Below are 115,343 nucleotides of genomic sequence, written 5' to 3' on the forward strand. Positions count from 1 at the left end.
TAGATTATACCAGCAGGTAATTGAGGTTGGAAATGGCTCCCAACACACTCTTTGGAGTACCTGAGATGCAGGATACGCCGCCCTGCCGATTACCTGCTGTATATAAGCCGTCTGATTTTTCAGGCGGCTTTTTTGTTCACCTTAATGATATAACGCTTTTTAACCAACCATACAACAAGCTGTGACAAATTGTCACGGTTCTCGATTTCGACAAACTCAATAATACGATTGATCTGTTTTATCCTTTTAAAACGCTCCCTTTCTGTCTTTCCAGTGAAAGTAATGCCGTTGTAGCTTGGAAACAGCCCGTTCCAAACTAATGATTGCAGTCGCAAGGCTCAACGATGTTAAAAGCATTTGAACAATAGAATAACCATTTTCAAGTATCAGATAAACCGGAATACACAGTAAGAAACTTAAAATACTCACAATCTGCACCGCCAGCCATGGCGGATAGCTTCGGCATTTTTTCTCCCGCTTTCGAATGCCCCATAACAGGATCAGACCAAAAGTCAGCATCCCGGTTAGTGTCAGCATGGCACCTAAATCCCATTCATTCACATTTCTTCCTCCTTTTCAAATACCAGATATCTGCTGCAATTCCCACTAAGGATACAAAGGAAAAAATCAACTCCTTGACAGGTATCGGTTCTTCCATCGTCTCAGACTCCACTTCTTCTTGGCCTTCTTCAACCCGTTTTCCCCTCACGAGCAGCCGATGGCTATTGATCTGGTACGGCGTACAGGTCAGCAGGGTTACAAAATCCTCTCCTTCGACGGGTTTCAGTGCTTCGGTCTGATCGGGCGTAACCACCAGAATCTGATCCACCTCATAGGTTAAAGTCTTATCCAGGACGTGCAGATAAAAGCGATCCCCCATGACCAGCTGATCTAAATCGGTAAACAGCTTTGCGCCCGCATAACCCCGGTGTCCGGTCAGCACCGCGTGTGTCCCGGTGCCGCCGACGGGCAGGGCGGTGTTTTTCAGATGCCCCACTCCTCTCGAAAGCACGGATTCGGATGTGCCGTGATAGATGGGCAGATTCACCTTTATTTTTGGTATCTCGATCACTCCTATTGTCCCGTTAACATTAAGAATCTCTGTGTAATCCGCTGATTCTTCTTGTATATCCTCTGAAAAAGGATCTCCAATGATTGGATTGATCCGTCTTTCATTGTAGCTAATAGCTTTTTGATAGGCTTCCTCCATGCGCTGTTTGTTCATCTCCGCTGTCGTCATTTGATAATCCTGAATCACCTGTCCCTGTTTTTGGGAAGCCAGAAGATAAACCATATCCGGATAAAGGATGCAGCCAATCCCCGCACTGACCAGAACAATGATCAGCAGCAGCATTGCTTTGTTTTTCATTTCCAGCTTCCCCTTTCGCCTATTTGTCCCCTGTGTTTCGCTTGCTCCGGATGAAAAGAATGGTTGTCCCGGCGGCCATAAGGATTAAAGCCGCACCCATGTAAAGGGGTGTTAAGCTGCCGGTACCGCCTGTGTAGGGAAGGTCATAGTGTTTGATGTTCTCAATCATTATTTTATTGGCTTCATTGTGGGAGTTGCTGTTCACAGTCACCTTGACCGGGTATTTGAGCAGGTTATAGGGCTTGCCGTTTGCATCGACTGGGGCCTGTGTTTCCACGATCCAGTAGTTGGTACTGTCGCCATAGTAGGCATCCTGCCCTTTCTGTCCATAGGCAAGGCCCCAGAAATGGGCAATGCCGCTTGCGTCGGTGGTCACTTCCCAGTCGATATGGTTGTCTTGCGGGTCTTTGACGGCGTTGATGTTTTTCTTCGCGTCGGCTTCGGTTCGGTATATTTTAAATTTGGCTCCTTGAAGCTTAAGGGCGTTGTCGTCTGCATCCACCTTTAAAAGGTTAATTCCTCCAGTGTGCACTTCGGGTTTTTTATCTTCGGGAACGGTTTGTGGTTCAAAGAAAATGTCTAGGTTATTAGTGTAATGGATGGTCGCGCCGTTGGGGATTGGCTTTCCTAAACTGCCCTCGGCGGTTTTGTTTACGACGGTGTTGAATTCAATGTTGAGGGCAGCGTTTTTATCTTTGGTGTTTGGCAAAGATTTAGCCGCTGTTTTTTTGCCGGCATCTGTCAAAGAGACGGTGAGCATCTGGCTGTTGGCCGTACTTGGTTCTGTGACCGTGTAGCTGTCCGGTGTCATGAGCACACGTTTTTTATCGGTATCGACACGGTAGACCTTGACACTGCCCGGAACAAAATCTAATCGGGTGTCGATGCTGTCTGTTATGGTGTAGTTCTTACAGGTCGCCACATCATCCGGCAGTGTGGTTTCGATAATCCACTTCACGCTTTCGCTGATGTCCGCGGTATCGTGTTTGTTTTCCAGCTCGGTCACAAACTTGTCGATGTCCGGGCCGGGCTTGATCTGGTTTTTGGGGAATACGTGAACGTTGTAAATCCAGCCGTCGCCAGCAGGGTTGGTCAGGGGGACGGACACCAGACACGGGTCGGCTTTGACGGCTACCGCTGGATTGGTTTGTTCTTCTACCTTGTAGACCCCCATGGGCAGGTTACTGTTGCCGCTGATGGTGGCCGAACCGTCTGCGCCAGTCATCACGGTTTGGATATTCCAGGTGGTATCTACCTTCGTATTATCGGTATCCTGCATCTTGGTCACTTTAAACGCGATGCCCGGAAGCGGAACCGCATCGGCCGGAACAACATCGGTCTGCTGCCCGCTCCCCCCGATGGTAGCTTTTGTGATGTCCTCCATCCGGTATTTATGGATGGTCAGGCTCCGCGTTGCACTGGTATCCGGTGATCCGGTGGCGGCAAAAGCGGGGCCGCAGCTTGTGCATAAAATGGCAATGCTTAAAGCAAGGCCGCCGATTTTCTTGAACAATGGGTTGTTTTTCAGGTTCATTTTCTTCTTTCCTTTCTATTTTTTCGCTGCTTTCTTTTGGATTTCTGAGATTTCTCTTTTTAAGGATTAAAGCTAAAATACCCGCCGCAAGGAATAACACCATCCCGGCCAGCATCAGTGCGGCACGGTGATCGCCGTTTCCGCCTGTGAAGGGCAGCTTGTCATTTTTCTGGTTATCAACTTTCAGAGCATTGCCGTCTTTCACAAATGCCGGGGCGGTGCTTTTGGCGGTGATCTTTACGGTTTCGTTTGTTTCGGGGTCAATGGTCACACGCCACTGTCCCATGGGCTTGGCGTATCCGGGAAGGGTCTTGGTTTCGACCAGCTGGTATTCTCCGGCATAGAGATTGCCAAAGTCGATTTTCCCGTCTGTGCCGCTGATCCGGGTACCGACAATGGTCTGCCAGCAGGATTTGATCTTGTCATCCTGCAGGTCGTTATGCGGATGCTTTTCATCGCAGCCATACAGTACAAAGGTCACGCCTTTAAGGGGTTCTCTGGTTTCGGCATCCTGCTTGATAAACTGGAAGGGGACTTTCTTCGGCTCATTTGCCGTGGAGACGGTCACCACATCCCGGATGCCGTCAACCGTGAACGGCAGCTTTGTCGGATTCAGCTCATAGCCTTTTGGCGCAGCGATTTCTTTGAAATAGTAATCTCCAAAGACTAAATCGGTCACATTCCACTGCCCGTTCTCGTCGGTTTCGCCCTGCTTCAAAAGGTTATCTTTCGTATCGTACAGTCCAAAGGTCGCTCCGGCCAGTTTTTCTTTGGTGCGGTTATCTGTTTTCTGTAATTGCGCGTCTCCGGTGGCTCCGGTGAAATTTGCCCGGAAGCCGCTGCTTAACGGACTTTGACCGACGGCAAGGGAGACGAAAAGTCTCTGGGTGTCCGGGACATCTGGCACGTAAATGACGCAGGCATCTGGATTTCCGGTGTCAGAGCTGTGGCGTTTGATGATTGTCGGCGTAATATTTGCGCTGACTTCTCCTTGATAGCTGCCACTTGCATAAAGCATAAAGTCGTCGTCATCGTAGATGGTAAACTGATCGGTCACATCGCTGTAAACCTGTCCGCTGGTGTTTCGCAGCAGCGCATGGACACCACTTGGCAACGTAACCGTATAAGTGCCATGATCGGCAATATTGTTACAGTAGGTCTGAAACCAACCGGTTTCCTGACGCTTGGTACTCGCGTTCCAGACCGCTTCCTCCCGTTCCGGGACAATGCTCCAGCTGGCATCCCAGTTATTTGGGTTTTGATAGCTGAGGGTGTTTACAAGGTTGGCAACGGTGGGATCGGTCATATAGTAATCGGTATATGCGCCAATGCCTGCAATGACGCGGATGGCTGCCCAGGTCTGAACATAGTATTCCCCGCTGTTTCCATCATGATAGCCGTGCCACATGACGTTTCGGATACGCCAACTCTGCACGTTCCAGCTTTCCCGGTTGTAGGTAACCAGACCGTTTGGGCCGACGACCTCACTGGGAATGTTCAGCGATGGATCGGCGCAGTAGGCGATCTGATCCACGCCGTTATCGCTGATTCTCAAAATGGGTGTGGTGGTGGTAATGATGTCGCTTCCGTCGGGGCTGGCAAAGTCGCTGCTGTAGATCACGCCATCATCCCAGCCTGCAGCCCGCTGAAATTTTTTGTAGCAGGGTTCATCCCCAAAACTTCGGCTCGCCAATGTCCTGAGACTGGTGGAACAGGTCACGGTTCCGCCGCTTGCGGTTTCCCCGAGAATGTAGTTGCCGGAAGCATCCATCTTTCCGGTATCCTCGGTGGCGGTAATGCCATTTGCATCCAGAATCGCTTGTTCCCCGGGATCAAGCTCGGGACTTTTTTTCTTGGTATCCTCAGTTTCTCCGGTGAATGCCGGATCGGTTTGAGCAGTCGGCTCTGTGATCTCCGGTGAATTTTCCGTCGCTGTGTTTGCCAAAACCTCCGTCTTAAATCCGCAGCCATAAAACAACATCAGCAGGGCCATAAGCAAAACGGAAGCCTGTTTAAATCGGTGTGTCATGCTGATTCCTCCTTTTACAATTTTGTTCTTTCACGGTTTAAACCTCCTTTGTAAAAATATCTATCTCAACCGCCTTATGGCGTTTGTTTTCTGTTTTTGGGTAAAGAAAAAGCAGCTTTCAATTTGAATTGATAAGCTGCTCTCAGCGGCATGACTGCCGTCCATTTTTTGATTTTTTGTGTTCTTGACTTTTTCTAAATATGACAAGTTCCTGATTCCAGTCTTTTTGTCCCGGTAAATCTGCGATGAATTGTTTTGACGTTGTGAATCGGTCTGGAAAAGCTTCCATGATTTCCTGCGTGGCACTCTTAATAAAATCCTGACCGGGACGGTTCCCATATTCATTAACCGGGTCATTGTCCACACCGAACACAATTTGACTGATTTCATGATGTGTTGACAAGTAGTACAATATCGGAAGGTATTTCAGGCCATTGCAGGAAAGATAATGATCCCGGCGGTTGTCAAAGTAAAGCGGATTACGGATATTTTTGAGGGTCATATAGGAAAGCGAGTCGATGGGCGATTCAAAGATAAAAAGCCGCGAATTGGTTCCGGGTAATGTAAAGCCGTATTCGGCCCGGCTTCCTTCAACGAGCATTTTAAAAGGAGCGTATTCGTTGCTCCCGCGCAGAAAAGCGGATGCGGGTTCTCCGTTATCGTCATATCCTACAAACACGCAATTACAGCGTTCATCCTGATAGATAAGCTTTTGATCAACACAGTATTGAACAATTTTTGAATCAAGCTTGCGGGTTTTTAACAGATAGGCAAAGAGATTGCGATAACTTTTGGCTTTGGGTGGCAGATAAAAAGGCTTTGACGGCGGTGGCTCCGGCCGTGTGGCGGATATCTGTACGGGTGGGGCGTGATGGCTGAAATCCAGCAGCTCCTGAACGGCTTCTTTCCAGTTGCAGGCATTGAGCCAGACGACAAACTGGATGACATACCCTCCCTGACCGGATGCAAAGTCTTTCCATTTACGCCCGTCAGGCGTGACATCAAGGCCGTTCCAGCCTTTTACCTTCACCCGGCGGTTGCTGCGTTTGAGGTCAAGACCGCAGTATTCCATATAGTCGATGATATTCACATCATTTGCAAGATGAATTTGGTCATCTGTAAACATATTTTCCTCCTGTATTATAATAAGAAATAAGCTATTTGTTTTTCATTGTTCATGGACAATTTAGCAAAATAAACGAATGCCCTTAATTTACTTTGCTAAATTTTCTTTTATAAATATAAATTGTTGAAACATGCTGATAAAACATCCCGAAGCTTCATGCTACCCACCTTCCAGACAGGTCAACCTATCATGCCTTATCTATTCGTTCTTTTCAAACAAACAGTGCAGTCATCGGTTGCCGAGTACTACCTAACAGCCAGTCATCGCGTTCTTGACTTTATCATTTCAAGATGGAAATACATAAATATTTCCTGAACCCCATTCGCTAATAAACCAATATACAGATAAAATCTGCCTGACTGAAAGGCGTTTCTCCAACAATTTGTATTAAATTTTCAAAGACCTTCTTCACTACACTTATTAATGAAAAAGTTCTTTCTTTATGGTATACTTTGTTTGCGACGTAAGAATACCGAGTAATGAAGGGAAAAAGTCGGAATTGCACCGGCGATCCCTGGATTGTCCAGGAGTTTTCTGACTAACATATTTTTCCATGTTTATATCGGTTATCTTATCTTAAAGGAGCGGTTCTCCGCTCCTTTATTCTTTCAGGAATCAACAGCGCATTTTTTTTCTCCATGCTCGTTAGCTTTTTCTTTCTGCCATTGCCTTAACTGATCTGGCAGAAAAAACAGGCGTCCCTTACGTTTTTCTTGGTAATAAGTAAATTGAAATTTCTTATCATGTTTAATATAATAGTAAATCATCGAGCGGCTGCATTTTAAAAAGTCACAGGCTTCCTCTGTTGTCAGTGTTTCGTGTAGAGTCATTTTTCTTTACGCTCCTGTAGTAAAACCTTTTTTTCTGCCCTTAATCGGGCGGTCTCTACCATATCTACTGCCATTATAAAAATTTCAATTTGCTCTAATAAAGGTTCCGGCAACCGCATCATTTTGGTAATGATTGCCTCAATACGTTCTTCTTTCATAGTTCTTTGTTTTAACATCTTGTTTCCCCTTCTTTTACCATAGGTAATTATTCTCTTTCTTGTTTTTGATTTTACACCGCCAAAGGTAGTGTGTCAATCAAATTTTATATACACTTGACAATGGTAGTTTTGTGTTGTATGATGGTTTCATAAGTTGATGGAGGTTTAAGATGGATATTAGAGAAAGAATCAGGCTAATCCGAAAAGACCAAGGTTTGAAACAAAAGGACTTTGGTGAAAAGCTGGGCGTTACAGATGCCGCGATTTCAAGAATAGAGAGTGGACAGCGCGGCGTTACAGATCAGATGAAAAAATCTATCTGTACACTTTTTAATATTAATTTAGAATGGTTAGAGCATGGAACCGGCGATATGTACAATCGGTTTAGTGAAGAAAAAAGGCTTGGTTCTTATTTGGGAAGAATTGGTTCAAGAAAGTATCCGCAGCTTGAGCGGATAATTATGTACTATTTTAATTTGAGTGAGGAAGGACAAAAGGTTGTCGATAATTTTATCGATCTGATTGTAAAAGAAGAAGATCAAAGTAAATAAAAAAGCCGCTCCTACCTTATAACAAGACAAAAACGGCCTCTGTCATACCGGATATGGTACAACGACTTCGCACCTTGATTATATCATATTCGGTAACTTAAAACAAACCGAAGAACATGTACACCGTTTTTCCCAGTATAACATGGAGGAAAATATGAAATATGATAAGATTATTCGTGGAGAATACACTTATTTCCGCTACAGACACTGGGATCCTGTTTTAAAGAAAATCACCAGAGAATTAACAGCTCGAACACTCAAAGATTTAAAAGAAAAAGTTGAAAAGTTTGAAAAGCTTGAAGGTTATGGGATTAAAAATGACAAGGTTAAACTTGTTGATTTCTGTAATGACTGGTTATACAATGTCCATCTCGTCGATAAAAAACCAAGCACGCAAGAACGCTATGACTGTGTTTTCAGGCTATACATGAAGGAGAGTTATTTAGGTCAAATCATCCTGCGAAACCTCGATGCTTCTGATGTTCAAAAATATTACAATGAACTTTTTGAACGCAAAGGATACAATTGTGTTAAGCAGTTTCATAAAATGCTTAGCCCCTGTATCCGGTACGCTTTTGAAACAGGGCGTATCATTAGAAATTTTATGCCCTCAATCAAATTGCCGAAAAAGCCAGCCAAAAATAGACGGCAAAAAAAGGTAAATCCTTTAACCGTTGAAGAACACAAGCGTTTTATCAATGCAATCAAAGATCACCGTTTAGGCGTTTTGTTTAACATGGCTTTGGATACCGGTATGAGACAGGGCGAGCTTTTTGCCCTCACTTGGAGGGATATTGATTTTAGCCGCAAAGAAATCAATATTGACAAAACATATTCCCTTATTCGTGACCTTAAAACGCACAAACAGATTGGTGAAACCACCGCTCCAAAGACATATTATTCAACACGTATTATCTCTTTACCAAAGCGTACTGAGGAACTTTTAATGGCTCATAAAGAGAAGCAAAAAATACAGCTTGCCAAATATAACCTAACACAAGATAATGATACCCTCGTTTTTTGTACGGGTATCGGCACTCATCTTGAGCGGCAAAATGTTCTCAAAGAAGTCAAAGCTGTTTATAAAGAATGCGGCATTTTGAACGTCGACGGAAAAGTGGATAAGACCTTTCATGACTTAAGACATACCTACGCAACGCGCCTGTTTGAGTTGGGCGAACCTGCAAAGGTTGTTCAGGAGTTATTGGGGCATTCTGATGTCTCCACAACGCTTAACATTTATACCCATGTCCTTGAGCGACAGAAAAAAAGAACTGCCTCAAAAATTGATCTTTTTTATGAAGAATCTTTCAACTAAATCGAACTGTTCAAAATCAGACAAATTAACACATATTTTTCAACTGGGAAAATAGTGGGAAAATCTTTAAAAACAGAAAAAAATAAAAGCCCGCAAAAGGGCTAAAACACTAACAAAATGGTCGGAGTGAGAGGATTTGAACCTCCGGCCTCATGGTCCCGAACCATGCGCTCTACCAAACTGAGCCACACCCCGATATTTTTATATTTTTGATTTGCAAACCAACAACAGTTATTGTAATATAGTCATAGATATTTTGCAAGCATATTTTTTAAAAATTTTAAAAAATTTAGGAGAAAAGCATGAAAATAATTGAAGCGGGCGTATCTGCCCCGGAAGGTTTAGCGGATATCACCGAACAGGTGCGGGAATATATCCGGGAGGTCCGGCTGGGCGACGGGTTTGTCCATATCCAGATTCCCGAGCGCACCTGCGCGGTGACCATTACCATTAATGATGACTTCAATATTGACAAGGATTTTCTGAATAAAATCAACCGGTTCCTGCCCAAGTACAACGGCATGCAGTTTACAGGCTGGACCACCTCCAATGTCAAGGCCTCCCTTGTGGGGATGTCGGAGCAGGTGATGGTGGAAAGCGGCGAGCTGATCCTGGGCCTGCACCAGAGCATCTATATGGTTGAGTTCAACGGCCCCTCCACAGACCGCCGTATTTATCTCTCCCACATGGGCACCACACTGCCCGAGGGAGAGGAACCCAGGCTCCCGCAGGTGCTGGAGGATCTGTACGCTGCCGACCTTGCAAAGGAACAGGCCGAAAAAGAGGAACAGGACCGGATCATCGCTGAGATGCGCGCCGAGTATGCCGAGCGTGTCCGCAAGCAGAAGGAAAAAGAGGCTGCCAAAGCCGCAGCAGAAAGTGAGCAGGAGGATGGCAAACAACAAAAATAATTCCACAAAAAAGCCAAAGCAGAAGCAGACAAAACAGAGTCACCAGAGCAACATTAAAAACAGTTACCGGATCGGCGCCCTGATCCTGGTGATCATCATCATTGTCAGTCTGCTGACCATGTACAGCTTTTAAGATGCTATATAAAAGATGAATATTAAAATCATCACTGTTGGCAAAATCAAGGAGAAGTACCTGAGGATGGCCATTGATGAGTACAGCAAACGGCTGGGGGCCTACTGCAGGCTGTCCATCATCGAGGTAAAGGATGAAAAAATCGAGGAGCGTTTCAGCGATGCTGAAAAGGCCCGGGCGGTGGCGCTGGAGGGCGAGCGGATCGCCCGGCATTTAAAGGACAATGAGATTATCGCAGTGCTCAAGATCACCGGCAAACAGCTGACCTCCCCGGATTTCGCGAAAAAGATCGAGGATTACGGCGTCGAGGGCAAGAGCAGCCTGACTTTTATTATTGGCGGCTCCCTGGGGCTTGCGCCGGAGATCGAGGCCCGCGCCCACTGGGATCTGTCCTTCTCAAAGATGACCTTTCCCCACCAGCTGTTCCGTGTCATGCTGCTGGAACAGATTTACCGGGCCTTTAAGATCATGAAAAATGAGACTTATCATAAATGAAGCTGAGTCCGATTTTTGAAAAAAATCGGCAGGGCAATGGAGCGTTAGCGGTTGCCCGATAACAAAGCGAACGCAGATGACGCGGAAATCATCCGATAAGGATGATAAGATTTCCGAGGAATCTGTGATCTTTAATGGAGACAATTCTCCATTCATTCAAGAAGGGAGTTAACCATGACCACCACTATGTTAGAACGAGGAAAAACAGCTAAAAAGGCGGGCATTCAGCTATCCGCCACCGATACACAGACGCGAAACGCGGCGCTGGCGGCCATTGCCGATGCGCTGGAGGCCAACCGCGCGGCCCTCATCGCTGCCAACCAGACCGATTACGAACGCAGCGCAGCCGAGAGCCTGGCCGCGCCGCTCCTGGGCCGTCTGATCTTTGACGACCACAAGATTGACGACGTGATCGACGGCATTCACAGCCTCATCGAGCTTACCGACCCGCTGGGCGCTACCCGCATGGCTACTGAACTGGACACCGGGCTCGACCTCTACAAGGTCACCTGCCCCATTGGCGTGATCGGCATTATTTTTGAATCCCGTCCTGACGCCTTTGTCCAGATTTCCACGCTTTGCCTGAAAAGCGGCAACGCCGTACTTTTAAAGGGCGGCCGTGAAGCCCTGGAGACCAACCGCCTGCTGTGCAGGATTATTTCGGAAGCCACCGCCTCTGTGGGTATTCCCGGCGGCTGGATTCAAAACCTGGAAAGCCGCGAGGACGTAAACGCCATGCTGGCCCTGGACGACTATATCGACCTCATTATCCCGCGCGGCTCCAACAGCTTTGTGAAATACATCATGGACCATTCCAATATTCCGGTCATGGGCCACTCCGATGGCATCTGCCACGCCTATGTGGACGCCTCCGCTGATGTGGACAAAGCTGTGAAGATCGCAGTGGACGCCAAAACCCAGTATGTTTCCGCCTGCAACGCCATCGAAACCCTGCTGGTGCACAAGGACATCGCCGGGGAATTTTTACCCGGATTAAAGGCAGGAATGGACCAGAAACAGGTACATTTGAAGGGGGACGAGCGTGTGCGCGCAGTGATCGACGTCGAGGCCGCCACCGATGATGACTGGTCCACCGAATATCTGGACTATATCCTTTCCATCAAGGTTGTCGACAGCCTGGAGGAAGCCATCGACCATATCAACACCTTTGGCTCCGGCCACACAGACGTCATCGTCACAGAGGACGAGGCCCACGCAAAGGCGTTCACCACCCTGGTGGATTCTGCAGGCGTCTATGTCAACTGCTCCAGCCGCTTCGCGGACGGTTTCCGCTACGGCTTCGGGGCCGAGGTTGGTATCAGTACCTCCAAGCTGCACGCCAGAGGCCCGGTAGGCTTAGACGGCCTGCTGAGCTATAAGTACAAGCTCATCGGCCACGGCGACATTGTCAGCGATTTTGCGGACGGAAAACGCAGCTTTACCCACATCTCCCTGGACCAGGACTGTCCTTTATAAAAAAGATTAAATTATAATTCTTTTTTAAGAATCATTTAATATAATAACAGTAAGCAGAAAGGTTACACATGCAAAAGACATTTAAGGCCATCATCTTTGACTTCAATGGCACATTGTTTTTCGACTCGGACAAGCACGACGCGGCTTTTGACCGTTTTACGCTGGAGCAGTGCGGGCGGCATATTACGCCCGAGGAAATGCACGGCTTTTACGGTCAGACCAACGCCACCATCATCCCAGCCATTCTAAAAGACCGGGAGCTGACAACGGAGGAGATCGCCGCCTTTGGCGATTATAAAGAAGCGCTTTACCGGGAGCTTTGCCTGGAGGATACTGAAAACCTCCATCTGGTAAGCGGCGCCCCGGAGCTTCTTGACTGGATCTGCACCTCACGGATCCCCCACACCATTGCCAGCAGTTCAGAGCTCGCCAATATGGCGTTCTTTTTCGAGACCTTTGGTCTTGACCGGTGGTTTGATCTTGACGCCACGGTTTTTGATAACCACACCTTCCCGGGAAAGCCCTCCCCGGATATTTACCGTCTGGCGGCAGAAAAACTCGGCGTCACCCCTGAGGCATGCATTGTGGTGGAGGACGGCCTTTCCGGTATCCAGTCTGCCCACGCGGCCGGTATCGGCCATATTATCGCCATCGCGGCGCCAGAACGCCATGATTATTTCATGCAGGTACCCGGCGTGGACGCGGTGATTTCAAATTATCATGAGTTTGACCGTTCGCTTTTAGAACGGCCCGTGAAGGAGTAATAAATGCTAGAATTAAAAAATATCTGCTTTGAAGTGGAGGATGAAAAAAAGGGCATCCTCAAGGATGTCAGTCTCAAGATTGACTCCGGTAAATTCGTTGTTATTACCGGCCCCAACGGCGGGGGTAAATCCACCCTTGCCCGGATTATCTCCGGTATTCTCACCCCGACGTCGGGACAGATCCTGTTCGACGGCCAGGACATCACAGGCCTCGACATCACCGAGCGCGCCAAGCTGGGCATCAGCTTCGCCTTCCAGCAGCCTGTCCGCTTCAAGGGGATTACCGTCCACGATCTCATCTCGCTGGCTGCGGGCTCTCCGCTCAACCAGGTGGAAGCCTGCGAGTATTTATCCGAAGTGGGTCTCTGCGCCAGAGACTATATCGACCGCGAGCTCAATGACAGCCTGTCCGGCGGTGAGATCAAGCGTATCGAAATCGCGACCATCCTGGCCCGCGGCACCAAGCTGTCCATCTTTGACGAGCCAGAGGCCGGCATTGACCTCTGGAGCTTTAAAAACCTGATCGCTGTTTTCCAGAAAATGTATGAAAAAATTAACGGCTCGATCATGATCATCTCCCATCAGGAGCGCATCTTAAACATCGCGGATGAAATCATTGTGCTGGCAAACGGCAAGATCATCAGCCAGGGGGCCAGAGAAGACATTTTACCAAGACTTTTAAACGGTACAGACAAAGTGGATTTCTGTCCTAGAATGGAGGAATAATATGAACGAAATACCAATGAACGACGTAGCAAGAGAGCTGCTGAAGGACGTTGCAGACATTGACGGCAAGCCAGAGGGCGTTGCTTTTAATATCCGTGAGGACAGCCAGTGCGCTGGCCGCAACTCTACTGATAATATCCAGATCGTGAGCAAGGAGGACGGCTCCGGCATTGACATCATCGTGCAGCCAGGCACTAAAAACGACAAGGTTTTTATCCCTGCCCTGGTGACCTGCAGCGGTGTGCACGACCTGGTTTACAATGACTTTTACATCGGTGAGGACGCAGACGTGACCATCGTGGCGGGCTGCGGCGTGTCCACCGACGGCTGCGACGGCTCCGAGCACAACGGCATCCACCGTTTCTTCCTGAAGCCGGGCTCAAAGGTGCTTTACATCGAAAAGCACATCGGCGTTGGCGAAGGCACTGGCAAGCGCGTCATCAATCCAGAAACCTACATCGAGCAGGAGGCCGGCAGCTATATGGAAATGGATACCACCCAGATTAAAGGCGTGGATTCCACCAAACGTAAATCTGCGGCCAAGCTGGGCGAGGGCGCTAAGCTGGTTATCAAGGAAAAGCTCATGACCCACGGTGACCAGTACGCCGAAACCGCCTTTGAGGTGGATATGGACGGCGAGGGCTCCAGCTGTACCCTGAGCTCCCGCTCTGTTGCCCGTGACCGCTCCCGCCAGCTTTTTCTGTCCAAGATCAACGGCAACAACAAATGCGCGGGCCATTCGGAGTGTGACGCCATTATCATGGACGAGGGCGTTGTCTCCGCCATTCCGGAAATTACCGCCAACGACCTTGAGGCCGAGCTCATTCATGAAGCCGCCATCGGAAAAATCGCCGGCGACCAGATCATCAAGCTCCGCACCCTGGGGCTGACTGAGCACGAAGCCGAACAGCACATTATCGAAGGTTTCTTAAAGTAAGGGCGGCCCTTACTTTAGAAATGGAGAATGGACAATTGAGAATGGAGAATTAAAAGAACAAATTTGCTAAAGCAAATTTGAATTTTACTCGAATCCGGTACGGATTCGTTCCGATAATTCTCCATTCTGCATTCTACATTTTCCATTTGCAAATGATAAAAGTATAAATTGATGCAAACAAAAACAAAGACAAAACTTGCCGATCTGGCACTAATAACCGTTGCCCTTATCTGGGGCGTGGGCTTTATCGCGTCAAAGGCGGCGCTCGTGACCATCACACCGCTCTGGGTCATGACCTTTCGGTTTTTAGGATCAGGCATTTTACTCCTGATCCTTTTTTTAAAGCGCGTCCGGCGGCTTGACAGGCGCACAGTGCTCATGGGCATGGTGGTCGGCAGCTTTATGTTTGCGGGCATGGTTTTCCAGACCATCGGCCTCGACCATACCACAGCCTCCAACCAGGCCTTCCTCATTCCATCCTACGTGGTGCTGGTTCCCTTTGTCTCCTGGATGATGACCCGGACCAGGCCCCGGGCGCTGGATGTGGCTGCAGCCCTGCTCACCTTTGTGGGCGTGGCGGTTATCAGCCTGAAGCCGGATTTCAGCATGAACCTCGGCGACGCTCTGACACTGGCCTTCGCGGTGGTTTATTCTTTCCAAATCGTCTTTTTAGGGCTGTTTGTCAAGGAAACGGATGTCATGTCCTTTACAGTGGTCCAGATGCTGACAGCGGGTGGTTTATCGCTTTTTGCCGCGCTTATTTTTGCGCCGCCCCTCGCCGGGGTCAGCGCTCCCAGTGCTCTCGGCATCGTTTATCTGGTGGTCTTTAACACAGCTGTGGCCTTTCTCATCCAGAACATCGCCCAGCAGTACACTACCTCCACCCACGCCTCGCTGCTCATCTCACTGGAGTCTGTTTTCGGTCTGATTGTCTCTGTTATTTTCCTGCACGATCCTTTTGGGCCGCGCATGGCGTTGGGCTGCGGGCTCGTCTTTGCCGCCGTTCTTTTGTCAAAGCTGGAGCTCAAAAAAGAAAAAGAGCCGTTATCCCTGAAATAAGTGCTTTTGACAATACTATTTTTCTTTATTATAATAGGACATACATTTATAGGGATGGGAGATAATCATGTTCAAAAAATTAGGTACACTCGCTGACACCTATCTTTGCCAGGCTTTTGGCCTTCTGCAGACGGATGAGGTCATTATCACCCAAGAGCGGGAATACCATATAAAAACAAGACATCCCGAGGATTATGTATGGTTTGAGAAATTTGCAGAAACAGTGATTGCTTCTCCCGATTACATCATTGTAGATGAAACACATAAGGGTACAATTTTTATGATAAAAGCGCTTGAAAATACGAACTTGAATATGATCATAAGAGTTGCCTTAGAGACAGACCATCCAGGCTATAAAAACTCTGTAATGACATTTTACCGAATTCGAGAGAAAAATTTAAAGAAATTAATCCAGAAAAACCGGGTTCTTTACAGAACAAAATAAATAGTATATAATAAGGGTATAAACAAGACAACAGGCATTTTGAAGTAGAGATTGTGCTGCTACACACCCTCTGGGTCAAAAGAAATGCAGGAAAGGGCACACCTGCCAAAATGCTTGTTTAATTATGCTTTTTACAGCATCCGTTTTGCATAGGGTGCTGTTTTTATTTTCCTAAAAGCCTGTCTTTCTTATTGCAAAATAAAGATTTGGGTAATATAATTAAAGTAGAGATTACTAAACTTTTCGAGGAGTGCTATGGAAAACAAAATTATTGTGGACAGCTGCCTGGATTTTAATCCGGAAATCTTTACAGCCGATCTGCCACTTGAACGAATACCCTTTAAACTCAGAATTGATGACGAGGAGCTGGTGGATCAGGACTTATCGACCATGTTGCTGGTCGATAAAATGAAGCTCAGCAAGAACAAGGTATCAACCGCCTGCCCATCACCCCAGGAATACCTGGACGCCATTGATCCGGAGCGCGTTAACTATATTATTACCATCTCATCCAAGCTCAGCGGCTCCTATAACAGCGCCGTCATGGCCGCTGTCATGGCCCAGGAAAAATATCCGGGCTGCCAGGTGCATGTGCTGGATTCCGAAAGCGCCGCGGCCGGGGAGGACCTGCTTTTCATGAAGCTTCAGTCCTTTCTGGAAGAAAACCTGCCCGCAAACGAAATCGTGTCAAAGCTCATGGATTTCATCACCAACATGCGCACCATGTTTATCCTCAACTCTCTGGATAACCTGGCTAAAAATGGCCGTATCAGCGGCACAATGGCCCTTTTGGGCAAGGTGCTGAAGGTGGTGCCCATCATGACTGACAACGGCGAGGGCGAGATTGCCCTGAAGGAAAAGGTCCGCGGTAAAAAGAAGGCTTTCTCCCGCCTGGTGGAAATCATTGCCGATGAGGTGTCAGACGCCAGCGAAAAAATCCTGGCCATCGCCCACGTGCACGCCCAGGAAACTGCCGAGAACCTGAAAAAAGCCATTGAGGAAAAATGCAATTTCAAGGATGTCGTCATTTTTGAAGCCGGCGGGCTGAGTACCGTCTATGCCGATAATGGCGGCGTGATTGTGGCTTATTAAGACGGATAAGATAAAACCCCGGCTCCGCTTTCATGATAAAAGCAGAGCCGGGGTTCTTTTTATAAGTATTGCCTTAAACAATCTGCAAGTTTGGGGTTTCATCCTCACCCTCAGCTGTCAGAGCGGAGTCCAAAATTTTTATGGCTTCCAGTGCGCTGCGGAAAGCAACCTTCTGCTGGGTCTGCACCCATAAAATGGTGCCCTGCCAGGTATGGTTGCGTGTGCTTTTAATCTCTAAGATAAAAGTCTGATTGCTTGCGTTAATAGTCTTTTCCATCCTCATCACTTACCTTTCACAATGCTACTCACTATCCTCATAGTTTTATTCTATCAAGGTTTGGTCACATGGTGATAACATGGCGGAATGGTTCTTTAAAAAAAAGCGATCCGAGGACCGCTTTTTTATGCTTATTGAGCCGCTTTTTCAATCGTGATATCGCCCCAGCTGTCAATCTTGCCGGCAGCGTTATGCCCTAATGAAGCTTCAAAGTTTTCAGCCTGAACTAAATCCGCCTGAATTGTGATCTCAAAACTGGCCTCCGCTGTACTATTACCCCATTCTTCTGGGATTTTAACCATGGTAAATACCGGATCTGTCTGAGATTTTCCAGATGGATCTCTGGTTAATTTTTCCTGATAATAGATATATCCGTCTACACCAACTACCCATTTTTCACCAAAATTCAGGCATTTTTCTGTGATAAGCTCTGCTACCTGTTCCGGATTTAACTTGGTACTATTGGGAACTGACAGCTTTACACGCACATATGCATCCTCAGAGTCGCCAGTCAGGTTTACTCTTGGTTCTTTACTCAGCCAGTCACCCGGCACGATTTTATCATAGCTGATGCCATCCTCTGTGGGTGTCCCGGGTTTTACAGGATGCCCGTCTACGGTGCCTGCTTCGGTGTTTTCGGTGATCTCACCGGTGACCTTACCCAGGGTAAATACGTTCTGCGCATTATCGGTATCGGTGAAGTAGGCCAGGGTACCGCCGATGACGAGCACGGCAATAATGGCCAGCGATGAAATGAGGATCGCAGCTTTTTTCTTGTTGTTCATGGATTTTCTCCTTTAACTGGTTCTATATTTTTTCTATTCCTAAGCTCACACTACAGCCACAAATTTGTCATTTTCAGCAGTTCTTCCAACATTTGCAAGCTTGATTAACTCTGCTTTTGCATCTATATGATCTGCCTGTACGGCAAAACCGTTGACGTCAATAACAAAGGTTGGCAGTTTATCAAATACTAAAATATTGCCAAGTGCATCTTCATAATAACTATTTACAATTGAGTTTTTTACCTCTTTCGTACTAAGAACGTTGCCTTCTTTATCATAGACTGTTTTGCTGTTCAGCTCTGTTTCTGTGACGGTTCTTAAACCTGCGTTAACAACTACATTCTTAAAGAGAGGTGCTGTTTTAACGTCTTTTGTTTCACTACCTTCTACATCATCTTTTTTAGTTGTTACAATTGTGTTTTTATTCATCCATAACTCACTACCGTTTTTCGATGTGGCTATCATTTCCCAGTTATCCGTATCCCAACCTTTAACAGTTGCATATCTTTCAAAGTCTTTTTGAGACATTTTTGTAGCTTCATTAGGATTTGTAACTGTAATAACACCATTACTTTCCGTGGTTTCAACATCATCACCATAATAGTCTACGGACATTGCTACTTTAGCGTCTGCACTGTCTGCATCGATGGTAATGGTAGGTTCTTTGTAAATTGAATCACCCGGTTTATAATTTTCGGCAGTGTCTTTATCAAAACGTTCTTCCGTTCTGCCTCCGATGTTATCGCCGGAAAATTTATTTGTCTTCTGTCCGGTGTTGGCGCTCAAATACGCCAGGGTGGATCCTACTGCGATCACGCCGATCAGGGCTGCGGCGGTTAAGCCTTTGGCTAATCTCTTCTTGTTCATGTTTCTTCCTCCGTTCTGAATTTAAGGTTTTCGATAAGTTTTTTATTTAATAACCGTTTTATTATAGCATTATTATAACTTGCGGTTGTCACACGTGGGTCACAGCCAGCTGTTTTAGTTGGCGTTGATGAATTTTACCATTTCTTCTCCAATGTTCATGTTGTCGATGCCTGCCTGGATGGCGTAGGCCTGGACGTTGATGTTGAAGCTTGGCAGCTTTCCGTCTTCGCCGGGCTGAAGGTTTTTATTGATCGGTACGGTGCTGAAAAGGGGGGTAGTCGTGTTATTTACATCTTCTTCCAGACCCAGCACATCTTGATAAAGATAAATGTCCGCCATGTTGTCATTGTCGTTTCCGTCAATTTGTTCCCATTTATTATTAAATTCAATACCATCTGTGGCTAACAGCTTATTCTTAAAAGTCTCATAGGTTACCTGCTGTTCTCCAATAAAATAGGTAACTTTCAAGGCTACGCGGGTTTCTACGCCGTTGCCGTTTGTGTTATTGTTCTTTACGGTCGGGTTCTTCGGAATGCTCTGGCCGGGAAGATAGGCTTTAGCCTGGTTGACACCCAGTGTCATGTCTTCTTCGCGGCCTGTAATGGCTGCTTCACCAGTGGTGCTGTCGCCTGCTCCATCTTCAAACGTGTAACCGTCCCATTTATCTTCTCTTAACTGGATACTGATGTTTCTATTGGAAGAAAAAGCATTTGTCTTGGTGCCTGTGGTTGTTGACAGGAGGGCTAATGTTGCGCCTACAGCGATGATTGCCACTACCAGTAAACCTGTAATTGCCAACCCTGCTCTTTTTCTTTTCATGCTCTCCACTTCCTTTCTTGATATGTGATGGATTCATTTCTCATTGATTATGTATTTATTATGACAGAGGGCAGTCACAGAGCGGTCACATCAACACTTTTTCAATAAAAAAACAGAGCTTTTTTGTTAAGCTCTGCTTTACGGCTATTTTTTCCTTTTTCTTTTCTGGGCCTCTGTCTTTTTATTTTCGGCGGTTCTTTTACTCTCCTGGCCTTCTTTTGTTGCTGCCTCTCCCTTGCTGTCGTTGTCCTTCATCAGGAAGTCGGGCAGGAAGGTGAGAATCAGGATCACCAATATGACGGTGACCATGACGATCATGCCTGTGGTGGTATTGGCGTAGACGGCCAGATAGCCCATATAAGGGATGGTAAACACGGGCTTGCCCACCAGGTTCTGGTAAGCCACGGCCCCGCCGTCCACGTTGTCATTGGCGTCACCCTTGGTCTGGAAGGTCTGGGCTTCGGTATCGATGGCCACCACCCGGTGGGTGACCATGGTGTCGTCACTGATCTTAAAGGTGATGGGATCGCCCACCTGCACCTCGGCCGGGTCGGCGTCTTTTACATAGACGAGGCTGCCCACATGGTAGGTGGGCTCCATGCTGCCGCTGAGCACAGCCAGCGGGGTCATACCCAGCAGCTTTGGCAGAAACAGGATGGCTGCCATCGCAATTAATATAATCAGCAGCAGGGTTGTAAAAATTTGATAGGCCTTTTTCATGATTCGTTTCTCCTTCTTTACGTTTCGTTCTGAATGCTTTAACGATACTCTACCAAAATACAGTCATAGCGTGGTCACACAGACTTAAAAAAAGAAACTGTCACACAGTTTTGTGTGACAGCTACTTTTTATTCATTCACTGTTTCTTTATCAAACTCTGCCCATATCTTCATGGCGTTTTCATGATCGTAGTTTCCTGTTGTATTTGTTGCTTTTACAGGGGTTTCGTTAATGGTTACTTCGGTCTGTACTGCTTCCTGATAAAGGGTAATCTGGAAATCTTCAAAATCCTCAAGGGGTTTTCCTTCTTGATCCGTTACGCCCTTAATTTCAGTAAATAAAGGCTTCGTTGCAGTGTTTGGCTCCGTAAATGGCACAATACTTTGGTAATACCAAAAGCCATCTTCTTTATTATATTTCCAATCTTCCGTATCAAAATCGATTTTAATCTCGTCAGCCTTTTCATTATTAACACGATCTGCGATACTGCCTGGTGAGATGGTTACCCGCATCCGGACAATGCAGGCGCTGGGGCCGATATTTTTAACGGCCGGATCTTTTTTAATGGTGCTGCCTACTACTTCAGGATTTTCCTCAATTTCTGTGGTCACTTCGCCCGGGGCAAAATTGTTGGTCGCGGCTTCGGTGCTTTTGCTTAAATAGGCCAGGGTCACCGCGCCGCCAATCAATACTACTGCCAGGAGGGACACTAAACCATATTTCAGTTTTCTGTTTTTCAAGATGTTGTTTAACATTTTTGTGCACCTCCTTATTCATTGGATGGCTGAACGGGTGTTGTGCCGTCTGGAACCTGTCCTTCAGGAACTTTATGCTGTTCTACTGTGACCGTTCCATCTTCACCGATCTTAAAGCTGTTTTCCACCACATCGGTGTGGGAGAAGTAATCTTCGTTGGTTAACTTGTTGGTAAAAGTGAGCTCTACCGGAGGCGTATCCTTTGTTTCTTCGGTGTTATTTTGCTGGACTGTGCCTGTCTGAAGATTAGACGATATGCAGGTGTAGCGCATGGTATTGAGTTCTTCAACAGTATACTCACCAATTGGTAAATTATCAATGGTTATGGATGCTGTTTTGCCCACATCCTTGCTTAGTCTCAGCGTCCGGTAAAATACCTGAAAATCAGGATCTTCGCTATTGCCTGGTCCTGAAATTTTAAAGGTAAAGACGGGATCACCATCTTCATAGTTTACACTATCAATGGTCTTTGTGATTTTCAGGCTCCCAAGTTTCTTTTTATTTTCAACGGTGATTTTCGCATTGTTGTCTATCTTAACTATTCCCGCCACAAAATAATCACCAATTGAAGTCGTATCTGCTCCAGTAACGGTGAATTTAGGATTATCATACTTATTGCCATCAAGCTCAATTTCTTCTACATTAAAAGTTGTCCCGGACGGAATGTTTTTAATGGTTGCTGTTTGCCCAGCTTTTAAGACAATAATTCCATCCTCGCACTGTTTTTCTTCTGACTCACCAGAAAGTGTATATTTCGCTCTATACAGCTGACCTCCAACCGTCACTCTGAGCTTATAGCCCTCGTCGCTTTTTTGATTTTCAGCCATTTGCTTTGTAATTTCAATGTTTTTAAAGTTTGTTGCCGCACACTGATTCTCAACATTCACCCATAAATTTTTACCGATAGCCAAAGGCTCTGTTCGTAAAACAAATTTTCCTTCTTCGGTCGTAGACGCAATTTTAACTTTTTCTACATCATACGCTCCACTATTAACTGTAAATTTATCGTAAAGCTGCTCATCGGCATTCATTTCTTCGATAATATACTTGGTATTCATCTCGCTAAGCTCATCAAAACGCACCTGCTGACCATGGCGCAGAGTAAACACTCCGGTGTCTTTATCTGTAGAACCCTGTTTTTCTTCTGTCACATTGTCATCTTTTAACATATAAGGCTGATTTTTCCTCACTGAATATTTAACGCCATTACTATCTTTAATGGTATCCGTGCTGCTTTCATCCGCATCTGGATCTTCCACATAAAGTTTGAAGTTAAAATTCACATCACTATAGGAACCTTCATCGATATTTTCAATCTCTTTTCTGACTGTAACGCTTCCTTTTGGCACAACTGGCAGGTTAAACTTCATCTTGCAGTTGGAGGCGCCGGCGCCACGTTCCATGTAATAGATTTTGATCTCATGGTTGGTGTAGTCGGCAAAGGTGTTGCCCCTCCACTGGGTGCTGGCGGTTTTGTTTCCGCCTTTTGCTTCTTTGTCAGCGGCGTCAAACTGTGCCTTGATGGTGGTCGTCTTACCCTTATCCTGTTTAGTACTGTTATTAATATTTGTCCATTTTACCTCGCCAGTGGCAAAGTTGATGCTGCCGGACTGGGCGTCGTGGACGCCGCCGAGGTCGAGAACCAGCACGTCATCCACAAAGACCCACATATCATCGTCGCCGTTGAATTCGTAAATCATATCCTCGCCATTGTACTTGCCGCCTTCCAGCTGAGCAAAATTGGCGGATACGGTCATGCCGAAATAATAATCCGCGTCATCGATAAGGTACAAAGGCTCATTGTAGCGCGGGTCTTCTGTGCTTAAATCTTTACCGTTCTCGTCTTTTGTGTTTGTATTTGTTGATAAACCTCTGCCCACAAAGGTATTGTAGGGCAGGAAGTTGCCTCTTTGATAGAAAAAGTTATCGCCATTGGACGGGGTTCCCAGGGCATTGTAGACGCTAAAGTTTCCGCTGCTTCTGTTCCAGTAGGCATAATTCTCAAAGCTGCTGTAGAAAAAGGTGCCTCCGGTTTTGTCATAGACGTCTTTGCTGAAAAGATGGTTGGCCTGCCCCTGATAATTGTTATTGTTAATTGTTGAAAAATTGATGTTAAAATCCGGCGCGCTTGAACCCTGTATATCCGGATCCTTCAAAGCTGTCGGTATTTTTTCGCCATTATTGTTGGCTGTTAAATTGCGGGAAACCAGCCCCTGAGAGAGCACGCCCACTCCTTCGCCGTTTCCCCAATTATTGAAATTCGGGGTTGAGCTCGAATAGTTAAACATCTGGATATCCACGCCCTTGGCGGTGCTGTCCACAGTGTCCACGGTTTTCGGCGCTTCGACCTTTTTGACCACGAAGGTGACTGTAGCGTTATTGGTGTAGGTGTCGTCATTTTTGTTAATACGATCCCGGCCAAAGGTGTTATTATTATTTTTGTACTGATACTGATAGGGTTCATAATTTTTGCCCGGTTGTTCATTTCCTTTCCACAAGATCAGCTTGGTAAAAACACTTTCATTGTTATTATATGCTTTATAATCCTCATCCTTTTTGGGATCTTGACCATTTGTTTTAAAATTGACATAACCACTTACCTTGGCCTTTAAGAGCTGGTAGCCATAACCATCGACCTCGGGCAGCTCAATTTTCCTGGCCAGATTCGCGGCAGACACTTCCACCCCTGAATTGATGGTCACATAAGCATGGTGGGAATCGAGGGTTACTGGATTGCCATCAGTATCGACCACATTGACGATCCAGTTGTTGAAATACTGGTCTTTTTCATTCCACTCATTATGCGCCTTCACAGTAAAACTGAAGCTCACCTGATTCGGTTTTAATCCGGCAGCCCCGTTATCCTGAACAGGGGCGCTTGCCGGGCTTGTCAGGGTCTGGGGTGTTTCGACGGCCGGAGTTTCTGTTCCGGCGCTCTGGTTGCCAGCTGTGTTGCTTTGAGCTTTGTCGCTCACCTGGGTTTCGCTTTTGCTCTCCCACGTCACTGCCACAGGTTCCAGGGTCGTCAGCTCGCTTTCAACCGACTGCACCTTTCCGTTTTCGTCCGCAGTAATCTGTGTGCTGTCTTCCTGTGTCGGCTCCATGGTGTAGATGGTGTTGTTCTGTTCGTCCTTGCCCTCGGTCTTCTGATACAGGGTTACCCCTTTTTCGGCGCTCTGGCTTTTTTGATAGGCTTCGGGAGCGTCTGGGTTTTTATAGGTGATTTTCAGGGTAAAGCTTCCCTTTTCGGGGGTGACGTTTTTGCCGTCCTTATCCTGCAGCTGCACGCTGTAGGCAATAAAGCCATTGACCGCTGTACCCTGCCCGGCGGCTTTGGCGTTTAACCCTGCTTCGGTTTCGGCGTAAAGGGCCTTTTCGGCTTCATCCTGGCTGTCTTTATTTAAGGCTTTTACCTGAAGCGCTGCGCCGGTGGGCAGGGCGCCGCCTTCTGCGGCCTTCAGCTCTGCCGTGATGCTGTCGTCCTCGTAGTTCAGTACGGTGGGGGCGGCGTTTGCTTTTTCCTGGGCCAGGGCAGTGATACCCGGGCTCATGGCTGAAAGCATGAGCAGCACACTCAGTAATATGGATGTATATCTGGATAATCTTTTTACGCTTTTCATGATTGGTTCTCCCTTCGTGCCTTTTCTATTTTCATCGGCCTTTCGGCGGTTTTTATGCTTTTTCCGTTATTGTACCTTAACTATACCAGCCCTGTGTCACACAATGGTCACAAGGGGTCTGCCTTAAGGTCTTTTTCCAAAAAACATAAGACCGCATTTGGGGCTCAGGCCAAATGGCGGTCTTCTTCTCTGGTGATCAGCTGGATGCATTCCAGAACGCTGCTGAAATGGCCGACGGTATTGCCTCCGATGTCTTTTAAAATGCCCTGCCACTCGGTATGGCGGCGGGTAAGCATGATGAGGTCAAGGGTTTTCTCCTCACCCCGCCTGGCCTGTATGGTCTCGGGCGCGTGGTAGCACTCGGGGTTGGCCGAAAAGGGCGCGGGGCGGGCTTCCTCTGTGTTAAAGCTGCGGGTGAGCTGGTGGGGCTGGGGCCTGCCGATCTGGTCGAAGGCGGCGTCCACCTTTGTGACAAAGGCTCTGAGCCCTCTGAAGGGGACGGGGTCTTTGAGGGCGACGCCGACAATGGTGCCCTCCAGCTGGCTGCCAGTGCAGTGGTCAAGGCAGAGGCGGATGCTGTTGACGGGTATGTTCTGTGTTTTCATTTCTTATGCTCCGGTATGGGTTTTATTCGTAGTGCAGCTCGTCCAGGTCGAACCGCAGGCGGATATGTGTGTTCTTATAATTGCCCCAGAAGGATTTTTCGATGCGGCCGGCCACCATTTTGGCGGTCTCATACTGGCAGGTGGGCAGCAGGGCCACGTACTGGGTACTGCTGTACTGGGCCACAGGGTCGCCGGAGCGCAGTGAGCTGCGCAGCACGTCCTCCAGATGCACCATGGCGTCGCGGATCATTTCCTTGCGGATTTCATCTTTTTGGGGGAAATCGTCGGCTGAAATGGTCGCTAATAATAAAAAAATCGAGATTCCCATCCTTTCGCCCTGGCGTGCCTGGAGCCGGTAGATCCGCTGGAACGCGCCGTATTCGCATAAAAAGGCGCCGTTTGTCCGGTCTTCCATCAGCTCGCTCTGGACGGCTGTGATGTCTCTTTCGTGACGGTGTGTTTTTTTTATGATGGTCTCGTAGAGCGCTCTGAGCTCTTCGGAGGGGGTGACGCCGAGATAGTCGTAAAGGGTTTTCTCGGTGGTCTGGTAATGCTCGAGGGCCTGCTTGTAGTTGTCCTGTGCCATAAGGGCTCTTATAAAGCAGCAGTGCAGGCTCTCGTCCAGGTTATCGATCTGGATGGCCTTGTTCACGCTGCTGGCCATTTCGGAATAACGGCCTTCGCTCTCCAGAAGGATCGCCAGGCTTTTGACGGCCCCCAGATAGGTGGTATGGTAATAGGCTGCCTGGGAGGCCACCCAGTATTCGCTGGTGAATTTCGGCAGAAATTCCCCTTTATACAAGGTGACAGCTTCGTTATAAAGGCCGATCTGGCAGACTGGATCTTTGTGCTTGCCGGCCTGTTTTATGCTTTTTTCAAAGGTTTCGATATCAAGACTGACGGGAATGTCCTGGTTCCAGATATACGCGCCGCGCCCGGTCAGGATAAAATCGTTTCTTCCCCAGGTTTTCTTGATGAGGGTGCGCAGGCGGTACATAAGGTTTTTGAGGGCTCCGGCGGGATTATCGCTTTCGTCTTCCTCCCACAGGACTTCTGCCAGCTCCTGTACGGTAATTTCTTTTTGGCGGTGACACAGGATGTAGATAAAGAGTTTTGTCATCATCTCCGACCGGATGCTCTCTTCATTGAGAGCCGCGCCATCTCCGGCGATGCTGAAGCCTCCAAACATCTGGACCTCCAGCATAGGATTTCTCTGTTCCACTAGATTGTCTCTCCACTTTCATTATTTTTCTTACTTTCTATTATAATCATTTATTGTCCGCTTGTAAATCGTCACTTCTTTTTTTTATGTTAACGGTCCATTATTTATGCGAATGGCTGATTTTCTTTAAGGAAAGTGGCGTTAAAATAATAAAAAGCGCGCATTATATAAGCGCGCGCTTTTGAATTCAAACCAATGAGCTATCAATATTTTTTATAAAACATACTTTACTGCTGTGCTTTCTGCAGTGTTTCTTTCAGCTTTTGTATTTCCGCCTCGCTCAGATCGGTGGCCTGGGCGATAAACGGGATGGGATGGTTCATGCGCAGCAGCTTTATCGCCACCTGACGGACGCCTTCCTGACGGCCTTCGCGGCGGCCTTTTTGCATTCCCTGCTGGATGCTTTCTTCTTTTAGCTGTTTTAATGCGTCGCACATGTTGACGGCCTCCTTTTCTTCTTTTTCTTTTTCGATATACTGGCTCATTTCTTTGATATCTGCTACGTTTTTGATGGCTTCGTAGGTTTCGCGCGATACTTTGTAGAAGTAGCTGGCGTGTGCCTGAATAAAGGCTTCCAGCTCGCTGCGGTTTTTCTGATATTTAATAAAGCCGAACAGTGCCATGAGATCGTCGTCGTAGACTTCCAGGTCTTTTATGGCCTGCACCTCCAGCAGATGCATCGGGTAGCTGTTTACGGGATTTTTGCGGGATGAAAATGCCTTTGGCAGTCTCAGCATGTCGGCCAGACTGCGGGGCCCGTCCCAGGCGTCGGTCCCATAATAGATTACCAGGGTGATCACGGGTATCAGTCTGTCTTGTCTGGAAAAGCCGCTGATACGCTCTGTCCCGGTAATATCCTTTTCCCGCTGGTGCTCTTTTTTGATGCTCTGGTACTGTTTGTCATAGCTCAACGCGTCGTACAGCATGACGCGCAGGGGCATGGCGTAGTGAACGTCGTTCTGATTTTCGATGCCCAGGATTACCAGTTCGAGCTCCTCGTTGTAAATTTTTGCAATGTCCCGGTTTTTCTGAATAAACTCGGCCGCTGTTTCCTGGAGGGCGATCACTTCTGCCTGACTGCTGTCCACTGGTTTTAGCTTATCGGGCTGGATGACGGCTTCTCCCTCGAAAAGCGCATTGTTAAATATTTCAGCAAAGCGCCGATTATCGGACAGATACTGCTTGAGTATGATATCTTTTTTCCCCATGTTTTCCCCTTTACTTTCTTCTATTATAGCTTATTTTTCCCTGTTTTTCAAATATACACCGGATTCTTTAAGCGTCTGAATAAAAAGTTCCCGGGCAGGGACTTTTGGGCTGGCAAAAACTTTACCGTAAGCGGCAATACATTAAAGAGAGGACTGTTTAGTTGAAAGTGGATAGTGGAAAGTTTCTGACACTAAAAAAGCCCCGGCCGGGGCTTTTTTTACTGCTGTGCTTTCTTTTTATGTCTCACCAAAATGGCGGCGATGATGATGCCGAGCAGGGCCAGGACGCCCACGCCGATCATGATCAGGTTGCCCATGCCGCCTACCTGTTTGGCCGCGTTGGCCAACGGGGTCTGGTTCGGGTCGATGGTTTCTTCATTGGCCGGGGCTAATGGGGTATCGCCCGGGTCGATGTTTTCGCCGGGGTTGTTATCGCCGGGGGTATTGGTGCCGTCTCCGGCTGCGCCGCCGGGCAGGGTGGCGGCTGTGCCGGTATTGCCGGGCTGTCCGGTCACGGTGACCACGCCGGGCTGGGTACTGAACTCGGGGTTATCGGCCGGGGTATAGACAAAATCGATCTCGGTGCCTTCGGCGGCGATGGTGGTGGTTTTACCTTCGGCGTCTGGAATATAGCCGTCGATGGGACGGGCGTACTCGACCACAGTGCCGCCCTTGCTGGCGGCCACGACTTTCTGGGTGGCCAGCTCGTTGCCGTAGGTGTCGAGGTAGCGCACGCGGTAGCTGGCTTCCTCAATGATCTTGGCGTACTGGGCCACGTAGGTGGCTTTCTGGGTGACGGTGGTCTCGACGTCCTTGTTCCAGCCGGTAAAGTAGTAGCCGTCGTTTGGCTGTACCTGTGCCGCGGCTGCCTCAACGTTCAGGGGCTGGCCATAGGCCACGCTCTGAGCGGTGCTGGTAACGCCGCCTTCAAAGGTACCTTCGGCGCCGGCCTTAAATTCGATATTATAAACGCCTTCCTCTGCGTGGGCGGCGCTTGGGATGGAGATACCCATGAGCAGCAACGCCATGGCGCAGGTCACGAGGACGGCTGCGATTCTGTTTACTTTTTTTCGTACTGCGGTCATGTTTATTCCTCCTTCTTCTTTCGGGTCACGATCAGGATGATGATCACAACCACAGCGATCACGACGCAGGCTCCCGCGATGAGCAGGTATGGGCTGCCGCCGTTAAGGCCGGTGTTCGGGCCGGTGGCCCCGGGATGGGTGATGGCCTGGACGAGCCGCTCGACGACGTTTGTGCCGCCGCCGGCAGGGTTATCGGGCGTGGACGCGGTGAACACGAGCTGGATCTGCCCGGTTTTTTCCATGTAGCTGTTTCCGGTGGAGTTGCCCTCCAGGGTCAGGCTGATGTCGATCACGTCGCTCTGGCCCCTGGCCAGGGTATCTAAGAGAATGTTGTTGCTCTCGTCTAAGTACTTTTCGCCGGCCGAGGTGTTTTTGGCGGTGCCCCCGCCGATGATGGTGGTAAAGAAGGGCTGGCCGTTCTTGCTGATGACAAAGTCGTACACAGCCTGGGAGTCGGCGGTTTTACTGGCGATGTTGTCCAGAATTTCGGCACTCATGTAAAATTTCATCTCGCTGCTGTCCTCGTTGCTGAGGGTGAGGCTGACGGTGCGTGTCTCGCCGGGCAGCATGTCGGTAAAGGTTTCGACGTCGCCGTCTACGCTGGTCACGAATTTTTCGGCCTGGCCTCTAAAGGTGATGGTCTCGGCCGCTGAGGCGCTGAGCCCGGTGGCAAGCAGGAGGGCGGCGGTGATTAAAAGGGTGACGATTTTCTTTTTCATTTTGCTTTCCTCCTATCCTACTGTTCGGTATAGCCTGTCAGGTTGCCGGCCGCGTCGAGCTCTGGGATAATGCCCCACTCGGCGAGCATGGCCTTTTCTCCGGCCTCGGCCTGGACGGCGTCGGCCTCGAAGGTGATGTTGGCGCTGTAGCCCGCGTAGGCGTTGCTGTTTTCCTGAACTTTATCCTTTAAAATGGTGAAACGGTCCATGACGTTCTCGGTGGTGGCGTCCCCGCTCACTTTCTTTGTGTAGTAGCAGTAGATCACCTCTGGGTCTTCAGGGTCTTCGGCCACCAGCCAGCTGTCATTGTCTCTCTCAATGCCGATCTCTTTCGGGGACAGCCTAAAGTCTTTTTTGCCGTCTTTATCGGTCCAGCTGCGGTTGATGGTGATGCGGATGTAGCTGTCCTTGCTGTTCGCATCGGATTTTACGGCTACTTTCTCGCTCACGGTGTCGCCGGGCATGCCGGCGTACTGGTAGCCTGCCTTTCTGTCCTCGGCGGTATCCAGGCTTTTGACGTCTTTGGCTGTCTGACCGCCGTTCTGTACGATTTTGATGCCGAGCCTGGCGGCGGACACGTCTTTCTGAGTGGCTGTCGAGGCGACAAAGGCTGCCATCGTGCTGCCGATTGCCGCTACTATGGCAATGATGGCGATGATGATCAGGATATTTCTTTTCTTTTTCATTGGACTTTACTCCTTATATCGATGATTTAAAGGGTTTTCACCTCGATGTTCTGTAATCTTACCTACGATTATACGCAGGGGTTGTCACACAGCAGTCACACACTGCGGCGGCCGGATCGGTTCCTTTATGTATATGTTACATCTTTTTGACACTTTTCACAATGCTTTATTCCAGCTTCGACGCTTTTCGGATAATGACCACAGCGGTGACGGCAGCGATGATGACCGCGGTGATGCCGGATGCCACCGGGGCGGACAGGGCGCACATTTCCCGCTGCGGCTTCGCCAGCGGCACCGGGCTGGGGTCGATGGTTTCGGTGGTGTTTTGGGCTTCGGCGGCACTGGGGGTGGTGAGGGTGATCTCGGTTCCGGCGTCGGTCCCGCTGGCAGCCACGGCTGCGGGCAGGCAGGCCAGCAGAAACAGGGCGCACAGCAGAAACAGGGCGCTTCGCGCTTTTGTGGTCATGGTTCTCTCTCCTCTCGGTGGTTTATGCTCTGTAAATATAAAAACCGTCCCGGCTGCCGCGCTTGACCATATACATGGCCTCGTCGGCCTTTTTATACAGGTCGTCAAAATCCACGCCATCCTTGGGCACCAGAGCGGCCCCGGCGCTGCAGGTGAGGCGCAGCTCAGGCGCTTCGGCCACGCGGAGGCTGTGGAAGGCCGCGCACAGCCGCTCGAGCTGCTTGATAACAATGGCGTCGTCAGGAATATTTTTCATAAAAATGATGAACTCATCCCCGCCCACGCGGCCCACGATATCGCTGCCCCGGAAATGGGCCCTGAGCAGCCCGGCGGACTGGCGCAGGGCCTCGTCGCCCACCGCGTGGCCGTAGGTATCGTTGACATCCTTAAATTTGTCGATGTCCAGCATGATAAGGGCCTGCATGCCGCGGGCCTCCTCGCCGGCCAGCCAGGCGTTGATGGCTTCGCGGGTGCTGACGGCGTTCAGCAGCCCGGTCATGGCGTCGGTCTGGGCCTTGGTGACGAGCATTTTGCGGTCCTTCGCGTTAATGTACTGCATGACAGAGAGCAGGATGATGAGCCCGGCCACCACAAACAGGGACAGGGCCACCTCGTACTCGCGGATAAAGGCATAGCTCTGCTGGGCGTCCTCCTGGGGCACCACATAGCACAGGAACCAGCTGTTGTAGCCCATGGGCTCGTAGGCCAGATAGCGGATGTCGCTCCCTTTTTTGAGCAGGCGGACGCCGCTGTTTCCGTTGTTAAAATCGTCCCGGACGCTGTCGAGGCTGGCGCCCGGCCCAAAGGTATAATCTTTGTAAAAATCATAAAAATTGACGCGGTCCCACTGTTGGCTGTAGCGGCTGTCCATGGCCACGACCTCGCCGTCCTTGCCGACGATATAGACATAGCCACTGCCGCCGTACAGGCTGCTGAAGGGAATCTCGCTGATGTGGCGCACGTCGTAGCTGCCCACCAGCACGCCGGCAATGGCCCCGCCCTGGTAGACGGGCACCGAGAGGGCGATAAACTCCCTGCCCTCGTCGCCTTCCACACGGCTCTCATAGGGGCTGCTCACGGTCTCCTGTCCCTGGATGCTCTTTTTAAAAAAATCGCGGTTCCGGGCGTCCATGTGCACCGGGCCCTCGTTTGAGTAGCCGGCGCCGTCCAGGTTGAAGTAGGAGATCCGGTGAAATTTGCTCTCGCCGGCCAGCGCGGCCATCAGGCGCTGGTTGTCCTGCGCGTCGCTCTGGCTGCCGATGTAGCTGGCCATCCCGCTCAGCGTTTCAAACTCGATGTCCATCAGGGAGACCATCAGGCTGCTCTGCCTGGCCACGTTGTCCGCCAGAAGGGTCTGGGTGTTTTTCTCGACCGCGCGCTGGATGCCGATGAAAAAGACCGCCAGGCAGATGCCCAGGTAGCACAGAAAGACAAACAGAGCCGCCGCGTAACGGTAGAGTGATTTTCTTTGAAGCTGCTTCACTGCCTTGTCTCCTTTCCGCAAAATGGTCCTATCGATCCAATTTAACCTCATTATAAGCAGCGCTGGTCATATGGCGGTCATACAGACAGAAAAAAGCCCCGGATGATTCCGGGGCTTTAGCGTGCTTTTCGGGCAGACGGTTTACTTTTTACGGCGCAGGATCATAAGCCCGGCGCTGCCGCCTGCCAGCAGAACGAGCATTCCAAGGGCTGCGCTGACGTCGGCCAGGCCGGTTTTAGGGTTGGCGCCGCCGGGCGCGGCTGTCCTGGCGTTCTGCGCGCCTTTCGCGCCTGGCTTCTGCGGGGCCGGGCTGGCCGGGGCTGCCGGGTTGGCCGGGTCACTGGTTCTGACGTTCTCAAAGACCACCTTTTTGGCGGCCTCTGTGCTGTGCTCATCCAGGGTAAAGGCCAGCGGGGTTTCGCTTAAGGCGTAGCCCTCCGGCGGGGTGATCTCCTCGAAATAATAAGTGCCCAGCGGCAGATGGACTGCGGTGATTACGCCCTGGTCGTCGGTGGTGAAGGTCTGGGCCTCGGCGGGGTCGGCGCTCCAGAGGGGCAGGCCGTTATTGGCGTCTTTATAATAGAGCACACTGCCGTCCTCCTGCCGCTCATAAAGGCGGAACCCGGCGTTTTTCAGGGTTTTCTGCGGGTCTGCCTGGTCGACCTTGGTGAGCTCGACGCTGCCCCAGACCAGGGCCGGATCCACAGGCTCCTCGGGCAGGAGCAGGTTGGTGGCGGTGACCACCACGCCCTGGGTGTCCTCGCTGCTGATGGTAAAGGTCTCGGGGCTGTAGGTCACGCTGTCCTTATCGTAGCCCGGAGCTGCGGCGGTTTCCACAAAGCGGTAGGCGCCAGAGCCCAGCTGCCTGAATTCCACCACGCCGTCCGGGCCGGTGGCGCGGATCTGCCCGCCGCCGTCAGCGGGCACATAGGGGACGTACACGCCGTCCCGCAGCACTTCCAGCTGGAACGCGGCGTTTTCCAGCGGGTTCCCGTTCTCGGCGCTCCGCTTTTCAAGGCGCACGCTGTGGGGCTCGCCGGCCTCGATGCCGCCCTGCAGGTCCTCCAGCGTGACGGACTTGCTGGCCTCAGCCGGGGCCTTATCCGAGGTGGTGAGGGTGGCGGTATTGCTGTACTGCTCATAGGCGCGGCCGGTCTCGGCCTGGATGGTGATGTAGTAGCCGACCGCCTGGCCCCCGGCGATGCCGCCTGTCCCCCAGGATTTGACCATGGCGTCGAGCTCGGCGTCGGTGAGCCGGCTGTTGCTGGCCTTAAATTTCGCGCGCAGGGCGGTATCGTCCGCCGCCATTTTCACGCCGTTTCCGGGCACGTCGCCCAGGCTGATGATCAGGTATTTTTTATCCGCGCTCACGCCGTAGGCGGGCGAGCCGTATCCCTTGACCCGGGCTTTAAAGGCGTCGGGGCTTTCGCCGTTCTCCTGGTTCAGCTCTGTGAACTGGCTCTTGACGCTGATGGTAGCGCCCCACTGGGTGCTGAGCTCTCCGGCGGCGTTTCTCGGCCGGTAAAACACCGTCTGAATGCTGACCGACTTGATGGTCTGGTCCTTTTCCAGAGTATCCTCGACCACGGCGTTTTTCAGCGGGGTGAGGGCAGGGCTGGTATGCACGGCGGCGGTGACCATGTTGTCGTAATTGAGTGGAATGCTCCAGGTAATGGCCTCGGAGCCCGCGTAGGTAGAGCCGTTTTTAGAAATCGGCTTCTGAGCCGGCGGGTTCGAGTGCTCATAGGGGAAGTCGACGCCTGGGTCCGGGGCAGCGGGCGTGGACGGCTCCACCGGGACTGGCGGCAGCGCCACGTCGCCGATCTCGATCACGACATCGCCGGACTCGTTGGCCTTGAGGGTGCCGCTCGCGTTAAAATGGCCTTTAATATAGCGCTTCTGCGCGCCGGTATCGGTCAGGGTGAACTGAATCTTGTTATCCCGGACGCCCCAGTGCCCCAGGGTTTCGCCGTTGTAGGTGAGCGGGGTGTTCAGGGTGGTGTCCCGGAAAGTGAAATAGTCGGAGGGAAGGTCAATGGTAAAATAATCCCCTGCCTTTACCTGGCCGTAAAAATCCGCTTCCTCCAGGGTCCAGGTAATGCCGAAAAGAATGGTGCTGCCTGAAACCAGATCTTCATTAAAGCCCGCGTCCTTTTCGTTATCCACAATGATGGGCACTGTGGCGCCGTCTGATTTCTTTAAGCTCATATCAACATGTAAATCGGTAAGAACATTGGTTAAGTCTCTCGTGTCTTCGCCCTCAGCGAACGCTGCCGGCATGAGACCAATGGTGAAAAACATGGCAAAAATAAGCGCAATCATCTTCTTCGTCAAATACTTAAGTTGTTTCCTCATAATTGCACACTCCTCATTTGTGATTAATTTCATTATAAATAACGCTCAGAGTTAATACAATCCCAGGTTATAAGTTTCACGGGCAGAAGTTGACACAGGTGTGACACGCGGGCTTTCGCCACGATGATGGGCGGCTAAAGGCCTGCGGCGTAAAAAAGCAGGCGGCTGTGAGAAGATCAAGGCCGCCATCGACGTGTTTTTAAGAGATTACCCCGAGCTGAACTAAAAAAGAGCCCCGAGAGGGGCTTTCAGGATGTCGGCAAAATCGGTCGTGGGCTGCAAAGGGAAAGTTTGAAGCCCTTTGAGTTGAAAATTGATAGTGGATAGTTATAGAACGTTTTTGCTAACGCAAAAACGACTGGAACAGCGGCCTCTGGCCGCATCGCATCAAATCTGCCGGCGGCAGATTTGCACCTGAACTTTCCACTATCAACTTTCCACTAAAAAACCCCCGAAAGACTTCGGGGGTTTTCTCATATCTCCACATGCACATACCCGTCTCTGTAGTAGGGCAGGATATTGAGGCCGCAGTCTTTTGCCAGGGCGGCCAGGGTGCCGACGGGCACGCCGGGGCTATAGAGGTCGGCGGCGGCGCCGCGTTTGTGGAAGGACCAGGCCACGCCGCCCACCTCCTCGTTGCGCGGCCCGCAGCGCACACCGGAGGTGATGATGACCGGTGCGCCCACAGCCTGGCGCAGGGCCTCGACGCGGCGGACGAGTTCGGGGTCGGGTTCGGCGGGGAAGCCGTCACAAAAGCCCTGGCAGTCGCAGCGGTACTCGTCCCGGGCGAAGTGCTCGCTCACCATGAGGGGCTGTTGTTCCAGGACACCGCTCTGGGGCTGGGCTGGCGTTTCGGGCTCCGGGGCTTCAGGAGCTGGGGCTTCTGGGACTGGGGTTTCGGGCTCTGGGGCTTCTTCTGCCGGGGCTTCTTCTGTCGGGCTGGGCGGCGGGTTCTGCCGCATTGGCGCCCAGCTCAGCTCCAGGGCAAAGTAGAGGATACCGGCGGCGGTCAGAACTGCCAGGAGCAGCAGGACGGTTCTTTTTTTGATGGTTTTCATGGCTTTCTGCCTTTCTGAGCGCTTTACGCGTCGATTTCGGTTTTCCGGGTGGTCTTGTCGATGTACTCAAAGCTCTTGAATTTGATGAGGTTAAAGCCGTCTGGGGCAAAGGCCCCGGCGGCGATGATCTCGGCGGCCTGGGCCTCGACCTGCTCTTTTGTCAGGTCGTCCAGATAGTCGGGGCAGGTGATGGTAAAGCTCTTGCCGTTTTCCAGCTCAAACTCCAGGTCCAGCGCTTTGGTGGTCGTGGTTGTCTCCATCTTCATTTCTCCTTTCTTTCAGATTTTTTCGCTCTGCCTCAGGCGGAGGTTTCCAGGTTGCTGTAGCCCATAAAGTTCTGGATATCGTTCACGATGGGTGTGCAGAGCTTGCCGATGGCTTTGCCGGTGCGGGTGATGGCCTCGCTGGTGGCCACAGTCATGTCCATGTTGAGACCGGAGTAGGTCTTGCTCTTTTTCTTGATGCTGCCGCCCACCTCGCCGTAGTTGAAGATGATCTTCATGTAATGGCTGATTTTGGTCTGTTCGTATGCCATTTGGGGTTCCTCCTTTCGTTGTGATGCTCTCAGTTTATCACCTCAGGAGGTCCTGGTATATGGTCAGCTGGAAGTGATGATTCTGCCCACCGGGCTGAGGATTCTGACCATTTTCGCCGGGGCGCTCGTCCTCAAACAGGCGCTCCAGGTCCTCGAGCACATAGTCTCTCACCGGGTCGCCCCGCTCCAGCCGGGTCACAGTGCTCAGGCTGACGCCCACAGCCTCGGCCAGCTGGGGCTGGGTGAGGCCCAGGCGGGCGCGGTGGGCCTTTGTCCATCTGGCGGTGCGCTTGCCCATGTCACTCCACCCACATGCCCTCAACGCGCAGGCCAGGGTCGTCCTCCAGGGCGTCCAGCCGCGCCTCGAACAAAAGCTCGGCCTCCTCCAGGCTGTAGGCCACAATGGTCTCCTGTACCACCACATGTGCCCGGCAGCGGTAGCGCTCATAGCCGCACTCTCTTTTGTGCTGCATCAGCTCTCCTCCTCCCGTTGTTTCTGCTCCTTAAGGGCCCACATGGCCTCGACCAGGGCGGCGTCATCGGTGTGGATGGCGCGCAGGCTTGCCATTTCTTCATCGGTGAGGGCGGGCAGACTGTTGAAATAAGGCACGAGCGGCTCCCCTTCGCACCGGTAAGACTCTTTATGATTTATATATTTATGATTTATATAATTATAATCAGAAGAGAACGTGCCCGGTTCCGCCGGGGCTTCCGGGAGGACTCCGGCGGCGGTCCGGGGGCTGTTTCCCGGCGGGTTCCAGACGGTAACGGCTTCGCCGCCGCCCTGGGGAATGACCTGCAGGCGTGTCTGCTCCCGGTTAAAGGGGACGAGGGCGTACTCGCCGCTTTTGCCGCCGGAACCGGGCCGGTATTCGATGAGCCCTGCGGCGATGAGTCTACGGCGGTGTTCCCAGATGCGTTTGGCATCCTGTTCGCCTAAGAGGCGGCGCAGGTCGCTGTTGTCCACCCCGAACCACACAGGCCAGTACATGTCGCCGTCCTCGCCCCGGATGGCCGCATTGTTGTTGCGGACGAGCAGGTAATTCCAGAGGCTCTGGAACGCGGTGCTCCTGGGGTTTTTCCCCAGCCAGGCGTAAAAGCTCCGGTGCTCGGTAAGGTAGTTCATGGCTGCTCCTTTCTGCCTGCGGTGGGCACAATGCCCTTGGCCCGAAGATGGTCGTAGAGAAAGCGCCGCCCCTTGACGGTCCACTGCATGCCGCTGAAGGCGCGGGTACGGCCGCCCGTCTCCCGGGTGGTGAGCCGGGTGGCTGTGTAGCCAAGGCCCTGGTAGCAGTCGTACAGATACCACCGGCGGCCCCGCTTGTACTGGATTCCCTGGTCGCAGAGCAGCTTGTTAAAGGCCTGGGCGCTGTAGCCGTAATCCCCGGCGATCTCGCTGACGGGAAAGACGCCGCAGCTGCCCAGAACTTCTCTGGCGAACTGGGCGTCGGCGGCCATAAGACTGATGGCGCAGGCGATTTCGATGAGCCCGAGGGCCAGCGCCTCATCCTTCGAAAGCTTCTGGTTTTCGGGCACAGTAAACAAGCCCCCTGACAAGAACGTTTCCAACAATTCTGTTGTTGATTTCTTCTGCATATTATTGCCTCCTTGCAGATTTTAGATTCACCGCTTGGGTGTATCTACAGGGTACCTGAGTCTGGAAGCTGAATTAAGGAACAATCCGTTGAGAACCGCGCTTTTTTTATCGGGGGACGGCGGCTATATCCCCATTGACATCTGCGAAAAACTGGAGGAGGCGGCTGTACCAGCCCCTCATCAGCGGCGTGGCCGGCCGTCTGGCGGTAAAGGCCTGAATGTAGGCCACGCCCTGGGCCCGGTGTTCCCTGCCGCTGTCGCGCCGGTCCCGCCGCACGCCCTCTGGCACACGGTACAAGGGCGGAGGCGCCGGGGTGTACAGGGCGCCCACCCTCTCCCTGGCCAGGGCGGTCAGGGCCTCGAACTGCCTTCTGAGCCGGCCGGCGTGCTCCTCGCTGAAGGGAAAGGCCACAGTGCGCCCGGGCTCGATGCCCTCCAGGATAATGTCCTCATACACCTTTGACAGGTGAGACCGGTACTTGACCATGTCGGCAATCAGGATCCGGTGGTGCACCTGCCCGGAAAAGTCCGGGTCGGCCCGTCTGCGCCCGGCGCAGTCTGGGCAGCTGTGCACCTCGACCATGAAAAAGGTGGGCACGCCGTCCACCTCGGTGGGGCCGCGCAGCTCGCTGCTGTTGTAGGTGAGGACCGCGCCGCAGACCTGGGTTCTGGGCCGCGTCTGGTTTTTGGTCGTCTTGTAGACCACGTAATTCTCGCAGTGCAGCGGCTCTGCGGGCGTGCAGCTTATGACCTGGGGCATGGCCCCGTGCGCCACCCAGTAGCGGTGCAGCCGCCAGCGGTTGGCGTGGCCGGCGATCTTTGGCATGGCGTCCATGATAAACTCCCCGGCCTCCACGATCACCTTCTGATCATAGCGGTTTACGAATTTAGCGATGGTTTATCACTCCTCTCGCTTATATTTTAACCGCTATAAGAATAAAAATCCATTTTTAATGTAAACTTTTTATCGTTTTACTTAATCCTATCCGGTTCTCTTATTGCTTTTAACGGAAGGCAGTGATAAAATAGGAATCATTATAAGCGTTAAAATTCAACTTAAAGAAGGAAGCCCAAATGTCAGAAAACAAACAAGCCGTCCGGCATTATGACATCGCGCCCGACAATGAGTACAACATGCTCATGAGCGCTCTGCGGGTGAGCGTGAGCCGGCATCTGCTGGATGCGCATTTTACCCTTATCAGCGCAAACCCCTACTATTACGAGCTTATCGGCTACCCAAAGGATGAGTACGAGGCCCTGTACCACAACCGGCCAGATACCTATTTCAAACAGAATCCAGAGGACTGGGCAACCATTGTCAAAAAGGTGATGGCCGCCATCGACGCGGGCCACACCAGCTACGAAGCGCTGGCGCGCATGCGCCACAAGAGCGGCCGGCTCATGTGGGTCAAGCTGGTGGGCGTCTTTACCGACGAGGTGGTCGACGGCTACCCGGTGGCCTACACCGTTATGACCGACATGACCGACTACATCAAGCAGGAGCAGGCCCTGCAGCGCAGCAACGCCAAGCTGCTGGAGCTGGCCTTTATCGACCCGCTGACCAAAGGGCCCAACCGCTCCAAATTTGAGCTGGACGCCGGCGGCGCGATCCTGGAGGGCGCGCCCGGCGACTATGTGCTGGTCTCTATGGATATCCGCAAGTTCAAGCTCATCAATGACCTTTTTGGGATTGAGATGGGCGATAAAACCCTCCGCCATGTGTACGAAATCCTCTGCTGCCATCTCACTGAGGGCGAACTGGCCTGCCGCACCGCTGCGGACAATTTCTGCCTGCTGCTCCACAACGCGGACAAGCGCAAAATCCTCAACCGGCTGGATGTGATGTCCCAGGACATCAACCGCTTTAACGACGGCCTGGAGCGCAAATATTTCCTCTCTCTGGCCTTTGGCATCTATCCGGTGCTGGACCCGGACCTGCCGCTCACCCAGCAGCTGGACCGGGCCAATGTGGCCCTGAAAAACGTCAAGGACACGGACGGCAGCCGCCTGTTCGCCTGCCAGTTTTACTCCGACCTGGACCGCCTGAAGCTCATGCGGGAAAAGGACATTGAAAACCGCATGCAGGACGCCCTGCTGAACGGCGAGTTCGTGGTGTACCTGCAGCCCAAGCTGTCCTTAAAGGACAACGCCATCGCCGGCGCCGAGGCCCTGGTGCGCTGGCAGGATCCCGAGCGCGGGCTGATCCCGCCGGACGAGTTCATCCCCCTCTTTGAGAAAAACCGCTTTATCGTAGAGGTGGACCTGTACGTGTTTGAGCAAGTCTGTATCCTGCTGCGGGGATGGCTGGACAAGGGCGTGAAGCCAGTGCCCATCTCGGTGAACATGTCCCGGGTACATCTGGCCCACGCCGATTTTCTGGACGCCTACGAGGCCATCCGAAGCGCGTACGGCGTGCCGCCGGAGCTTTTGGAAATCGAGCTGACCGAGACTCTGGTGTTCACCAACCCCGAAATGCTCTTTCAGGTCATCGACCAGATTCACAGGCGGGGCTACCGCTGCTCCATGGACGACTTCGGCAGCGGCTACTCCTCCCTCAACCTGCTCAAGGACCTCCAGACAGACACCCTCAAGCTGGACCGGGCTTTCTTCACCTCTCAGAACGCCGACAACCCCAGGGAGCGCGACGTGGTGACCTCGGTCATCGGCCTGGCGGAAAAGCTCTCCATGTCCACAGTGGCCGAGGGCGTGGAAAGCCAGCAGCAGGTGGAGTTTCTCAGGCAGTCCAACTGCGATATGGTGCAGGGCTATGTGTTCTCCCGCCCAGTGCCCATCCCGGATTTTGAGGCGCTGGCCTTTGGCAGCCCCGAAACAGACGACGTTTAAGCTGCGGCGCAGGGAGGCCGGCCTGGACAGCCACCTCGCCAGGCCCTTAAACCTCCAGCTCATGCTGCAGGAGCCCGACAGGCTCCTGTCAATTTACCGATAACGTGTCAATTTTACTTTTTGCAGGTACCGTCTCTGTTGTTTTTAAAATGCAAAAATGATAAAATAGATAAAATAATCAATTTTAAGGAGAATTGCTCATGGAAGTACAAACCACCCAATCGTCATATACCTTTACAACCGAAACGCCTGAGCTTCTCTCTGACGGCATCGCCTGCTTTCAGGCAGACGACGCCCTGACCCTGCGCTACCTGAACCCCAGTCTCATGGATTTTCTGGGCCTGAGCGCCCTGCCAGTCTCCCTGGCGGCCTATATGGAGAAGGAAGATCTTAAAACTTTTAAAAAGTTTCTGAAGCGCCTGAAACCCGGCGAGACCGCCCGCGCCCGCCAGCGGCTGACAGACCGCAGCGGCACTCCTGTCTGGTTCTGCGCGTCCTGCCAGCAGGTCTCAAAGCCCGAGGACGCCCCTGCCCTTATCCTCTGCCAGTTTGCCGACCTCCGGTACCTGAAGCGCAGCCAGACCGAAAGCTACGCCGATAAGGTACCCTGCGGCGTCTTTAAGACGCTGGTGGACGACCGCCTGACCCTGCTGTACGCCAACGCCTTTTTCTATGAGACCTACGGCTACACCCGCGAAACGGCTGAGGCCGCGGGCTTTTCAAACTGCGAGCTCATCGTGCCGCCCGAGGATTTTAAGCGCGTGCACAGCGAGATTACAGGCCATATCGCCGCAGGGCAGCACGCCTTCGAGCTTGAAAACCGGGGCCGCACCATCGGGGGCGCGATTATCTGGGTGCTGGTCCGCTGCCAGTACGACCTGGCGGACAACACCCTGTTCGGCGCTGTGTTCGACATCACCGACCGCAAGGCCGCCGAAGAGGCCCTGCGCATCAGCGAGGAGGAAAACCGCATTGCCATGCGCCACTCCGATAAGTTTATTAGTCGCTACGACCTGCGGACCAGAACTCTGTCACGAACCAAGGAGGCTGCCAATCTGCTGGGACTGCCCCAAAGTACCAACAATGTCCCCGACGGCGCCATCGAGAGTGGCATTGTAGCACGGGAGAGCGCTACAGCTTACGCCAACTTTTTTAAAGACATGCTGGATGGCAAGCCCGAGGGCCACACCTCGGTCAGGATGTTCGCCCCAGAGCAGAACCGCTACGTCTGGTATATCGCGGATTACTCGCTGGTCTACAGCGCCGGCGGCGAGCCCATCACCGCCATCATCACCTACTCGGACAGCACTGAGCTGCACGAGCGCGAGATCGCCTATGAGCGCTGGTTCACCACCTACGAACAGCGCCGCAAGGACAGCATCGCCTACTACGAGTTCAATCTGTCCGCCGATGTGCTCGAGACTTTTGAGGGGCAGACCAAGGACAGCATCCCCGCGGACTGCCAGCAGACGCTGGACGCTCTCACCCACTACACCAGCGAGCACTTTGTCCTGCCCGAGGACCGGAAAAAATACCGGCGCTTTTTTAGCCGCAGCCACCTGCTGGAGCTGCACCGCCAGGGAACCAGTGATCTGAGCCTGGAGCACCGCCGCCTGCGCCCGTCCGGCGACGGTTTTTTCTGGGCCAGAGCCGACGTGCAGATGATCGACGACCCCTTTGTGGGCGCGGTGCGCTTTTTCGCCCTCATCCAGGATATTGACAGCAGCAAGCGGCGCTCCCTGGAGCTGCGCAAGCTCTCTCAGACCGACCCGCTCACCGGGCTCTATAACCGGGCTACCCTCATCAAGCGCCTTGGCCGCGTGCTGCGCCGGAGCACCTCGGCCCGCCACGCCCTCATCATTCTGGACATCGACCACTTCAAGGCCCTCAACGATACCTACGGCCACCAGTTTGGCGACAGGGTCCTCATCGAGGTGGCCGGCGCCCTGAGCGACTGCCTGCGCAGCAATGACTTCTCCGGCCGCCTGGGCGGCGACGAGTTCATAATCTTTATGCGCGGCCTGTCCGACACCGCCATTATCAGGGACCGCCTGAATGTGCTCAGAGAACGGCTCTGCCATCTGGGCCTGACCGAAGCCCCGCTCACCGTCAGCATCGGCGTCGCCCTTTTCCCCAGCCACGGCAGAAGCTTCCAGGAGCTTTACGATAAAGCCGACAGCGCCCTCTACCAGGCCAAGCGCCAGGGGCGCGACACCATGGTGTTCTATGAGTAAATGGAAAATTGAGAATGGAGAATTGAGAATTACAGGAGCAAAATGCCAACGCATTTTGAATGGGCCTGCGCCCATAATCTCAATCGTTTGAGCCAAAGGCGAAAACGCTCCGACATTCTCCATTTTCCATTTTCAATTCTCAATTCAAAGCCTGCTTTCCCCCTGCACTCGATTCAATAAAAAGGAAAAACCGATGAAAAAAGACGCTCTGCTTAAAACCAATCTCTTCATCTGTGTGATCATTGTTCTGGGGTTCGCAGTGGCCTCCTATGTCAGCTACCACTCCAACAACGGCATCTTTAAAAAGGACGTGGAGCACATCTCCGCCCTCACCTCAGAGGGCATCTATTACCAGATCGACGCCATTTTCACCAAGCCCATCAACATCTCCCTGACCATGGCCAACGACCACCTGCTCAAGGAATTTCTGAACGAGGAGGCCGCGCGGGGCGACGAGGATGACTTTGTCCAGACCATGCGGAACTACCTGTACGGCTACAAAGATAAATACGGCTACGACTCCGTCTTTCTGGTCTCCAGCCAGACCAGCCGCTACCACCACTTTAACGGCATCGACCGCACCCTGGCGCCCGGCAACCCCGAGAACGACTGGTACTATTCCTTCCTGAACGGCCGGGAGGACACCGGCCTCAACATCGACAACGACGAAGCCGCCCAGAACGAGGTAACGGTGTTCATCAACTGCAAGATCAAGGGCGACGACGGGTCTGTGCTGGGCGTGGTGGGCGTTGGCTTCAAGGTCGATTCCCTCCAGGGCATCTTTCGGGATTACGAAAACCAGTTCGGCATCAAGGCCTACCTCATCGACGCGGACGGCACCATCCAGATCTCCACCGACCAGACCGGCTTCGAGCCCTCCAGCCTTTTCGATATTGACGGCTGCGCGGTCTTTGAGGACAAGGCCTTTCCATCGCCCGAGGCTGAGAACGCCTTCTGGTACCGCCAGGACGGCCACGAGGGCTACGCGGTGGCCCGGTACGTGCCCAACCTTAAATGGTACCTCATGATCGACAACGACACCACCGTCTGGCGGAACCAGACCATTGTCCAGCTGAGCGTCGGCGTTTTGGTCATCGCCCTGGTCACCGCCACCGTCCTCTTTGTCATTACCCGGGTCATAAAACGCTACAACGCCCAGATCGTGGGCCTGACCCTGGAGCGTGAGAAGAAGCACAACGCCGTCTTTAAGGAAGAAACCGAAAAAATCTACGAGAACATCTACGAGATCGACATCACCCACAACCGCGCTGCCAGCGCGGCCACCCACCAGTATTTTGAGAGCCTTGGCGTGCCCGAGGACACCGCCGCCTACGACGACGCCCTTGCGATCATTGCCGAAAAGCAGATTAAGGAGGAGTACCGCGAGGGCTACCTGTCTACCTTCGGCCCCCGGCAGGTTCTCAGGGACTACGAGCTGGGCATCGAAAACCTGCGCTACGAGTTTATGATCACCAAGGACGGACAGCACTATTACTGGATGCGCATCACAGCGCGCATTTTCTTCTGGGAGGAGGACCAGTCTGTGCGCATGTTTGTGTACCGCCAGAACATCGACGAGGAAAAAAAGAGGGAGCAGTACATGTCAGAGAAGATGAAGCGGGATTCCCTCACCGGCCTCTACCACAAGGTGGGCACCCAGGAGCAGATCGACCGCGCCCTGGCCGCGCAGCCCGAAAAAACCTACGCTTTCTTTATTCTGGACATCGACGACTTCAAGGACGTCAACGATACCTGCGGCCACGCCATGGGCGACCTGGTCATCTCACGCTTCGCCTCTGTGCTCAAGGCCCAGTTCCGCGAGGACGACATTGTCGGCCGTATCGGCGGCGACGAGTTTGCCGCCTTTGTGCCGGTGCCCTCGCCCGAATGCGCCAGACAGAAGGCCGAAAGCCTGGTGGCCGCCCTGCACATAAGCTACAAAGGCGGCAGGCAGATCACCGCCAGCGTGGGCGCCTCCCTGGCGCCCCGGGACGGTCATGACTTCGCCGCCCTGTACCAAAAAGCCGACAGCGCCCTGTACGATGTCAAGGCCCAGGGAAAGGATGGGTTTAAGCTGTACGAGTAAAAACCTAAAAGGCGCAGTACTGCCTTCGACCATCTAAAAAAGGGCCTTTTGGCCCTTTTTCTATTTTGCTATTTCAGCTCCGGATAATCTTTCAGGAAAACGTCGATGGCGGCCTTGATCTTCTCACAGCCGCCTGCCTCGTCAGACTCGATGTTCAGCGGGATGATGGGATCGTGGAGGGACATGCGCATCAGGCACCAGCCGTTGCCGGCGTCCTTTTCGCAGTTGACGCGGATCCCCTCAAAGTTAGGCTCCACAATACTCCAGCCGGGCTGTTCCTCCGCGAATTTCCGGAAGCCGTCTAACACCTCCTGGCCGTAGGCCTTAAAGTCCTCAGCCCCGATCTTAAAACGGTATTCCTTCGCCTCAGCAGGCTCCTTGAGATCCTTTAAGAACACAGAGAGCGGCTTGCCGGCTTTGTGCAGCTGGGCGAACTTGATGAGCGCCATGGTGACCAGGTATGCGCCGTCGTCCAGGAAGTAGTTTTCCCGGATGGCACCGTGGCCGCTGGTTTCCATGGCCAGGTGGGTTTCCACGCCGTGTTCGTTCAGGCGGACCGCCTCGTTAATGACGTTCTTGTAACCGCGCTTAAAGCGGTGGTGATGTCCGCCGAGGCTCTCGATGTACTCGGTGAGTCCGGTGGAGGTCACAGAGTCGGTGACAATGGTGGTACCCGGGTATTTTTCCAGCAGCATGCTGGCAATAAAAGCGATGAAGCCGTTGCGGTTGATGGCGTCGCCCTTTTCGTCGATAACGGCAGAGCGGTCCACGTCGGTGTCAAAGATAATGCCCATATCCGCCTGGTTGTCGATGACGGCCCGGCGGATCGCGTCGATGGCGTCCTGATCCTCGGGATTGGGGATGTGGTTCGGGAAGTGGCCGTCCGGGTCCAGGAACTGGCTTCCCCGGGTATCGGCGCCCAGCGGGGCCAGCACACCCTCCGCAAAAAAGCCGCCCGCGCCGTTGCCCGCGTCCACGATAATGTGCGCGCCCTGAAGAGGGGTTTCCTCCCCGGTAGCCTCGCGGATCATGCGCACGATGTTGGCCGCGTACCTGGGAATAAAGGCGCAGTCCTCACGCTTGCCGCCGATTTTAAACTCGGTGACAATGGTTTCGGCCTGCTCGAGGATCTCGGCGATGTCCTCCTTGTTCAGGCCGCCGTCTTTGGTAAACAGCTTGATGCCGTTTCGGTTAAAGGGCAGGTGGCTGGCGGTGATCATGACCGCGCCGTCGCAGTCCATCTCCGGGTCCAGGGTGGTCATGAACATGGCCGGCGTGGTGGCGATACCGCAGTCGTACACATGGCCGCCGTCCGATACCAGGCCCAGGCAGACCGCCTGCGCCAGGTTCGGCCCGGTCAGGCGGCTGTCGCGGCCCACTGCCACGCTCAGGCTGTCCTTTCCGGTTTTCACCTTCAGCCACTTGCTGAAGGCGTAGGCAATCTTCATGGCCATGTCCTGGGTCAGGGTGATGTGCTCACCCTCAACCCCCTCCATGGCAACCCCGCGGATATCTGAGCCGTTCTGAAGCTTGGTGATGTTTTGTATTTCCATAGTTCCCTCCGGTTAAATATGATAAGAATCGTTCGCTTTATCCATCAGAGTGGATAATTAATAGTTGATAGTTGATAATTTAGGAACAAATCCGCAACGCGGATTTGATTCAATTCAAAATGCCTCTGGCATTTTGTTCAATAACTATCCACTACACACTGTCCACTATCAACTAGTCTGATCAGTCTACAATTGGTTTTCCGTTGGCGTCCACCTGGTTGGTGGCCAGGGTGGCGCACATGACAGCCTTGATGGTGTGCATGCGGTTTTCGGCTTCGTCAAAAACCTTGGAGGCCGGGCTTCTGAACACCTCGTCGGTGACCTCCTGCTCGGTCAGGCCAAAGCGCGCGTACACGTCCTGTGCCACATCGGTGTTAAGGTCGTGGAAGGACGGCAGGCAGTGGAGAAAGATCACATCCGGGTTGCCGGTGGCTTCCATCATTTCAGCGTTGACCTGATACGGTTTTAAGAGCTGGATGCGCTCGGCCATCTGGTCCTCCTCGCCCATGGAGACCCACACGTCGGTGTAGATGGCGTCCGCGCCCTTCACACCCGTCTTAATGTCGTCGGTCAGGGTGATGGTGCCGCCGGTTTCTTCACAGATAGCGCGCATTTCCTGAACCAGGCTTTCTTCCGGGAACAGCACCTCAGGCGCGACGGCCACAAAGTGCATGCCCAGCTTGGCGCAGCCAATCATCAGGGAGTTGCCCATATTGTTGCGGGCATCGCCCACATAGACCAGGCGGCGGCCCGCCAGCGCGCCGAAGTTCTCCCGCATGGTGAGCATATCGGCTAAAATCTGGGTGGGGTGGTAGGTGTCGGTCAGGCCGTTCCATACTGGCACGCCGGAGAACTCGGCCAGGGCTTCCACGGTTTCCTGCTTAAAGCCGCGGAACTCGATGCCGTCGTAAAAGCGGCCCAGCACTTTGGCGGTATCCTCGATGGATTCCTTTTTGCCCATCTGGCTGTTGGTCAGGAAGGTCACGCAGGCGCCCTCGTCAAAGCCGGCGACCTCGAAGGCGCAGCGGGTGCGGGTGGATGTTTTCTCGAACAGCAGCACGATGTTCTTGCCCGCCAGCAGCCGGCCCGGGCGTCCTTCTTTTTTCTTTTTCTTCAGTGCAGCGGCATAGTCAAGCATAAAGTTTATTTCTTCTGACGTAAAATCCTTTAATGTCAGGAAGCTACGGCCCTTTAAATCAATCCCCATGGGAATTCCTCCTCATTTTTCGTCATTATTTGACTTTATTTTACCCCAACCACCGCGTTTAAGCAATGCTTTATCGTTTGCAGGTGTGGAACCTCAGGCGTGTCCCCCCAAAATGCGGTAAAAACAGGACGTTATCGGTAAAAAGCTTGTCTGGATATTAATGGTGACTTATAATCAAATATAAGTGACCAAACACTTATACTATTTTATCAAGGGAGTAAACAATGAAAGGTAAAACTTATTTGAAGGTTACCGGTATCCTGATGCTGATCGGCGGTATCCTGGGGCTCGTATCCTATGGACTGCTCAGCCTGCTCATGGGCTATGCGGTGATCGACCAGGGCGCTGGCGGCGGCGGTATCTCTGTAACCATGATCGCAGTGATCTATATGATCGCCTCTATTATTCAGCTGATCGCGGGCGTAATGGGCATCCGCGGCTGCAACAAAGCGGACAAGGCGGACGGATGCTTTAAAATCGGTATTGTCGTCTTAATTATTTCCATCCTCGCCGCCATCGTGAACATGGCTGGCGCGGGCTTTGCCGCCTCCTCCGTTATCTACGCGCTTCTCGGTCTGGTCGTTCCAGGCTTATACATTTACGGCGCCAAGCTGAACAGGGATTCTCTGCCAATCGCTTAGGCTGTTTTCCGCCTGTATTAAAAAAACCGCTGTGGCTTACGCCACAGTGGTTTTTTATTGTCAGTTACGTTTTTTAAGGATCAGTACGGACCCGCCTGCCAGCGCCGCCAGCAGTACCAGTGACAGACCCGCGCCTGCGGGCGTCCCGGTCGAGGGATTGCCCGGGGTAGTACCAGTGGTGGTACTGGTGGTGGTGTCTTTGCCTGCGCCGCTCTGGGTCAGCGTGATTTTCACCAGCGCGCTGCTGCTCGCAATATGGGCTTTTTCCTGGCCGTCCCGGTTGTAGAACGCCCGCACATAATAGGTGCCTGCCGCGGGAGTCTGGGCGATGTTTTTGCCCTCTGCGTCGGTGTAGGCTTCAAAGCTCAGCAGGCCGCTGTACTGGTCAAGCTTGATAACCCGGCCATCCTTATCCCTGACGGTGGTGGCCTTGACCATGTCTTTGTCCAGGCTCTGGGTATCGGACACATCATAACTGCCCTTGAGGGCTGAAGCGTTGATCTCTGTGGTGGTGGGCATCATCAGGGTGTAGGTGTAGGAGACGCTGGTAAACTGAAGGTCCTGAGCCTGGTGGGCGTCATTCGGGGTGAAAGCGACACTCAGGATATAGGTTCCCGGCTCGGTGGGCGCCTGCTCTAACTGCTTGTCATCCTCTGTGCTGTAATACTCCAGACTGATCTCGCCCTTATCCCAGGCGATGTTCTGATAACCGTCCGGGTCGAGGTAGGTCACGAGGATGGCCCTGTCCTTTGCCAGCAGGGCCTGCAGAGCGTCGTTGGACTCGAAGTAATTGGCGTTCGAGTCCCAGCTCAGCCCGTCGATCCGGACACCGGTGGCCACCCCGCCAATGGTGAAGCCACCGCTGGTGATTTTGCCGGTGTAGATGCCGCTGGTATCCTCCACTGTAACCTGTGCGGTCTTACCGATATCCGCCTTGGTCAGCTTCAGGGTATCACCGTTGACGGTGGCGGTTGCGCCGTCTTTATCGGTGAGGGTCCAAGTGGTGTTAAGCTTCAGCAGCGCGGCATCGATGCCCTCCGCTGGCCTGAAGTCCGCGCGCACACTGCCCTGGGAGACGGAAATCTCAGATGGGAAGCTCACGAAATCGCCTTTCAGCTCAGCTCTTGTGATCATGAAGAAAGCTGCGCCTGAGCTGCCGCGGGTGAGGGTCTGGGTATCGCGGTTTTCCTCGCCGGCGTAGCTCACGTTGAGCGAGTAATCCCCCGGAATGGTCGGCGGCGCCTCAAGCACGTCCGAATAGTGGGTGTAGGTCGTGGTCAGCTTGTCGGCAGCCGGTGTAATCACCTTGCCCTTCTCGTCTGTCACCGTGATGGTAACCTTGCCGAGCCCGCCCTCGGCCTGCGGGTCTCTGCCAGTGTAAGGGTAATTATCATGCTCGACCCTGACCGACACAATAGTGTTTGTCACTCTGGCGGTTTCCAGTTTGCCGTTCTTAAGATAGGGCGCGTAGGTTTGAGCGTCCTTATTCTCCTCTAACTGGTAGCAAAAGCAGTTGGCCGTCTCCGCGCTCAGCGCACCCGATGCCGCCTCGGCCAGAACGGCCGGGTTGTTAAATACTAAAGGATAGGCCATATAAACCCTGCTGACCACGCTGCTGTCAAAATCCTCAGCGAGGATGATGGGTTTATTAAAGAGCATGATGCCCTTAACGTCTGTTTTACCGGACAGAGTGCTCTGGGCGTTATCATAATTTACAAGCGCCTGCACCGACGTGTCGCGGATCATCATATTTGGGCTAAGGTTCATAATTCCCGATGCCTGGCAGTGATCAAAGACAGCTGAAGCGCCGTCTTCATCCACAGTAACTATTCCGGAAAGCGTGCTGCCCCGGGCATTCAGGATGGCGGTGTTTCCAATATTAACGTTTCCTGAAAGCACGCTGTCCTGGATATTCAGGACGGCAGTGTTGGTAGCATTGATGATAAGACCATCCACTGTAACACCGGCCTGCAGGTTTAAAACGCTGTTATTCCAGACGTTGATTTTACACTCACTTTCAACGGGTGCTGTCAGGGTGATGCTATGGCCCGCGCCGTCAATGGTCAGCTGATTGTTATCAATCAATTTCAAAAACTGTGTGGTGCTTTCCAGGTCGGCACTCACCGTATAATCGCCGTCCGCCGTCAGGGTCACGTTGCCGTGCACCACAATGGTATCCTTCACCACAGCGTCCCCGGTCAGGGTAATGGTTGCGGTCTGGCCATCCTGTATGGCCGCGAAGGCTTCCTCAAGGGTACCGTAGGTGACGTCCGCGCCTGTCTGGCTGCTCTGGGCGCCAGTTGTCACGGTGCACACAGGTGTTCCTGCCGCAGGGGCCTCATCGGCCTTCTTTTCAGCCGCAGGGGCTTCCTCCTCCGCGGGCGTTTCAGCTGCCGGGGTTTCTGCCTCAGCGCCCCTGGCTAAAGCGTCCTCCACACGCTGCAGCAGGCCGCTGTCCGCGTCCGGCACAGCAAAATCGGCCGTTCGCGCGGCTGGTACCGCTTCTGTATTCTGGCTTTCTGCCACCTGCGCAGTGGCGGCCGCAGGGACTGTTTCCGCAAGGACCGGAACGCTTGAGCAGACCAACGCCGCCGGGATAACCACCGCTGACAAAACGCCTCTGAAACGCTCTCTGATTTTCTTTTTCATTTTTACCTCCCATGTCTTTCCCTTATCTAAGGAAAACTATGAATTCACTTCTATTTTAACATGTATCACAGGCGTAAAAATTCAAGAAAGCTTCAAGAATATTTGCCACTAAAAAAAGAGGACGGCTCCATACGTCCTCTTTAAAAGTGCTATTGTGCGTCGTCCACCTTTAAGGCGTGAAAGATGTTGGAAGTGTCCACGCTCTGGGACAGGTCCAGGGTCACGCTGACGCGGGCGCCAACCTGGTAATTCTGGCTGTTGACCTCCGCGTTCATGGTCTCAAAGGTAATCTCTGTGTTGTCGTCTGTGGTCAGGTCCAGGGTGTTCATGGAAGCGGACGCGATCACACCGGTAATGACTGACCGGTCGCCGGCGTTCAGCGCTGAATCGCTCACACTCAGCACCACCACTGTTTCATAAGCCTGAAGGTCGCCGGTATAGGTAACGGTGACCTCATTGCCCGTCAAAATGCCGTTGGCGTAATCGTGCTGCGCGTCGGTCACGTTCAGCGGGTAATCGGCGCCGTTGGCGAAAACAACGAGCTCTCCGTCCGCGTAGCCCACCACGTAACCGGTGAGGGTCTTGACCTCAGGTGCTGGTGTGGGTTCTGGCGTTGGCTCAGGTGTTGGGTCTGGAGCCGGGGCCGGGGTCGGTTCTGGCGTCGGCTCTGGCGTTGGGGCCGGGGTGGGATCGGGCGCTGGCGCAGGCGTCGGGGCCGGGGTCGGCTTTGGCGTTGGCTGCGCGCTTGGCTGGGCCGGCTGGCTCGGACTTGGCTGCGGCTTGGCCGGCGCGGGCTGGCTGGGGGCAGCGGGCTGGGTGGTGGTCAGATACTTGGAATAGACAAAGGCGTCTTTTCCGTTGTAGTTCACTCTGGACCAGCCATTATCACACACGCCTGTGCGGGTGATCTCATTGCCGGGTGCCAGGTCGCCCAGCACGTTGGAATCCGTAGTGTAGGACTCCCGCACATGTACGGTGTCTGTGGCCCATACCTTTTCGTCCGCGGCCTTGATTGCCACCTTGTCCGGCTCCTGTGCTTTCTTGATGTTCTCGTCATTGTCCACAATCTCGAGAACCTTGACGCCGGCGGCATCGTTTCCGCTCAGCTCGCCCACGTATTTTACCTGTACCCAGTTGCCGTTTTCAATGCCGTTCTTATAAACCTGCTTAGCTCCGGCGGTGGTAAAGGTATACTCTGATCCGTCCGGTTCTTTGAGCGTCAGCGAGTGCTGGGTCAGGTTCTGGACTGTTCCCACCATCGTCTGTTCTTTCGGCGCGGCGGAGCCGTTGTCCTTGATCTCGGTCACTGTGACGCCGCTGGTGTCCGTACCCTCGATGGCGCCGTCGTATAAAACGGTGATGCTGTCGCCGGACAGCATGTTTTTGCAGCTGACCGTCGCCTTTGAAAGGTCAAAGGTCAGCTCGCTTTTATCGCCCCTTGTCATCACCAGTACTCCGGACGAGTAGCTTTTGAGCACGCCGTCCACACTGCCTGTGCCCGCAGTCCCCTGCGGGGCGTTATCTGTTTTGGCGCAGGCCGTAAAGGATACCGCTAAAAGTACGCTTAATAAAATCCCAAGGATTTTTGTCTTTTTCACTTCTTTTTCTCCTTTTATGCGATCCTCCTTCCATACCTGACCCTATTATATAACAGAATTAAATTTACGGCTACCGCTTTGGGCCCGAAAAAAACCGCAGACCCTCATATCTGCGGTTTTTACTGATTTTTACAGTTTATTACGGTTAAGGGAAAGCCGTATCCCCTGGCATTCATTTGACCTGAGCCCCTCCCACGTGCTATGATTAAGCTAACAACACACGAAAGGAGTGTCCTTTATGCCGCTTTTAAAAGAAAACGAACATTTCCAAAAAGTTACCCTCGAGGAATTCGACGCGCTGCCCATGGATGAGCAGCATCTCTATGAACTCATTGACGATATGGTGCTGATGACGCCCCGTCCTAATACGCTTCATCAGGATATTCTCAGTGAAATGATTACGTACCTCCGCAATCATTTCAAAGGCAAAACCTGCCGCCCCTTTTCAGAGCTGGAGGTCCGTCTGAACAGAGACATCTTCGTGCCGGACATCAGTATCCTCTGCGACCCGGAAAAGTTTTCGGAGCAGCGCTATGAGGGCGCGCCGACCATCGCGGTAGAAATTCTGAGCTCCGGCTCCATGCGCACCGACCTCTTTGTAAAGCTCAACAAGTATCAGCTGGCAGGTGTGCAGGAATACTGGATTGTCAGCCCAAAGTCAAAAACCATTATTGTCCATACCTTCACAAAAGGTGCGGTCAACGAGTATACGCTTGAGGATACGCTGGCCTCCGGTATTTTTGAGGACCTTAAAATCCCGCTGCGCGATATTTTCCCAAAAGCGCCGTAAAACACAGCGCTTCAGACTGTCGACAAAAGTCGGTCATGAGCGGCAAAGAGAAAGCTTGAAGCCCTTTGGGTTGAAGGTTGAAAGTGGAAAGTTATGGAACGTTTTCGCTGACGCAAAAACGACTGGAACAGCGGCTGCAGGCCGCATTCAATCAAATCGGCCAAGGGCTGATTTGCTCCTGAACTTTCAACTTTCCACTATCCACTTTCAACTTCAAAAGCCTCTTCTTGACGCTTCATCGCTTCGTGTTAAAGTTTGTCGACACTCTAAAGCGCCGTAAAACACGGCGCTTTTTTATTTCACCGGGTCGCGGTTAAGGGGCATGGTCATACACCGCGGGCCCCCGCGGCCCCGCACCAGCTCGGAGGCCTCGATGCTGATCACGTCGATGCCGTTCTGGGCCAGCACCTCGTTGGAGCGCTCGTTGCGCCCGTAGGCCACGATCACCCCAGGCGCGATGGCCAGGGTATTGGTGCTGTCGTTCCACTGCTCTCTGGCCGCGGCCACCGGATTGCCGCCGCCGCTCTCAATGAGCTTTATGCTGGTGAGGTTCAGGGCGCGCCTCAGGGCGTCGTGCAGGCTGTCAATGCGCTCGTAGCGCAGGTGCCCCTTGCTGCCCCGGCGGATCATCACCGTTTCCACACGGTCCAGAATGCCGGGATACACCGTAAATTTGTCGTAATCCACCATGGTAAAGACGGTGTCCAGATGCATGAAAGCCCGGTCCTTTGGAATCTTGACGGCCAGCACGCCCTCGAGCTCCGGCTTGTCCTCAAACAGGCGTTTCGCCAGCTCCTCAACCCCCTGCACCTGGGTGCGCTCGCTGCAGCCCACAGCCACCACGGTGGGGCTCAGGATCAGGATATCGCCGCCCTCTACGGAGAAGAACTTATCATACTCATAGTAAGTTTTCCCGCCGCAGGAGGCAAACAGGGGATGATTTTTATAAATATAGTGCATATACAGGCTTTCCCGCTTGCGCACCTCGGTGGCCATGGCGCTGATGCTCATGCCGTCGCCGATGGTGACCGCCGGGTCGCGCATAAAGTACAGGTTGGGCAGCGGATTCATGTAAAAGGCGTAGGGCTCAGACTCGTTGATATAATCCGAGAGCACCCGCTCCCGCTCCACATGGTCCAGCTCCTTCTGGAGCACCCCGGCGATCAGCGATTCCGCCAGCTTGCAGTCCTCCATGGAAAGCAGGTATTCCTGCAAAAACCCATCGATGTAGTTCCCCGAGGAGGGGTTCTGGTCGATGACGTCGTGCACCAGGCTTTTTCGCACCTCTGCGTCGGCCAGAATATCGGTCAGCAGCTGCTCCACATAATACACATGGATACCGCGCCCGGTGAGCACCCTCGCGAAGGCGTCATGCTCCTCCTGCATGCGCCGCAGCCACGGGATATCCTCGAAAAGAACCTCCTTGAGGACGTTGGGCACAATGCGCTCAAGCTCCTTGCCCGGCCGGTGCAGAAGGACCGCGTTCAGCTTTCCGATCTCCGACTGTATACTCAGTAGCTTTTCTTCCATTCACTTATTCTCCAATCTTTATCTGGACAGCCAGCGCCATCCGGTATCCTGCCTGAAACGGCATATGGATCTATTATACCCCTTTTGGCTTAAAGTTAGAACAAATAAAACGGCGCCCTCGCAGATGGATGTCATAAAATTTAACATCCGCCTGCGAGGGCGCCGTCTGTAGGCTTTCAACTGCCAAAATTTGGCATCAAAAAAGAAGAATACGCGATTCTTCCCCTTCGTTTGAGCTTATGCGGGTTTAATCAGAATGTCAGTGGGATTCTTAGTAGCTGAAAGCGCCTTCGACTTCGTCTACTAACGCAATTTTAACGCTTTTTGTGAGGACATCGGAATATGAGAAGGATAATCTCTGAGTCGGTCGTTTATCTTCCTTTACGCTGACGGTAAAGATGCTTGGGTAAGTCCCTTCAATAACGCCTTCTTTTTGATAGAGCTTTTTCTTGCTCTTATGGGCTTCCAGTTTTACTCTTTTTCCACGATAGTTTTCAACCTCACGCTTGACGTCCATAATTGTCGCTTTTTGTTTCTGCATGAACTTCACCTCGTTTGTGGATTTACATCTTAGTCATTATAACACGATTCCTCCAAAAAGTAAAGTATAATTATAGCAGTCTTAATTATCATTGTCAATATGTAAATGCACTTTTTGTTTTCAAAATGTTTCTCGTTTACATTCGCATCTATATGTTGTGTAATGGTTTTACAAAATAACCGGATGTAGAAACCAGCCCAGCCCTAAACCCGTTTTTTAACACAAATGTTTTTATGCTTCTTTTTCACCTTATCTGTTAAAAGTCCGAACTGTTTTATCCCGCAAACCATATGACTATTTTTTTAATTTTTGAACAAAATTTCATTTTTGCCCCCATTTCGCTTGTAAAAACAAGTCTTTTAATCTATAATAGAGGTTAAAGGACACTTTTTGTTCATCGTCTAAGGATTAAACAGACGATCAATTTGAAAAACGCATTGGAGATAAGGACAATGAACACAGATCAGCGCTTATTACAGGCAATTGCCAAGCTATATTATGAAGAGGGGCGGACTCAGTCCGAAATCGCCACCCAGTTCAGCATTTCCCGTCCCAAGGTGTCGAGAAAGCTGGCGGAAGCGCGGGAACGCGGCATCGTCAAGATTTTCATCGACGACGCCATCGACGATATCAGCGAGATGGAGCAGCAGCTCTTAACCGCTTTTCACCTCAAGGGCGCCCGCGTGGCCTCTGTGCCCGAGGACGATGTGGAGCTGGCCATCCAGCTCACCGCCCGCCTGGGCGCGCAGTTTCTTCCAACCTTTCTGGACCCGGGCGACCATATTGGCGTGAACTGGGGCTGGACGCTCTTTGAGCTCTCAAAGGAATTTCCGGCCTTTTCCCTGCCGGACTGCTCCCTGGTCCAGCTCTCCGGGGCAGTCGACAATGCCAACTGCCGCAGCTTCGCCCACGAGATCATCAGCAACCTGTCACAGAAGCTGGGCGCCGAGAGCGCTTTCTGCCTGCCCTGCCCGGCGCTGGTGGAAAGCCCGATTATCCTCGATATCCTCCTGCACGACGCCAAGGTCCGCAGCCTGCTGGAACGGGTGGAGGACTGCAACAAGCTCTTTGTCAACATCGCGACCCCGGACGAGGATTCCTGCCTCTATCAGGCCGGATACCTGAATGATGACAACATCGCCCGGCTGAGAGACGTGGAGGCTGTTGGCAGTATCTGCAGCCGTTTCTTTGATAAAGACGGCAATATCTGTGATCCCGAGCTGGATAAGCGTACGGTCGGCGTCTCCCTGGACGCCATTAAAAACGCCGAGTGTGTGCTGGCCTGCATCGTCGGCCGCCAAAAGGCCAGGGCGGTTTACTATGCCCTGAAATCCGGCTGGATCGACGTGCTGGTCACCGACTCCCTGACCGCCGAGCGGGTCATTGACCTGGCGCGGCGCGAGGGCGTGCTGTAAATAAAAAAGAACGGCCTCTCAGGTCCGTTCTTTTTTAATGCGCACTCACCGCAGGGTTCCCTTTGAGCCCCAGTGGTCCAGCTCCAAAATATTGAAATAGATTTGGGCCTTACTGTATCCGAGCCGCCGCTCAAACACCTCAAACAACGCTTCGGTATACTGTTTTAAAAAGGGCTTGGGCGTTTCCTGGTACAGGCGCGTCTCCATAAAGGCGCAGCCGGCGGGCTGGCCGCCGCGGTACAAATCGCAGCCATCGTCGATCTCAACCATGGCCCGGTCTCCGGGCTTATCTGGCAGCAGTGGAATAACGGCCGCGATTTCTGCGGCCAGCGCCTGCTTTTCCTCGCAGGTTATCTTCTTAGAAAGACTGATCTTAATGTAGGGCATCTCTTCCTCCTCATTCTCTATGGTGGGCCATGAGCACGCCGCTCCCCAGCGGAATGCCCAGCTTGCCTGAAAGCACCTCGCACTTGGACCGGAACAGGTAAAAAATCTTTTCCTGGAACGTTTCGGCCCCAAAATCGCTCTCGTAATTCGCCAGCCCCTTTGAGATAATCATATCCGCGGCCCGCAGGTTCTCGAGAGCGCTTTCCGACAGGCAGGCGGGGTGAATGCCGATCGTGTCGGACCCGGTGTCCAGAATCTCAGCCTCGCGGTCCAGCCCGGCCGTCAGGGCGTCCTCCCTCAGAGCATCGTTGTAAATGGGGCCGCCTTTTACCAGTACAGTGGCTCTGACCCCGGGCAGTCTCTTTTGACGCCGCCAGCGCTGTACTTCCTCCAGCAGCAGGCGGTCGAGCACAATCTCCCCCGCGTTGTCTGCCGCCAGCGTCAGGGTTCTGGCCGCTGCCAGCCGCCGGGTAAAAAGCCCGAAGTCATCGATGGCAAAGGGCGCCGCCATACTTTTTTCAAGGGCGCCGGCCACGTCAAAGTCATCGGCAAAGGACACGTCTACAATATTGCCGCTGGCAGCTGCCTTCAGGGCGCAGTACAGCGGGTTCTCCCCTGCTCTCACAGCCTCCCGGACAGCGGGCAGAAGCTCCAGCATCTGCGCGTTCTGGCTCTCGCGCGCGCTCTTTAGCGGGTCTGGGTCTCCCAGAGCCTCACAGAGAAGCCGAAACATGCGCGAGCCGGAAATACCGGCGTGAATGTCGATGCTCTGGCCGCTCACCAGCGCCACTTCCTTTCTCAAAATGTCATTCTGCTGCTCGGCGGAAAGGCCAAACAGCTCAAACTGCCGCAGCAGAAACCCCAGCTGGCACCTTGCCAGACATAGAAAATGCATTGTGTGCTCCTTTCTGAGTAAAAAACCGGCTTTGGGAAAAGCCGGTTTCTCTTATAAGTTATAGAGGGTTACGGTCCCGGGATTATCCCTGGAAGCCGTGTTTTTTGAGGAACTCGGTCCGGGCTTCCCAGGCCGGGAACAGCGCGTAAGGGATCGCCTTGTAGACCTCGTACAGGTCGGCGTAGATGCTTACGTTCTTCGCGATGGGCTCGTAGACGCGTTCCACCTTGCAGAAGGCCTCAGAGGCTTCCTGCCAGCTGCCGAAGTAGCCGGCTGCCAGTGCCGCGTTCCAGGCCACGCCCTTGGCGCCGAACTCGGTGCCGCCGGGCAGGCTGATGGGCGCGTTGCAGATGTCCGCGAAAATCTGGCACCACACAGGGCTCTTGGAGCCGCCGCCGGACAGGCGGATATCACTCACCGGATAGGTGTAAGCGTCCAGACAGTGCTTGTTGGCGAAGGCCATGCCTTCGTACACAGCGCGCTGCATGACGTGGCGGTCGCTGTGGAGGTTCAGCCCGAAGAAGTTGCCCCGGGCGTTGGTATTGGTAAAGGGCGCGCGTTCTCCCGCCGCGTTCATATAAGGATGGTAGATGGTGCCGTCACAGCCCGGGTTCACCTTGTCAATCACCTCGTCAAAGAGGGCGTAGACGCTGCGGCCTTCCTTTTCGGCCTGCAGCTTATCCGCGCAGGTAAAGTTGTTCACAAACCAGTCGCTGTTCGGCGTGCCGGTCAGCGGCGCGATGAGCTGCTGCCATTTACCCGGTATGTTGTGGATGGTCTGGCAGCCCAGCATGGGTGAGTGGGCAAACTTCGGCATGGTCAGCATGATGACGCCAGAGGTTCCCAGAATAATATTGGCCTGTCCGTCGTCCACCGCGCCAACGCCGGCGCTGCAGCAGACAACATCCCAGCCAATAGAGGCCACCGGCGTGCCGGCTGCCAGCCCGGTCTGCTGCGCAGCCTTTTCGGTGACATGGCCGCAGATTTCCCAGGGCTCCTGCAGCGGCAGGAATTTGTCCTTCAGGTCGAGGATCCCCTCAATCTCCATTACTTTGTCGCTGTAGGTGCGGGTCTCATCGATCTGGGAGTAAAAATCGGTAGCGTTTGAGCCGAATTCGCCGGTCAGGTTGTAGCACATCCAGTTGGTATTCAGGCAGAAGTGGGCTGTCCGTTCCAGCACCTCGGGCTCATGCGCCTTCATCCAGGGCAGCAGGATGCCTACATCGCCGGTCATCAGCCAGTTGGCAGTCGCGCCAAAAATCTGCTCCATCTTGCCGCTCTCGATCCATTCCCGGGTCATGCCGGCGCAGCGGGCGTCGTTCCAGAGAATCCCCTTGCGGGCAGGACGGTTGTCCTTATCCAGGAAGCAGACGCCCACACCCTTTCCGCCGAGCCCGATGGCCAGCACTTCCTTCTTGTCCACGCCGCATTTTCCCATGAGGTCGCTGATAACGCCGGCGACCTCCTTCCAGTCCACGTCCATGTCGAATTCCGACCAGCCAAAGTACGGTTCTTCCACAGGGGTCGACCGTGAGGCGACGCAGATTTCATTCCCCTGCATATCAAACAAAGCGGCCTTTACCATAGATGTCCCCGAATCAATTCCAATGATATAACCAGTTTTCATTGTATTACTCTCCTATCTCTCTCCTGTAAAATCACATTCCGCTTAAAGCTTTCCAGCTGCCTTCCAGGCCATGAACGGTCTCTGGACATCCCAGGTACCGCCGTCGCAGGGCACATTGATCCCGGTGGTGTACTCGCAGAGGTCCGACGCGAAGAACCAGCAGATCTTGGCGATCTGGTCCGGCGTGCCGAATTCGCGCATGGGGATCTGGTCCAGCTTAGCCTCAGGGCGTTCCTCAATGATGTGGTGCACCATGGGCGTATCGGTGACGGACGGCGCGTAGCCGTTCACACGGATGCCGTAGGGCGCGCACTCCGCTGCCAGCACACGGGTCAGGGCAAAGAGCCCAGCCTTGGTGGCGCTGTAAACCCCAAGCCCGAAATCCGGGAACTGCCCCAGAATGGAGTGGGCGTTGATGATGCTGCCGTGTCCCTGCTCCTTCATGATTTTAATGGCTGCCCGGCTGGTGTATACCGGCCCCCGGAGGTTCACGTCGATGAGCAGGTCGGTCACGTCGTCGGTTGCGTCCTCGACGCGCTCTCTGCGGAAAACGCCGGCGTTGTTGACCTGGACGTCCAGGCGCCCGCCAAAGTAACCGCTGATTTTTTCATAGGCGGCATTGACGCTCGCAGAGTCTGTGACATTGCACTCGACCGCGATGGCGTCAGCGCCCCTGGCCTGACATTCCTCAGCCACAGCAGCGGCTGTTTCCAGATTCATATCCAGCACAGCGGCATTGTAGCCGCGTTCGGTAAAGTAGAGCAAAATGGCCCGTCCTATCCCCTGGCCGCCGCCGGTGACGGCGATGACCGGTTTTTCGGACATGGTATTCTTTTGATGATTCATCATATATCTCCTCTCAAATGGTCCCCTTAAATCATGCTATTCATCAAAGCTGTCGAGTATCGCCAGACTGGCGGATACGCCCAGACGGTCGGCGCCGGCTTCGATATTGGCCTTAGCGTCTTCCCATACATGCATCCCCCCAGATGCTTTTACCTGCATGGTGTCCGGAATATTGGCCTTCATCAGCGCTACATCGTGCGGATTGGCGCCGCCGGTGCCAAAGCCTGTGGAGGTCTTGACAAAATCGGCCCCCGCCTTTGCGGCCATCTGGCAGGCAGTAATTTTTTCCGCGTCGGTCAGGTAGCAGGTCTCAATGATCACCTTGACCAGGGTGCCGTCCGCTGCATCCACAACGGCCTTGATATCTCTGTACACGGTATCCTGGTCTCCTGCCTTCAGGGCGCCGACATTGATAACCATGTCCACCTCCTGGGCGCCGCCCGCGATGGCGTCCTTTGTCTCAAAGGCTTTGGTGGCCGGCGTGTTGGCCCCCAGCGGAAACCCGATAACCGTGCATACCTTCACCTCTGATCCCTTTAACAGCTCTGCCGCCTGTCTTACATTGCAGGGATTAACGCAGACAGACGCTGCGCCGATTTCCCTGGCTTCCTCACAAATTTTCGCGATCTGCTCCGGTGTGGCCACAGCCTTGAGCAGCGTGTGGTCCATCATACCGGCTAATTGTTTTTTATCCATACTATAACCTCGTTTCGTTATTCTAATCGGTCACTCAGACCAGCTGAAGCTTTTCCAGACTGGTTCTGATCTTTTCTTTTTCGTCTTCGCTCAGCTCTGCCAGCGGCTTGCGCATATACCCCAGCGGCACCCCCATCAGCCCGGCTGCGTACTTGTAGCCTGCCACAAAGGGCCCGGTCTTCAGGGCTTCCCGGATGAGCAGAATTTCATTCTGCGCCGCGCGGGCTCCCCCGGTGTCCCCTGCCTCCATGGCGTCTGTCAGCTTCAGGACAGCCTTTGGAAAGACTGCGGATATCAGGGATACCACGCCGGCCCCGCCGAGCTGCATCACCGAAAAGGTGGTCGCGTCGCTGCCGTTTAAAAATTCCATGGGGCGGTCCGGGCCGATGAGGCGCATGGTGTTCTGAATGTGCACAAAATCGATGGTGCTTTCCTTGTAGAACCGCATATTGTCATTATGCCTGAAGATGGCCGCCACCGACGCCGGCGACAGCGTGTTCCCTGTCTGCGGCGCGTTGTAAATCCCCACCGGAAGGGCTGTCGCCGAAGCGATGGCGTCAAAGTAGGCCACCAGATCCTCCTGGGGAATACTGTAAACGCAGGGCTGCTGGATACAGACCGCGTCCACACCGGCTGCCTCATACCCCCTTAAGACCTGCATGGCCTCCGGAAGCGTCTGGCAGGCAATGTTCCCCATTACCATCGCCCGGCCCCCGGCCGCCTCTGCAACTGCCCTGGTGGTCTCAACCAGCTCCTCTGCCGTGAGTGACAGGGACTCGCTGGCGATCCCGTTGGTAAACAGCGCTTTTATGCCGTTTTGAAGCTGATACGCCACCTCACCCCTTAACAGAGGGTAATCTACCTGTCCGTCTTCTGTAAATGGCGTGATCAGTTCCGTCATTACACCTTTAAAAGACACGTTATCTGCCATATGCTTTTACTCCTTACTGAAATTTCTCTGAGCGCTCGGAATCCTGAACATGAATTGAACATAATTTTGAATTCAAAGTTTTATAATCATTTGTTCAACCCCATTATATAGCGTTCCAATTCAAAAAGCAATAGCAGAAAACGTGTCCAGCGCTTCCCATGCCCCTGTTTTCATTGTTAAAAACTTTATTTTTTTATACTTTTATCAATATATAGATGTTTTATACGTTAATAGTAACTATATATAGTATATCAGAATTATTTTGAAAAAATATTATATATTAAGTATATATGAGAATCTGTTCATTCTTGACCGAAGAATTACATTGCTTTAATTGTTTTATCTTTTTGATTTGTTTTTAAAGCCTCTATTTGAAAATAAACTTGAACAAAATTTCATTTTTCTCACAAACCAGTTTTCCATATCACTGTATTATAGCATATTTCCGCCTGCAGCACACTTCCTTTCCTGTGTCCTTAAGGTTCTGCGCCTTTCTCCGGGCATAAAAAAAGAACCCGCCGCAGTGGGTTCCTGTCCTCATTCCTATTCTTCTTCCTTCAGTTCGTCCTGCTTCTTCTCATTAAAAATCTCATACATCTGGTCGCCGTATTTCAGGGCGTCGATGGCGCGCAGAGGATTCTTGATCCAGATAGCGTCGTCATACTGCATGAGCTTTTCGGGGTCGGTGAAGCCCCAGGTGCAGAGCACTGGAAGCATACCCGCGTTTTTTGCGGTCTCGTAATCCACAGAGCTGTCCCCCATATAGATGCAGTCCTTGGGGGCTACGCCCATTTTAGCCGCGACTTCCAGAGTCTGGGTGGGGTCTGGCTTTCTGGGCTTGTTGTCGTTCTGCCCTACCACATCCACAAATTCGCCGATGTCAAACAGAGCGTCCACAATGGTCTTGGCCGCACCGTCGGGCTTGTTGGTGCACACAGCAAAGGGGATCTTGTGCACATGCAGGTAGCGCAGTAAATCCTTGATGCCGTCGTAAGCCACGGTTTTGTGCGTGTAACGTTTGGCGTATTCGGCCTTCATCAAGGCCACAGCTTCATCTACCAGGGCTTCGTCCTTTGCCATTTCCGGGGTCACAGCGCGTTTGATCAGGTTTTTCAGGCCGCGGCCAATGAGTTTTTTACCCTCCTGGTAGCTTTTCAGCTCCAGTCCATAGTGCAGCATTACCTGGTTGCAGGCGTCGATCAGGTCTTCGAGGGAGTTAATCAGGGTACCGTCTAAATCAAAGATAATTCCGCTGTAGCGGGGTTTGAACAGTTCTTTCGCAGTTGTCATGGTGACTTGCCTCCATTTTTTGTTCCGAGCAACTGTCGGAATTTCGGTCTAATCATTATACCACAAAATCCTCCAAGTATCCTTGGATTTTGGAAAAGCTGCTTTTCGCAGGATCCTCTTTACAGCCGGTGTTTCTGCTCGTACATTTTCTGATCAGCGGCCTTGAGCAGCCGCTCGATATCCTGGCAGTCCTCGGGATATCTGGCCCATCCGCAGCTGATACCAAAACACAAGGTCATCCCGTCGATGTCCAGAGGCTGCTCAATGGCCTTCTGAATCTGCCTGAGCAACGTCTGATAAAACGCCGCGCTGTGCTCGCCAATGATGATGGCTGAAAATTCATCGCCGCCGACGCGGAATACCATGTCGTCACCACTCAGGCATCCCTGAATCCTCTGTGCCGTCGAGGTCAGTACCTTATCGCCAATATCATGGCCGTGGGTATCGTTAATGTCTTTAAACTTATTCAGATCCAGAAACAGGAGACCAAAAGGTTCTCTTTCTGCCCCCAGCTTTTTAAGCGCATTGCCCAGAAAGCGTTCATTATAGAGGCCGGTGAGTGGATCGGTGTTAGCCAGGTGTTTCAACGTTTTTTTCTGTCCTTCAGCGGTGATGAAATAATAAGCCGTCAGGGCGATCAGCAGATTGATCACCAGCCCGAGGCCTCCCATGACAAAAACATCCCGCCAGGGCAGCCAGCCCTTCTCAGGGACGATACTCAGCGTCCAGACACTACCTGGCACCTGAATATCAGACTCGACGGCATCACTGGGCATGGCCTTCCCATTTTCCACGATAATCTGATTCTCCCCGTCTTCCGTCAACCGGGTAATCTGGTACAGATAGCCCTCCCTGGATAACTCTCCAAGATCAGCTTTGTCAAAGATTTCGGGGACGTCCATCACTGCGATGGCAAAACCCCAAAATTTCTTCCCACCATCTTCCGCTTCAAGGTAAATGGGTCGTCTCACCACAACACCCAGGCCACCCTGATACAGCTCGAAGGGGCCGGCCAGCGTCATGTTACCGGTATTCCGGGCGTACTCTGCCTCCTCCCGGCGATCCGGGTCACTGAAGATATCGCCGTAAGCCTCCTCATTTCCTTCCACAGGGTACACATGCGTCACGTTGCCGCCCGGAGCCAGTTGAAAGCTTCTTAGTGAAGGATCTCCTTCGTACAGACGGCCAGCGATGTTCTCGAAACTGGCTGTCCCGCCGTTATGATCCAAGACCATCATCTCCAGAATTTCCAGCTTCATCAGCCGTGAATCAATCGAGTATTGGATTTTGTTAGCCTCGCTCTCCAAAATATACCCCGCATGCTCAATATTCCGATCCCGTTGGTTTTTAGCACTCCACGCCACAATTCCGGCCGTTATGGACAGAGACAGAATCAAAACCACCGCTACGATCAAAAGTTTGTGTGAACGTTCCTTTTTCATAATAACCACCTTTTATAGTATCATAACATTTTACCTTTTAAAAATCAACTTTTACCTTTTAATGCCACTTGTCTATTGTGCTATAAATACATGAAAATATTCTATTTTTTACTATCATTTCTTGTGTTTAGGGAGTATAATAGAAATAGGTATACTTTTTTAACAACAGGAGGTATTATTATGTCATTTCATACCGACCACTACGCGGCACTGGCTAAAACGCTGATCGCCAAAATGGAAAAGCGCCATTTTGAAGCCCACTACTGCACGACTAAGAAGGAAGCTCTGGCCCTGGCGCTCTCCCTCATCCCTGACGGAGCGTCGGTGACACACGGCGGCTGCATGACCATCGAGGAAATCGGCCTGGTGGACGCTGTCAAGCAGGGCGTTTACAACTACATCGACCGCAGCATCGCCACCACGCCCGAGGAAAAGCGCGAGGCCATTGCAAAAGGCATGATGGCCCATACCTTTCTCATGAGCGCCAACGCCATCAGCCGTGACGGCGAGCTCGTCAACATCGATGGCTTCGGCAACCGGATCGCGCTGCTGGCCTACGGGCCGGACCAGGTCATTGTGCTGGCCGGGATGAACAAGGTGGCCGGCAGTCTTGAGAGCGCAGTCGACCGCGCCCGCAACGAGGCGGCCCCCATCAACTGCGTGCGCCTGAACCGCCAGACCCCCTGCCTGAGCACCGGCGTCTGCGGCGACTGCCACAGCGCGGACTGCATTTGCAGCAATATCGTCATCACCCGGAATAACCCGATTCCAGGGCGCATCAAGGTTATTTTGATCGGTGAAGCGTGCGGTTATTAGCATTGCACAAAAAAATAAACTTGACAATGTTTTACGGGTGGCGTACAATTAACCCAATCAATTTGTAAACAGGAGTCATCTCATGGCAATTTTAACATCTTTAAACAATGTTAAAAAAATGAATACCTTTTTTAGCAGCTTTAGCTTTTTTAGCTTTAGCTTCTTTTGGTGTCCAAAATTTAGTTGCCACGAGCGAATAGCCTGATCGGATTGTACTCACTATATGATCATCAAGGGTCTGTCTCTGGTAACAGGGGCAGACCCTTTTTCGATTTTTAACCACCAAACAAAAATAAAAGAAACGAGGAAAAACAAATGACACCCTTCAACGATCCCGAAATGGAAGCATTAATGAAAATCAAGGAACCCTACAAAAAGGCCAACCGCAAGTACAAGGCCGAGGACACCATCATCAATATCGGTGATATTCACTTCGGCGAAGGCAACTTCCACGTTTTCTCCGGCCCCTGCTCAGTGGAGAGCAAGGAGCAGATTACCGAGGTGGCGAACCGTGTAAAGGCCGCTGGCGCCACAGTGCTGCGCGGCGGGGCCTTCAAGCCCAGAACCTCCCCCTACGCTTTCCAGGGCATGGCCGCAGACGGCATCGAGCTCATGCTGGAGGCCAAGCGTGAAACCGGGCTGCCCATCGTATCCGAAATCATGAACATCGCACTGCTGGACCTTTTCGCGGATGTGGATATCCTCCAGGTCGGCGCCCGCAACATGCAGAACTTCGATTTACTCAAAGCTCTGGGCCGCAGCAAAAAGCCCATTCTCTTAAAACGCGGGCTGGCCAACACCATTGAGGAGCTCCTGATGAGCGCGGAATACATCATGGCCGGCGGCAATGACAACATCATTTTGTGCGAGCGCGGCATCCGTACCTTTGAGACTGCCACCCGCAACACCCTGGACATCTCAGCCGTACCTGTGCTAAAAAAGCTGACCCACCTGCCAGTGATCGTGGATCCGAGCCACGGCTGCGGCAAGGCAGAGCTGGTTGAGCCCATGTCTCTGGCTGCCCTGGCCGCCGGCGCTGACGGCCTGATCATCGAGGTCCACAACGATCCGGCCAACGCCCTGTGCGACGGCCCACAGTCCTTAACGCCAGACCAGTTCGACACCCTGATGAACGATAAGATTAAGCCAATGTCTGAGCTTATGGGCAAAAAGCTCGGCGCTTAACCCAGAAACTGTTATGACACCTTTATCACTCACACCCGAACAGCAGGAAAGCCTCCGGGACTACCAGTCCGCCATGGCAGGCACCCGCCTGCCGGTCAAAAACCCCACTGTGGCCTACTTTGGCACGCTGGGGTCCTACACCGAGCAGGCCGCCATCGACTTTTTCGGCGAGGACTGCCGCCGCGTATCCCACCGTTTATCCGAGGATGTCTTTAAAAGCATCACAGGCCAGGGGGCAGACTACGGCGTCCTCCCCATTGAGAACAGCACCACCGGCTCCATCGCCGCAGTTTACGACCTCCTGGCCAAGTACAACTGCTACATTGTCGGGGAGACCAAGGTCAAAATTGAGCACTGCCTGCTGGGCGTTCCCGGCAGCCGCCTCGCGGATATCCGCGAGGTGTACTCCCACGCCCAGGGCTTTGAGCAGTCTGGTGAGTTCCTCGCCGCCTACCCGGATTGGAAGTGCCTGACCTACTACAACACTGCGGTGGCCGCCGAGCATGTGGCCAAGAGTGCCAATCCGGCCTTTGCCGCCATTGCCAGCCGCCGGGCTGCCGCCATCCACGGCCTCAGCATTCTGGCGGAGGACATTAATCTTTCCGAGACCAATGTCACACGCTTTGTGATCGTCGCCAGCCGTATGGAGCTCTGTCCCGACTGCAATAAAATCAGCATCGCCTTTCACCTGCCCCACGTGGCCGGCTCCCTGTTTCAGGCGCTCTCAGTCTTTGACGCCAATGCCCTGAACCTGTGCAAAATCGAATCGCGCCCCATCCGCGACCACAACTGGGAATACCTCTTTTTCATTGACTTTATCGGAAACATCGACAGGACTCCCCTCGACGCGGTCATGGAGGAAGTAATTTCCAAAACAGAGGGCTTCCATTTCCTTGGAATTTATAAAGATAATTAGATTTTTTGATATTTTTATGGACTATTTTTCCAAATTGTACTAAAATTAGCGGACGAATACATCGGCTATGATTTCGAGTTCTTACAGGAAATTTCAAAATTCAGCGATCTCCGCGGCATAAACACATAAAAATCAAGGAACCTCCCCGTTTTATGCCGGGAGGTTTTTATTGATCCCGATCACACCGACAACTAAATATTATTTGAATAAGTGTTAATTCTTGAAATGGATAACAATTTGATGTATAATTATTTTATATACTTTAGAATCGTATTGAATACATAATCAACACTGGCAAAGGGGTAGAGGTGTTTTTCGTCGCGGTTCCGAAAAGCACCGGAGCTTATGCGCAAACAAAAAAATACCTATATTTTTATCTTAATCTGCATCTTTGTCATGGGGTTTTTACTGTTTTCACTCATCCAAATGCAGGGCTACGCCAATATCATCAATGACGCCGGCATTGTGCGCGGCGGTACCCAGCGGTCTGCCAAGCTGGAGCTGAGCGGAGAGCCCAACGATGAGCTGATCGCCTATCTGGACGAACTGATCCGCAAGCTTGAGGCCACCGAAAACAGGCACCTTTACACTTCTCATGACTCAGTCGACTACCAGGATAACCTGGCCGCAGTCAAGGCTAAATGGGAGGAGATCAAGACGGAAATTCCAGTCCTGAGAACGTCCTCTACCATAGAGATACGTGAGCATTTTCTGGACCTGAGCGAGGAACACTTTAATTTGGCCAACCAAATGGTCTACGCCGCCCAGTACCGGGCAGAAAACGAGCTGCGGAACAGTATTATCCTGAGCGTTGTCATGATCCTCGCGGTTTCGCTGATCATGTATACCCTGGAGCGGCGGAACCAGCAGGAGCTGGAGCGGGTATTCTACACCGACCACCTGACCGCCCTCCCCAACCAGGCCGCCTTTGAGATCAGCGCCGCCGAAAAGCTCAGGGCTTCGCCGCCGGGCGTTTACCTGATGGTGTACCTCAACCTGAATAATTTTAAATTTGTCAATGACTCCTATGGCTACAACGCCGGCGACAAGCTCCTGCTGGCCTTCTCCGCCACGCTGAAACGGTTCTGCAACAACAATGAAATCTGCGCCCATCTGCACGCCGACCACTTCGCCATTCTGCTTAAAAAGCGCGATCACGTCATCGAGAACCTCCAGACCGCGATCCTCGACTCCATCGAAAGTGAGCGGGATTTAAACCTCTCGGATATTTTAACGTGCAGCTACGGCGTTTATACCATTCCCGACCCGGACGAGTCTATCGCCTCCTGCCTCAGCAAGGCCAGCGCAGCGCTGAAGGAGGGCCGCAGCAGCCAGCGCACCGTCGCCTATTATGACAAACACCTGCTCGACAAAATTAATAACGAAAATAAAATGACCCGCTGGATGCGCCAGGGGCTTTCCGAAAAGGAATTTCAGATTTATCTCCAGTCCAAAGTCAATCTTGAGCAGTCTGAGGTTACCGGGGCCGAGGTCCTTATCCGCTGGAACTCCGAACCCTTTGGCTTCCTGCCGCCAGATGAGTTTATCCCTCTGTTTGAGAAAAACGGGTTCATCGTAGAGCTGGACTTTTACGTGCTGGAGGCCACCTGCCGGATATTAAAGCAGTCGCTGGAGATCTCGCCTGAGCGCACTGTGGTGCTGTCGGTCAATGTCTCCAGGGTCACGCTCTTCCAGAATGACTTTATCAAGCGCTTTGTGCAGATGGCAGAGCGGTATGGGGTCCCGCCGAAATACCTCGAGATCGAAATCACAGAAAATGTCTTTATCTTTGACGCCAACACGGTTGAGCAGATTCTTTCCCAGCTGCGGAGCTATGGGTTCAGCATCTCCATGGATGACTTTGGCTCAGGGTATTCCTCCCTGAACCTGCTGCGCGAGCTGCCCATTGACGTCCTGAAGATTGACCGGATCTTTTTGCAGGAGAGTATCCGGGTTGAGAAGGCTTACGCCATCATCAAATCCGTGGTGGAAATGGCCCATTCCCTGAACATGGTTGTGGTCTGCGAGGGCGTCGAAACCCTGGAGCACGCCGAATTCTTAAAAACCATCCATTGCGCCGTAGGGCAGGGCTATTACTTTTCAAAGCCCATTCCCCTTTCAGCGTTTCAGAAAAAATATAACCTGCTGCCAACGCAAAAACACCCGGAGCATTAAGATCCGGGTGTTTTTTATCTAAGGGGTTACTGTACGCGGCTGTTACCGCCCATACCCATGAAGCCGCCGTTGTTATTATTGTCATTGTCGACGCGGGAGTTATTATTGTTGTTATTCTGCTGTTCTTCGTATTCTTTTTTGGTCATAACATCGTCCACGTGCATATTGATTTCGATGACGTCCAATCCCGTCATATCCTTAACGGTTTTGGTGACTTTATCAATCGTATCCTTGAAAATCTGTGGGATATTGCGGTTGTATTCACAGATAACGTCTAAATCCAGAGCTACCTGTTTTTTGCCGACTTCCGCGCCGATTCCTTTTGTTACATTTTCGTTGTCGGTAATCTTTTCAGTGATATTACTGATCAAGCCGCCGCTCATGGCCAAAATACCAGGGACATCCTGGGCGACCAGGCCTGCGATCTTCTTGACGACTTTATCGTCATAGGTTAATGAGGTTTTCTGCTGCATGTTCTGCTGCTGAGTGTTACCTCCCTTTTGCTGATTATTGTTCATTGTGTGCATTGTTGCTTCTGCTGCCATAATTAAAACCACCTTTCATTCATTTATAATTTTTATTTTAATCTATATCAACCGCCCTCTTTTGAAGACGGCTATTGGCATCTTTATCAGCTGAACCGTTTAAGAATGTTCAGCCAGCGCATAAACCGCATGGGGTTATCTTTATATACACCGATGGCATACCCGATCAATGCTAAAATGACGATCAGGATGGTACGCCAAAACCCGATGGTCAAAAACAGAACGGCGGTGATGATTCCCGCGAGAATCCAGATAATCCTGCCTGAGTAGGGCTTTGCCCACGCATAAAACCGGCTGAGACGGCTTTCCTTTTGCTGTTTTTCCTCAGCCTGGGGCGCTGCCTGCTGACGGACGTTCATGCTGTTTTGCATTTGATTCTGCGTTTGATTATTCATGTGTGTCCCTCCTTCTTAGAGCACCTGTCTGTGGGCTCCCTTACTTCGGGCATCCATTTCATGCACCTTCACCTTAACGGATTTAACCGGCTGGTTAATGGTGCTGCCGACAGTCTGGTAAATATTCTGCTGAATATTATTCGCAAGCCCGGTAATGTCGTCCGCGTCATCCACATAGACATCGGCCTGAATCTTGGGCTCATGGGAGCGCTTGTTCAGCTTGGCCTTAACGTCAATGGCATTATTGCCGATAAGGTCAGACACCGCATAACGCGCGGTAGACTCAATGGCTTCTTTAGAAATTTTAATCTTCCCCTTTGCCTTGTTAATGGTCAGATAGTGGGAAGAGGCCGGTGCCAGTATTGAAATGAAGAATAACACCAGGAATGCAATCATAAGTACAACGCTGAATCCAATTAAATAGTATCCCAGCCAGTTTTCAAAGACCAGGTAAGCTGCCAGCGTGTCGGATACATAGGGTACCGGAAACAGCAATGCAAACATTACGAAGGCAGTTGCTAATCCTAACAGCGATACAATAAATAACAGGATACGTTCAAGTTTATTCATTGTTTTTCTCCTTTCTGAGTAATCAATTACCATTCTCTTTCAATAAATGTTCTATTGTTTACTGTTTGTTGTACATAAATGTACCCTTCAAATTTGGTTCTTAACCATTTATTTCACTAATATTAATTTTTCCTTAAACAATCAGTAGAAAAAATATCACCTTATTGTACGTCCCTCAGGATAACGAAAAAGGGCACAATGCCTGCTCCCACGAACAGGCATTGTGCCCTTTTCTCCCTACAGTTATTCTTCAATCCTACTTATTGCGATACAGTTTCCAGACCGCGCTTATCCAGCACCTTAAGCTCCTTAAGCCTCAGCTGGAAATAAGGCTTACCGTTCTCCTCATATTCCTCCAGCACACCGGTGGCCCGCACCCAGGCGTTGTCCTCAGGGTAATTGCCATCGCCCTTTACCTCGAAGCCCGGCATGGTATCCGTACCGCAACAGCCTGGGCCGTTGCGGTACACAAACCGGTAGCTGTCCCCGGTCGAAAGGTTGGCCGTACTCTTGAACATTCCCTCCAGACGGATGGTTTTACCCAGATAATTCTGCGGGTTCAGATAAATATCATTGATCTGGGCCACAAACATCTTCTCGGTGATGTCCACATCCACAGCGATTTCCTGAGCTCCCTGGGCCGGGCCGCCTGAGGACTGCGCGGAGGATGCCGCGCTGTCCCCGCTGCCCCCATTCTGAGCGGAGCAGCTGGAAAGCAAAAGGATCGCAGCCAGGAGCAGCACGGTTAACATTTTTCTTTTCATCAAATTACCTTTCCTTTCACAAAATCAATGAGGCAGAAGACCCCAAACATCACAATGTGCACAATGACGATGCTGGCGCCTGTGGGAGTCGCCCGGACGTAGGAGAAGGCCAGGCCGATAAGAAAGCACACAAGCGACATCACCGACGCGCAGATCAGAACCGACCGGAAGGTTTTACAAAGCCGCATAGAGTAAAGGGCCGGGAAGATGATCAGGCTGGTGATCAGCAGGGTTCCCATCATGCGCATGCCCAGCACGATGGTGACCGCGGTCAGGATCGCGACCAGCATATTGTAAAGCTCAGTCTTTACACCGGTCGCTTTGGCGAAGTTCTCGTCAAAGGTAATGGCAAAAATCTTATTGTAAAAAATCACAAAGAGCACCAGCACCACAATGGACAGGATAATGCTGAGCCGCACATCGCTCACGCTCATGGCCAGAATACTGCCAAAGAGGTAGTTACACACATCGGTGTTCATGCCTGTGGTCATGGAGATAACCACCACCCCAACCGCCAGAGCGCTGGTGGACAGGAGCGCGATGGCCGCGTCGCCCTTAATTTTGCTGTTCTCGCTGATGCGGAGCAGGAAAAAGGCAGAGACCACCACCACCGGAATGGCCACAGACAGCGGCGCCAGATTAAAGGCCATGGCGATGGCCAGAGCCGCGAAACCCACATGAGACAAACCGTCCCCGATCATGGAATACCGCTTGAGCACCAGACTGACGCCCAGCAGCGCCGCGCAGAGCGTTACCAGTATCCCCACCACCATTGAGCGCACTAAAAAAGGATATGACAGCATTTCCCGGATCAGATCAATCATGGTCCTCACCTCCCAGAAAATGGCGCCCTACCGGACTGCGCCGGTATTCCTCCACGGTGCCATAGAACAGCTGACGGCCGCCAAGGTGCAGAACATGACTGTTGTAGCGCATCACGCTCTCGATGTCGTGGGACACCATGACCACCGAGATCCCCAGCTTTTTGTTCACTGCCTTTACCAGCTCGTAGAGCCGCCGTGTGGCCACTGGATCCAGACCCGCGGCCGGTTCATCCAGCAGCAGAATCTTGTTGGTGGCACAAAGGGCCCGGGCCAGCAAAACCCGCTGCTGCTGGCCGCCGGACAGTTCGCGGAAGCAGCGCTTTTTCAGGTCTTCGATACCCAGCCTCCTTAAATTGATTTGTACGGCCTTCTTGTCTGCTTCTTTATAAAAGGGGCGGAACCCCTGGCGGTTCAGCCGCCCGGAAAGCACCACCTCGTACACACTGGCGGGAAAATCGCGTTGGACAGGGCTTTTCTGCGGCAGATAGCCGATCTCGTTTTTCCTGAGTCCGTCCCCTATAATGATCTGGCCGGAGCCAGGGCTTTTCAGCCCCAGCAGTCCGGCGATCAGGGTACTTTTTCCCGCACCGTTCTCTCCCACAATCCCGAGGTAATCCCCGGCATTGATTTCAAAATTCAGCCCCTCTACGGCGGTCACGCCATCGTAAGCAAAGGCAACATCCTTACAGGTAAACAGTGCCATTTTAATACAATGCCTCCCGCAGAACGTCCACATTTTCGTTCATGTAGTCCAGATAAGTCTTGCCGCTGTCAAAGTCCTGCTGTGTCACGTTATGGCAGGCGTTTAACTGTCGTTTTACCGCGCCGGTGCTCTCGGCGATGGAATCAGCCATCCGTTCATTGGAGAGCTCGGTGTGGAAAACCACAGGAATCTTTTCCTTTTTCACCTCGTCGATCAGAAAAGCCACCGTGGCCGCACTGGGCTCTGTCTCGGTGGAGCAGCCCGGGAAAGCAGCATAATAGTTAAGGCCATAAGCGTCTGTCAGGTAGCGGAAGGGGAACCGGTCGCCCACCACAATGGTTTTCCGGGCCGCGCCAGCCACCATATCCTTGAAGCGCTCGTCTAAAGCGTTGAGCTTACCAGTGTAGATTTTTGTGTTCTGGTCAAAGATTTGTTTGTTGTCCGGGTCGACTTCATCCAGGGTGCTGTTGATCTTTTCGACAATTTTCGCAGCGTTCTGTGGATCCAGCCACACGTGCTCGTCATACTCCGGCGCTTCGGCCGCTTCGGCCCCGCCGCTCTCCTGGTCGTGATCGTGGTCATCCTCCATGCCCGCAACGGTTTCCTCCACCACAGGCTGTACGCAGTCCATCATGGCAATCTTCTTCATATTCGGCGCGTCGATGGAATCCAGAATACCGTCGATCCAGGCGTCGGAGTCTCCGCCGCCGTAGATAAACACATCGCAGTTCTGAATTTTAATAATATCCTGAGGCGTTGGCTCATAGGAATGGCTCTCGGCTCCCGGGGGCACCAGCATCGAGACCTCTACCTTGTCACCGCCCACCTGCCTGGCAAAATCATAGGGTGGAAAGTTGGTGGCAACCACCTTGACAACAGTGTCTCTGTCTGTTTGTCCGCTGGTTTGCTGGCAGCCCGCAGCTCCCAGTGTCAGCATCCCCACTAATAAAATAATAGTTAAAAACCATGCTAATCGTTGTTTTATCATAAAAAAACCTCCATTTTCTCTGATTTTGAGTATAAAGAAACAAGGATACGCTGCTTTTATAAGCAGAACTACTCCCTTGAGGTTTTTTCAGTTATTCATCCGCACCTTTAGCCGAACCGGCGAAGTCACTAAAAAGAAGCTGTCCCATTTGGGCGTTATACAGCGAAAAATAAGATGCAGCACCAGCACTGCGGCTGTCAGGGCCGCGCCGGTATCCAGCTGCTTGAAAAAGTTCTGGAGCGCAGAAATCTGCATACAGATCGGGCACCCATCGCCCACACAGTCGTGATGGGCCTCCTCTGTCATGAAGGCGGTGCTGAGGAAAAAGAACACAACAAAAAAAGCCGCCAGCAACAGTGTCAAAACACGTTTCTTTTCAGACCTTATCGTCATTCTGTTCCCTCCTTGCCCCATACTCCAGTATGTGAATTGAGTTCAAGTATATCGGATTTTGTAAGTCTTGTCAAATTTTATTAAGGCTGTATCTTCCGGTTGACCAGATAGATTCCCAGAGACGCCGCCAGCAGTCCCAGCACAATAAAGAGGGTAAAAGATTCCCCGGGTAATAACAGGATCGACAGCAGGCTCCCGAAAACCGGAATCAAGAATTTAAAGGCTGTGACTGCGCTGGCCTCGTTATACCGCAGCAGCACGTTCCACAGCGAAAAGGCCACACCGGAGATAATGGCGGCGTAGACGAGCAGCAGCATCCCCCTGAGAGTAAATACCAGGTGCAGCCCGCCTCCCGCCATCCCAAAGCCTATGCCCAGGGCCAGGAGCACCAGCGCACCCAAAACCATCTGATAAAAGGAAAAGTGGAAAGGGTTAATCTTATCTGACAGGTATTTGGCCACCAGAACGCCCCCGGCATCCCCCAGCCCGGCAATGACGAGAAATCCCTCGCCCATGAGGGTGAAATTAAAATTAAGGCCCTCTGTGCCGCCGTTGATGGCAGTCAGCAGAATACCGGTAAAGCCGAGGAGCATACCGAGCACCTTATTGCGGTTCAAGCGGTCGCTCTTAAAAAACAATGGCGCCAGCAGCACGACCAGAAAGGTGCCCGCAGTGGCGGCGATACTGCCCTTGACCCCGGTAGTATTGCCCACCCCAATGTAGAAAAAGAAATACTGCACCGTGGTGCCCAGAAGCGCCAGCGCTACGATCCACCGCCCGTACTCGGGATACCAGCGCACCCGGTCCCCTTTGTTAAAAAGCCGGTTGAGGGCAAGTACCACAAAGCCAGCCAGGAAAAAGCGCAGGCCGGCAAACACCATTTTAGACCAGATATCCCCCGCTGGAATCTGGAACCACTGGTACCCGATCTTGAGCACCGGAAAAGCACTCCCCCACAAAAAGGTGCAGAGGATGGCAGTGAGAATGGCGTTTGATTTCTTTTTAAAAAAGGTATTTTGCATGTTATTCGCGTTGTTATTCAAAATAATTGGTCCTCTATTCTTACAGCGGTCCGGCTTTACAGCCGCCTGTTCTTATTATACATTTTCGGAACACAAAAAGAAAGCACCCGCAGTGCAGATTGGAATACCACGGATGCTTTCAATAATTGGATTATAAAAGGATTATGATTGGACACACTTTTTTTCAGGCGACCAGCTCCTTGACTGAGGTCACGGCAGAAGCGGCGTCAGAGGCATAGGCGTCAGCCCCTATCGCTTCGCCGAAGTCGGCTGTGATGGGAGCCCCGCCGATCAGGATTTTCACATGGCTGACGTTGCTGTCCGACCGGATGGCCGCCACAGTTTCCTCGAGGGACGGCATGGTGGTGGTCAGGAGCGCCGACAGGGCAACCACCTGGATATCCGGGTTATCCTGAAGCGTCTTGATGATTTTTTCCGCCGGGACATCAACGCCCAGGTCAGTCACTTCAAAGCCAGCGCTCTCGATCATCATGGATACAAGATTTTTGCCTATGTCGTGTAAATCGCCGTGGACAGTGCAGATCAGCACCTTTCCGCCGCTGGCAGAGTCTCCACTGGCCAGATGGGGTTTTAAGACCTCCACTCCAAGCTTCATGGCCTTGGCAGCCACCAGCATTTCAGGCACATAGACCTCGCCGGTTTTAAAGCGCTCACCGATCTCATCCATGGCTCCGATCATACCCGTATTCAGGATTTCCATCGGGTCGCAGCCCGCGTCCAAAGCCTCCTGGACAATACCCTGGATTAATTTTCTTTTTCCCTTTGCAATGGCTTCTGATACTTTTTGAATGTTTTCGTTCATTTTTTTCTCCCTCTTTTATTATCAATAAATCTTATTTTTATGCAACGTTTACCCGATAATACCTTCTCTGAAGGCATCGATGTATTCCAGACAGTACTCGTCATTTTCAAGTAATGCATCGGCCGCGTAGATCATGGCCATCATATCCCGGTTGGTTGGGTCTACGATGGCGCTGTCCATGCCTGCCTCCATGGCCAGTACCATAAACGCCTGATTCACGTACTTTCTTCCCGGCAGACCAAAGGAAATGTTGCTGAGTCCGCTGGTAATGTGTATTTCCGGGTACTCAGCCTTGATCTGACGACAGCACTGGGCAAAGGTGGTCAGGGCGTCCTCGCTGGTGGAAAGCGTAACTACCAATGGGTCAATGTGCAGCCTGGAGGGGGCGATATGGTATTCCTCGGCCCTGGCCATAATGTTGTGGAAAACCTCCATGCGGCGTCCAGTAGTGTCTGGAATGCCACGGTCATCACAGAGCAACGCCACGCACTCCCACTTGGTGTCTGCAATGATGGGGAAGATCGTATCGATTTTATCCCCTTCCATTGAAACCGAATTGATGAGCCCAGGCTGAGTACAGTATTTCATGCCCTCGACACAGGACTGGGGGCTGGGGCTGTCCACACAGATGGGAACATCGGTAACCTCCTGGATGAGGTCGATCATCCACTTTAGGGTTTCAGCCTCCTTTGCCTCGGCCACCGAGGCACAGCAGTCAATAAAGGTGGCGTTGGCCTCGGCTTGTATTATGGCCCGGTGCCTGATTTCTTCTGCGTTCTGTTTTTTGATGGCCTCTCCCACTGTAGGAATGGAGCCATTAATTTTTTCTCCTATGATAATCATCCGTTTTCCTCTTTCTTTTTTAAATTCTAACTTTCCTTACTCACTAGGGCCGCACCGCCAAAGAGCACCAGCGCGCCCAGAATGGTACCGATTCCCGGCATTTCCAAAAACGGTGGGAACATCAGGATAATGACAATCCATATCCCGTAGGTAATGTTGAGTACCTGGGCGGTTGCGACGCCGCTGTATTCCATGCTGTAGTACCAGGTGATGTAAGACACCCCGCCGAGGCAGGAGCCAATAAACAGGATGATCCACACCGCAACCTTGGCGCCCCCAAGCCCCGCAAAGGCTGGGATGGCCATGTTCATATCAAAGGACTGAACCAGGCTGAGCACATAGCCGAAATTGTTTGTCACAGCTGAGATCACAATGATTAAAATCAGATACAGCAGCAGGAGAAAGGTTCTTCTCAGGGTGGTCGACACAGTTGAGGACACATCCCCACGCATCATATTGTATCCGAAGCAGCCCTCCATAGCATACCCGACCGCGCAGATAAAGGCGATGCCATACACAAAAACCGGAACTCCCGCACCGGAGAGACCGTACATGACCCCGGTCCCCACAATACACAGGATAATACCGAAAAACTTTAGCTTGGTCAGCTTCTCCTTAAACCAGATTGCTGCTACGATGGCCCCAATAGCCGGGAAAGCCGCCGAGATGGTTCCCGCCACCGAGGACGAGTAGCTGCTGGCGATGGAATAGGGGATGGCCCCCATCAGCCCCGAAAACAGGGCTGCCGGTATAATGCCAAAGGAGTTCTTGCTGAACAGCACCTTTAGATAATCCCTGAACTGGCCGATTTTAATCAGGTAGCAGCATTCGAAGATCAGTCCAAATACGCTGTCGCAGAGACCGATAACCAGCGCCGTAGTGATGATGAGAATCCAACCGTGAAAGTTATCAACCGTCCCGGTGCTCCCCGCGTACAGATTTAAAACATTGTACAGGAGCACAGTGTAAAATCCCCAGGACAGCCCAGAGGCCACCCCAAACAGGATTCCCTTTTTCTTGTTCGCTGACATAATTTACCTCTCTTTAGGGGACGACACTTATCGCTCCTCCACCATCTTCATATATTTTTTCATTTCTGCGTCTACGGCCAGATCCACTACCATCTCAGGTGCTTCGTCCAAAATCTGCTGAACGCGCTTATTAGCCTGCTCGATAAGTTCCGGGCTTCCGTTCTTTTCCCACTGCTCGTAGCTTTCCCAGTCCGATACGGTAGGCTGCCAGTCATCGTGGCAATAGTCCAGGGTGCTGTCATTGGTCATGAAATCGCCGCGGAAATCAGCCTCATAAATTTCGTCCAGCGCCAGGGTTTCCTCGGTGGTTTCCATTCCCTTTAATATATGCTGCACACGGCCGATGAGCTCGTCGTCAAGAACGGTTTTTTCAAAGGAGGTACACATCAGATTTTCCAGAGTACCTACAGACTGGCTGGTCAGGGTGACGCCGGCAAGAGCGGTAAGGATAAAGCTTTGCATGGTTTCCATGCCGGCCTGATAGTCGATGGCTTTGGAGCTGGTGACACCAGTCTGGGCTCTGGCTGGCAGATGGTAGTAATCCTTGTACATCTGGGTGGCGGCGATGAGCATGAGAGCAGTATCTGGCGCCGCACATTCCCAGGAGGCGTACTTGAGGTTGCCGTAGGTTAAAGACGCGGACAGAATGACCGGTACCCCGGGCTTGATCAGCTGGGCATAGACCAGACCGGCCAGCTGTTCGGCATTCTGGAGCGCCACAGTCGAGTACAGAAATACCGGCGAAGTGATGCCGGACATTGGCGCAGACACAATGGATACCGGCTGGTTCCATGCCGCATAAACTTCGATACCCTCACAGGCAAACTCGGAGTAATACAGCGGTGAGTTTGGGCAGACCGCGTGCCAGGTCACGTAGTGGTCCTGACAGAAACCTTCTCTCCCAAAGGCCACCTCATACAGTCTGAGATTTTCTTCCTTTTCAGCGATGGAGTCCAGCTCCATGGGCGCCAGAAGCGGCTTGTCACAGTGCTTGAAAGATTCGTAGGTCATGTACATTCCTTTATAACGCTGGGGAACATCACTCGGGCTCATGGGCTGATAGCCGGCAATGGGAATATTCTCGCAAGCCTGGTAAACCTTCTGCATGTTAGCAAAATCCTTTAAGAGAGGCGCCCGCCGTCCCTGCTTCATGTCTGAGACAAAAACCTCGCCCCCTGCCGGATGCACAGACAGCTGAGCGCCGCATTCCACGCTTTTGGCGTCGTCCATTGCCTGAAGTTTAAAGGTTGATGGACACTGTTTAACAGAAGCCTCAACCAACGCTCTCGGGAAGAAAACAATTTCGCCTTCTACCTTACAGCCGGCCTTTTTTAACAGACTGCGCGCTTTTTCACTTTCAAAAATAACCCCTTTTTTCGCCAGAATCTCCATACTGGCTTCGTGTACACGGTCCATCGCTTCGGGACTCAGCACTTCAATTTTTGAGTTTATCATGTTTATTACTCCTCCTGAATTTTTTGCTTTCTGAACGGCCCGTTCGTTTCATGGCTTTATCATAGCCTGTTTTTTTCGCCATGACAACGCGCAGGTTCTGACATTGGCATGCATTTTCCGCCAAAATCAAAAAATGAACCACACTTCAATTTTTTATGGTCGCTGATTAAAAAATAAAGCTGCCCTGTTCCAAAAGCTTCAAAAATTTCCGCACCCATCAAATTTTGACATTCTGCACCGGGCGATTGTCAGATCAAAAACTGCTGATTTCGTTTTCAAAAAAACTGTGCTATTCTGAAAACAGATCAGGGCAGCCATGTAAACAGGCTGACCAATACATATTAAAAAAGGGGAATAAAAATGGTAGACGGAAAATTTATTGAAATGCAGACCGAAATTATGAAAAACTATCCACCCACAAACGCCCAGGCACTGTTAAATATTTTTAACGCCGCCTCTGGCATGCAGGAATACCTGGATGAGGTTCTGGCAAAGACACGCGAGTCCTATCTGTATACACAGCTGCGGGATTTGGTGGAAAATTATTATGATATCGGCACGCTGCTAGAAGTGTATCAAATCTTTGGCGGTTACATCAACACCTCCTTTGGAATTTACACAGAAAAAGACGGCGAAAAACAGACCTGGTTTGTCAGGAAATACAAAAACGGCAAGGAGCTGGAATCTCTGCTTTTTGAACACAGCATGTTAAAGCACGCCAAGGAAAACGGTTTTACCTACGGCGCAGTCCCCATCCCGGCCAGAGACGGCAAAACCTATCACGAGGTAACTGAGACCACTACCGAAGGTGACACTAAAAGCTATTTTGCAGTCTTTAACTTTGTGGGCGGAAAGGCCCATTATGACTGGATTCCCAACTGGGCCAATTCAGGTGTGGCCGATCTTACTGTTACCTCTGCCGCCAAATCACTGGCCGAGTTTCACAACTCGACCCGGAACTTTGACCCTGAGGGACGCCATGGAGACAACATCATGGACAACGAGGACATCACCGTCAATGAGATTATCCGTAAATTCCCGAAAACTCTGAAGGAATACCGGAAAAGCTACGCCGAATCTGGCTTCGAAAATGTCTATACCGAATACTATGACGCTAACTATAACTTCTTTGCAAAAATGTGCGAGCGCTCAGTAATTCCGGATGCAGACTACAGTACCATGATCTCCAATGTGTGCCACTGCGACTTCCATCCCGGCAACTTTAAATACCTGGACAACGGCGAGGTCTGCGGAAGCTTTGACTATGACATGGCCAAAATCGACTCCCGCTTGTTTGAGCTGGGACTGGCCATCCACTATTGCTTCTCTTCCTGGCTGTCAGATACCAACGGTATTATCAATTTGAACCGCGCAGCCTTGTTTGTAAAAACCTACGATGAGGAGCTGCGTAAGGCCGGAGGTATCGAACCTCTGACCGACATCGAAAAAAATTATCTGTACGAAGTAACCGTGCAGGGCGCTCTCTACGACCTGGGCTGGTGCAGCTCTGCCTGTGTTTACGACGCCACCCTGGACCCGTATGAATATTTATTCTATACCCAGCACTTTGTCGCCTGCCTGAAATGGCTTGAGGACAACGAGGAGACTTTCCGAAAAGCCTTCGCATAGCAGCACAAAAAATAAAAGAACTGCCGCACCGTGGTATGGCAGTTCTTTTTTGTTTATTCCTCCTCTTTTGCCAGACGGTATTGGCAAAGGCGTTTCCCACGCTGAAAATGCTCTCCGTTGTCCACAGTTTCCTGAATGATTTCGATCAGCCCCATGGCGCGCAGTTCAACGGTCCATTCCCGCACCAATTCTCTGTACTCGGTGGTATAGTTCTTTTCATAATCTTCAATATAGTCTGCGATCTCGTAGTCCCAGAGCATCCGGGAGGACTCCAGGTACTTTAGAATAACCATTTTTGCCGGCGGCTTGGCAGACAACTCACGTCCGCACCCGGCAGCCCGGCCACCCTTCTGCCGCAACAAGGGCAGTCCGTCCGAGTTGGCGCAGTCCATATAGATGATGACCACACCAATCAGAGACCCGGAGGCCGAAAAGACTGTAAACCAGTCTGGATTGTTCATGTAAAAAACCATGCTGAGTACCAACAGGATAAAGCCGGAGAGATTGCTGACCGCCGGTCCCCTGCTGGCTCCGATAAAAACAATGCTGCGATACCAGTTCATATAGTTGACCGCCAGAAAAACAGCAATCCCAGGAATCATCCACGCGGCCTGCCCTTGAAAACACTGTTCGAAAGCAGTGGACAATGGACTGCCCGTCAAAGCCAGTGCTAGACAGATAAGCACCCAGAGAATGCTCTCAAAGCAAAACCGGATACTGAGGCAGACATCAGAGTCAGCCGTCTCACAGACCCTGCCCACAATAGCGGCCTCCACGCCCCAGCCAATACCGGCTACCAGACCGAAAAGCGAGAGGACCAATGAGCTGCCACTCTCGGCAAAAAGATTTGGCAGGTAGATAAGACTGGAACACGCCAGAATCACCACAATGCCAAGGGCACATTGCCAACTGATTCTTTCCCGGTACCATTTACGCGCAATAGCCGCAGTGAGCACCGGGTAGAATAACACTGCGATGGTCGAAAAAATAGTGTCGGACAGCGCGAGAATATAAGTACAAAAAGCTGCAATCCCGCCCATGACAGCGGCCAGAATCAGCTTCCCTAAAATGGATGGCGCGTGCAGCGTTCGGACAAACTCCCGGAATTTTTTCCTGAAGCCCAATCCCACCACGTTGATGAGCGTCACGATCAGGGCTGTTGAAGTGGCCAGCACAATGGGCAGCATCGTCATGGAATAGCTGTCCCGCGGATAGGCTTTCATGACAGACGTGATCAGGATATAGGCCATCCCCCAGCACATACCGCAGATGAGCGCATAGCGGAAGCCGAGATTGCACCGGATAATATTCTGTTTATAGCCAATGAGGTGATCTTTTTTCATGATGGTATCCTTCTTAATCGTGGTGGCTCTGACGATACTGCCCTGGGGTGGTTCCTTCAATCTTTTTAAAAGCCCGCGTCAGCGTAAGAGCGTTATTGTAGCCAATTTTATCCGCAATGTCGGAAATTGTCATATCGGTTTCCTCTAAAAGATGGCAGGCCTCCTGAATCCTGAGCCGCGACAAGTAATCGCTGAATCCTGTACCCACGGCCTTTTTAAAGCTTCTGGAAAAATAGGAAGGGTTCATGTTAAACGTTTCAGCTACAGCCACAGCGTTCAGGTTGCAGTCGTCGTAATGGGTTTTCAGGTATTCACTCACCCGCTGCATTTTGCTGTTCGAAGCTGATACCTGATTCTTTGCCGAGTACTGGTTAATTTGTTCAAAAATACTCTGGGATACAGCTTCCAGCTCAGGCAGCGACTTGCACTCCAGCAAAAGACGCTGCGCATCCAGCTCGTCAAAAAACTCGACATTCATGGACAGACGAACCTCTCCCAGGGCGTTAATCATGGAGTTTAGCAGACCAAAAAGCCGGAACCGGGCCAGATTAAGGGAGGATGCGCCGGTGATATAGTCATTTTTCAAAAGCTTGTTAAAAATTCTGGACGCCTCCTCATAGTCCCCTGCATTGATAGCGTTGATAAAATGATGCTCGTATTTAAACCACATCTGCTCATTGCCCCTGTAGGGCTTGCCCGTCATATAGTCTGAATAAAAAAGCACGTGGTCAGCGCTGCCAGTAAGGCGTGCTTTTTGCAGGGTTTCAACAGTTTGAAAATAAGCAGTTTTACAGCCGGGAATCCCGCGGTTCACACTGCTGACACACACCCACAGATCATAGCTGAACCGGCTCCAGATATTTTCACGCATGAGTTTGACCATCCGTTCAATCTCGACGGCGGACACAGTAGTATCCAATGATTCGACATCCGAGAGGATAAAAAAAGCAATCCGGCCGTCGACCTCGGTTCCATAACTCTGATAGATTCGTTTCATATAGGAGGAAAAGTTTTCCTTTATAAAGGCATAAATATAGCTCAGCTTTTCATCCTCGATCTGGTCGCCATCTGAGACAATGTCAAAGAGTACCAATACAAACGCATTGTTTCGGATATCAAAATCATAATCTTCCATCAGCTGATAGTAAATGGCCTCGTTTTGAATATGCCCTTTGAGCAGACGCACCAGAAAATTTTCAAACAAAATATCCTGCTGCTGCTCTACCTTACTTTTGTAGGAGTCATACTCCTGATAGAACTGATCAAAGCTCTGAAAAATATGTCCAGCAGGATTTTGGGTCGTATAATAATCATCCACATGCTGACTGGTATTTTCGTCCAGAATGCCAACGATACGTGAAATCGCAATATAGTAGTTCTGAAGAATGAAGAAATTGAGAAAAAGGCCGATGACAATAATTAAAACTGTGATCTTTAACAGGATATCGGTAAATGCCTTCTGCGTGTCCTCAGGCAACATGACGCTGACATAGCGGTATATTAGGAATGCGAAAAAAAGGATGGCTAAAATCCAAATCACTGAGGTTTTAAAAAAACAGTCCCACCCTGACTTTTCAGCATGTTTTTTCTTAACATCCAAATGTTTGTCTCCCCTCAAACAGGTTCTGTATTAATTTATTATTATAGCACTCTGTTTACGAAAAGTAAATGTTGTCATCTTCGCTTAAAGTTAGAGATACTTCTTCTTTGCTTCCTTTTTTATTCACAGATTACCCTTTAATCCGCAATTTCATGCTCTTTTTTATGCTTTTGTAAAAAAATATTTTTTAAGAATTATTTTAAATTTTTATAAAAACACAGCCGGAACACCGTTCAAATGGTGTTCCGGCTGCTTTATGTCACTTCGTTTATTGAACCTTCGCTACCCCAAAAGCGGCCTCGTGTCCGTTAAGGGTGCAGGCTTCCAGGTTGCCTTCTCCCTTGGTGATAGACTCCGCCAGGGTTTCTTTTTTGATGAAATCCGCAAAGGCTTCGATGGCAGCGGTCACTTCATCGTCGGCCTGGTAGGTGATGTCGATGTGGTCGTTGACCTCAAATCCGCTGTTTTTGCGGAGCTGCTGGATTCGGGAAACGCATTCGCGGGCGTATCCTTCGTTGATGAGCTCTGGACTCAGGGTAGTGTCAAGAATGATGAACTTATTCCCCCCGGTCTGTACGTTAAATCCATCCTTGGCGGCGATACGGACATCCACGAAATCCTTGGTCAGCTCAATGGTTTCACCGTCGATTTCCACAGGGTAAACTTCCCCGGCGTCCAGCTTCGCCACGACTTCGGCAGGATTGACGCCAGCAAGGGCCTTCCCGAGCAGCTTGACATTTTTGCCCAGGATCGGGCCGGCCACCTTAAAGTTTGGCTTTAAGGTATAGTTCATGAAATCGCCCAGGTTATCCTCAAAATCGACCTTTTTGATGTTCAGCTCTTCCTCCATCAGGCGGGTCAGATCACCCAGGGTATCCTTGTACTTGCCGTCGATGATGATCTCAGAAAGCGGCTGGCGCACCTTGATCTGTGCCTCCTCGCGGGCGCTTCGGCCCAGGCTGACCAGATCGCGGACCAGATCCATTGGCGCTTCCACCGCTTCGTCGATCAGAGCTTCGTTGACGGCCGGATAATCGGCCAGATGAACGGATTCGGCACCGGTGAGCTTGGTGTAGATTTCCTCGCTGATGTAGGGCGCGAAAGGCGCCACCAGGCGGGCCAGACCTTCCAGCACCTCAAAGGTGGTGTTGAACACAGCCTTCTTATCCTCTGTCAGCTCGCTGCCCCAGAAGCGGCGGCGGTTGCGGCGGATGTACCAGTTGGATAAGTCTTCATTGACAAAGTTCTGAATCTTGCGGACAGCCTTGGTGAGGTCATAGATTTCCATCTCACCGCGGACCTCCTGCACCAGACGGTTGTACTTGGACAGCATCCAGCGGTCGATTTCCGGGCGTTTGTCATAGTCTACAAAGAAGGTTCTCGGGTCGATACCGTCGGTGTTGGCGTACAGGGTAAAGAAGTTATAGGTGTTCTTCAGGGTATTGAAGAATTTACTCTGTACCTCCTTCAGGCCCTCCACATCAAAGCGGGTGGGCGTCCAGGCTGGAGACACGTAGAGCAGATACCAGCGGAGCGCGTCGGCGCCGTACTGGTCAAACAGCTCAAAGGGATTGACCGTGTTTCCTCTGGATTTAGACATTTTCTGACCCTCAGCGTCGAGGATCAGGTCGTTGACCAGCACCTTTTTGTAAGGAGCTTTCCCAGTAACAAAGGAGGAGATGGCCAGCAGTGAGTAGAACCAGCCGCGGGTCTGGTCGATGCCCTCGCAGATGAAATCGGCCGGGAACTGGCTTTCCCACAGCTCTTTGTTCTCAAAGGGGTAGTGGTACTGGGCAAAGGGCATGGAGCCGGAGTCGAACCAGCAGTCAATGACGTCCTTGACACGGGTCATGGGCTTGCCGCATTTTGGGCAGCGCAGGTGCACGTCGTCCACATAGGGGCGGTGCAGCTCGATGTCCTCGCTGATGTCCTCAATGGCTTTCTCAGCAAGCTCAGCTCTTGAGCCGACAGAGGCCAGCTCACCGCAGTTTTCGTCGTCACAGCGCCAGATGGGCAGCGGTGTTCCCCAGTAACGGCTTCTTGAGATGGCCCAGTCGTTGAGGTTTTCAAGCCAGTTGCCAAAGCGTTTTTCACCCACAAATTCAGGATACCAGTCCACCCCATTGTTGTTCTCGATGAGACGATCCTTGATCTTGGTGATCTCGATATACCAGCTGGGTTTTGCGTAATATAAAAGCGGTGTCTTACAACGCCAGCAGTGCGGGTAGTTGTGGAGCACTTTTTCTTTCTTAAACAGCTTGCCGTTTTCCTTGAGCCAGGTGATGATCTGGATGTCCAGGCCATCCTCCATGACAAAGTGTCCCTTCCAGGGTGTTTCGGTGTATTTACCGTCCTCCCCTACAGGCTGGAGCACAGGCAGGTTGTATTTACGTCCAACCTGGTAGTCATCCTCCCCAAAGGCCGGAGCAATATGAACCACACCGGTACCGTCCTCGGTGGTGACGTAGTCGGCACAGGTAACAAAGAAAGCTTTTTTATTCGGCGGTACAGGCACAAAGTCCATGAGACGTTCATAAGGAATATGCTCGAGGGCTTTCCCTTTCATTTCCTCGATGATTTCGTAATCGTCCCCCAGCAGTTTGGGCGCGAGCACCTTGGCGCAGATGTAGACCTCGCCCTTGCTTTTTGCCTTGATATAGTCGGCCTCGGGATTGACGGCCAGGGCCACATTGGCGGCCAGCGTCCACGGTGTGGTGGTCCAGACCAGGAAGTATTCATCGGCGTCGGCGCGCTTGAAAGCCACGACAACCGTATTGGTCTTGATTTCCTGGTAGCCCTGGGCGACCTCGTGGGATGCCAGCCCGGTGCCGCAGCGCGGGCAATAGGGCAGAATCTTATGCCCTTCATAAATATATCCCTCGTTAAAGAATTTATTTAAAATCCACCAGACGGATTCAATGTAGTTGTTGTCCAGCGTAATGTAGGGGTTTTCCAGATCGATGAAATAGCCCATGCGCTTGCTCATCTCGCGCCACTGCTTTTCATAGCTGAAGACAGAGTCCTTACATTTTTTGTTAAACTCTGCGATTCCGTAAGCTTCAATCTCTGGCTTACTACTGATCCCTAGCTGCTTTTCGACCTCAATCTCAACCGGCAGCCCGTGGGTATCCCAGCCGGCTTTACGCAGCACGCGGTAGCCTTTCATGGTCTGGTATTTACAGACCGAGTCCTTTAAGGTACGGGCGATCACATGGTGGATCCCCGGTTTTCCGTTGGCCGTCGGCGGCCCCTCATAGAATACAAAATTTTCTGCGTCGTCGCGGTTTTTGATGGTTCTGTCTAAGATATCCATCTCTTCCCAGCGGCTGGCGATTTTATTTTCAGTTTCACTGACACATTCATTGGATAAATTTTTAAATACAGCCATAGTGCCTCCTCATTTGATAATGTTATTTTGATCGTTATTTTGCAGGATCATTAAGCATTAAAAAAGCTCCGCCCCTGCAACAACGCAGGGACGAAGCGCAAAACTCCGCGGTACCACCCAGATTGACAGACTGCGCCCCTATAAGGGTGCCTGCCCACTCGATAAAGATAACGGTTTCCCGTGGTTTCCTAACCGGCTGGCTCAGAAACCCTGCTCAGAGGTGATTTCCATGACCGTTGTTCTGGTAACCTTTCAGCACTGGGGTTACCTCTCTGAAAAACGTGTGATCACAGCGTCCTCGTCATTGCATTTGATCGATTCATACATGAAGTCTATTTTACCTAATATTCTGGAGAAAATCAAGTGTATTCTTTAGTTTCTAAAGAAAATGGTTTATATTTTAGAGAAAATCGTTTATAATGAATTATACGGAATCATTAATAGTATTTTAGAAAGATGAATGAAGGTGACTCAACATGAACACGAAAAAAAAAGTACTTCTCGGCGTTTTAGCAGTGATTGTCATCATCGTGGGCATTATGTTTTTTGTTCCCATGTTTAACGGATCAAAAGACGCTGCCAAAACCACCCCGACCAGCGCGCCCTCCGTCGCGGACAATACCCCGACGGCAATCCCGCAGCCCACAATTGACAACTCAGCAACCACCGAGGGTTTACAGACCCCGCCGGAAATGCAGGAGGTCATTGACGCGAACCAGGCCGACCTCTATAATAATGAGGACGGACAGCTGGCCCAGTCCTATCCCAGCAATCTCCTGCCCCTTTACAAGGTGAGCGGCGTCGGAGACTCCCACGATATTACCACAAACAATGGAAATCCCGGCTGGACAGCGGTTTACGGCTCCACTGCCGATACGGCTGAGCTGTCGCAGTTTTATTCGGATCTCATGGCTTCTGCCGAAAACTTTAACCAGGCCGACAGCGACGCTTCTACCACCATCACTGGCAATGTGGACGGCTGCGATATCAGCGTAACCATCAGCCCCAACAATCCGCAGCGCACCGGTCTCGACTACGCGAGCAGCGTGAGCATTTTTATCGAAAAAGTACAGTAAAACCCATAGGGACCAGAATCCGCACGATTTTGGTCCTTTTTGGTCCTTTTCATTCCCTGCCAATGTGCTATAATGGATGCAACGTTTTATTTTCGGAGGTCTAAAAGTGAACATCACAACCAAAAAAGTATGCTATACGGCGCTGCTAATGGCCGTTACCTTTATCATGATCTCAGTCGTGAAGATCCCGATTCCCAACGGCTACATCCATTTGGGCGACGCGGCGGTTTTTCTGTGTGGCTTTATTCTGGGGCCGGTCTACGGCACCATTGCGGCAGCCATCGGCGCAGGGGCGGCGGATTACTTCGCCGGCTTTGGGGCCTATATCATCCCTACCATGCTGGCCAAAGGCGTGATGGCTTACCTGACTGGATATTTTCTGCGCGGTAACCCGGGACGGCAAAAAGAAATCGCTGTGATGGTAATTGCCGGAGTGATCATGACTCTGATCTACTATGTATCAGAAATTATCTTGTACGGCAGTTTTGTCTCTCCGCTGGTTAATATTCCTTTTAACGCTTTGCAGGCCATTGTGGGCATTGTCATCTCCATGCTGCTGTTCCGGCCGCTGGCTCAGTTCCGCATCGAATCTTAAAAGAATTTACTATTTTTAATCGAATTGTGATATAATGAAGATCACAATTCGATTTTTTAATTGGGACTATCTTTTTATGTAATGGAGAGAAAAATGAAAAAACTAATGACAGCAATTTTGACATTTGCTCTAATCTTTAATTTTACAGTGCAGACAGCCTGCGCCTCTGTTTACAAGGCAGGCTCCTTTTCTGTTATGACTAGCACACGTGACCCGGATGGCGAAAATAACGAGACTGAAACACCGCCAGTAGAAGACCCGGACCCTAATCCTGATCCACAGCCCGACCCTGATCCACAGCCCGACCCTGATCCACAGCCCGACCCTGAACCCGATCCCGCTCCGGATCCAGCGCCAAACCCAGACCCGGGGCCAAGCGACAACAACGATGACAGTGATTATAATGATGGCTACGACGGCAGCTATGATAATAACGAGTACACACCTTCCTATTACAACAATTCCTATGATGACAGCGACGACTATGTTCCCACGGAATCCACAACGGTAGAAACCACAGTGGAGGAACAGGTGCAGGAAGTCCAGAAGGTGGAGGGCGATTATCCCATCACGCTGACTGTTAAGGAAACGACCATCGACGTCAACCTGCCGTCAAACGCTTATACGGCAGCTACCAGCCAAAATACGGTGACCGTCGAATTTAACAACGATGCATTGAATTCGGCCATCACGGCCGGTGCCGTTAAGCTGACCGAAAAACAGCAGGCGGGCTCCTCTGCCCTCACCAAGCTGGTTTTAAAAGCTCCGGCCATTGAAACTAAAGGGCTTACAGATCCGGAAGTCAATATCCGCGTGCCCGCGCCGGCCCTCAAAAATATGCAGACTGGCAAAATCGTTTTAAATGTTCCTGTCAATAAGGATTCTGTCATTGTTTCACCGTCCATTTTAAAAAGCGATGACCTGAGTAAGCTGGCCGACGGCGACAAACTGGTCCTTGGACTCAAAAAAGGCCCCAGTCTTTCAAACAGCAGCTATAAACTGTCTGAAACTAAGCTGACGCCTGTGACCGCACCTTTTACGATTGAAGCGTCAACCCTAAAATCCACAGGAGCTCTGTCCTCGCTTTCAAGCTTTGAGAAACCTCTGGAAATTAATATTGCCCTGACCGATGACCAGGCCTCAAAGCTTCAGTCAGAATCCCAATTCACTGCCAGCAAGTACAACAGCGAAAACGACAGTATCGACCCGGTTGTCACCACTTACCACAATGATACCAAGGTGGCGACCTTTAATGTAAACGCCCCGGGGGATTACCTGATCCTTTTAAAAACGACGGATAAGGGCATTAACCCACTGTTTATCGCGGTTCCTATTGTGATCGTGCTGGCCGGCGGCGGTGTCTTTGCCTTTTTCAAACTCAGAAACCGGCGGAGCCGCAATATTTTCGGCGATTATGACGACTAGTCCTTGTCCTGAAGACAAATATCCGATATAATGGAAACAGCTTAGGAAGGGAGCAGCCTGTTTATGAAAACAAAGAAAATCATTGCCCCTTTGGTCATTGGACTGCTGCTGATCTTATATTTTGTGGGTTTTATCATCGTCTGTTTTCTGATTGATGTCCCACTGATCATTAAGATTTTGTGCAGTATCCTGCCACTGGCGCTGGCCGGCGTTTCCCTCCATGTTTTAATTCAGCGAATTGATGAGATAAGGAGTGGAGAAGAAGATGATCTTAGTAAATACTGATTATATCAGTGGTAAGGAATTTGAAATGCTGGGCCTGGTCAAGGGCTCGACCATTCAGTCCAAAAACATTGGGCGCGACATCAGCCAAGGGTTTAAAACCATTGTGGGTGGTGAACTCAAGGCTTATAATGAAATGATGAATGACGCGCGCGCACTGGCTACCAAACGGATGGTACAGGAGGCCGAGGGCCTGGGTGCCGACGCGGTAGTCAATATCCGTTACGCCTCATCGGCCATCATGCAGGGGGCTGCCGAGGTTATCGCCTACGGGACAGCGGTTAAATTTGTATAAAAGAAAGCACTCAGAACCTGTATCTGAGTGCTTTTTTATTACGCTGATCCGTTTAGAGCTGTCTGACGACAATAATACCCTCGCTGTTTTCATAATAGCTCTTGCCAGGTTCCAGACGCATACATTCCATGTATTCCCGCGCGTTGGCGCGGATGCTTTCGATCTCGGCATCGGTAAGGGGACGGATCACCTTTGCCGGACTGCCCATGACCAGGGACCCCGGCGGAATGACTTTGTTCTGGGTGACCAGGGAGCCTGCGCCGATGATGGTGTTTTCACCGATCACCGCTCCGTTTAAGATGGTGGAGCCCATGCCGACCAGCACATTGTCTTCAATGGTGCAACCGTGAATGGTACAGTTATGCCCAATAGTCACGCCGTCACCAATCTTCACAGAATATCCTCCCGGTGCCACATGCACCACGGAGCCGTCCTGTACGTTGCTGCGTTCGCCAATGGTAATGCTGTCCATATCCCCTCTCAGTACCGCCTGGTACCAAATGCTGCTGTAATCGCCGATCCGGACCTTGCCCAGTACATCGGCACTCTTCGCGATAAAAATATTTTTTCCTGACATCGAATCCTCCATCGTAAGTAACGTTTCTATTAACCTTTATCTTACACCCTTACACCGCGTTTGTACATGCTCTCGCAAAAACTTCTACCGACTGCGCAAAAAAATGCAGATGCGCTCAATAAAAAAGTCCGAAGCTTTTTAAGGCTTCGGACTTTTAATTTCATAAGAACTTCTAACTATCTGGTTGCCATTTCTTTCTTAACTGCTTCTGTGAACAGTGGTAAGATTTTGAATACATCGCCAACGACACCAAAGTCTGCTACGTTGAAGATCGGAGCAGTTTCGTCTTTGTTGATCGCGATGATGACATCAGATTCTTCCATACCAGCTAAATGCTGGATTGCGCCGGAGATACCGCAGGCAATATACAGATTCGGACGAACGGTTTTACCAGTCTGACCAACCTGACGGTCTTTTTCAACCCAGCCAGCATCTACACATGCTCTTGAAGAAGAGATGGTTCCGCCTAAAGCGTCTGCCAGATCTTCAAGCAGCTTGAAGTTTTCTGGAGATGCCATACCACGGCCGCCAGATACAAGGATTTTAGCATCCTGAATATCCATTTTTTCGGCAACGGTTTTAACAATTTCCATCACTTCTACGTTCATGTGATCGCTTAAGCCAGCAACTTCTTCTTTGATTACTTCGCATTCCGCTGCGTCGTTTGTAGGAAGTTTCTGCATAACGCCAGGACGTACCGTTGACATCTGTGGACGGTGATCCGGACACAGGATAGTCGCCATGATGTTACCGCCAAAAGCCGGACGGGTCATCATTAAGCCCTTATCTTCTGGGTTGATTTCCAGTTTTGTACAGTCTGCGGTTAAGCCGGTATGAACACGTGCAGATACACGAGGAGCCATATCGCGGCCAATGGCGGTAGCGCCAAACAGAACAACTTCTGGTTTGTATTTGTTAATAATTTCAGTAAATGCATGTACATACGGTTCGGTTGTATATACTTCTAAAGCAGGATCGTCGACCATGATGACTCTGTCTGCACCATGACGGGCTAATTCTTTACCCATAGCGTCGATTTTAGAACCTAAAACAACAGCAGTTACTTCTGTATCTAAATCATTGGCTAATTCTTTACCTTTACCAATCAGTTCGAAAGAAACAGGAGTAATAACATTATCTACCTGCTGTACAAAGACGAAAACACCTTTATAATCTTGTAAACTCATCTATGTTCACCACTTTCCATTAAATAATGAATTTTTCTTTCAATTTTTCCAGTAAGAAATCAGCAGATTCCTGTGGATCTAATTGAACAACAGTTCCGGCCGGTTTTAAAGCTTTTGGGAAGGATTTGAATACGCGTGTCGGAGAACCCTTTAAACCGATGTTGCTTGTATCAACGTCGATGTTTTCCAGTGTCCAGACTTTAACTTCGTCTGTTCTGTAAGCGTCAAAGATTCCACCTGGAGTCATATAACGCGGTGTATTCATTTCGCCTAAAGCGGTAACTAAGCAAGGCATCTGTACTTTAATGGTATGGTATCTGTCTTCATACTGACGTTTTACGATAACAGAATCGCCTTCTACCTTAATATCTTCTGCGTAGCTGACATTTGGAATGTTCAGATGTTCAGCGATCTGAGGACCAACCTGAGCGGTATCGCCATCAATTGCCTGACGGCCTGTAATGATCAGGTCATAGTCTAACATTTTAACCGCAGCTGCGATGGTTGTAGAAGTAGCCCAGGTATCGGCGCCGCCGAAAGCTCTGTCGGTTACTAAAATCGCTTCATCAGCGCCCATAGCGAGTGCTTCACGAAGAACGTCATCTGCCTGTGGTGGTCCCATGGAAACAACGGTAATGTGCGCACCGGTAGCATCTTTCAGCTCTAATGCAGCTTCCAGACCAGCTTTATCATCTGGGTTCATAATACTTGGAACGCCATCTCTAATTAATGTACCTGTTACTGGATCAAGTTTAACTTCATTTGTATCAGGAACTTGTTTTACACAAACTACAATATTCACCTAAATTTCCTCCTTTTGAACTTCCTATTTCAGAACGTTGCCAGATATAACCATACGTTGTACCTCGCTTGTTCCTTCATAAATTTCGGTAATCTTAGCATCACGCATCATACGTTCAACTGGATAGTCTCTGGTGTAACCATAACCACCAAGTAACTGTACACATTCTGTGGTGACAGCCATAGCGGTTTCAGCTGCGAAAAGTTTAGCAGTTGCTGCTTCTACAGAGAATACTTTCTGTGTATCTTTAGCGATGGCTGCTTTGTAAACCAGGTTACGGGCAGCTTCGATACGTGCGTACATATCGGCTAATTTGAACTGTGTATTCTGGAATTTGGCGATAGAACGGCCAAACTGTTTTCTTTCTTTAACGTAAGCAACGGTTTCGTCGAAAGCGCCCTGAGCCAGACCTAAAGCCTGAGCAGCGATACCGATACGGCCGCCGTCCAGAGTCTGCATTGCGATACCAAAGCCTTTACCTTCTTTACCAAGAAGATTTTCTTTTGGAACGATGCAGTCTTCGAAAATTAATTCGGTTGTGGAAGAACCACGGATACCCATTTTCTTTTCTTTAGTACCGATTGAGAAGCCTGGGAAGTCTTTTTCTACGATGAATGCAGAGATACCCTTGGTGCCTTTGCTCTTGTCGGTCATGGCGAAGATGATGTAAACATCTGCTTTGCCGCCATTGGTGATGAAGATTTTAGTACCGTTTAATACATAATGGTCGCCTTCTAAAACAGCCTTTGTCTGCTGTCCGGAAGCATCGGTACCAGCGCCTGGTTCAGTTAAGCCGAAAGCGCCTAATAATTCACCCTTAGCTAAACGTGGTAAATATTTTGCTTTCTGGTCTGGAGTACCGAATTTACGGATTGGGTCCATACCTAAAGAAGTGTGTGCTGAAAGGATAACGCCTGTAGTACCACAAACGCGGGATAATTCTTCAACAGCCAGGATGTAAGCTAAAGTGTCACAGCCCTGTCCACCGTCTTCTTTGGCAATTGGAATACCCATAAAGCCATTTTTAACCATTTTATCAACGGTTTCCTGTGGGAAGCGTTCTTCTTCGTCAATTTCCTGGGCGATTGGTTTTGCTTCATTTTCTGCAAACTCTCTGTAGAGTGTGCGCAACATTTGATGTTCCTTACTCAGATTGAAGTCCATACTGTTCCTCCTAAATATATTTGTCACACAAGCTTATTTTGTGTAATCAAAGAATCCTTTTCCTGTTTTCATACCTAAAACGCCTGCGCGTACCATTTTCCGCAGAAGTGGAGCCGGAGCGTACTTGTCAGAGCCTGTTTCAGCCTGTAATACTTCCATAATTGCCAGGACAACGTCCAGACCAATTAAGTCGCCTAAAGCCAGTGGTCCCATTGGGTGGTTTGCGCCTAATTTCATAGCGGTGTCGATATCAGCAGCGGAAGCAGTACCAGCAGCATAAACTTCGATACCTTCGTTGATCATTGGAACTAAGATTCTGTTTACAACGAAACCTGCAGCTTCGTTAACCTGTACCGGTGTTTTGCCGATATCTGTTGCAATCTTCTTAATAGTATCAACTGTTTCCTGAGAAGTATGGTAACCAGCGATAACTTCAACCAGTTTCATAGCAGGAACCGGATTAAAGAAGTGCATACCAATAACTGGACGATCAACGCCCTGAGACATTTCTGTTAAAGATAAAGAAGAAGTGTTGGAAGCAAAAATACATTCTGGTTTACAGATTTCCTGTAATGCCTGGAATAATTCATGTTTCATTTCCATCTGTTCTAAGACAGCTTCAACAACCAGATCACAATCCGCAACAGCGTCTCTTAAACCTGTTGTGATTTTTGCTAAGGTTGCGTCCATTTTAGCCTGATCGATACGGCCCTTAGCAACCTGTTTTGCTAATGCTTTTTCGATTTTAGCTTTACCACCATCGGCAAATTCCTGTTTGATATCACAAAGTACAACTTCATAACCATCGGTAGAAGCGAAAACCTGAGCAATACCAGATCCCATTGTACCGGCACCAATAACGCCAACTTTCATTTTAAGTCCTCCTAGATAAATTAAAAACTTTTTTGTATTCTTGTATATACAGATTTGTATATACAGGCGAAAAGCCCAAACTCAAGGGTATTTTTATACAAAAATACCCTTGAGTTGAAAATCATATTAAATTACAAGCTTAACGATTCTGGAAAGGTTCGTGTTTACGTTTTTCCAGGAAAGCAGCCATACCTTCTTTTTGATCAGCAGATTCAAAGCATCCGCCAAACTGTTTTGCTTCAAAGGCAATTGCGTCGTCCATACCCATTTCAAGACCATCATTGATAGCTTTTTTAGTATTGCGAACAGCAATTGGAGCATTGTTAGCAATTTTACCAGCTAATTTCAATGCAGCAGGCATTAATTCGTCTGCCGGATAAACAGCATTAACCAGGCCCCAGCTCAAAGCGTCAGCCGCTTTGATATTGGTGCAGGCATACAGCATTTCTTTTGCTTTACCAGTCGGGATCAGACGTGCAAGACGCTGAGTACCACCGAAACCAGCAGTGATACCAAGGCCAACTTCAGGCTGGCCAAAGGTTGCATTTTCAGAAGCCAGACGAATATCGCAGGACATGGATAATTCACAGCCGCCGCCCAGTGCAAAACCGTTAACCGCAGCGATAACCGGGATAGGTAAAGTTTCGATCTTTCTGAAAATATCGTTTCCTTTTTTACCAAAAGCTTCGCCTTCAGCCTGAGTCAGGCTGCTCATTTCACCGATGTCCGCACCGGCAACAAAAGATTTCTGACCGGCGCCTGTAATAATCAGGCAACGGATCGTATCTAAATCAACACCGTCGATGACCTTGTCCAGATCTTCAAGTACTTCACTGTTTAAAGCGTTTAAAGCCTTTTCACGGTCGATGGTGATAACAGCAACTGCACCCTGTGGTTCATATTTAACAAAACCCATTGTAATTACCTTCTCTCCTTAATTGATATGTTTAATTTCCTTTTTCTGCTAAGAGAAAGATCGAAATAAAAGGCGTAAGCTGCAGAAACGACGTCTTGTCATTTCTATATGAGCGCGCTGACCGCAGCTACACGCAGCTTACCGAGTAATTCGTCCTTTACTTTTGCAAAATTAGTCCATTTCTACGATGGTGGACACGCCCATACCGCCGCCTACACATAAGGTTGCAAGACCTTTTTTAGCGCCGCGTTTCTGCATTTCGTGCAGTAAGGTTACCATGATACGGCAACCGGAAGCACCAACCGGGTGACCCAGAGCGATAGCACCGCCGTTTACATTCAATTTATCTTCAGGAATATTTAAAGTTTTGCCTACGGCACAAGACTGAGCTGCGAAAGCTTCATTTGCTTCAACTAAGTCCATATCATCGATGGTTAAACCAGCTTTTTCTAAGGCTTTGCGGCTTGAGAAGATTGGTCCAACACCCATGATGGATGGATCAACACCAGCGGAAGCACCGACAACAAATTTAGCCATTGGCTTAACGCCTAATTCTTTTGCTTTTTCAGCAGACATAACAACGATGGCAGCAGCGCCGTCATTGATACCAGAAGCATTTGCAGCAGTTACGGTACCGTCTTTTTTGAAAGCCGGACGCATTTTGCTGATACCTTCGGCAGTTACGCCTTTTCTTGGGAATTCATCAACTTTGAATTCAACAATTTCTTTTTTAACTTTAACCGGAACTGGTACGATTTCATCGTCGAAACGACCAGCTGCCTGAGCAGCTTCACATTTCTGCTGGCTCTTAGCGGCGAAATCATCCTGATCTTCGCGGGTTACATCATACTGTTCTGCTACATTTTCAGCAGTGATACCCATGTGATAGTGATTGAAGGCATCGGTTAAACCGTCTTTGATCATGGTGTCGATGAACTGGCCGTCGCCCATTCTGTAGCCATAGCGTCCTTTAGGAACAGCATAAGCAGCGCCAGACATGCTTTCCATACCACCAGCAACAATAATATCCGCTTCTCCAGCCTGGATCATAGCAGCTGCAAGGTTGATGCATTTAAGGCCAGAACCACATAAATTGTTAAGTGTTAAAGCTGGAACTTCAACAGGAATACCAGCGTTTACAGCGGACTGACGAGCGACGCTCTGTCCCTGAGCTGCCTGTAATACACAACCCATTAATACTTCGTCAACGTCTTCCGGTTTAACACCTGCGCGGTTTAATGCTTCTTTAATAACGATGGTTCCCAAGTCTACCACTGGAACGTTTGCTAAAGAACCACCAAAACTACCAATTGCTGTACGTACAGCACCAGCTAATACTACTTCTTTTGCCACTTAAAATTCCCTCCATTAATTCTCACATTTCCATGTGAATATTTGAATCATTTATCTTATACTCCAACTGTCCATTTATAGAACAAAAGGAGTATCTGTTAAATATATAACAATACTACCACATATTTGGCGAATTTGCAATAGATTACAGGAAAATTCTGTTATTAAACGGTCTTTTTTTGTGAAATATGTATATACAGGTATATTGACCCCCTATAACTACTCAAATCATACATAAGCGGTGTTTTATTGTATATTTATACTACTCAACAAAGCTTTAAATTAGCCTTATTTTGAGATTTCTTTTTTCTTAGCATAATTTGTGTTAAAATAGCCCTTAAGAAAACCGCTAAAAGCTAAAAGAAAGAAAATGAAATCATGAACCTATTATCCGTCATCAACCTTAAAAAAACCTACGGTGTCAAAACCCTTTTTGAAAAAATCAGTTTCAACATCGAGGACAGCGATAAAATCGGCGTCATCGGCGTTAACGGCACTGGGAAATCCTCCCTGCTTCGCATTGTCGCCGGGCAGGATACCCCGGATGCTGGCGAAATCCGTATCTACGGCAGCAAACGCATTGAGTATCTGGCCCAGACACCCGAGCTCGACCCAAATGTCACCGTCCTGGCCCAGGTCTTCCGGGCCGACACGCCGGAGATGAACACTCTGCGGGACTATGAGAGCACTCTGGATCTCCTGGCGCGTTACCCAGAGGATGAAAAACTCCAGAAACACCTTCTGGCTCTGACCGATACCATTGACGCAGGCGGCCTGTGGAACCTGAAATCCCAGGTCGAAACCATCCTGACCCAGCTGGGTATCAAGGACTTCGACAAAACCATCGGCACCCTGTCCGGCGGGCAGCGCAAGCGCGTGGCAATGGCCTCCGTACTCCTGACCCCCTGCGACCTCCTAATCCTTGACGAGCCCACCAATCACTTGGATAATGAGACCATTGCCTGGCTCGAAAAGTATCTGGAAAACCGCAAGGGCGCCCTCTTAATGGTCACACATGACCGCTATTTTCTGGATCGTGTCGTGAACAAAACCGTCGAGCTGGACGGCGGCGCCCTGTACGAATACACCGGCAATTATTCCGAGTTCGTCGAAAAAAAGGTCGCCCGCAAAGAGTTCGAAAACATTATGGAACAGAAACGACAGAACCTGTACCGGCGTGAGCTGGCATGGATCAGGCGCGGTGCACGTGCCCGGAGCACAAAACAGAAAGCCCGGATTCAACGCTTCGAGGATATTAAAAACAGCGCCGCCGACCTGAGCGAGGATATCCTCGAAATCAACGTAGGCTTCACCCGACTTGGTAAACAGGTGATAGACATGGACCATGTGTCCAAGTCCTTTAAAAACCAGTGCGTGGTGAAGGACTTCAGCTACATTTTCGGGCCCGATGAACGCATTGGCATCATCGGAAAAAACGGCAGGGGGAAATCCACTCTGCTGAATCTGATTGCTGGAAAAATCCGGCCAGACAGTGGAACCATCGTTATCGGCGACACGGTCAAAATCGGCTATTTCTCCCAGGAATCCGAAGACATGGATCTGAATCTGCGCGCCATTGAATACATTCGCGAAGGCGCCGAAACCGTGGAAAACGCCCGGGGTGAAGTCATCACTGCGGCCCAGATGATGGAGCTGTTTCTTTTTGACCGCTACGCCCAGTGGGTGCGGATCTCCGAGCTGTCCGGCGGTGAACGCAGACGACTGTATCTGCTCCGTATTCTTATGTCCGCACCGAATGTTCTGCTCTTAGACGAGCCCACCAACGATTTGGATATCGATACTCTCAAAATTCTGGAAAATTACCTGGATGATTTCCAGGGCAGCGTGCTCACCGTCTCCCATGACCGCTACTTCCTGGACCGGGTGTGTGATACTATCTTCTCCTTTACAGGCCGCGGTAATATCCTGGTGCAGACCGGTAATTTCACCGATTACATGCAAAAGCACGCAAACCGGGATCAGGACGACAAGATTAGTAAACCCAGTGAACAAAAAACCGAGAAGCCCCGGCAAAGGGCTGTGAAGCTGAGTTACCGGGAACAGCAGGAATATAACTGCATCGATGCTGATATGAAGCAAATGGAGGACCGCTTGGAGGCCATCGACCAGGAGATAGCCGTAATCACTACCGACTACACCCGTCTCCAGGTTCTAACCGAGGAAAAAGAGTTGCTGGAGAACACACTCCTTGAAAAAATGGAGCGTAAGGAGTACCTGGAAGACATTATTCGTCAGTCAAAGAAAAACAGGGGATAATAAAGTGCTAATTCAGCCCCTAATATAAATAGGAAGAAAAATTAAATTTTACGCTTTGTTTTACTTTATTTATGCTTTGTTTTCTGGTAAACCATCACCCCTGCGGCAATGACCGCCGCAATGGCAACAAACCCAAGGCCAAGGAAATCCATGCTGTCTACACCTGTATCCGCATTGGGAGACGCCGTACCCGTAGAATACTTAAGCTTGGACGAGCGTCTGACATTGACGGCCTTAACCTCCATCGCTGTGGGCTCGCCTTCTGCCTCTGATGCCACCTCAAAGCTCACCGGGGTGGCGTCCAGATGATAACCTGAGGGCGCTTCGGTTTCCATGACCTGATAGCGCCCTGGCGCCAGATTGCTGACCCAGATCCTGCCGTCTGAATCGGTGACCATATCCTTCTGGAGCGTATAGCCATTGGCATCCAGAATTTTAAAGCTAGCCCCTGCCAGCGGGTTCCGTTCTTCGTCCATTTTTAAGATTGACAGGCGTCCCTGGTAGCTTATATGTACCCCCAGATCCACCACAACAGGTTGAGTCTGTGCCGAATCGGAAATGGTGAAATCCATGACCTCGCGGTTTCGCAGAAAGCCGCCTGGTGCCTCAGTTTCAACCGCCCGATAGGTTCCTGGCTCAAGGCCGTCACAGCGGACACTACCGTCTGCGCCTGAGGTAACAGCGGCTACGGTCCGGTTGTTTTCATCTGTTTTTAAAACCTCGAACCGTGCCCCCTCCAGGCCATTGCCGTTTTCGTCCTGTTTTTTGAAAACAACACTGCCCCGGGGGCCGGTTTGGGTTCCGAGCGTCTGGACAACAGCCGGCTCGGCTCCAGCTGCTTCCAACCGGTCCGTCACCTCGGCATCACCGGCAGCCTCCTCACTCAGGGCAATGACGGCCACACCATCGGTGCCCACATAAACGGTGCCGTAAAGCTTACCGTTTTTATCGGTCAGAGGCAATGACAGCTCCTCGGTGATGATCACGCTTTCCGGCAGCTTAAAGGTATAATAGTTTCCTGACTTCAGAACTGCTGCCTTCTCCACAGCCGCCGAGCTGTCCGGTTCCATCTTGTCAGCGGACTCGCTGCTGCCTTTATCAGCAGGCTCCGATTTGTCCGCCGGCTTTATGGTATCTGTTTTTGCCGGCGCAGTGGGCGTGGGCTTTGTTTCTGCCCCCTGGGCCGCCCAAACGGGTGAAAACGAAAATAATATGACCATGAGAAGGACTGTCAGAGTGCCCGTTATTTTTTTCATGCTGATTCCTTTCTATGAATACAATGGGAAAATCTCCAAAATTTCTATAATACATTAAAATATCCTATGTATTACTTACCCATAAAAAGGCTTTTCCCACATCTTAAGAGCTCCCTGCTTTTTTCTTTATGCTTTTAGCTTTAGAAGAAAGGTCGTTGTCATTTCTTGCTCTCTGTCAGGAAAAATCGAACAACATCTGTCCAAAGCTGTAAGTTTTTGATATAATAGTATCGTAAGATATTTTGAATTTACAGGAGTGTATAAAATGCGCAAGGACAACGATCAGCGAATCTATCTCAATGACGACGATCCCACGGTGGTTTATCTGAAAAATGTCATTGATGACCCCGATATTCAGGTGGGGGAACATACCTATTATCATGATGAAAAGAATGACCCTCGGGATTTTGTAAAAAACAACGTATTGTACCACTTTCCCGAGTTCCACCAGGATAAGATTATTATCGGGAAATACTGTTCGCTGGCTTCAGGCACGACCTTTATCTGTCCCCTGGCCAACCATAACTTTGATTCTCTGGCCAACTATCCCTTCCCCATTGTGAATGCTCACTGGGCATTGGACGAAAGTTTTTTCTCCGATGACAAGGTCTGTACCCTCAAAGGGCCGACGATCGTGGGCAACGATGTGTGGATCGGGTATAACAGCGTGATCATGCCGGGTGTACACATTGGTGACGGCGCCATTATCGGTACCCGCAGCGTCGTGACAAAAGACGTCCCGCCCTACACAGTGGTAGCCGGCGACCCGGCCAGGCCCATCCGTAAGCGTTTTGATGATGACACCATTGAGAAACTCATGGCACTGAAATGGTGGGATCTCCCCGATGAGGAAATCCGTGAATTTCTGCCCGAACTTATCAACGGCCATATTGACGCCGTTCTCGAAAAGAAATGGCTTGGCGATGCGGCCCGTACAGTTATTGAACGACTGGGAAACACGAAATAAAAAAAGGACTGACACCAGTCCTTTTTTACGTTTATTCTTCACATCCCTCATGCCCGTACTTATTCAGGTAGCGCTCGCGTTCGGCTGCGACCATCTCGTCAGGGATTACGGCCACGTCCACACCGCCCTTGAGTGCCAGATAAGATTTAGCGGCCTTCTCGGTGACCTTACAGCAGGTGAGGGCCTCGGTCATATCGCGGCCAAAGCACATGGGCGCATGATTCCGGATAAGGATTGCATTCTTCTGACCAATGGTTTCAATAACAGCCTCGGCCAGCCGCCGGTGCTGCCCGGCATTAATGTATTCAGGTGTTACTGGAATACCGCCGCCGATGAGCTGGCTCATTTCCTCAAAAATTGGGGGAATCCCCTGCTGAGAAGCGCACATGGCTGAGGCGTAGGTGGGATAGCATTGAATAATGGCATTGACGTCTTCACGTCTTTCGTAAATCAGACGGTGAATATGGACCTCGGAGCTCGGATACCAGACACCCTCTACCTTACAGCCCTCGGCGTTTACCACCACCAGATCCTCGGGGTAAATATCCGTAAAAGACACCCGGCTCGGGGTAACCAGCAGCTTTCCTTCACCCAGGCGCACGCTCACATTGCCCCAGGTACCAATGACCATTTCGTTGGCTTCCAGCCATCGGCAGGCATCCACAATGGCTTTTCTTTCTTTTGCGTATTCCATAACATTCTCCTTTCACACATTTAAAAGCAGGATAACCTTTTCATTTCAGATTCAGGAAAACCCGAAGACAGGATTATGTCTCCGGGTAAGGTTTGTTTAAATGTTATTATACTCTTTTAAGGAGAATTCATCAACTAAACTTTTAAGGTTCTTAAGACTTTCATTCCTTCTTACTGCTCGTGACCGTAGCTGTAAAGGAATCGGTGACGTTCTGCCTTAACCATATCCTTGGGAATAGTGGTGATCTCCACACCGCCCTTAAGCGCCAGATAGCACTTGGCCGCCTTCTCAGTCACCAGCGAGCAGGTGAGCGCCTCTTTGAGGTCACGCCCTACACAAACAGGAGCATGATTGCGGATCAGGACAGCGTTTTTATCGCCGAGTGCTTCGGCTGTCACCTCTCCCAGACGCACATGCTGTCCGGCGTTCACATATTCAGCTGTGATGGGGATTTCCCCGCCGATCATCTGGCTCATTTCCTCAAAAATGACAGGAATACCGTGGTCCGCCGCACACATGGCTGAGGCATAGATGGGGTGGCAGTGAATCACTGCGCCCACGTCGGGCCGGTTAACATAAATAAGCCGGTGTACGTGCATCTCAGAGGTGGGGCTGTGTTCGCCCTCAAGCTTGCTGCCCGCCATATCCACAATCACCATGTCCGCTGGTGTCAAGTCCTCGTAGTCGATTTTGCTGGGTGTCACCATGATCGTGCCATCATCCAGGCGCACACTCACATTTCCCCAGGTACCGATGACCATGCCGGTATCCTGGAGCCACAGGCAGGCATCGATGATGGCCTGCCTTATTTCCATGTATTTCATCTTGTTCTTCCTTTCTTCCCCAGTTTCCAAAAAGGAAAACCCGGAGGCCAATCTGCTGTCTCCGGGTTTTGATGGGGTTTATTTATTTCAGAAAATAGTCACATGTCTTTGGTTATTAGAGATCCTTTTTAGCTTTACGCTGGCCGTAAGAGTTATTAAAGCTGTCAATCATGCGGGTCATTTCGTCGTGGTCCAAAAGCACCGGCGTACCAATAGCTCTTGCTTTAACATAGACTTCCGCGCACTGTTCGATCTGTTCCACAATATTGAAAGCATTGAGGATATCGCTGCCTCCGGCGATAAGGCCGTGGTTAGCCATAAAAGCGGCATTGCGTTCTTTCATGGCTTCGAAGGTATTTTTAGCCAGTTCCATTGAGCCGTAGGAGGCGTATTCAGCACAACGGACATCATAGCCGGAGAATGCGACCAAATAGCTGGAAGCCGGCAATCCTTCTCTCAAGGTTGCCAGAACAGTACTGTAAACTGAGTGGGTATGCACCACTGCGGCAATATCGTCGCGGTCAGTATAAAAGATACGGTGGAGCTCGTGCTCGCTGGAGGGCTTACGGTCACCGTCCACAATCTCGCCCTTCAGATTCATGACAACAATATCTTCAGGCTCAGTTTCAAAATAGTCAATGCCGCTTGGACTGATGGCAAACAGACCTTCTTCCCGGTTTAAAATACTGATGTTTCCTCCAGTCCCCTTGGTTAATCCGTGGGTAATCAACATCTGGCAGTATTTAACAACGTCTTCTCTTTCTTTTTGCAGTAACATTTTTAATCTCCTCTTTATTATATAATTTTTCAGGTTTATCTTTCCAGCCCTAACGGTATTCGTACAACATTCTTCGGCCTTCTGAAAAGCGCTTTACATCGGCGACAATCTGTTTGGTATGATTAATAAGGACGTCGTCGGTAGCACCGGCAATATGGGGTGTAATGACCACATTGTCGAGTTCAGTGATATATGGATGGTTGCTGGCAATAGGCTCCTTAGCATAGACATCGAAGGCAGCGCCGGCAATCCGCTTTTCCCGGAGTGCGTCGATCAGGGCTTCTTCGTCAAGAATTGCGCCTCTGGAGCTGTTGATAAAATAAGCGGTCGGTTTCATGAGAGCAATCATTTCACGACTGATAATACCAGTAGTTTCTGGAGTAATCTTCATATGGCAAGTAATAAAATCAGCGTTTTTCATCAGATCTTCCAATTTTTCTGCTTTTTTAACGCCGACTTCCTCCAGATCAATAGGACAGAGAAACGGGTCATAAATCAACAGTTCCATGCCAAAAGCGCGGGCAATTTTGCCTACACGACGGCCAATACTGCCGTAACCCACGATTCCCAGGGTTTTGCCATGGAGTTGAGTCCCCTTAAAGACCATATAAGGTGAACCGGGTTCCATATCCCAAACCATATCGACCTTTAATCCTTCCTTAGTCACTTTCTGGGCATTGGGGTCTGCGGTAAATTTACCTTCTTTCAATGCCTTGTAAGCCATTGGAATCTTTCTGGCGATGGAGAGTATGAGACCTACAGTCATCTCTGCCGTGGTGTCAGAATTACGTCCTGGTGTATAGATAACAGGGATACCACGTTCTTTTGCTGCAGCCATATCAACATTGACCGGAGTGGCTCGTGTACAGGCGATAAGCTTGAGGTTCGGGGCATTTTCGATGACCGCTCGGGTAATATCATCATAGCTTGTGATGATAATGTCCGCGTCGGCGGATTTCTCCATCAGCTCCTCCTCCGGCATTTTTGGCAGGCCAATGGCCCAGCCATCCTTTACCACTTCGCCCATTTCGTATAATGGCTTTAACTGTTCTTCATCATATTCTGCAGTAAAAAAAATTTTCATTGTGTTATCCTTCTTTCTGTCTCTAGTTTTCACGAGTACGTTTACTGATGGTTTTCATCACATCGGCACGGGCTGTCCACAGGCTTTCGCAGGCAATACGGATGCCCTTATACAATGTGTAAATATCTTCGTAAATCGCATTCTGGTCTGGTCTCGGACGGTAAATACGCTCGGATTTGCAGGTTCTTCGGGCCGCATCGGTATAGCTTTCATATTCGCCTACCGCAAGTCCTACCATCATGGCAACTCCTTTGGCGCCAAACTCGTTTCCAGCAGAAACAACAACTTCCATACCAGTGACGTCTGAGATCATCTGCGCCCAGATCGAGCTCTTGGCTCCCCCGCCGGCAATAAAAATTTTGCTGTTTCTATCCGCGCCCTGCAGGCAGTCTTTAATGGAAAGGGTGATGCCTTCGTAAACTGCATGAACTAAATCTGCACGCTTAGTGTTTGCGCTGATACCAAAGAAGTTCGCCTTGGCGTGCGGGTGATAAAACGGAGCACGTTCACCCGCTGCACTGATGTAGGGATGGTAAATCACGCCGCCGCTGCCGGCCGGAACGTCCTTGATCATGATATCGACCTTAGAAAAATCCTTAGTCAGAGCAATTTCGTTGAGCACCCAGTCGATGTTCGGTGTTCCGTTCATGGTTGGCATCAGATTGACAAACAGATCGCCCACCGCGTGCTTTTCAAGGCGGGTTCCCTCCTTTCCAAATTCGCAGTCTTCCTTTTTCATGAAGATTTCATTGGCGCAGGTAGTGCCTAAGATAACGCAGATGTCCTTGTCTTCTACGGCTCCGATCCCCACCGCAGCGGCGACAACATCGATGGCTCCCGCTACGACCGGCGTCTCTGGATTAAGGCCAAGATCCTTCGCGACACCGTCAAGAACATTACCGACGATTTTGTTGGAAATAACCACTGGAGCGATCAGATCTGCATACTCGCCCAGATCCAGTGCCTTTAACAAATCCACTGCCACTTCACCTTTTTCTGCGTCCATTAAAGAGGTTCCTGTGTCACTCATATCGCCATTGATGATACCAGTCAGCTTATAACGCACCCAGTCCTTACAGAAGAACATGGTTTTCGCTCTGTCCAGTACTTCCTTTCGGTTGTTTTTCATCCACTTCAGCAGCATCAGCTGTGTTCCTGTCAGCGGCGGTGTCCCGGTTGTTTTGAAAATCATTTCGCCGAGCTTTGGATCATCCTCTGTCACCTTGGCGACTTCATCGGCAGCGCGGCCGTCACACCACAGAATCGCATCCTGTACGGGTTCGCCATTTTCATCCATAAGCCAGATTCCCTCGCCCTGGCCGGTGACGCCAATGCCCAGAATATCGTCTGCCTTTGCCGGTCCGTTTTCCATGATCATTTTGATACAAAGAGCAACCTTTTCCCACAAAATATTCATGTTTTGCTCTACATCTGTATCACCGATATAAATGGGCTCGTTTTCCAAAGTTTCGACTAAAATTTCATTGCCGTCCACATCAAACAAAACTGCCTTTACATTCGATGTCCCCGCATCAATGCCGATAATATACTTCATATTTTCCCTCCGAGAATCATAGTTTTTTCAGACAACGGCGTCCCCCTTGTTGTCACAATGCGGCCGTTGACTTATCTATCTAAACCACAAGGTGGTTCAAACCAGTTTTACAAACTAAGAGTTCTCACAATGCGTTCTGCTGTCATATCGGTGGTGATGAGTGTGTCGATGACCCCAGAGGCCAAACAGCCGATGATAGCTTCGGTCTTATCTTCCCCACCAGCTATGGCCACAACATTCGGAATATTTTTCAGAATGTCCATATTCGCGCTGATAACACGGTCACGGATAAAACAATCCTGCCAGCGGCCATCAATGGTTACTGGATTCACACAGACATCTCCAATAAAACCGTCCTGCCTCAGCCGGTCAATGTCCTCGACCTTCAGCAGACCACGCTTACACATGGTAGACTCCCGGCTCACCTGCCCGATCCCAAAGAGCGCCACATCACAGCGCCTCATGAGCTCATAGGACTTTTGAATGGTCCGCTCTTCCATTAACATTCTCTTTGTCTCCGCGTGATCGACAACAACTGGCGCGTAAAGTATATAACACACACTGTCCAGCTTATCTGCCAGCGACCGGGCGATTTCATCCGACTTTAACATATCCATGTCAATGTTTTGCGCTCCGACCATCTGCACCACTGTGCACTCACTCCGCCTTTTAAAAGAAAGGTTCGAAATGGTTGCCGCCAGCGTTTCCCCCCAGGATACCCCAATGCTCATACCCGGCTGAAGGTAATCCTCCAAATACTGAGATGCCGTATTTGCAAGCGACGGCAGATAATTGCTCTCACCATCATACGATTCCGCAATGATTACTCTTTTTAAACCAAAATGTTCCTCGATCGCCCCTTCATACGCTACATTTCCCTGAGCATAGCCGTTAACCTTTATGGTGACAATGCCCATATCCCTCAGGGAGCTGATGATCCGATTCACACGCTGTCTTGTAAAAGAAAGCCGCTTTGCGATCTCATCCTGCGTCATGCCTAAGGTATAATACCAGTGCGCGATCTTGATATACAGATTTTTATCTTCCATGGCAACCTCCAAATAAGTGTCCATATTTTTTTCATTATTACATATGTCCACTTATTTTTCAATTGCGTTACATTTGTATTTTTATTTTACAAATGTATTTCATGAATATAATTTACACCGTTTCCTTACATTTGTCAAGTAATATTACATTTTCTCACCATTTTTTTAAGGTAATAGTTCTGATTTTATCTTTTTAGCCCTAAAAAGCGCAAAATAAAAAGCCTAATGCACAAAAACGCACATCAGACTTTTTATTCATAAAAATTGCCTTTATTTATTTAATTTACTTTTATTTCCCAAAAATCTCCGTCCGTCGTTCCCACAACGGCCCGAAAGCAGCTCTGAGCTCGCGGTAGAAGGTATAGCCCTTTTCGTACATCTCATTTTGGCGGGGTTTGTATATCTTTTTAAGCCGGCAGCATTTAGCAGCGGCGTCACCCACGCTCTCAAAGAGGCCAATGGCGACCCCGGCCGTCATGGCTGCCCCCAGTGCTCCGAACTCGGAGCCCTTAGTAACCACAACGGATTGTCCGGTCACATCGGCGATCATTTGGGACAGTGTCTCGCTTCCTGCGCCGCCGCCAGACAGCAGCAGGCGCTCACCATAGCTGCCGCCCTCCAGACAGTCACGAACCGAGAAAGCCAGGCCTTCGTATACCGCGCGCATAAGATCTCCCTTGGTCGTTCCTGAGTTCACCCCAAAAAAGCTGGCGCTGGCATCTCGATGCTGAAAAGGAGCCCGCTCACCGGCAGCGGACAGATAAGGATGGTAAATAACCCCGCCGCTTCCCGGACGGGTATCCTCGATAAGGCCCTCGACCACCCGGTAATTGGCGCTTCTGGCAATCTCACGCATCATCCATTCGACATTTTCCATGCCGTTTATGGTGGAGGACAAATCTATGGCCAGATTCTTCTGCACGTGGTGCAGGTAGTGTCTGCGGCAGCGTGTCACATCACAGTCATGGAGCCGCAGCACCTGTTCCACAGCGCAGGTAGTGCCCAATACCACTGCGGCGTCACCCACGCTCACCGCACCAGTGCCTACCGCTGAGGCGACCACATCCAAGGCCCCGGTGACCACCGGGATTCCGGTCCGTAAGCCCATCTTTTCCGCAGCGGCCGCTGTCAACGCCCCGGCAACCGTATCGGAAGACAATACCTCAGGGATGTTGTTTTCCACCTCGGACAGACTGAGCACAGTCAGAGCCTGTTTGGCCGGCGCGCCGTCGATAAGTTTTAAATAGGCGGCGCCTCCGTCGGTGGGGTCGGTGGCTATTTTATCCGTCATACAGTACCGCAGCCAGTCCTTTGCGAAAAACACAGTCTGAATCTGCCGGTACACATCCGGGCGGTTATCCTTGGTCCACCGCAGCAGCAGAAGGGGGCTCCCAGCCCCCACCGGCGTGCCCAGATTTCGGTGCACCAGCTTGCCGATCCCCGGTGTTTTTTCATTGACAGCCCAGTTTTCCTCATGGGCGCGTCCGTCATTCCACAAAATTGCTCTGCCCACTGGCTGGTTGTTTTTATCCAGAGCCCACAGCCCCTCACCCTGTCCGGTCACCCCGACTGCCAGGATATCCTCAGGCTTTGCAGGGCCCTTCTCCATCAGCAGGCGCACGCAGGCCGCTGTTTTTTCCCAGAAGAAATTCATATCCAGTTCCTTACGTACACCGTCCTCGATCATATCGCTGGGTGCAGCCACAGTCTCGATCTCATGGCCTGTGGTATCGAAAAGAACTGCCTTTATTTTGGTGGTGCCGCCGTCAATCCCGATGACATAGTTCATTTTTTCATCTCCCGTACATTTCTTGACTCACTGCTAATGATTCTGTGTTATAATAAATTACATTATACCAAAAAAACAATGAAAAATCGATAAAGGAGCATTGATATGAAACTATATTCCTGGAACGTCAACGGCATCCGGGCGGTGGCACAAAAGGGCTTTACCGAATGGGTCGAAGCCGCCCAGCCCGATATTTTATGTCTTCAGGAGGTCAAGGCCTCTGAGGATCAGATCAGCGAGGACATCAAGGGCATTCCCGGCTACCACAGCTTTTTCCACTCTGCTGAGTGCAAAGGCTACAGCGGCACTGCTGTTTACTATAAAGAAGAACCCATCTCAATCACCACCGGACTGTCCGATGACCGCTTCAACCATGAGGGCCGTACCATTATCATGGAATATCCGGCGTTCACCCTCTTTAATATTTACTTTCCCAACGGTCAGAAGGATGATGCGCGTCTTCAGTTTAAAATGGATTTTTATGACTGTTTCTTAAAGGATGTCAACGCCTTGGTAGACCAGGGTAAAAAGGTCATCATCTGCGGCGATGTCAACACTGCACATACCGAGATGGACTTGAAGAACCCCAAATCCAACGCCAAACGCTCGGGCTTCCTGCCTATGGAGCGCGAGTGGCTTGACCATTTCTTTGAAAACGGCTATGTGGATACTTACCGTCACCTGCATCCAGATACCATTGAGTACTCCTGGTGGTCCTACCGTTTTAATGCCCGGGCCAACAACGCCGGATGGCGCATCGACTATTTCTTTGTGTCCGACAACGCCATCGGCATGGTCAAAGACGCGGCCATCCACACCGATGTCACCGGCTCTGACCACTGCCCGGTTTCCATCGAGATTGAGGTCTGAAAAGCCTGACCCGGTTATGATCCCCTGGTATACGCTTTTAATTTTTACTGGCAGCAACAATAAAAGCCACTGCAAAATCTGCAGTGGCTTTTTCGTGCATTGTGCTGTTAAATAAATAAGGTGGTTCCGGCGTTTTCATTGCTGGCGATATAGGTACCGACGCCCGCGTACTCAATGCCGTCAATGAGCTCTTCCTTTTTAATCCCCATGAGCTCCATACTCATGGTGCAGGCAATAAAGCGTACCCCGGCGGCCTGAGCCTTGTGAATCATGGTTTCGATGTCGTCCACATTTTTCTTTTTCATGATGCTTTTGATCATGGCAGGCCCAATCCCCAGCATATTCATTTTGGATAAAGGCAGCCGCCTGGCGCCCTTTGGCATCATCAGGCCAAACATTTTTTCAATCAGATTCTTCTTTACCCTTGGCGCCTTCGGCTTACGCAGCACGTTCAGGCCCCAGAAGGTAAAAAACAAGGTCACATCCTTGCCTTGGGCTGCTGCGCCCTGGGCGATGATCATGGCTGCAATGGCTTTATCCAGCTCACCGTCAAACACAACCATGGTGGCGTTTTTCTGAACCGCCGGAGCGGCTGCAGCCAGACCGCAGGCAGAGGCGCCGCCGCCCTTCCGGATAGTGGCAATGTATTTATTTCCCATGGTTTCCTGGGAAATAAGGGTGTGTCCATTGGTTTTGCACCAGCATTCCACATCCTGTACAAAACCAAAATCGGTAGCAATGGTCTGTACCAGCTCGCCTTCTTTTACCTCACTCACAGCCTTATAGGTTGCCATCAGCGGGCCGGGGCACTGAAGCCCGGTCACATCCACTGTTTTAATAGGGTTTACGTCTGCTTTCGCCCCCTTGGGGGCTTCTGGCTCCCCCGGCTGAGAGTCCTCCACGTCAAAGCTTGGCTCTGCCAGCTTGTAGTGACCGGTTTTATAGGTATTGTAGCCGCCAGCCAGGTTATAAAGATTGGTAAAGCCATGATCCTCCAGGATACGAATGGCCAGATAACCTCTCAGGCCCACCTGGCATGTAATATACAGGGGCTCATCCTTTCCCACTGGAATCTCGTCGATATGGTCTCTCAGGGTATCCAGTTCCAGATTGTGGGAGCCTTCTACATGACCGGCACCAAATTCGACCGGCGTGCGGACATCCAGCAGATATCCGCCTCCCGCGATGATGTCGTCAATTTCGTCCCACTCAACGGTTTTGTAGACGCCCTCGTCGATGTTCTGGGCAATGTAGCCCAAAATGTTGACCGGATCCTTTGCGGCTGAAAAGGGCGGCGCATAAGACAGCTCCATGTCCTGTAAGTCGTAGATCGTGCCGCCCATCTTCATCACAGAGGCAATGACGTCAATACGCTTTTCAGTGCCTTCCTGGCCCACAGCCTGGGCGCCCATAATTTTTAATGTCTTAGGATCATAAATGAGCTTTAATGCGATATTTGTGGAGTCTGGATAGTAGCCCGCATGGTTACCGCGATGGGCGTGAATCTGCTGGAATGGCAGTCCTTTTGCCCGCAGCTGTCCCACGTTGTTACCGGTGGTGGCGAAAACTTTGTTAAAGACCTTGGCTACAGAGGTTCCCTGAATGCCATGGTTTTTAAAGGGAATACCGTTGATATGGTCCGCTACGGTGCGGCCCTGACGGTTGGCTGGCCACGCAAGCGGCACAGCGGTCTGGGAGCCGTCCACAAAATCGCGGACCTCAATGGCGTCTCCGATGGCGTAGATATTTTTAATGACCTCACCGCTTTCGCCATCCATGACTTCGTAGGTTTCAGTGGTGACGATGTGGCCTCGTGGCCCCAGCTTTAGGCCGGCGTCCTTTGCCAGCTTGTTTTCCGGCGCCACTCCGATGGCCAGGATCACCATATCCGCGTCCAGCTTCATGCCGCTTTCCAGCACGACTCTTTTGCCAGCGTCCTCAAAATGGTCGACGCCGTCGCCCAGGATCACATTGACGCCGTGGGCGTTCAGCTCCTGATGGATAATCTGTGCCATTTCGTAGTCAAGAGGCTTTAATACCTGGTTCAGCTTTTCGACCAGGGTTACATTAATGCCCAGATCCCGCAGGTTTTCAACCATTTCGATGCCGATAAAGCCGCCGCCTACCACCACGGCACGTTTAGGCTTCCGCTCGGTCACCTCGGCTTTGATCTTATCCGTATCGGCCACGTTGCGCAGAGTGAAAATGCTGTCCGCCTCAGCCAGTCCCGGAATCGGTGGAGCAATAGGCTTAGCGCCCGGAGACAGGATCAGGTGGTCAAAAGTTTCAGTATAAACCTCACCGGTTTTGGTGTTTTTAACCTTTACGGTGCTGTTTGTGCGGTCGACGGAAACCACTTCACTGAAATTGCGGATATCCAGATTAAAACGCTTGGACATTCCGGCCACGGTCTGCACCAGCAGCTTACTGCGGTCCTTAATCACATCCCCGATATAGTAGGGCAGACCGCAGTTTGCAAAGGAAATATACTCATCGCGTTCAAAGAGAATGATTTCGTCCTCTTCGCTCAAGCGTCTCAAACGTGCCGCAGCGGTTGCACCGCCGGCTACACCACCGACAATCAGAATTTTTTTCATTGTTGTTCCTCCTTGAATAGAACTTCTACAATTTCTTTAACCTGTTCATTACAGAGCTCGTAGTAAATTTCATTTCCCTCGCGGGTTCCGCGCACGATGCCAGCTGCCTTGAGCTTGGACAAATGCTGGGAAATCCCCGACTGGGACACATCCAGACAGGACTCCATATAAGAGACATTGTTGCGGCCTCTCTCCATGAGCCCCCGCACCATACACAGCCGCACCGGGTGGGCCAGCGCCTTTAAAATCCCGGCGGCCTGCTCGTTTTCCTGCTGCCTTTTTTTATCCATTGATCGACTTCCTTTATTCGTATATTATAATTTTATAATATTATTATATTATATTTTATTAATATCGTCAAGATAATTTTTAGCCGGTCGTTCTCTAACATACTTTTAACATAAAAAGATAGCTTTTTTCCCTTTTTTTCTTTATAATAAACTTAAAGAACAAAAAAAGGGGACTCCTATGAGATTTTCTAAAATCGAAAAAGCCTGGATCCTGTACGATGTGGGCAACTCAGCCTTTGTCATGCTGGTTTCTACCATTATACCCATTTATTTTAAAAACATTGCCTCCGCCGCCGGAGTTTCCATGGCGGACTCGACCGCTTATTTCGGGTACGCCACCTCCC

General features: G+C 51.0%; 110 protein-coding genes, 1 tRNA gene and 1 pseudogene (1 of these 112 cut by a window edge). 32 read left to right on the top strand and 80 right to left on the bottom strand.

Going from position 1 to position 115,343, the window contains the following annotated elements; translation table 11 throughout:
- Window positions 1–246: 246 nt before the first annotated feature.
- The 7 genes from DW091_RS14045 to DW091_RS14075 form a co-directional block, all read right to left on the bottom strand.
- Window positions 247–561: a hypothetical protein gene (locus DW091_RS14045; RefSeq protein WP_058695880.1), complete on the bottom strand. Its 315-nt coding sequence runs from the start codon at window positions 559–561 to the stop codon at window positions 247–249.
- Entirely contained in the window at window positions 554–1,369 is an 816-nt protein-coding gene (locus DW091_RS14050) for a class C sortase (protein ID WP_058695881.1), read from the bottom strand. The genes DW091_RS14045 and DW091_RS14050 overlap by 8 nt, the downstream gene beginning before the upstream one ends.
- A 19-nt stretch (window positions 1,370–1,388) precedes the next feature.
- Window positions 1,389–2,870 (bottom strand): SpaH/EbpB family LPXTG-anchored major pilin, encoded by a 1,482-nt coding sequence (locus DW091_RS14055; RefSeq protein ID WP_224168809.1) that lies wholly within the window; start codon window positions 2,868–2,870, stop codon window positions 1,389–1,391.
- Window positions 2,761–4,932 (bottom strand): LPXTG cell wall anchor domain-containing protein, encoded by a 2,172-nt coding sequence (locus tag DW091_RS14060; RefSeq protein ID WP_058695882.1) that lies wholly within the window; start codon window positions 4,930–4,932, stop codon window positions 2,761–2,763. The genes DW091_RS14055 and DW091_RS14060 overlap by 110 nt, the downstream gene beginning before the upstream one ends.
- A 142-nt stretch (window positions 4,933–5,074) precedes the next feature.
- The gene (locus DW091_RS14065; RefSeq protein ID WP_058695883.1) at window positions 5,075–6,058 is read right to left on the bottom strand and encodes a DUF3991 and TOPRIM domain-containing protein; all 984 of its coding nucleotides are present in this window, start codon (window positions 6,056–6,058) and stop codon (window positions 5,075–5,077) included.
- Window positions 6,059–6,666: 608 nt separating this feature from the next.
- On the bottom strand, window positions 6,667–6,888 hold the full coding sequence (locus DW091_RS14070; protein WP_058695884.1) for a helix-turn-helix domain-containing protein: 222 nt from the start codon (window positions 6,886–6,888) through the stop codon (window positions 6,667–6,669).
- A complete protein-coding gene (locus DW091_RS14075) occupies window positions 6,885–7,046 on the bottom strand; it encodes a hypothetical protein (RefSeq protein ID WP_158577903.1) in 162 nt (53 codons plus the stop codon). Before DW091_RS14075 ends, DW091_RS14070 begins: the two co-directional genes overlap by 4 nt.
- Before the next feature lie 170 nt (window positions 7,047–7,216).
- Here DW091_RS14075 and DW091_RS14080 point away from each other — a divergent pair, with 170 nt between their 5' ends.
- The gene (locus DW091_RS14080) at window positions 7,217–7,597 is read left to right on the top strand and encodes a helix-turn-helix transcriptional regulator (protein WP_058695886.1); all 381 of its coding nucleotides are present in this window, start codon (window positions 7,217–7,219) and stop codon (window positions 7,595–7,597) included.
- Window positions 7,598–7,751: 154 nt separating this feature from the next.
- Window positions 7,752–8,915 (top strand): site-specific integrase, encoded by a 1,164-nt coding sequence (locus DW091_RS14085; RefSeq protein WP_158577904.1) that lies wholly within the window; start codon window positions 7,752–7,754, stop codon window positions 8,913–8,915.
- 118 nt (window positions 8,916–9,033) lie between these two features.
- Here the strand turns inward: DW091_RS14085 and DW091_RS14090 are convergent.
- A tRNA-Pro gene (locus DW091_RS14090) sits at window positions 9,034–9,110 on the bottom strand.
- A gap of 107 nt (window positions 9,111–9,217) precedes the next feature.
- Between DW091_RS14090 and DW091_RS14095 the strand changes: the two genes are divergently transcribed.
- The 10 genes from DW091_RS14095 to DW091_RS14135 all read left to right on the top strand — a co-directional run bounded on the left by DW091_RS14095 (window position 9,218) and on the right by DW091_RS14135 (window position 16,953).
- Window positions 9,218–9,826, top strand: a complete 609-nt coding sequence (locus tag DW091_RS14095) for a secondary thiamine-phosphate synthase enzyme YjbQ (RefSeq protein WP_118518467.1) — start codon at window positions 9,218–9,220, stop codon at window positions 9,824–9,826.
- Window positions 9,807–9,959 carry a hypothetical protein gene (locus tag DW091_RS20165; RefSeq protein ID WP_158501401.1) on the top strand — a complete coding sequence of 51 codons (153 nt, stop codon included), beginning with the start codon at window positions 9,807–9,809 and terminating at the stop codon, window positions 9,957–9,959. Before DW091_RS14095 ends, DW091_RS20165 begins: the two co-directional genes overlap by 20 nt.
- A 15-nt stretch (window positions 9,960–9,974) precedes the next feature.
- Window positions 9,975–10,454: a 23S rRNA (pseudouridine(1915)-N(3))-methyltransferase RlmH gene (gene rlmH, locus DW091_RS14100; RefSeq protein ID WP_118518468.1), complete on the top strand. Its 480-nt coding sequence runs from the start codon at window positions 9,975–9,977 to the stop codon at window positions 10,452–10,454.
- 174 nt (window positions 10,455–10,628) lie between these two features.
- Complete coding sequence (locus tag DW091_RS14105; protein WP_224168807.1) at window positions 10,629–11,930, top strand: glutamate-5-semialdehyde dehydrogenase; 1,302 nt, start codon at window positions 10,629–10,631, stop codon at window positions 11,928–11,930.
- A 68-nt stretch (window positions 11,931–11,998) separates the two neighbouring features.
- Window positions 11,999–12,694, top strand: a complete 696-nt coding sequence (locus tag DW091_RS14110; RefSeq protein WP_118518469.1) for an HAD family phosphatase — start codon at window positions 11,999–12,001, stop codon at window positions 12,692–12,694.
- Window positions 12,695–12,697: 3 nt separating this feature from the next.
- On the top strand, window positions 12,698–13,420 hold the full coding sequence (locus DW091_RS14115) for an ATP-binding cassette domain-containing protein (protein WP_058695891.1): 723 nt from the start codon (window positions 12,698–12,700) through the stop codon (window positions 13,418–13,420).
- Between the two features lie 16 nt (window positions 13,421–13,436).
- On the top strand, window positions 13,437–14,357 hold the full coding sequence (locus DW091_RS14120; RefSeq protein WP_058696436.1) for a SufD family Fe-S cluster assembly protein: 921 nt from the start codon (window positions 13,437–13,439) through the stop codon (window positions 14,355–14,357).
- A gap of 171 nt (window positions 14,358–14,528) precedes the next feature.
- On the top strand, window positions 14,529–15,416 hold the full coding sequence (locus tag DW091_RS14125; RefSeq protein WP_058695892.1) for a DMT family transporter: 888 nt from the start codon (window positions 14,529–14,531) through the stop codon (window positions 15,414–15,416).
- Between the two features lie 67 nt (window positions 15,417–15,483).
- Window positions 15,484–15,861, top strand: a complete 378-nt coding sequence (locus DW091_RS14130; RefSeq protein ID WP_096919210.1) for a PBECR2 nuclease fold domain-containing protein — start codon at window positions 15,484–15,486, stop codon at window positions 15,859–15,861.
- Window positions 15,862–16,116: 255 nt separating this feature from the next.
- The gene (locus DW091_RS14135; RefSeq protein WP_058695893.1) at window positions 16,117–16,953 is read left to right on the top strand and encodes a DegV family protein; all 837 of its coding nucleotides are present in this window, start codon (window positions 16,117–16,119) and stop codon (window positions 16,951–16,953) included.
- Window positions 16,954–17,026: 73 nt separating this feature from the next.
- Here DW091_RS14135 and DW091_RS14140 read toward each other — a convergent pair whose 3' ends face one another.
- The 24 genes from DW091_RS14140 to DW091_RS14250 form a co-directional block, all read right to left on the bottom strand.
- Window positions 17,027–17,230 (bottom strand): hypothetical protein, encoded by a 204-nt coding sequence (locus tag DW091_RS14140; RefSeq protein WP_058695894.1) that lies wholly within the window; start codon window positions 17,228–17,230, stop codon window positions 17,027–17,029.
- A gap of 131 nt (window positions 17,231–17,361) precedes the next feature.
- Entirely contained in the window at window positions 17,362–18,015 is a 654-nt protein-coding gene (locus DW091_RS14145) for a TasA family protein (RefSeq protein ID WP_074617435.1), read from the bottom strand.
- A gap of 45 nt (window positions 18,016–18,060) precedes the next feature.
- A complete protein-coding gene (locus DW091_RS14150) occupies window positions 18,061–18,882 on the bottom strand; it encodes a hypothetical protein (protein ID WP_118518470.1) in 822 nt (273 codons plus the stop codon).
- A 114-nt stretch (window positions 18,883–18,996) separates the two neighbouring features.
- On the bottom strand, window positions 18,997–19,701 hold the full coding sequence (locus tag DW091_RS14155; RefSeq protein ID WP_118518471.1) for a hypothetical protein: 705 nt from the start codon (window positions 19,699–19,701) through the stop codon (window positions 18,997–18,999).
- 144 nt (window positions 19,702–19,845) lie between these two features.
- A complete protein-coding gene (locus DW091_RS14160) occupies window positions 19,846–20,421 on the bottom strand; it encodes a signal peptidase I (RefSeq protein ID WP_118518472.1) in 576 nt (191 codons plus the stop codon).
- Between the two features lie 128 nt (window positions 20,422–20,549).
- Entirely contained in the window at window positions 20,550–21,176 is a 627-nt protein-coding gene (locus tag DW091_RS14165; protein ID WP_096919205.1) for a hypothetical protein, read from the bottom strand.
- Between the two features lie 14 nt (window positions 21,177–21,190).
- Window positions 21,191–24,796: a fibro-slime domain-containing protein gene (locus tag DW091_RS14170; protein WP_118518473.1), complete on the bottom strand. Its 3,606-nt coding sequence runs from the start codon at window positions 24,794–24,796 to the stop codon at window positions 21,191–21,193.
- A 164-nt stretch (window positions 24,797–24,960) separates the two neighbouring features.
- On the bottom strand, window positions 24,961–25,401 hold the full coding sequence (locus DW091_RS14175; RefSeq protein ID WP_118518474.1) for a hypothetical protein: 441 nt from the start codon (window positions 25,399–25,401) through the stop codon (window positions 24,961–24,963).
- A 22-nt stretch (window positions 25,402–25,423) separates the two neighbouring features.
- Window positions 25,424–26,623: a bacterial transcriptional activator domain-containing protein gene (locus DW091_RS14180; protein ID WP_118518475.1), complete on the bottom strand. Its 1,200-nt coding sequence runs from the start codon at window positions 26,621–26,623 to the stop codon at window positions 25,424–25,426.
- 227 nt (window positions 26,624–26,850) lie between these two features.
- Window positions 26,851–27,831 carry an Rpn family recombination-promoting nuclease/putative transposase gene (locus tag DW091_RS14185; RefSeq protein WP_096919202.1) on the bottom strand — a complete coding sequence of 327 codons (981 nt, stop codon included), beginning with the start codon at window positions 27,829–27,831 and terminating at the stop codon, window positions 26,851–26,853.
- Window positions 27,832–28,049: 218 nt separating this feature from the next.
- Window positions 28,050–28,916, bottom strand: coding sequence for a hypothetical protein (locus DW091_RS14190; protein ID WP_118518476.1), 867 nt, complete (start codon window positions 28,914–28,916; stop codon window positions 28,050–28,052).
- A 2-nt stretch (window positions 28,917–28,918) separates the two neighbouring features.
- Complete coding sequence (locus DW091_RS14195; RefSeq protein ID WP_096919200.1) at window positions 28,919–29,635, bottom strand: hypothetical protein; 717 nt, start codon at window positions 29,633–29,635, stop codon at window positions 28,919–28,921.
- Between the two features lie 17 nt (window positions 29,636–29,652).
- Complete coding sequence (locus DW091_RS14200) at window positions 29,653–30,321, bottom strand: hypothetical protein (RefSeq protein WP_118518477.1); 669 nt, start codon at window positions 30,319–30,321, stop codon at window positions 29,653–29,655.
- A 166-nt stretch (window positions 30,322–30,487) separates the two neighbouring features.
- Window positions 30,488–30,787 carry a hypothetical protein gene (locus DW091_RS14205; protein WP_118518478.1) on the bottom strand — a complete coding sequence of 100 codons (300 nt, stop codon included), beginning with the start codon at window positions 30,785–30,787 and terminating at the stop codon, window positions 30,488–30,490.
- Between the two features lie 22 nt (window positions 30,788–30,809).
- A complete protein-coding gene (locus DW091_RS14210) occupies window positions 30,810–32,270 on the bottom strand; it encodes a sensor domain-containing diguanylate cyclase (RefSeq protein WP_158577905.1) in 1,461 nt (486 codons plus the stop codon).
- Window positions 32,271–32,411: 141 nt separating this feature from the next.
- Window positions 32,412–34,625, bottom strand: coding sequence for a SpaA isopeptide-forming pilin-related protein (locus tag DW091_RS14215; protein ID WP_118518480.1), 2,214 nt, complete (start codon window positions 34,623–34,625; stop codon window positions 32,412–32,414).
- Between the two features lie 473 nt (window positions 34,626–35,098).
- On the bottom strand, window positions 35,099–35,683 hold the full coding sequence (locus DW091_RS14220) for a D-Ala-D-Ala carboxypeptidase family metallohydrolase (RefSeq protein ID WP_118518481.1): 585 nt from the start codon (window positions 35,681–35,683) through the stop codon (window positions 35,099–35,101).
- A gap of 23 nt (window positions 35,684–35,706) precedes the next feature.
- Window positions 35,707–35,943, bottom strand: coding sequence for a DUF2922 domain-containing protein (locus DW091_RS14225; RefSeq protein ID WP_118518482.1), 237 nt, complete (start codon window positions 35,941–35,943; stop codon window positions 35,707–35,709).
- Window positions 35,944–35,981: 38 nt separating this feature from the next.
- Entirely contained in the window at window positions 35,982–36,218 is a 237-nt protein-coding gene (locus DW091_RS14230; protein WP_118518483.1) for a hypothetical protein, read from the bottom strand.
- Window positions 36,219–36,255: 37 nt separating this feature from the next.
- Window positions 36,256–36,516, bottom strand: coding sequence for a helix-turn-helix transcriptional regulator (locus DW091_RS20355; RefSeq protein WP_199678174.1), 261 nt, complete (start codon window positions 36,514–36,516; stop codon window positions 36,256–36,258).
- Between the two features lies 1 nt (window position 36,517).
- A complete protein-coding gene (locus tag DW091_RS20170; protein ID WP_158577906.1) occupies window positions 36,518–36,691 on the bottom strand; it encodes a hypothetical protein in 174 nt (57 codons plus the stop codon).
- Complete coding sequence (locus tag DW091_RS14240) at window positions 36,691–37,344, bottom strand: hypothetical protein (RefSeq protein ID WP_118518484.1); 654 nt, start codon at window positions 37,342–37,344, stop codon at window positions 36,691–36,693. Before DW091_RS14240 ends, DW091_RS20170 begins: the two co-directional genes overlap by 1 nt.
- Entirely contained in the window at window positions 37,341–37,814 is a 474-nt protein-coding gene (locus DW091_RS14245; protein WP_118518485.1) for a phage antirepressor KilAC domain-containing protein, read from the bottom strand. The genes DW091_RS14240 and DW091_RS14245 overlap by 4 nt, the downstream gene beginning before the upstream one ends.
- 106 nt (window positions 37,815–37,920) lie before the next feature.
- Window positions 37,921–38,649 (bottom strand): hypothetical protein, encoded by a 729-nt coding sequence (locus tag DW091_RS14250; RefSeq protein WP_147365294.1) that lies wholly within the window; start codon window positions 38,647–38,649, stop codon window positions 37,921–37,923.
- Between the two features lie 239 nt (window positions 38,650–38,888).
- On the opposite strand from DW091_RS14250, the gene DW091_RS14255 reads away from it, so the two are divergent.
- The 3 genes from DW091_RS14255 (at window position 38,889) to DW091_RS14265 (ending at window position 44,978) form a co-directional block, all read left to right on the top strand.
- Entirely contained in the window at window positions 38,889–40,658 is a 1,770-nt protein-coding gene (locus DW091_RS14255; protein ID WP_118518487.1) for an EAL domain-containing protein, read from the top strand.
- Between the two features lie 200 nt (window positions 40,659–40,858).
- Entirely contained in the window at window positions 40,859–42,892 is a 2,034-nt protein-coding gene (locus DW091_RS14260; RefSeq protein ID WP_118518488.1) for a sensor domain-containing diguanylate cyclase, read from the top strand.
- Between the two features lie 193 nt (window positions 42,893–43,085).
- Window positions 43,086–44,978: a sensor domain-containing diguanylate cyclase gene (locus DW091_RS14265; protein ID WP_118518489.1), complete on the top strand. Its 1,893-nt coding sequence runs from the start codon at window positions 43,086–43,088 to the stop codon at window positions 44,976–44,978.
- 68 nt (window positions 44,979–45,046) lie between these two features.
- Here DW091_RS14265 and DW091_RS14270 read toward each other — a convergent pair whose 3' ends face one another.
- Complete coding sequence (locus DW091_RS14270) at window positions 45,047–46,531, bottom strand: phosphomannomutase/phosphoglucomutase (RefSeq protein WP_118518490.1); 1,485 nt, start codon at window positions 46,529–46,531, stop codon at window positions 45,047–45,049.
- Window positions 46,532–46,712: 181 nt separating this feature from the next.
- Window positions 46,713–47,738 (bottom strand): ornithine carbamoyltransferase, encoded by a 1,026-nt coding sequence (gene argF, locus DW091_RS14275; protein ID WP_118518491.1) that lies wholly within the window; start codon window positions 47,736–47,738, stop codon window positions 46,713–46,715.
- A 224-nt stretch (window positions 47,739–47,962) separates the two neighbouring features.
- Here argF and DW091_RS14280 point away from each other — a divergent pair, with 224 nt between their 5' ends.
- Window positions 47,963–48,379: a hypothetical protein gene (locus DW091_RS14280; RefSeq protein ID WP_058695916.1), complete on the top strand. Its 417-nt coding sequence runs from the start codon at window positions 47,963–47,965 to the stop codon at window positions 48,377–48,379.
- A 60-nt stretch (window positions 48,380–48,439) separates the two neighbouring features.
- Here the strand turns inward: DW091_RS14280 and DW091_RS20360 are convergent, their stop codons facing one another.
- Together DW091_RS20360 and DW091_RS14290 are read right to left on the bottom strand one after the other, a co-directional pair.
- Window positions 48,440–51,028 (bottom strand): hypothetical protein, encoded by a 2,589-nt coding sequence (locus DW091_RS20360; RefSeq protein ID WP_187368474.1) that lies wholly within the window; start codon window positions 51,026–51,028, stop codon window positions 48,440–48,442.
- A gap of 149 nt (window positions 51,029–51,177) precedes the next feature.
- Window positions 51,178–52,626, bottom strand: a complete 1,449-nt coding sequence (locus tag DW091_RS14290) for an SH3 domain-containing protein (protein WP_187368475.1) — start codon at window positions 52,624–52,626, stop codon at window positions 51,178–51,180.
- Between the two features lie 238 nt (window positions 52,627–52,864).
- Here DW091_RS14290 and DW091_RS14295 point away from each other — a divergent pair, with 238 nt between their 5' ends.
- Window positions 52,865–53,416 (top strand): Uma2 family endonuclease, encoded by a 552-nt coding sequence (locus DW091_RS14295; RefSeq protein WP_118518492.1) that lies wholly within the window; start codon window positions 52,865–52,867, stop codon window positions 53,414–53,416.
- A gap of 294 nt (window positions 53,417–53,710) precedes the next feature.
- On the opposite strand, the gene DW091_RS14300 is transcribed toward DW091_RS14295, so the two are convergent.
- Both DW091_RS14300 and DW091_RS14305 read right to left on the bottom strand, forming a co-directional pair.
- A complete protein-coding gene (locus DW091_RS14300) occupies window positions 53,711–54,946 on the bottom strand; it encodes an arginine deiminase (RefSeq protein ID WP_074617407.1) in 1,236 nt (411 codons plus the stop codon).
- Window positions 54,947–55,217: 271 nt separating this feature from the next.
- A complete protein-coding gene (locus tag DW091_RS14305; protein ID WP_013378925.1) occupies window positions 55,218–55,487 on the bottom strand; it encodes a Veg family protein in 270 nt (89 codons plus the stop codon).
- 452 nt (window positions 55,488–55,939) lie between these two features.
- Here DW091_RS14305 and DW091_RS14310 point away from each other — a divergent pair, with 452 nt between their 5' ends.
- Entirely contained in the window at window positions 55,940–56,902 is a 963-nt protein-coding gene (locus DW091_RS14310; RefSeq protein ID WP_118518493.1) for a sugar-binding domain-containing protein, read from the top strand.
- 45 nt (window positions 56,903–56,947) lie between these two features.
- On the opposite strand, the gene DW091_RS14315 is transcribed toward DW091_RS14310, so the two are convergent.
- The 8 genes from DW091_RS14315 to DW091_RS14350 form a co-directional block, all read right to left on the bottom strand.
- The gene (locus DW091_RS14315; protein ID WP_058695922.1) at window positions 56,948–57,289 is read right to left on the bottom strand and encodes a hypothetical protein; all 342 of its coding nucleotides are present in this window, start codon (window positions 57,287–57,289) and stop codon (window positions 56,948–56,950) included.
- Between the two features lie 10 nt (window positions 57,290–57,299).
- Window positions 57,300–58,184 carry an ARMT1-like domain-containing protein gene (locus DW091_RS14320; RefSeq protein ID WP_118518494.1) on the bottom strand — a complete coding sequence of 295 codons (885 nt, stop codon included), beginning with the start codon at window positions 58,182–58,184 and terminating at the stop codon, window positions 57,300–57,302.
- Window positions 58,185–58,266: 82 nt separating this feature from the next.
- Window positions 58,267–59,811 carry an FGGY-family carbohydrate kinase gene (locus tag DW091_RS14325; RefSeq protein WP_058695924.1) on the bottom strand — a complete coding sequence of 515 codons (1,545 nt, stop codon included), beginning with the start codon at window positions 59,809–59,811 and terminating at the stop codon, window positions 58,267–58,269.
- 42 nt (window positions 59,812–59,853) lie between these two features.
- A complete protein-coding gene (locus DW091_RS14330) occupies window positions 59,854–60,660 on the bottom strand; it encodes an SDR family oxidoreductase (RefSeq protein WP_118518495.1) in 807 nt (268 codons plus the stop codon).
- A gap of 33 nt (window positions 60,661–60,693) precedes the next feature.
- Complete coding sequence (gene deoC / locus DW091_RS14335) at window positions 60,694–61,353, bottom strand: deoxyribose-phosphate aldolase (RefSeq protein ID WP_074617404.1); 660 nt, start codon at window positions 61,351–61,353, stop codon at window positions 60,694–60,696.
- 34 nt (window positions 61,354–61,387) lie between these two features.
- The gene (locus DW091_RS14340) at window positions 61,388–62,284 is read right to left on the bottom strand and encodes a dihydrodipicolinate synthase family protein (protein WP_118518496.1); all 897 of its coding nucleotides are present in this window, start codon (window positions 62,282–62,284) and stop codon (window positions 61,388–61,390) included.
- A 543-nt stretch (window positions 62,285–62,827) separates the two neighbouring features.
- Window positions 62,828–63,574, bottom strand: a complete 747-nt coding sequence (locus DW091_RS14345) for an HAD-IA family hydrolase (RefSeq protein ID WP_058695928.1) — start codon at window positions 63,572–63,574, stop codon at window positions 62,828–62,830.
- 119 nt (window positions 63,575–63,693) lie between these two features.
- A complete protein-coding gene (locus tag DW091_RS14350) occupies window positions 63,694–65,016 on the bottom strand; it encodes a diguanylate cyclase (RefSeq protein ID WP_118518497.1) in 1,323 nt (440 codons plus the stop codon).
- Between the two features lie 180 nt (window positions 65,017–65,196).
- Here DW091_RS14350 and DW091_RS14355 point away from each other — a divergent pair, with 180 nt between their 5' ends.
- The 4 genes from DW091_RS14355 (at window position 65,197) to DW091_RS14370 (ending at window position 70,108) form a co-directional block, all read left to right on the top strand.
- A complete protein-coding gene (locus DW091_RS14355) occupies window positions 65,197–65,832 on the top strand; it encodes a lactate utilization protein (protein ID WP_058695930.1) in 636 nt (211 codons plus the stop codon).
- Between the two features lie 315 nt (window positions 65,833–66,147).
- Window positions 66,148–67,017: a 3-deoxy-7-phosphoheptulonate synthase gene (gene aroF, locus DW091_RS14360; protein WP_074617401.1), complete on the top strand. Its 870-nt coding sequence runs from the start codon at window positions 66,148–66,150 to the stop codon at window positions 67,015–67,017.
- Between the two features lie 13 nt (window positions 67,018–67,030).
- A complete protein-coding gene (gene pheA / locus DW091_RS14365; protein ID WP_118518498.1) occupies window positions 67,031–67,933 on the top strand; it encodes a prephenate dehydratase in 903 nt (300 codons plus the stop codon).
- A gap of 345 nt (window positions 67,934–68,278) precedes the next feature.
- Window positions 68,279–70,108 (top strand): bifunctional diguanylate cyclase/phosphodiesterase, encoded by a 1,830-nt coding sequence (locus tag DW091_RS14370; protein WP_118518499.1) that lies wholly within the window; start codon window positions 68,279–68,281, stop codon window positions 70,106–70,108.
- 26 nt (window positions 70,109–70,134) lie between these two features.
- Here the strand turns inward: DW091_RS14370 and DW091_RS14375 are convergent, their stop codons facing one another.
- The 14 genes and pseudogenes from DW091_RS14375 to DW091_RS20175 form a co-directional block, all read right to left on the bottom strand.
- Complete coding sequence (locus DW091_RS14375) at window positions 70,135–70,653, bottom strand: Asp23/Gls24 family envelope stress response protein (RefSeq protein ID WP_058695933.1); 519 nt, start codon at window positions 70,651–70,653, stop codon at window positions 70,135–70,137.
- A gap of 86 nt (window positions 70,654–70,739) precedes the next feature.
- A complete protein-coding gene (locus DW091_RS20720; RefSeq protein WP_317985603.1) occupies window positions 70,740–71,048 on the bottom strand; it encodes a DUF2273 domain-containing protein in 309 nt (102 codons plus the stop codon).
- 15 nt (window positions 71,049–71,063) lie between these two features.
- A complete protein-coding gene (gene amaP / locus DW091_RS14385) occupies window positions 71,064–71,618 on the bottom strand; it encodes an alkaline shock response membrane anchor protein AmaP (RefSeq protein WP_013378907.1) in 555 nt (184 codons plus the stop codon).
- 260 nt (window positions 71,619–71,878) lie between these two features.
- Window positions 71,879–72,382, bottom strand: a complete 504-nt coding sequence (locus DW091_RS14390; RefSeq protein ID WP_118518500.1) for a hypothetical protein — start codon at window positions 72,380–72,382, stop codon at window positions 71,879–71,881.
- Entirely contained in the window at window positions 72,382–73,206 is an 825-nt protein-coding gene (locus tag DW091_RS14395) for a metal ABC transporter permease (RefSeq protein ID WP_058695935.1), read from the bottom strand. Before DW091_RS14395 ends, DW091_RS14390 begins: the two co-directional genes overlap by 1 nt.
- Window positions 73,199–73,909, bottom strand: a complete 711-nt coding sequence (locus DW091_RS14400; protein ID WP_058695936.1) for a metal ABC transporter ATP-binding protein — start codon at window positions 73,907–73,909, stop codon at window positions 73,199–73,201. The genes DW091_RS14395 and DW091_RS14400 overlap by 8 nt, the downstream gene beginning before the upstream one ends.
- 1 nt (window position 73,910) lies before the next feature.
- Complete coding sequence (locus tag DW091_RS14405) at window positions 73,911–74,897, bottom strand: metal ABC transporter substrate-binding protein (RefSeq protein ID WP_118518501.1); 987 nt, start codon at window positions 74,895–74,897, stop codon at window positions 73,911–73,913.
- A gap of 87 nt (window positions 74,898–74,984) precedes the next feature.
- Window positions 74,985–75,290, bottom strand: coding sequence for a hypothetical protein (locus tag DW091_RS14410; RefSeq protein ID WP_096919167.1), 306 nt, complete (start codon window positions 75,288–75,290; stop codon window positions 74,985–74,987).
- An 80-nt stretch (window positions 75,291–75,370) separates the two neighbouring features.
- Complete coding sequence (locus DW091_RS14415; RefSeq protein ID WP_207665242.1) at window positions 75,371–76,312, bottom strand: DMT family transporter; 942 nt, start codon at window positions 76,310–76,312, stop codon at window positions 75,371–75,373.
- Window positions 76,313–76,496: 184 nt separating this feature from the next.
- Window positions 76,497–77,135 (bottom strand): cobalamin-dependent protein, encoded by a 639-nt coding sequence (locus DW091_RS14420; protein WP_058695939.1) that lies wholly within the window; start codon window positions 77,133–77,135, stop codon window positions 76,497–76,499.
- 48 nt (window positions 77,136–77,183) lie between these two features.
- Window positions 77,184–77,978, bottom strand: a complete 795-nt coding sequence (locus tag DW091_RS14425; protein WP_096919165.1) for a methyltetrahydrofolate cobalamin methyltransferase — start codon at window positions 77,976–77,978, stop codon at window positions 77,184–77,186.
- Between the two features lie 26 nt (window positions 77,979–78,004).
- Window positions 78,005–79,009, bottom strand: a complete 1,005-nt coding sequence (locus DW091_RS14430) for an EamA family transporter (RefSeq protein WP_058695941.1) — start codon at window positions 79,007–79,009, stop codon at window positions 78,005–78,007.
- A gap of 27 nt (window positions 79,010–79,036) precedes the next feature.
- A pseudogene (locus tag DW091_RS14435) lies at window positions 79,037–80,485 on the bottom strand (trimethylamine methyltransferase family protein); the annotation flags it as partial.
- A gap of 38 nt (window positions 80,486–80,523) precedes the next feature.
- Window positions 80,524–80,682: a hypothetical protein gene (locus DW091_RS20175; RefSeq protein WP_158577908.1), complete on the bottom strand. Its 159-nt coding sequence runs from the start codon at window positions 80,680–80,682 to the stop codon at window positions 80,524–80,526.
- A 142-nt stretch (window positions 80,683–80,824) separates the two neighbouring features.
- On the opposite strand from DW091_RS20175, the gene DW091_RS14440 reads away from it, so the two are divergent.
- Window positions 80,825–82,093: a phosphotransferase gene (locus DW091_RS14440; RefSeq protein WP_058695943.1), complete on the top strand. Its 1,269-nt coding sequence runs from the start codon at window positions 80,825–80,827 to the stop codon at window positions 82,091–82,093.
- A 53-nt stretch (window positions 82,094–82,146) separates the two neighbouring features.
- Here the strand turns inward: DW091_RS14440 and DW091_RS14445 are convergent, their stop codons facing one another.
- The 3 genes from DW091_RS14445 to ileS all read right to left on the bottom strand — a co-directional run bounded on the left by DW091_RS14445 (window position 82,147) and on the right by ileS (window position 88,424).
- Window positions 82,147–83,496, bottom strand: coding sequence for a DMT family transporter (locus tag DW091_RS14445; RefSeq protein ID WP_158577909.1), 1,350 nt, complete (start codon window positions 83,494–83,496; stop codon window positions 82,147–82,149).
- Window positions 83,450–84,976 (bottom strand): AraC family transcriptional regulator, encoded by a 1,527-nt coding sequence (locus tag DW091_RS14450; protein ID WP_144432355.1) that lies wholly within the window; start codon window positions 84,974–84,976, stop codon window positions 83,450–83,452. Before DW091_RS14450 ends, DW091_RS14445 begins: the two co-directional genes overlap by 47 nt.
- 328 nt (window positions 84,977–85,304) lie before the next feature.
- On the bottom strand, window positions 85,305–88,424 hold the full coding sequence (gene ileS / locus DW091_RS14455; RefSeq protein ID WP_058695946.1) for an isoleucine--tRNA ligase: 3,120 nt from the start codon (window positions 88,422–88,424) through the stop codon (window positions 85,305–85,307).
- Between the two features lie 476 nt (window positions 88,425–88,900).
- On the opposite strand from ileS, the gene DW091_RS14460 reads away from it, so the two are divergent.
- The 5 genes from DW091_RS14460 (at window position 88,901) to DW091_RS14480 (ending at window position 92,097) form a co-directional block, all read left to right on the top strand.
- Window positions 88,901–89,500: a hypothetical protein gene (locus DW091_RS14460; protein WP_118518504.1), complete on the top strand. Its 600-nt coding sequence runs from the start codon at window positions 88,901–88,903 to the stop codon at window positions 89,498–89,500.
- 106 nt (window positions 89,501–89,606) lie between these two features.
- Window positions 89,607–90,095, top strand: a complete 489-nt coding sequence (locus DW091_RS14465) for an ECF transporter S component (protein WP_038350947.1) — start codon at window positions 89,607–89,609, stop codon at window positions 90,093–90,095.
- A gap of 195 nt (window positions 90,096–90,290) precedes the next feature.
- A complete protein-coding gene (locus DW091_RS14470) occupies window positions 90,291–91,520 on the top strand; it encodes a hypothetical protein (protein WP_207665243.1) in 1,230 nt (409 codons plus the stop codon).
- A gap of 63 nt (window positions 91,521–91,583) precedes the next feature.
- Window positions 91,584–91,805: a hypothetical protein gene (locus DW091_RS14475; RefSeq protein ID WP_096919160.1), complete on the top strand. Its 222-nt coding sequence runs from the start codon at window positions 91,584–91,586 to the stop codon at window positions 91,803–91,805.
- Window positions 91,786–92,097, top strand: a complete 312-nt coding sequence (locus DW091_RS14480) for a YbjQ family protein (RefSeq protein ID WP_013378882.1) — start codon at window positions 91,786–91,788, stop codon at window positions 92,095–92,097. Before DW091_RS14475 ends, DW091_RS14480 begins: the two co-directional genes overlap by 20 nt.
- A gap of 52 nt (window positions 92,098–92,149) precedes the next feature.
- On the opposite strand, the gene DW091_RS14485 is transcribed toward DW091_RS14480, so the two are convergent.
- The 7 genes from DW091_RS14485 to DW091_RS14515 form a co-directional block, all read right to left on the bottom strand.
- Window positions 92,150–92,674, bottom strand: a complete 525-nt coding sequence (locus tag DW091_RS14485; protein ID WP_058695951.1) for a gamma carbonic anhydrase family protein — start codon at window positions 92,672–92,674, stop codon at window positions 92,150–92,152.
- Between the two features lie 176 nt (window positions 92,675–92,850).
- On the bottom strand, window positions 92,851–93,861 hold the full coding sequence (locus tag DW091_RS14490; RefSeq protein ID WP_013378880.1) for an electron transfer flavoprotein subunit alpha/FixB family protein: 1,011 nt from the start codon (window positions 93,859–93,861) through the stop codon (window positions 92,851–92,853).
- Window positions 93,862–93,880: 19 nt separating this feature from the next.
- The gene (locus tag DW091_RS14495) at window positions 93,881–94,663 is read right to left on the bottom strand and encodes an electron transfer flavoprotein subunit beta/FixA family protein (protein WP_058695952.1); all 783 of its coding nucleotides are present in this window, start codon (window positions 94,661–94,663) and stop codon (window positions 93,881–93,883) included.
- Window positions 94,664–94,687: 24 nt separating this feature from the next.
- Complete coding sequence (locus DW091_RS14500) at window positions 94,688–95,827, bottom strand: acyl-CoA dehydrogenase (RefSeq protein WP_058695953.1); 1,140 nt, start codon at window positions 95,825–95,827, stop codon at window positions 94,688–94,690.
- 33 nt (window positions 95,828–95,860) lie between these two features.
- On the bottom strand, window positions 95,861–96,700 hold the full coding sequence (locus DW091_RS14505; protein ID WP_074617392.1) for a 3-hydroxyacyl-CoA dehydrogenase NAD-binding domain-containing protein: 840 nt from the start codon (window positions 96,698–96,700) through the stop codon (window positions 95,861–95,863).
- Window positions 96,701–96,839: 139 nt separating this feature from the next.
- Window positions 96,840–97,616 (bottom strand): enoyl-CoA hydratase-related protein, encoded by a 777-nt coding sequence (locus tag DW091_RS14510; protein ID WP_058695955.1) that lies wholly within the window; start codon window positions 97,614–97,616, stop codon window positions 96,840–96,842.
- A gap of 171 nt (window positions 97,617–97,787) precedes the next feature.
- A complete protein-coding gene (locus DW091_RS14515) occupies window positions 97,788–98,969 on the bottom strand; it encodes an acetyl-CoA C-acetyltransferase (RefSeq protein WP_013378875.1) in 1,182 nt (393 codons plus the stop codon).
- 378 nt (window positions 98,970–99,347) lie between these two features.
- On the opposite strand from DW091_RS14515, the gene DW091_RS14520 reads away from it, so the two are divergent.
- The gene (locus tag DW091_RS14520) at window positions 99,348–101,246 is read left to right on the top strand and encodes an ABC-F family ATP-binding cassette domain-containing protein (protein ID WP_118518506.1); all 1,899 of its coding nucleotides are present in this window, start codon (window positions 99,348–99,350) and stop codon (window positions 101,244–101,246) included.
- Window positions 101,247–101,311: 65 nt separating this feature from the next.
- Here DW091_RS14520 and DW091_RS14525 read toward each other — a convergent pair whose 3' ends face one another.
- Window positions 101,312–102,502, bottom strand: coding sequence for a SpaA isopeptide-forming pilin-related protein (locus DW091_RS14525; protein ID WP_096919158.1), 1,191 nt, complete (start codon window positions 102,500–102,502; stop codon window positions 101,312–101,314).
- Between the two features lie 265 nt (window positions 102,503–102,767).
- On the opposite strand from DW091_RS14525, the gene DW091_RS14530 reads away from it, so the two are divergent.
- A complete protein-coding gene (locus tag DW091_RS14530; RefSeq protein WP_058695958.1) occupies window positions 102,768–103,469 on the top strand; it encodes a CatB-related O-acetyltransferase in 702 nt (233 codons plus the stop codon).
- Window positions 103,470–103,500: 31 nt separating this feature from the next.
- Here DW091_RS14530 and DW091_RS14535 read toward each other — a convergent pair whose 3' ends face one another.
- The 7 genes from DW091_RS14535 to DW091_RS14565 form a co-directional block, all read right to left on the bottom strand.
- The gene (locus DW091_RS14535) at window positions 103,501–104,163 is read right to left on the bottom strand and encodes a class II aldolase/adducin family protein (protein ID WP_058695959.1); all 663 of its coding nucleotides are present in this window, start codon (window positions 104,161–104,163) and stop codon (window positions 103,501–103,503) included.
- 170 nt (window positions 104,164–104,333) lie between these two features.
- Entirely contained in the window at window positions 104,334–104,987 is a 654-nt protein-coding gene (locus tag DW091_RS14540; protein ID WP_118518507.1) for a class II aldolase/adducin family protein, read from the bottom strand.
- A 115-nt stretch (window positions 104,988–105,102) separates the two neighbouring features.
- Window positions 105,103–105,765, bottom strand: coding sequence for an L-fuculose-phosphate aldolase (locus tag DW091_RS14545; protein WP_013378868.1), 663 nt, complete (start codon window positions 105,763–105,765; stop codon window positions 105,103–105,105).
- A 49-nt stretch (window positions 105,766–105,814) separates the two neighbouring features.
- Complete coding sequence (locus DW091_RS14550; protein ID WP_058695961.1) at window positions 105,815–106,849, bottom strand: 2-hydroxyacid dehydrogenase; 1,035 nt, start codon at window positions 106,847–106,849, stop codon at window positions 105,815–105,817.
- A 22-nt stretch (window positions 106,850–106,871) separates the two neighbouring features.
- On the bottom strand, window positions 106,872–108,404 hold the full coding sequence (locus DW091_RS14555) for an FGGY-family carbohydrate kinase (RefSeq protein ID WP_058695962.1): 1,533 nt from the start codon (window positions 108,402–108,404) through the stop codon (window positions 106,872–106,874).
- 107 nt (window positions 108,405–108,511) lie between these two features.
- Window positions 108,512–109,453, bottom strand: a complete 942-nt coding sequence (locus DW091_RS14560; RefSeq protein WP_058695963.1) for a sugar-binding transcriptional regulator — start codon at window positions 109,451–109,453, stop codon at window positions 108,512–108,514.
- Window positions 109,454–109,742: 289 nt separating this feature from the next.
- Complete coding sequence (locus DW091_RS14565; protein WP_118518508.1) at window positions 109,743–111,242, bottom strand: FGGY-family carbohydrate kinase; 1,500 nt, start codon at window positions 111,240–111,242, stop codon at window positions 109,743–109,745.
- A gap of 105 nt (window positions 111,243–111,347) precedes the next feature.
- Here DW091_RS14565 and DW091_RS14570 point away from each other — a divergent pair, with 105 nt between their 5' ends.
- The gene (locus DW091_RS14570; protein WP_118518509.1) at window positions 111,348–112,112 is read left to right on the top strand and encodes an exodeoxyribonuclease III; all 765 of its coding nucleotides are present in this window, start codon (window positions 111,348–111,350) and stop codon (window positions 112,110–112,112) included.
- A gap of 107 nt (window positions 112,113–112,219) precedes the next feature.
- On the opposite strand, the gene DW091_RS14575 is transcribed toward DW091_RS14570, so the two are convergent.
- Entirely contained in the window at window positions 112,220–114,709 is a 2,490-nt protein-coding gene (locus DW091_RS14575) for an FAD-dependent oxidoreductase (RefSeq protein WP_118518510.1), read from the bottom strand.
- The gene (locus tag DW091_RS14580; protein WP_058695967.1) at window positions 114,706–114,999 is read right to left on the bottom strand and encodes a metalloregulator ArsR/SmtB family transcription factor; all 294 of its coding nucleotides are present in this window, start codon (window positions 114,997–114,999) and stop codon (window positions 114,706–114,708) included. Before DW091_RS14580 ends, DW091_RS14575 begins: the two co-directional genes overlap by 4 nt.
- A gap of 178 nt (window positions 115,000–115,177) precedes the next feature.
- Between DW091_RS14580 and DW091_RS14585 the strand changes: the two genes are divergently transcribed.
- A protein-coding gene (locus tag DW091_RS14585) for an MFS transporter (RefSeq protein ID WP_118518511.1) crosses the window boundary here: on the top strand, window positions 115,178–115,343 show its 5' end (the start). The gene runs 1,097 nt beyond the window's last position; only the first 166 of its 1,263 coding nucleotides appear in the window; the start codon lies at window positions 115,178–115,180; the stop codon falls past the right edge of the window.

The sequence above is a fragment of the Eubacterium sp. AM05-23 genome, assembly GCF_003477535.1.
Lineage (GTDB): Bacteria > Bacillota > Clostridia > Eubacteriales > Eubacteriaceae > Eubacterium > Eubacterium maltosivorans.

Coding starts and splice junctions, on each gene's coding strand:
- DW091_RS14255 (WP_118518487.1), top strand. CDS start 38,889: ATGTCAGAAAACAAACAAGCCGTCCGGCATTATGACATCGCGCCCGAC.
- DW091_RS14160 (WP_118518472.1), bottom strand. CDS start 20,421: ATGAAAAAGGCCTATCAAATTTTTACAACCCTGCTGCTGATTATATTA.
- DW091_RS14510 (WP_058695955.1), bottom strand. CDS start 97,616: ATGGGTTTTGTTAAATATGAACCACAGGGTGCAGTTGCTGTTATCACC.
- DW091_RS14195 (WP_096919200.1), bottom strand. CDS start 29,635: ATGAAAAAGAAAATCGTCACCCTTTTAATCACCGCCGCCCTCCTGCTT.
- DW091_RS14300 (WP_074617407.1), bottom strand. CDS start 54,946: ATGGAAGAAAAGCTACTGAGTATACAGTCGGAGATCGGAAAGCTGAAC.
- DW091_RS14215 (WP_118518480.1), bottom strand. CDS start 34,625: ATGAGGAAACAACTTAAGTATTTGACGAAGAAGATGATTGCGCTTATT.
- DW091_RS14305 (WP_013378925.1), bottom strand. CDS start 55,487: ATGCAGAAACAAAAAGCGACAATTATGGACGTCAAGCGTGAGGTTGAA.
- DW091_RS14485 (WP_058695951.1), bottom strand. CDS start 92,674: ATGTCAGGAAAAAATATTTTTATCGCGAAGAGTGCCGATGTACTGGGC.
- DW091_RS14530 (WP_058695958.1), top strand. CDS start 102,768: ATGCGCAAGGACAACGATCAGCGAATCTATCTCAATGACGACGATCCC.
- DW091_RS20355 (WP_199678174.1), bottom strand. CDS start 36,516: ATGGGCAAGCGCACCGCCAGATGGACAAAGGCCCACCGCGCCCGCCTG.
- DW091_RS14130 (WP_096919210.1), top strand. CDS start 15,484: ATGTTCAAAAAATTAGGTACACTCGCTGACACCTATCTTTGCCAGGCT.
- DW091_RS14430 (WP_058695941.1), bottom strand. CDS start 79,009: ATGTCAGCGAACAAGAAAAAGGGAATCCTGTTTGGGGTGGCCTCTGGG.
- DW091_RS14405 (WP_118518501.1), bottom strand. CDS start 74,897: ATGATAAAACAACGATTAGCATGGTTTTTAACTATTATTTTATTAGTG.
- DW091_RS14415 (WP_207665242.1), bottom strand. CDS start 76,312: ATGCAAAATACCTTTTTTAAAAAGAAATCAAACGCCATTCTCACTGCC.
- DW091_RS14520 (WP_118518506.1), top strand. CDS start 99,348: ATGAACCTATTATCCGTCATCAACCTTAAAAAAACCTACGGTGTCAAA.
- DW091_RS14480 (WP_013378882.1), top strand. CDS start 91,786: ATGATCTTAGTAAATACTGATTATATCAGTGGTAAGGAATTTGAAATG.
- DW091_RS14175 (WP_118518474.1), bottom strand. CDS start 25,401: ATGAAAACACAGAACATACCCGTCAACAGCATCCGCCTCTGCCTTGAC.
- pheA (WP_118518498.1), top strand. CDS start 67,031: ATGACACCTTTATCACTCACACCCGAACAGCAGGAAAGCCTCCGGGAC.
- ileS (WP_058695946.1), bottom strand. CDS start 88,424: ATGGCTGTATTTAAAAATTTATCCAATGAATGTGTCAGTGAAACTGAA.
- DW091_RS14325 (WP_058695924.1), bottom strand. CDS start 59,811: ATGAAAACTGGTTATATCATTGGAATTGATTCGGGGACATCTATGGTA.
- DW091_RS14535 (WP_058695959.1), bottom strand. CDS start 104,163: ATGGAATACGCAAAAGAAAGAAAAGCCATTGTGGATGCCTGCCGATGG.
- rlmH (WP_118518468.1), top strand. CDS start 9,975: ATGAATATTAAAATCATCACTGTTGGCAAAATCAAGGAGAAGTACCTG.
- DW091_RS14120 (WP_058696436.1), top strand. CDS start 13,437: ATGAACGACGTAGCAAGAGAGCTGCTGAAGGACGTTGCAGACATTGAC.
- DW091_RS14135 (WP_058695893.1), top strand. CDS start 16,117: ATGGAAAACAAAATTATTGTGGACAGCTGCCTGGATTTTAATCCGGAA.
- argF (WP_118518491.1), bottom strand. CDS start 47,738: ATGGGGATTGATTTAAAGGGCCGTAGCTTCCTGACATTAAAGGATTTT.
- DW091_RS14185 (WP_096919202.1), bottom strand. CDS start 27,831: ATGGGGAAAAAAGATATCATACTCAAGCAGTATCTGTCCGATAATCGG.
- DW091_RS14250 (WP_147365294.1), bottom strand. CDS start 38,649: ATGGACGCCATGCCAAAGATCGCCGGCCACGCCAACCGCTGGCGGCTG.
- DW091_RS14295 (WP_118518492.1), top strand. CDS start 52,865: ATGCCGCTTTTAAAAGAAAACGAACATTTCCAAAAAGTTACCCTCGAG.
- DW091_RS14320 (WP_118518494.1), bottom strand. CDS start 58,184: ATGCATTTTCTATGTCTGGCAAGGTGCCAGCTGGGGTTTCTGCTGCGG.
- DW091_RS14395 (WP_058695935.1), bottom strand. CDS start 73,206: ATGATTGATCTGATCCGGGAAATGCTGTCATATCCTTTTTTAGTGCGC.
- DW091_RS14570 (WP_118518509.1), top strand. CDS start 111,348: ATGAAACTATATTCCTGGAACGTCAACGGCATCCGGGCGGTGGCACAA.
- DW091_RS14205 (WP_118518478.1), bottom strand. CDS start 30,787: ATGACCACAAAAGCGCGAAGCGCCCTGTTTCTGCTGTGCGCCCTGTTT.
- DW091_RS14110 (WP_118518469.1), top strand. CDS start 11,999: ATGCAAAAGACATTTAAGGCCATCATCTTTGACTTCAATGGCACATTG.
- DW091_RS14440 (WP_058695943.1), top strand. CDS start 80,825: ATGGTAGACGGAAAATTTATTGAAATGCAGACCGAAATTATGAAAAAC.
- DW091_RS14560 (WP_058695963.1), bottom strand. CDS start 109,453: ATGGAAGATAAAAATCTGTATATCAAGATCGCGCACTGGTATTATACC.
- DW091_RS14555 (WP_058695962.1), bottom strand. CDS start 108,404: ATGAAGTATATTATCGGCATTGATGCGGGGACATCGAATGTAAAGGCA.
- DW091_RS14460 (WP_118518504.1), top strand. CDS start 88,901: ATGAACACGAAAAAAAAAGTACTTCTCGGCGTTTTAGCAGTGATTGTC.
- DW091_RS14105 (WP_224168807.1), top strand. CDS start 10,629: ATGACCACCACTATGTTAGAACGAGGAAAAACAGCTAAAAAGGCGGGC.
- DW091_RS14580 (WP_058695967.1), bottom strand. CDS start 114,999: ATGGATAAAAAAAGGCAGCAGGAAAACGAGCAGGCCGCCGGGATTTTA.
- DW091_RS14095 (WP_118518467.1), top strand. CDS start 9,218: ATGAAAATAATTGAAGCGGGCGTATCTGCCCCGGAAGGTTTAGCGGAT.
- DW091_RS14115 (WP_058695891.1), top strand. CDS start 12,698: ATGCTAGAATTAAAAAATATCTGCTTTGAAGTGGAGGATGAAAAAAAG.
- DW091_RS14390 (WP_118518500.1), bottom strand. CDS start 72,382: ATGAAAAGAAAAATGTTAACCGTGCTGCTCCTGGCTGCGATCCTTTTG.
- DW091_RS14240 (WP_118518484.1), bottom strand. CDS start 37,344: ATGAACTACCTTACCGAGCACCGGAGCTTTTACGCCTGGCTGGGGAAA.
- DW091_RS14060 (WP_058695882.1), bottom strand. CDS start 4,932: ATGACACACCGATTTAAACAGGCTTCCGTTTTGCTTATGGCCCTGCTG.
- DW091_RS14145 (WP_074617435.1), bottom strand. CDS start 18,015: ATGAACAACAAGAAAAAAGCTGCGATCCTCATTTCATCGCTGGCCATT.
- DW091_RS14190 (WP_118518476.1), bottom strand. CDS start 28,916: ATGACCGCAGTACGAAAAAAAGTAAACAGAATCGCAGCCGTCCTCGTG.
- DW091_RS14540 (WP_118518507.1), bottom strand. CDS start 104,987: ATGAAATACATGGAAATAAGGCAGGCCATCATCGATGCCTGCCTGTGG.
- DW091_RS14525 (WP_096919158.1), bottom strand. CDS start 102,502: ATGAAAAAAATAACGGGCACTCTGACAGTCCTTCTCATGGTCATATTA.
- DW091_RS14270 (WP_118518490.1), bottom strand. CDS start 46,531: ATGGAAATACAAAACATCACCAAGCTTCAGAACGGCTCAGATATCCGC.
- DW091_RS14245 (WP_118518485.1), bottom strand. CDS start 37,814: ATGCAGAAGAAATCAACAACAGAATTGTTGGAAACGTTCTTGTCAGGG.
- DW091_RS14315 (WP_058695922.1), bottom strand. CDS start 57,289: ATGCCCTACATTAAGATCAGTCTTTCTAAGAAGATAACCTGCGAGGAA.
- DW091_RS20165 (WP_158501401.1), top strand. CDS start 9,807: ATGGCAAACAACAAAAATAATTCCACAAAAAAGCCAAAGCAGAAGCAG.
- aroF (WP_074617401.1), top strand. CDS start 66,148: ATGACACCCTTCAACGATCCCGAAATGGAAGCATTAATGAAAATCAAG.
- DW091_RS14085 (WP_158577904.1), top strand. CDS start 7,752: ATGAAATATGATAAGATTATTCGTGGAGAATACACTTATTTCCGCTAC.
- deoC (WP_074617404.1), bottom strand. CDS start 61,353: ATGGATAAAAAACAATTAGCCGGTATGATGGACCACACGCTGCTCAAG.
- DW091_RS14330 (WP_118518495.1), bottom strand. CDS start 60,660: ATGATGAATCATCAAAAGAATACCATGTCCGAAAAACCGGTCATCGCC.
- DW091_RS14400 (WP_058695936.1), bottom strand. CDS start 73,909: ATGGCACTGTTTACCTGTAAGGATGTTGCCTTTGCTTACGATGGCGTG.
- DW091_RS14080 (WP_058695886.1), top strand. CDS start 7,217: ATGGATATTAGAGAAAGAATCAGGCTAATCCGAAAAGACCAAGGTTTG.
- DW091_RS14375 (WP_058695933.1), bottom strand. CDS start 70,653: ATGGCAGCAGAAGCAACAATGCACACAATGAACAATAATCAGCAAAAG.
- DW091_RS14140 (WP_058695894.1), bottom strand. CDS start 17,230: ATGGAAAAGACTATTAACGCAAGCAATCAGACTTTTATCTTAGAGATT.
- DW091_RS14260 (WP_118518488.1), top strand. CDS start 40,859: ATGGAAGTACAAACCACCCAATCGTCATATACCTTTACAACCGAAACG.
- DW091_RS14475 (WP_096919160.1), top strand. CDS start 91,584: ATGAAAACAAAGAAAATCATTGCCCCTTTGGTCATTGGACTGCTGCTG.
- DW091_RS14505 (WP_074617392.1), bottom strand. CDS start 96,700: ATGAAAGTTGGCGTTATTGGTGCCGGTACAATGGGATCTGGTATTGCT.
- DW091_RS14310 (WP_118518493.1), top strand. CDS start 55,940: ATGAACACAGATCAGCGCTTATTACAGGCAATTGCCAAGCTATATTAT.
- DW091_RS20720 (WP_317985603.1), bottom strand. CDS start 71,048: ATGAATAATCAAACGCAGAATCAAATGCAAAACAGCATGAACGTCCGT.
- DW091_RS14225 (WP_118518482.1), bottom strand. CDS start 35,943: ATGGAGACAACCACGACCACCAAAGCGCTGGACCTGGAGTTTGAGCTG.
- DW091_RS20360 (WP_187368474.1), bottom strand. CDS start 51,028: ATGAAAAAGAAAATCAGAGAGCGTTTCAGAGGCGTTTTGTCAGCGGTG.
- DW091_RS14280 (WP_058695916.1), top strand. CDS start 47,963: ATGAAAGGTAAAACTTATTTGAAGGTTACCGGTATCCTGATGCTGATC.
- DW091_RS14420 (WP_058695939.1), bottom strand. CDS start 77,135: ATGAACGAAAACATTCAAAAAGTATCAGAAGCCATTGCAAAGGGAAAA.
- DW091_RS14550 (WP_058695961.1), bottom strand. CDS start 106,849: ATGAAAATTTTTTTTACTGCAGAATATGATGAAGAACAGTTAAAGCCA.
- DW091_RS14200 (WP_118518477.1), bottom strand. CDS start 30,321: ATGAAAAAGAAAAGAAATATCCTGATCATCATCGCCATCATTGCCATA.
- DW091_RS14230 (WP_118518483.1), bottom strand. CDS start 36,218: ATGGCATACGAACAGACCAAAATCAGCCATTACATGAAGATCATCTTC.
- DW091_RS14500 (WP_058695953.1), bottom strand. CDS start 95,827: ATGGACTTCAATCTGAGTAAGGAACATCAAATGTTGCGCACACTCTAC.
- DW091_RS14425 (WP_096919165.1), bottom strand. CDS start 77,978: ATGATTATCATAGGAGAAAAAATTAATGGCTCCATTCCTACAGTGGGA.
- DW091_RS14165 (WP_096919205.1), bottom strand. CDS start 21,176: ATGTTAAACAACATCTTGAAAAACAGAAAACTGAAATATGGTTTAGTG.
- DW091_RS14575 (WP_118518510.1), bottom strand. CDS start 114,709: ATGAAAAAAATTCTGATTGTCGGTGGTGTAGCCGGCGGTGCAACCGCT.
- DW091_RS14050 (WP_058695881.1), bottom strand. CDS start 1,369: ATGAAAAACAAAGCAATGCTGCTGCTGATCATTGTTCTGGTCAGTGCG.
- DW091_RS14265 (WP_118518489.1), top strand. CDS start 43,086: ATGAAAAAAGACGCTCTGCTTAAAACCAATCTCTTCATCTGTGTGATC.
- DW091_RS14340 (WP_118518496.1), bottom strand. CDS start 62,284: ATGGCAGATAACGTGTCTTTTAAAGGTGTAATGACGGAACTGATCACG.
- DW091_RS20175 (WP_158577908.1), bottom strand. CDS start 80,682: ATGGGTGCGGAAATTTTTGAAGCTTTTGGAACAGGGCAGCTTTATTTT.
- DW091_RS14345 (WP_058695928.1), bottom strand. CDS start 63,574: ATGACAACTGCGAAAGAACTGTTCAAACCCCGCTACAGCGGAATTATC.
- DW091_RS14355 (WP_058695930.1), top strand. CDS start 65,197: ATGTCATTTCATACCGACCACTACGCGGCACTGGCTAAAACGCTGATC.
- DW091_RS14350 (WP_118518497.1), bottom strand. CDS start 65,016: ATGAAAAAGGAACGTTCACACAAACTTTTGATCGTAGCGGTGGTTTTG.
- DW091_RS14545 (WP_013378868.1), bottom strand. CDS start 105,765: ATGTTACTGCAAAAAGAAAGAGAAGACGTTGTTAAATACTGCCAGATG.
- DW091_RS20170 (WP_158577906.1), bottom strand. CDS start 36,691: ATGCAGCACAAAAGAGAGTGCGGCTATGAGCGCTACCGCTGCCGGGCA.
- DW091_RS14065 (WP_058695883.1), bottom strand. CDS start 6,058: ATGTTTACAGATGACCAAATTCATCTTGCAAATGATGTGAATATCATC.
- DW091_RS14220 (WP_118518481.1), bottom strand. CDS start 35,683: ATGAAAACCATCAAAAAAAGAACCGTCCTGCTGCTCCTGGCAGTTCTG.
- DW091_RS14125 (WP_058695892.1), top strand. CDS start 14,529: ATGCAAACAAAAACAAAGACAAAACTTGCCGATCTGGCACTAATAACC.
- DW091_RS14075 (WP_158577903.1), bottom strand. CDS start 7,046: ATGAAAGAAGAACGTATTGAGGCAATCATTACCAAAATGATGCGGTTG.
- DW091_RS14170 (WP_118518473.1), bottom strand. CDS start 24,796: ATGAAAAGCGTAAAAAGATTATCCAGATATACATCCATATTACTGAGT.
- DW091_RS14150 (WP_118518470.1), bottom strand. CDS start 18,882: ATGAACAAGAAGAGATTAGCCAAAGGCTTAACCGCCGCAGCCCTGATC.
- DW091_RS14565 (WP_118518508.1), bottom strand. CDS start 111,242: ATGAACTATGTCATCGGGATTGACGGCGGCACCACCAAAATAAAGGCA.
- DW091_RS14370 (WP_118518499.1), top strand. CDS start 68,279: ATGCGCAAACAAAAAAATACCTATATTTTTATCTTAATCTGCATCTTT.
- DW091_RS14155 (WP_118518471.1), bottom strand. CDS start 19,701: ATGAAAAGAAAAAGAGCAGGGTTGGCAATTACAGGTTTACTGGTAGTG.
- DW091_RS14410 (WP_096919167.1), bottom strand. CDS start 75,290: ATGACGATAAGGTCTGAAAAGAAACGTGTTTTGACACTGTTGCTGGCG.
- DW091_RS14490 (WP_013378880.1), bottom strand. CDS start 93,861: ATGAGTTTACAAGATTATAAAGGTGTTTTCGTCTTTGTACAGCAGGTA.
- DW091_RS14470 (WP_207665243.1), top strand. CDS start 90,291: ATGACTAGCACACGTGACCCGGATGGCGAAAATAACGAGACTGAAACA.
- DW091_RS14070 (WP_058695884.1), bottom strand. CDS start 6,888: ATGACTCTACACGAAACACTGACAACAGAGGAAGCCTGTGACTTTTTA.
- amaP (WP_013378907.1), bottom strand. CDS start 71,618: ATGAATAAACTTGAACGTATCCTGTTATTTATTGTATCGCTGTTAGGA.